This is a genomic window from Methanoculleus sp. 10, assembly GCF_913757945.1.
Classification (GTDB): domain Archaea; phylum Halobacteriota; class Methanomicrobia; order Methanomicrobiales; family Methanoculleaceae; genus Methanoculleus.
The window spans coordinates 1-114,608 of sequence record NZ_CAJYDP010000009.1; the positions used below are offsets into that span (position 1 = coordinate 1).

The 114,608-nt window shown below is 62.4% G+C and carries 103 protein-coding genes and 6 pseudogenes (1 of these 109 running past the window's edge); 52 read left to right on the top strand and 57 right to left on the bottom strand.

The annotated features are described in order from the left end of the window. Positions 1-332 precede the first annotated feature (332 nt). The 3 genes from QZ408_RS10990 to QZ408_RS11000 all read left to right on the top strand — a co-directional run bounded on the left by QZ408_RS10990 (position 333) and on the right by QZ408_RS11000 (position 3,402). Positions 333-2,513, top strand: coding sequence for a BMP family ABC transporter substrate-binding protein (locus QZ408_RS10990; RefSeq protein ID WP_292491558.1), 2,181 nt, complete (start codon positions 333-335; stop codon positions 2,511-2,513). Between the two features lie 142 nt (positions 2,514-2,655). Then, on the top strand, positions 2,656-3,078 hold the full coding sequence (locus QZ408_RS10995) for a hypothetical protein (protein ID WP_292491559.1): 423 nt from the start codon (positions 2,656-2,658) through the stop codon (positions 3,076-3,078). A gap of 24 nt (positions 3,079-3,102) precedes the next feature. Then, the gene (locus tag QZ408_RS11000; RefSeq protein ID WP_292491561.1) at positions 3,103-3,402 is read left to right on the top strand and encodes a hypothetical protein; all 300 of its coding nucleotides are present in this window, start codon (positions 3,103-3,105) and stop codon (positions 3,400-3,402) included. 198 nt (positions 3,403-3,600) lie between these two features. Here QZ408_RS11000 and QZ408_RS11005 read toward each other — a convergent pair whose 3' ends face one another. Next, the gene (locus QZ408_RS11005; protein WP_292491563.1) at positions 3,601-4,638 is read right to left on the bottom strand and encodes a hypothetical protein; all 1,038 of its coding nucleotides are present in this window, start codon (positions 4,636-4,638) and stop codon (positions 3,601-3,603) included. A gap of 18 nt (positions 4,639-4,656) precedes the next feature. Beyond that, a complete protein-coding gene (locus QZ408_RS11010) occupies positions 4,657-6,270 on the bottom strand; it encodes a PEGA domain-containing protein (RefSeq protein ID WP_292491564.1) in 1,614 nt (537 codons plus the stop codon). Between the two features lie 247 nt (positions 6,271-6,517). Between QZ408_RS11010 and QZ408_RS11015 the strand changes: the two genes are divergently transcribed. The 4 genes from QZ408_RS11015 to QZ408_RS11030 all read left to right on the top strand — a co-directional run bounded on the left by QZ408_RS11015 (position 6,518) and on the right by QZ408_RS11030 (position 11,431). Next, positions 6,518-7,720, top strand: a complete 1,203-nt coding sequence (locus QZ408_RS11015; RefSeq protein WP_292491566.1) for a hypothetical protein — start codon at positions 6,518-6,520, stop codon at positions 7,718-7,720. 349 nt (positions 7,721-8,069) lie between these two features. Beyond that, complete coding sequence (gene acs / locus QZ408_RS11020) at positions 8,070-9,968, top strand: acetate--CoA ligase (RefSeq protein ID WP_292491567.1); 1,899 nt, start codon at positions 8,070-8,072, stop codon at positions 9,966-9,968. Between the two features lie 41 nt (positions 9,969-10,009). Further along, the gene (locus tag QZ408_RS11025) at positions 10,010-10,573 is read left to right on the top strand and encodes a TATA-box-binding protein (protein WP_292491568.1); all 564 of its coding nucleotides are present in this window, start codon (positions 10,010-10,012) and stop codon (positions 10,571-10,573) included. 477 nt (positions 10,574-11,050) lie between these two features. After that, positions 11,051-11,431, top strand: a complete 381-nt coding sequence (locus tag QZ408_RS11030; protein WP_292491569.1) for an ArsR family transcriptional regulator — start codon at positions 11,051-11,053, stop codon at positions 11,429-11,431. Here QZ408_RS11030 and rpiA read toward each other — a convergent pair. Then, the gene (gene rpiA, locus QZ408_RS11035; protein WP_292491570.1) at positions 11,420-12,118 is read right to left on the bottom strand and encodes a ribose-5-phosphate isomerase RpiA; all 699 of its coding nucleotides are present in this window, start codon (positions 12,116-12,118) and stop codon (positions 11,420-11,422) included. The two genes, QZ408_RS11030 and rpiA, sit on opposite strands and share 12 nt — an antisense overlap. After that, on the bottom strand, positions 12,115-12,918 hold the full coding sequence (gene surE / locus QZ408_RS11040; protein ID WP_292491572.1) for a 5'/3'-nucleotidase SurE: 804 nt from the start codon (positions 12,916-12,918) through the stop codon (positions 12,115-12,117). Before surE ends, rpiA begins: the two co-directional genes overlap by 4 nt. An 82-nt stretch (positions 12,919-13,000) precedes the next feature. On the opposite strand from surE, the pseudogene QZ408_RS11045 reads away from it, so the two are divergent. Both QZ408_RS11045 and QZ408_RS11050 read left to right on the top strand, forming a co-directional pair. Beyond that, positions 13,001-13,887, top strand: a pseudogene (locus QZ408_RS11045) (ATP-grasp domain-containing protein). Continuing rightward, complete coding sequence (locus QZ408_RS11050; protein ID WP_292491573.1) at positions 13,884-14,810, top strand: hydantoinase/oxoprolinase family protein; 927 nt, start codon at positions 13,884-13,886, stop codon at positions 14,808-14,810. Before QZ408_RS11045 ends, QZ408_RS11050 begins: the two are co-directional and overlap by 4 nt. 77 nt (positions 14,811-14,887) lie before the next feature. Here QZ408_RS11050 and QZ408_RS11055 read toward each other — a convergent pair whose 3' ends face one another. Next, positions 14,888-15,508, bottom strand: a complete 621-nt coding sequence (locus QZ408_RS11055; RefSeq protein WP_292491575.1) for a hypothetical protein — start codon at positions 15,506-15,508, stop codon at positions 14,888-14,890. A 530-nt stretch (positions 15,509-16,038) separates the two neighbouring features. Between QZ408_RS11055 and fdhF (QZ408_RS11060) the strand changes: the two genes are divergently transcribed. From fdhF (QZ408_RS11060) to QZ408_RS11075, 4 genes and pseudogenes are all read left to right on the top strand, one after another. Further along, positions 16,039-18,105 (top strand): formate dehydrogenase subunit alpha, encoded by a 2,067-nt coding sequence (gene fdhF, locus QZ408_RS11060; RefSeq protein ID WP_292491576.1) that lies wholly within the window; start codon positions 16,039-16,041, stop codon positions 18,103-18,105. Positions 18,106-18,107: 2 nt separating this feature from the next. Continuing rightward, positions 18,108-19,259 carry a Coenzyme F420 hydrogenase/dehydrogenase, beta subunit C-terminal domain gene (locus QZ408_RS11065; protein ID WP_292491577.1) on the top strand — a complete coding sequence of 384 codons (1,152 nt, stop codon included), beginning with the start codon at positions 18,108-18,110 and terminating at the stop codon, positions 19,257-19,259. A 225-nt stretch (positions 19,260-19,484) separates the two neighbouring features. Next, the gene (gene fdhF, locus QZ408_RS11070) at positions 19,485-21,551 is read left to right on the top strand and encodes a formate dehydrogenase subunit alpha (protein ID WP_292491578.1); all 2,067 of its coding nucleotides are present in this window, start codon (positions 19,485-19,487) and stop codon (positions 21,549-21,551) included. Positions 21,552-21,553: 2 nt separating this feature from the next. Beyond that, positions 21,554-22,793 (top strand): annotated as a pseudogene (locus QZ408_RS11075) (Coenzyme F420 hydrogenase/dehydrogenase, beta subunit C-terminal domain). 314 nt (positions 22,794-23,107) lie between these two features. On the opposite strand, the gene QZ408_RS11080 reads toward QZ408_RS11075, so the two are convergent. Further along, a complete protein-coding gene (locus QZ408_RS11080) occupies positions 23,108-23,623 on the bottom strand; it encodes a hypothetical protein (RefSeq protein ID WP_292491580.1) in 516 nt (171 codons plus the stop codon). Between the two features lie 147 nt (positions 23,624-23,770). Continuing rightward, the gene (locus QZ408_RS11085; protein WP_292491581.1) at positions 23,771-24,478 is read right to left on the bottom strand and encodes a DUF1616 domain-containing protein; all 708 of its coding nucleotides are present in this window, start codon (positions 24,476-24,478) and stop codon (positions 23,771-23,773) included. A 332-nt stretch (positions 24,479-24,810) separates the two neighbouring features. On the opposite strand from QZ408_RS11085, the gene QZ408_RS11090 reads away from it, so the two are divergent. Next, a complete protein-coding gene (locus QZ408_RS11090; protein ID WP_292491583.1) occupies positions 24,811-25,059 on the top strand; it encodes an archaellin/type IV pilin N-terminal domain-containing protein in 249 nt (82 codons plus the stop codon). A 72-nt stretch (positions 25,060-25,131) separates the two neighbouring features. Here QZ408_RS11090 and QZ408_RS11095 read toward each other — a convergent pair whose 3' ends face one another. Continuing rightward, entirely contained in the window at positions 25,132-25,488 is a 357-nt protein-coding gene (locus QZ408_RS11095) for a hypothetical protein (protein ID WP_292491797.1), read from the bottom strand. On the opposite strand from QZ408_RS11095, the gene QZ408_RS11100 reads away from it, so the two are divergent. Together QZ408_RS11100 and QZ408_RS11105 are read left to right on the top strand one after the other, a co-directional pair. Further along, positions 25,400-25,765, top strand: coding sequence for a hypothetical protein (locus QZ408_RS11100; RefSeq protein WP_292491791.1), 366 nt, complete (start codon positions 25,400-25,402; stop codon positions 25,763-25,765). The genes QZ408_RS11095 and QZ408_RS11100 overlap by 89 nt on opposite strands. Next, positions 25,737-25,925: a hypothetical protein gene (locus tag QZ408_RS11105; RefSeq protein ID WP_292491584.1), complete on the top strand. Its 189-nt coding sequence runs from the start codon at positions 25,737-25,739 to the stop codon at positions 25,923-25,925. Before QZ408_RS11100 ends, QZ408_RS11105 begins: the two co-directional genes overlap by 29 nt. A 103-nt stretch (positions 25,926-26,028) precedes the next feature. Here QZ408_RS11105 and QZ408_RS11110 read toward each other — a convergent pair whose 3' ends face one another. Then, complete coding sequence (locus QZ408_RS11110) at positions 26,029-26,613, bottom strand: metal-dependent hydrolase (RefSeq protein WP_292491585.1); 585 nt, start codon at positions 26,611-26,613, stop codon at positions 26,029-26,031. 110 nt (positions 26,614-26,723) lie between these two features. On the opposite strand from QZ408_RS11110, the gene QZ408_RS11115 reads away from it, so the two are divergent. Further along, entirely contained in the window at positions 26,724-26,915 is a 192-nt protein-coding gene (locus QZ408_RS11115) for a hypothetical protein (protein ID WP_292491587.1), read from the top strand. Here QZ408_RS11115 and QZ408_RS11120 read toward each other — a convergent pair. The 5 genes and pseudogenes from QZ408_RS11120 to QZ408_RS11145 form a co-directional block, all read right to left on the bottom strand. Next, positions 26,900-27,243 (bottom strand): annotated as a pseudogene (locus QZ408_RS11120) (DUF5714 domain-containing protein). The gene QZ408_RS11115 and the pseudogene QZ408_RS11120 sit on opposite strands and share 16 nt — an antisense overlap. A 31-nt stretch (positions 27,244-27,274) precedes the next feature. Continuing rightward, positions 27,275-27,610 (bottom strand): annotated as a pseudogene (locus QZ408_RS11130) (DUF5714 domain-containing protein); the annotation flags it as partial. Further along, on the bottom strand, positions 27,600-28,166 hold the full coding sequence (locus QZ408_RS11135) for an ATP-binding cassette domain-containing protein (RefSeq protein WP_292491588.1): 567 nt from the start codon (positions 28,164-28,166) through the stop codon (positions 27,600-27,602). The pseudogene QZ408_RS11130 and the gene QZ408_RS11135, both read right to left, overlap by 11 nt. Continuing rightward, entirely contained in the window at positions 28,163-28,504 is a 342-nt protein-coding gene (locus QZ408_RS11140; RefSeq protein ID WP_292491590.1) for an ATP-binding cassette domain-containing protein, read from the bottom strand. Before QZ408_RS11140 ends, QZ408_RS11135 begins: the two co-directional genes overlap by 4 nt. Then, positions 28,501-29,475, bottom strand: coding sequence for an ABC transporter ATP-binding protein (locus QZ408_RS11145; RefSeq protein ID WP_292491591.1), 975 nt, complete (start codon positions 29,473-29,475; stop codon positions 28,501-28,503). Before QZ408_RS11145 ends, QZ408_RS11140 begins: the two co-directional genes overlap by 4 nt. Positions 29,476-29,681: 206 nt before the next feature. On the opposite strand from QZ408_RS11145, the gene QZ408_RS11150 reads away from it, so the two are divergent. From QZ408_RS11150 to QZ408_RS11160, 3 genes are all read left to right on the top strand, one after another. Next, positions 29,682-30,425: a hypothetical protein gene (locus QZ408_RS11150; protein WP_292491593.1), complete on the top strand. Its 744-nt coding sequence runs from the start codon at positions 29,682-29,684 to the stop codon at positions 30,423-30,425. A gap of 142 nt (positions 30,426-30,567) precedes the next feature. Continuing rightward, on the top strand, positions 30,568-31,113 hold the full coding sequence (locus tag QZ408_RS11155; protein ID WP_292491594.1) for a hypothetical protein: 546 nt from the start codon (positions 30,568-30,570) through the stop codon (positions 31,111-31,113). After that, positions 31,005-31,406: a DUF5518 domain-containing protein gene (locus tag QZ408_RS11160; RefSeq protein ID WP_292491595.1), complete on the top strand. Its 402-nt coding sequence runs from the start codon at positions 31,005-31,007 to the stop codon at positions 31,404-31,406. Before QZ408_RS11155 ends, QZ408_RS11160 begins: the two co-directional genes overlap by 109 nt. Here QZ408_RS11160 and QZ408_RS11170 read toward each other — a convergent pair. Both QZ408_RS11170 and QZ408_RS11175 read right to left on the bottom strand, forming a co-directional pair. Next, positions 31,351-32,384: pseudogene (locus QZ408_RS11170) on the bottom strand (ATP-dependent 6-phosphofructokinase). The gene QZ408_RS11160 and the pseudogene QZ408_RS11170 overlap by 56 nt on opposite strands. Next, the gene (locus QZ408_RS11175; RefSeq protein WP_292491598.1) at positions 32,381-33,301 is read right to left on the bottom strand and encodes an aldolase; all 921 of its coding nucleotides are present in this window, start codon (positions 33,299-33,301) and stop codon (positions 32,381-32,383) included. Before QZ408_RS11175 ends, QZ408_RS11170 begins: the two are co-directional and overlap by 4 nt. A gap of 233 nt (positions 33,302-33,534) precedes the next feature. Here QZ408_RS11175 and QZ408_RS11180 point away from each other — a divergent pair, with 233 nt between their 5' ends. The 4 genes from QZ408_RS11180 to QZ408_RS11195 all read left to right on the top strand — a co-directional run bounded on the left by QZ408_RS11180 (position 33,535) and on the right by QZ408_RS11195 (position 36,108). Continuing rightward, on the top strand, positions 33,535-33,840 hold the full coding sequence (locus tag QZ408_RS11180; protein WP_292491599.1) for an ABC transporter permease subunit: 306 nt from the start codon (positions 33,535-33,537) through the stop codon (positions 33,838-33,840). A gap of 235 nt (positions 33,841-34,075) precedes the next feature. Beyond that, a complete protein-coding gene (locus QZ408_RS11185; protein ID WP_292491601.1) occupies positions 34,076-34,330 on the top strand; it encodes a DUF2795 domain-containing protein in 255 nt (84 codons plus the stop codon). A 203-nt stretch (positions 34,331-34,533) separates the two neighbouring features. Beyond that, a complete protein-coding gene (locus QZ408_RS11190) occupies positions 34,534-34,647 on the top strand; it encodes a DUF2795 domain-containing protein (RefSeq protein WP_292491603.1) in 114 nt (37 codons plus the stop codon). 756 nt (positions 34,648-35,403) lie between these two features. After that, positions 35,404-36,108 (top strand): glycerophosphodiester phosphodiesterase family protein, encoded by a 705-nt coding sequence (locus QZ408_RS11195; protein ID WP_292491604.1) that lies wholly within the window; start codon positions 35,404-35,406, stop codon positions 36,106-36,108. Positions 36,109-36,169: 61 nt separating this feature from the next. On the opposite strand, the pseudogene QZ408_RS14930 reads toward QZ408_RS11195, so the two are convergent. From QZ408_RS14930 to QZ408_RS11205, 3 genes and pseudogenes are all read right to left on the bottom strand, one after another. Further along, positions 36,170-36,589: pseudogene (locus QZ408_RS14930) on the bottom strand (sensory rhodopsin transducer); the annotation flags it as partial. Continuing rightward, positions 36,493-37,689, bottom strand: coding sequence for a D-arabinono-1,4-lactone oxidase (locus QZ408_RS11200; protein WP_292491605.1), 1,197 nt, complete (start codon positions 37,687-37,689; stop codon positions 36,493-36,495). The pseudogene QZ408_RS14930 and the gene QZ408_RS11200, both read right to left, overlap by 97 nt. A gap of 27 nt (positions 37,690-37,716) precedes the next feature. Further along, on the bottom strand, positions 37,717-38,415 hold the full coding sequence (locus tag QZ408_RS11205) for an alpha/beta hydrolase (RefSeq protein ID WP_292491607.1): 699 nt from the start codon (positions 38,413-38,415) through the stop codon (positions 37,717-37,719). Positions 38,416-39,463: 1,048 nt separating this feature from the next. On the opposite strand from QZ408_RS11205, the gene QZ408_RS11210 reads away from it, so the two are divergent. After that, a complete protein-coding gene (locus tag QZ408_RS11210) occupies positions 39,464-40,519 on the top strand; it encodes a trypsin-like peptidase domain-containing protein (protein ID WP_292491609.1) in 1,056 nt (351 codons plus the stop codon). A gap of 2 nt (positions 40,520-40,521) precedes the next feature. On the opposite strand, the gene QZ408_RS11215 is transcribed toward QZ408_RS11210, so the two are convergent. Both QZ408_RS11215 and QZ408_RS11220 read right to left on the bottom strand, forming a co-directional pair. Next, complete coding sequence (locus QZ408_RS11215; protein WP_292491610.1) at positions 40,522-41,109, bottom strand: nitroreductase; 588 nt, start codon at positions 41,107-41,109, stop codon at positions 40,522-40,524. A 56-nt stretch (positions 41,110-41,165) separates the two neighbouring features. After that, the gene (locus QZ408_RS11220; RefSeq protein ID WP_292491611.1) at positions 41,166-41,441 is read right to left on the bottom strand and encodes an acylphosphatase; all 276 of its coding nucleotides are present in this window, start codon (positions 41,439-41,441) and stop codon (positions 41,166-41,168) included. Between the two features lie 211 nt (positions 41,442-41,652). Between QZ408_RS11220 and QZ408_RS11225 the strand changes: the two genes are divergently transcribed. Next, positions 41,653-43,374 (top strand): PAS domain S-box protein, encoded by a 1,722-nt coding sequence (locus QZ408_RS11225; protein ID WP_292491612.1) that lies wholly within the window; start codon positions 41,653-41,655, stop codon positions 43,372-43,374. Positions 43,375-43,378: 4 nt separating this feature from the next. Here the strand turns inward: QZ408_RS11225 and QZ408_RS11230 are convergent, their stop codons facing one another. The 4 genes from QZ408_RS11230 to QZ408_RS11245 all read right to left on the bottom strand — a co-directional run bounded on the left by QZ408_RS11230 (position 43,379) and on the right by QZ408_RS11245 (position 47,536). Beyond that, complete coding sequence (locus QZ408_RS11230; RefSeq protein ID WP_292491613.1) at positions 43,379-43,741, bottom strand: type II toxin-antitoxin system PemK/MazF family toxin; 363 nt, start codon at positions 43,739-43,741, stop codon at positions 43,379-43,381. Between the two features lie 121 nt (positions 43,742-43,862). Continuing rightward, positions 43,863-44,699 (bottom strand): hypothetical protein, encoded by an 837-nt coding sequence (locus tag QZ408_RS11235; RefSeq protein ID WP_292491614.1) that lies wholly within the window; start codon positions 44,697-44,699, stop codon positions 43,863-43,865. Positions 44,700-45,141: 442 nt separating this feature from the next. Then, positions 45,142-47,220 carry a copper-translocating P-type ATPase gene (locus QZ408_RS11240; protein WP_292491615.1) on the bottom strand — a complete coding sequence of 693 codons (2,079 nt, stop codon included), beginning with the start codon at positions 47,218-47,220 and terminating at the stop codon, positions 45,142-45,144. Beyond that, positions 47,171-47,536 carry an SHOCT domain-containing protein gene (locus QZ408_RS11245; protein ID WP_292491616.1) on the bottom strand — a complete coding sequence of 122 codons (366 nt, stop codon included), beginning with the start codon at positions 47,534-47,536 and terminating at the stop codon, positions 47,171-47,173. The genes QZ408_RS11240 and QZ408_RS11245 overlap by 50 nt, the downstream gene beginning before the upstream one ends. Positions 47,537-47,829: 293 nt before the next feature. On the opposite strand from QZ408_RS11245, the gene QZ408_RS11250 reads away from it, so the two are divergent. Beyond that, positions 47,830-50,220 carry a PAS domain S-box protein gene (locus QZ408_RS11250; RefSeq protein WP_292491617.1) on the top strand — a complete coding sequence of 797 codons (2,391 nt, stop codon included), beginning with the start codon at positions 47,830-47,832 and terminating at the stop codon, positions 50,218-50,220. A gap of 45 nt (positions 50,221-50,265) precedes the next feature. On the opposite strand, the gene QZ408_RS11255 is transcribed toward QZ408_RS11250, so the two are convergent. After that, positions 50,266-51,423, bottom strand: coding sequence for a TIGR04083 family peptide-modifying radical SAM enzyme (locus QZ408_RS11255; protein WP_292491618.1), 1,158 nt, complete (start codon positions 51,421-51,423; stop codon positions 50,266-50,268). Between the two features lie 109 nt (positions 51,424-51,532). Continuing rightward, positions 51,533-51,691, bottom strand: coding sequence for a hypothetical protein (locus tag QZ408_RS11260; RefSeq protein ID WP_292491620.1), 159 nt, complete (start codon positions 51,689-51,691; stop codon positions 51,533-51,535). A gap of 122 nt (positions 51,692-51,813) precedes the next feature. Here QZ408_RS11260 and QZ408_RS11265 point away from each other — a divergent pair, with 122 nt between their 5' ends. Beyond that, positions 51,814-52,242, top strand: coding sequence for a pyridoxamine 5'-phosphate oxidase family protein (locus QZ408_RS11265; RefSeq protein ID WP_292491621.1), 429 nt, complete (start codon positions 51,814-51,816; stop codon positions 52,240-52,242). Between the two features lie 15 nt (positions 52,243-52,257). On the opposite strand, the gene QZ408_RS11270 is transcribed toward QZ408_RS11265, so the two are convergent. From QZ408_RS11270 to QZ408_RS11295, 6 genes are all read right to left on the bottom strand, one after another. Next, entirely contained in the window at positions 52,258-52,971 is a 714-nt protein-coding gene (locus tag QZ408_RS11270; protein ID WP_292491622.1) for a DNA alkylation repair protein, read from the bottom strand. A 52-nt stretch (positions 52,972-53,023) separates the two neighbouring features. After that, the gene (locus tag QZ408_RS11275) at positions 53,024-53,902 is read right to left on the bottom strand and encodes a metallophosphoesterase (protein WP_292491623.1); all 879 of its coding nucleotides are present in this window, start codon (positions 53,900-53,902) and stop codon (positions 53,024-53,026) included. A gap of 201 nt (positions 53,903-54,103) precedes the next feature. Further along, positions 54,104-55,747: a PAS domain-containing sensor histidine kinase gene (locus tag QZ408_RS11280; RefSeq protein ID WP_292491625.1), complete on the bottom strand. Its 1,644-nt coding sequence runs from the start codon at positions 55,745-55,747 to the stop codon at positions 54,104-54,106. Continuing rightward, a complete protein-coding gene (locus QZ408_RS11285; RefSeq protein ID WP_292491626.1) occupies positions 55,744-56,883 on the bottom strand; it encodes an FIST N-terminal domain-containing protein in 1,140 nt (379 codons plus the stop codon). The genes QZ408_RS11280 and QZ408_RS11285 overlap by 4 nt, the downstream gene beginning before the upstream one ends. A 437-nt stretch (positions 56,884-57,320) precedes the next feature. After that, positions 57,321-57,617 carry a hypothetical protein gene (locus tag QZ408_RS11290; RefSeq protein ID WP_292491628.1) on the bottom strand — a complete coding sequence of 99 codons (297 nt, stop codon included), beginning with the start codon at positions 57,615-57,617 and terminating at the stop codon, positions 57,321-57,323. 324 nt (positions 57,618-57,941) lie between these two features. Further along, positions 57,942-59,234 (bottom strand): condensation protein, encoded by a 1,293-nt coding sequence (locus QZ408_RS11295; protein WP_292491630.1) that lies wholly within the window; start codon positions 59,232-59,234, stop codon positions 57,942-57,944. Positions 59,235-59,370: 136 nt separating this feature from the next. Here QZ408_RS11295 and QZ408_RS11300 point away from each other — a divergent pair, with 136 nt between their 5' ends. From QZ408_RS11300 to QZ408_RS11310, 3 genes are all read left to right on the top strand, one after another. After that, positions 59,371-60,255, top strand: a complete 885-nt coding sequence (locus QZ408_RS11300; RefSeq protein WP_292491631.1) for a 4Fe-4S binding protein — start codon at positions 59,371-59,373, stop codon at positions 60,253-60,255. Positions 60,256-60,668: 413 nt separating this feature from the next. Next, complete coding sequence (locus tag QZ408_RS11305; protein ID WP_292491794.1) at positions 60,669-60,962, top strand: nucleotidyltransferase family protein; 294 nt, start codon at positions 60,669-60,671, stop codon at positions 60,960-60,962. After that, a complete protein-coding gene (locus tag QZ408_RS11310) occupies positions 60,959-61,303 on the top strand; it encodes a DUF86 domain-containing protein (RefSeq protein ID WP_292491633.1) in 345 nt (114 codons plus the stop codon). Before QZ408_RS11305 ends, QZ408_RS11310 begins: the two co-directional genes overlap by 4 nt. A 95-nt stretch (positions 61,304-61,398) precedes the next feature. On the opposite strand, the gene QZ408_RS11315 is transcribed toward QZ408_RS11310, so the two are convergent. Together QZ408_RS11315 and QZ408_RS11320 are read right to left on the bottom strand one after the other, a co-directional pair. Then, positions 61,399-61,992, bottom strand: coding sequence for a DNA-3-methyladenine glycosylase (locus tag QZ408_RS11315; RefSeq protein WP_292491634.1), 594 nt, complete (start codon positions 61,990-61,992; stop codon positions 61,399-61,401). 231 nt (positions 61,993-62,223) lie between these two features. Continuing rightward, positions 62,224-62,439: a hypothetical protein gene (locus QZ408_RS11320; protein ID WP_292491635.1), complete on the bottom strand. Its 216-nt coding sequence runs from the start codon at positions 62,437-62,439 to the stop codon at positions 62,224-62,226. Between the two features lie 236 nt (positions 62,440-62,675). Here QZ408_RS11320 and QZ408_RS11325 point away from each other — a divergent pair, with 236 nt between their 5' ends. Together QZ408_RS11325 and QZ408_RS11330 are read left to right on the top strand one after the other, a co-directional pair. Further along, positions 62,676-63,275 (top strand): DUF2179 domain-containing protein, encoded by a 600-nt coding sequence (locus QZ408_RS11325; protein ID WP_292491636.1) that lies wholly within the window; start codon positions 62,676-62,678, stop codon positions 63,273-63,275. 426 nt (positions 63,276-63,701) lie between these two features. Beyond that, positions 63,702-64,994 (top strand): RNA-binding domain-containing protein, encoded by a 1,293-nt coding sequence (locus QZ408_RS11330; protein ID WP_292491637.1) that lies wholly within the window; start codon positions 63,702-63,704, stop codon positions 64,992-64,994. 113 nt (positions 64,995-65,107) lie between these two features. Here QZ408_RS11330 and QZ408_RS11335 read toward each other — a convergent pair whose 3' ends face one another. Continuing rightward, positions 65,108-65,824, bottom strand: a complete 717-nt coding sequence (locus QZ408_RS11335; RefSeq protein ID WP_292491638.1) for a metallophosphoesterase — start codon at positions 65,822-65,824, stop codon at positions 65,108-65,110. Further along, positions 65,821-68,436 carry an ATP-dependent helicase gene (locus QZ408_RS11340; RefSeq protein WP_292491639.1) on the bottom strand — a complete coding sequence of 872 codons (2,616 nt, stop codon included), beginning with the start codon at positions 68,434-68,436 and terminating at the stop codon, positions 65,821-65,823. Before QZ408_RS11340 ends, QZ408_RS11335 begins: the two co-directional genes overlap by 4 nt. Positions 68,437-68,950: 514 nt before the next feature. Between QZ408_RS11340 and hxlB the strand changes: the two genes are divergently transcribed. The 3 genes from hxlB to QZ408_RS11355 are packed head-to-tail and all read left to right on the top strand — an operon-like array spanning position 68,951 to position 71,710. Further along, positions 68,951-69,550, top strand: a complete 600-nt coding sequence (gene hxlB / locus QZ408_RS11345) for a 6-phospho-3-hexuloisomerase (protein WP_292491640.1) — start codon at positions 68,951-68,953, stop codon at positions 69,548-69,550. An 8-nt stretch (positions 69,551-69,558) separates the two neighbouring features. Next, complete coding sequence (locus QZ408_RS11350; protein ID WP_292491641.1) at positions 69,559-70,665, top strand: pyridoxal phosphate-dependent aminotransferase; 1,107 nt, start codon at positions 69,559-69,561, stop codon at positions 70,663-70,665. A gap of 7 nt (positions 70,666-70,672) precedes the next feature. After that, positions 70,673-71,710, top strand: coding sequence for a M42 family metallopeptidase (locus tag QZ408_RS11355; protein ID WP_292491642.1), 1,038 nt, complete (start codon positions 70,673-70,675; stop codon positions 71,708-71,710). A 364-nt stretch (positions 71,711-72,074) separates the two neighbouring features. Here the strand turns inward: QZ408_RS11355 and QZ408_RS11360 are convergent, their stop codons facing one another. Further along, positions 72,075-72,302: a ferredoxin gene (locus tag QZ408_RS11360; RefSeq protein WP_292491643.1), complete on the bottom strand. Its 228-nt coding sequence runs from the start codon at positions 72,300-72,302 to the stop codon at positions 72,075-72,077. 129 nt (positions 72,303-72,431) lie between these two features. Here QZ408_RS11360 and sugE point away from each other — a divergent pair, with 129 nt between their 5' ends. Beyond that, positions 72,432-72,761, top strand: a complete 330-nt coding sequence (sugE, locus tag QZ408_RS11365) for a quaternary ammonium compound efflux SMR transporter SugE (RefSeq protein ID WP_292491645.1) — start codon at positions 72,432-72,434, stop codon at positions 72,759-72,761. 296 nt (positions 72,762-73,057) lie between these two features. Further along, positions 73,058-74,392, top strand: coding sequence for an APC family permease (locus QZ408_RS11370; RefSeq protein WP_292491646.1), 1,335 nt, complete (start codon positions 73,058-73,060; stop codon positions 74,390-74,392). A gap of 122 nt (positions 74,393-74,514) precedes the next feature. Here the strand turns inward: QZ408_RS11370 and QZ408_RS11375 are convergent, their stop codons facing one another. The 3 genes from QZ408_RS11375 to QZ408_RS11385 form a co-directional block, all read right to left on the bottom strand. Further along, positions 74,515-75,099 carry an HD domain-containing protein gene (locus QZ408_RS11375; protein ID WP_292491647.1) on the bottom strand — a complete coding sequence of 195 codons (585 nt, stop codon included), beginning with the start codon at positions 75,097-75,099 and terminating at the stop codon, positions 74,515-74,517. 169 nt (positions 75,100-75,268) lie between these two features. Continuing rightward, positions 75,269-75,403 carry a hypothetical protein gene (locus QZ408_RS11380; RefSeq protein ID WP_292491648.1) on the bottom strand — a complete coding sequence of 45 codons (135 nt, stop codon included), beginning with the start codon at positions 75,401-75,403 and terminating at the stop codon, positions 75,269-75,271. Between the two features lie 265 nt (positions 75,404-75,668). Beyond that, entirely contained in the window at positions 75,669-75,818 is a 150-nt protein-coding gene (locus QZ408_RS11385) for a hypothetical protein (RefSeq protein WP_292491649.1), read from the bottom strand. Positions 75,819-76,167: 349 nt separating this feature from the next. Here QZ408_RS11385 and QZ408_RS11390 point away from each other — a divergent pair, with 349 nt between their 5' ends. From QZ408_RS11390 to QZ408_RS11420, 7 genes are all read left to right on the top strand, one after another. Next, positions 76,168-76,998 carry a hypothetical protein gene (locus tag QZ408_RS11390; protein ID WP_292491650.1) on the top strand — a complete coding sequence of 277 codons (831 nt, stop codon included), beginning with the start codon at positions 76,168-76,170 and terminating at the stop codon, positions 76,996-76,998. A 770-nt stretch (positions 76,999-77,768) separates the two neighbouring features. Beyond that, positions 77,769-80,822, top strand: a complete 3,054-nt coding sequence (locus QZ408_RS11395) for a PD-(D/E)XK nuclease family protein (protein ID WP_292491651.1) — start codon at positions 77,769-77,771, stop codon at positions 80,820-80,822. Then, entirely contained in the window at positions 80,809-84,069 is a 3,261-nt protein-coding gene (locus QZ408_RS11400; protein ID WP_292491652.1) for a UvrD-helicase domain-containing protein, read from the top strand. Before QZ408_RS11395 ends, QZ408_RS11400 begins: the two co-directional genes overlap by 14 nt. A 286-nt stretch (positions 84,070-84,355) precedes the next feature. Next, the gene (locus QZ408_RS11405) at positions 84,356-84,643 is read left to right on the top strand and encodes a hypothetical protein (protein ID WP_292491653.1); all 288 of its coding nucleotides are present in this window, start codon (positions 84,356-84,358) and stop codon (positions 84,641-84,643) included. A gap of 138 nt (positions 84,644-84,781) precedes the next feature. Then, positions 84,782-85,306 carry an ArsR family transcriptional regulator gene (locus tag QZ408_RS11410; RefSeq protein WP_292491654.1) on the top strand — a complete coding sequence of 175 codons (525 nt, stop codon included), beginning with the start codon at positions 84,782-84,784 and terminating at the stop codon, positions 85,304-85,306. Positions 85,307-85,314: 8 nt separating this feature from the next. Next, positions 85,315-85,731 carry a hypothetical protein gene (locus tag QZ408_RS11415; RefSeq protein ID WP_292491656.1) on the top strand — a complete coding sequence of 139 codons (417 nt, stop codon included), beginning with the start codon at positions 85,315-85,317 and terminating at the stop codon, positions 85,729-85,731. 150 nt (positions 85,732-85,881) lie between these two features. Further along, entirely contained in the window at positions 85,882-86,361 is a 480-nt protein-coding gene (locus QZ408_RS11420; protein ID WP_292491657.1) for a peroxiredoxin, read from the top strand. Here QZ408_RS11420 and QZ408_RS11425 read toward each other — a convergent pair. Then, positions 86,345-87,028, bottom strand: a complete 684-nt coding sequence (locus QZ408_RS11425) for a hypothetical protein (protein WP_292491658.1) — start codon at positions 87,026-87,028, stop codon at positions 86,345-86,347. The genes QZ408_RS11420 and QZ408_RS11425 overlap by 17 nt on opposite strands. Before the next feature lie 267 nt (positions 87,029-87,295). Here QZ408_RS11425 and QZ408_RS11430 point away from each other — a divergent pair, with 267 nt between their 5' ends. Continuing rightward, positions 87,296-87,958: an ATP-binding protein gene (locus QZ408_RS11430; protein ID WP_292491659.1), complete on the top strand. Its 663-nt coding sequence runs from the start codon at positions 87,296-87,298 to the stop codon at positions 87,956-87,958. Positions 87,959-88,400: 442 nt separating this feature from the next. Here QZ408_RS11430 and QZ408_RS11435 read toward each other — a convergent pair whose 3' ends face one another. From QZ408_RS11435 to QZ408_RS11450, 4 genes are all read right to left on the bottom strand, one after another. Beyond that, on the bottom strand, positions 88,401-88,778 hold the full coding sequence (locus tag QZ408_RS11435; protein WP_292491660.1) for an HIT family protein: 378 nt from the start codon (positions 88,776-88,778) through the stop codon (positions 88,401-88,403). Continuing rightward, positions 88,766-89,914, bottom strand: a complete 1,149-nt coding sequence (locus QZ408_RS11440; RefSeq protein ID WP_292491661.1) for an HNH endonuclease domain-containing protein — start codon at positions 89,912-89,914, stop codon at positions 88,766-88,768. Before QZ408_RS11440 ends, QZ408_RS11435 begins: the two co-directional genes overlap by 13 nt. 105 nt (positions 89,915-90,019) lie before the next feature. After that, positions 90,020-90,514 (bottom strand): hypothetical protein, encoded by a 495-nt coding sequence (locus QZ408_RS11445; RefSeq protein ID WP_292491662.1) that lies wholly within the window; start codon positions 90,512-90,514, stop codon positions 90,020-90,022. Positions 90,515-90,520: 6 nt separating this feature from the next. Further along, positions 90,521-91,291: a phospholipase D family protein gene (locus tag QZ408_RS11450; protein ID WP_292491664.1), complete on the bottom strand. Its 771-nt coding sequence runs from the start codon at positions 91,289-91,291 to the stop codon at positions 90,521-90,523. Between the two features lie 237 nt (positions 91,292-91,528). Between QZ408_RS11450 and QZ408_RS11455 the strand changes: the two genes are divergently transcribed. Next, positions 91,529-92,524 (top strand): nuclease-related domain-containing protein, encoded by a 996-nt coding sequence (locus tag QZ408_RS11455; RefSeq protein WP_292491666.1) that lies wholly within the window; start codon positions 91,529-91,531, stop codon positions 92,522-92,524. A 91-nt stretch (positions 92,525-92,615) separates the two neighbouring features. Here QZ408_RS11455 and brxL read toward each other — a convergent pair whose 3' ends face one another. The 8 genes from brxL to QZ408_RS11495 form a co-directional block, all read right to left on the bottom strand. Beyond that, the gene (brxL, locus tag QZ408_RS11460; RefSeq protein ID WP_292491668.1) at positions 92,616-94,652 is read right to left on the bottom strand and encodes a protease Lon-related BREX system protein BrxL; all 2,037 of its coding nucleotides are present in this window, start codon (positions 94,650-94,652) and stop codon (positions 92,616-92,618) included. Positions 94,653-94,661: 9 nt separating this feature from the next. Next, on the bottom strand, positions 94,662-97,241 hold the full coding sequence (locus QZ408_RS11465; protein ID WP_292491670.1) for a PglZ domain-containing protein: 2,580 nt from the start codon (positions 97,239-97,241) through the stop codon (positions 94,662-94,664). A 12-nt stretch (positions 97,242-97,253) separates the two neighbouring features. Next, positions 97,254-98,300, bottom strand: coding sequence for a hypothetical protein (locus QZ408_RS11470; RefSeq protein ID WP_292491672.1), 1,047 nt, complete (start codon positions 98,298-98,300; stop codon positions 97,254-97,256). A 905-nt stretch (positions 98,301-99,205) separates the two neighbouring features. Further along, positions 99,206-100,141 carry a hypothetical protein gene (locus tag QZ408_RS11475; protein ID WP_292491674.1) on the bottom strand — a complete coding sequence of 312 codons (936 nt, stop codon included), beginning with the start codon at positions 100,139-100,141 and terminating at the stop codon, positions 99,206-99,208. Positions 100,142-101,184: 1,043 nt separating this feature from the next. Beyond that, positions 101,185-103,503, bottom strand: coding sequence for a DNA methyltransferase (locus QZ408_RS11480; RefSeq protein WP_292491676.1), 2,319 nt, complete (start codon positions 103,501-103,503; stop codon positions 101,185-101,187). 6 nt (positions 103,504-103,509) lie between these two features. Continuing rightward, complete coding sequence (gene brxC, locus QZ408_RS11485; RefSeq protein WP_292491677.1) at positions 103,510-107,133, bottom strand: BREX system P-loop protein BrxC; 3,624 nt, start codon at positions 107,131-107,133, stop codon at positions 103,510-103,512. 20 nt (positions 107,134-107,153) lie between these two features. Next, positions 107,154-107,750: a BREX protein BrxB domain-containing protein gene (locus QZ408_RS11490; RefSeq protein ID WP_292491678.1), complete on the bottom strand. Its 597-nt coding sequence runs from the start codon at positions 107,748-107,750 to the stop codon at positions 107,154-107,156. Next, positions 107,731-108,540, bottom strand: coding sequence for a BrxA family protein (locus tag QZ408_RS11495; RefSeq protein ID WP_292491679.1), 810 nt, complete (start codon positions 108,538-108,540; stop codon positions 107,731-107,733). The genes QZ408_RS11490 and QZ408_RS11495 overlap by 20 nt, the downstream gene beginning before the upstream one ends. A 357-nt stretch (positions 108,541-108,897) precedes the next feature. Between QZ408_RS11495 and QZ408_RS11500 the strand changes: the two genes are divergently transcribed. Next, positions 108,898-109,437 (top strand): hypothetical protein, encoded by a 540-nt coding sequence (locus QZ408_RS11500; protein WP_292491680.1) that lies wholly within the window; start codon positions 108,898-108,900, stop codon positions 109,435-109,437. A gap of 206 nt (positions 109,438-109,643) precedes the next feature. Here the strand turns inward: QZ408_RS11500 and QZ408_RS11505 are convergent, their stop codons facing one another. The 3 genes from QZ408_RS11505 to QZ408_RS11515 all read right to left on the bottom strand — a co-directional run bounded on the left by QZ408_RS11505 (position 109,644) and on the right by QZ408_RS11515 (position 111,810). Beyond that, positions 109,644-110,429, bottom strand: coding sequence for a DUF1828 domain-containing protein (locus QZ408_RS11505; RefSeq protein WP_214166626.1), 786 nt, complete (start codon positions 110,427-110,429; stop codon positions 109,644-109,646). A gap of 3 nt (positions 110,430-110,432) precedes the next feature. After that, on the bottom strand, positions 110,433-110,912 hold the full coding sequence (locus tag QZ408_RS11510; RefSeq protein ID WP_292491681.1) for a hypothetical protein: 480 nt from the start codon (positions 110,910-110,912) through the stop codon (positions 110,433-110,435). A 652-nt stretch (positions 110,913-111,564) separates the two neighbouring features. Further along, complete coding sequence (locus tag QZ408_RS11515) at positions 111,565-111,810, bottom strand: hypothetical protein (RefSeq protein WP_292491683.1); 246 nt, start codon at positions 111,808-111,810, stop codon at positions 111,565-111,567. A gap of 180 nt (positions 111,811-111,990) precedes the next feature. Between QZ408_RS11515 and QZ408_RS11520 the strand changes: the two genes are divergently transcribed. The 4 genes from QZ408_RS11520 to QZ408_RS11535 all read left to right on the top strand — a co-directional run. Continuing rightward, complete coding sequence (locus tag QZ408_RS11520; protein ID WP_292491684.1) at positions 111,991-112,500, top strand: hypothetical protein; 510 nt, start codon at positions 111,991-111,993, stop codon at positions 112,498-112,500. A 77-nt stretch (positions 112,501-112,577) separates the two neighbouring features. Further along, positions 112,578-112,862, top strand: coding sequence for a hypothetical protein (locus QZ408_RS11525; RefSeq protein WP_292491686.1), 285 nt, complete (start codon positions 112,578-112,580; stop codon positions 112,860-112,862). Between the two features lie 525 nt (positions 112,863-113,387). Then, positions 113,388-113,720: a hypothetical protein gene (locus QZ408_RS11530; RefSeq protein ID WP_292491687.1), complete on the top strand. Its 333-nt coding sequence runs from the start codon at positions 113,388-113,390 to the stop codon at positions 113,718-113,720. After that, positions 113,717-114,608, top strand: the beginning of a protein-coding gene (locus QZ408_RS11535) for a hypothetical protein (RefSeq protein ID WP_292491688.1). It continues 1,913 nt past the right edge of the window; only the first 892 of its 2,805 coding nucleotides appear in the window; its start codon is at positions 113,717-113,719; its stop codon lies off the right edge, out of view. The genes QZ408_RS11530 and QZ408_RS11535 overlap by 4 nt, the downstream gene beginning before the upstream one ends.

The following is a 114,608-nucleotide window of genomic DNA, read 5'->3' on the forward strand; positions in this document are numbered from 1 at the left end:
CGGGGAAAAGCCGTCTCCCGGGATGCAACCCCCCGGATAGTGTGAAAAAAGATCGATACTCCCCTCCGTTGGGAGTGCCGGTAATTGAGAATCGTTGCACTACACGATCTCCGGGTATGCCCTCAAGGGACTCCCGTGACGCCGTCGGCGGGGTGGCGGGCGTCGATATGGGGAGGATGTACCGGTCGACTGCAGGCGTTCTTCGTTAAGAAACCGCGGCGGGCTCTTCCTCTCCCGCCGCCCTGTTTCTCGGTAACCGTCTGATAAAAAGGCATATTTGAGCCGCCGACGTACAACGATCAACTGCCGATCAACGGCCTTTGGACATTGCCATGACCCCCCGATCACCGCTCTTATGGACCGGCCTGTTCCCGGCTCTCACGCTCTTCTGTATCGTCACGCTGGCGATCTCTTCTGCAGGATGCACCGCCGCGACCGATCCTGATCCTGTCCGTATCGGCGTCCTGCTGCCTGCAAGCGGGCCCGTTGCCATGCATTCGCCAGAAGGACTCGCCTGGGCGGCGGATGCGATGAACCGGCAGGGCGGCCACACGATCGAACTCGCCTACCGGGACACGAGCACCGGCAACATCTCCGCATACGCAGAAGAACTGGCCGGGCGCGACGACATCGATATCATCATCGGCCCCGCGACGAGCGCGGAACTGGTGCAGGTTGCTCCCATCGTCACGGGGCGGGGCAAACTCCTCATCTCCCCGAGCGTCACGACGGGGCTTGTCACGGGAGAGTTCAACGATAGCGGCCTCTTCTGGAGGACCTGCCCCGCAGACGGCCGGCAGGCGGAGGCGATCTTTGGGCTCCTCCGGAAGGACGGCGTCGAAGACGTCTCGCTTGTCACGGGAGATACGCCCTACGGGGAGACGTTTGCACGGCTTGCCCCGGCAGCGGCCGCGATGAACGGCATCCGGATCACCGGGGCGGTATCGCTCAATACGTCAGACGATCTTCTGGAGATCGCCGCACGGATCGTGGAAGAAGAACCCGATATCGTCGTCGCCGCCGTGTACCCGGAAGAGGCGGCAGGGCTATCGGATGCGCTCTCCGCGGCGGGCTCGCCCGCCGGCCTCTTCCTGACCGATGCCGGCCGCTCGCCGTATCTGCTCGCGAGCCTCGGGCAGCGGGCGGAGGGCATCCGGGGCACGTCGCTTGCCCCCGACCCCTCGACCGGGTACGCGATCGCCTACGAGGAGACCTTCGGCGAGGCGCCGCCGGCCTTTGCCGCACAGACCTACGACGCCCTCCTCCTCGCCGTCTACACTGCGGCACGGCAGGAGGCGGCCCGGGCCGAACCGCTCGCCGCCTCCCTGCGATGGGTTGTCTCCGGCGACGGCACCGTCAAGGGCTGGGACCCCCAGGAGGCGAGCGAGGCCGCGGCGATGATCCGTGCGGGTGCTCACCCCGCCGTCACCGGCGCCTCGGGGCCGCTCCGGTTCTCCGCGGAGTCCTCCGCCGGCCCGCTCGCCGGGTACTACACCTGCTGGGCCGTCGAGGGCGGAACGTTCTGCGAGAGCACCCCCGTCCCCTCAGCGGGCGTAACCCCGACCCTTCCCGGCCTCTCCTACGGCCCGGCCGCCGGTGAGGGCGACCTCCCGGTGGTCTGGATGGTCTACCCGCTGGTGAAGGGCGACCGGTCGTTTGCGGACTCGGCATACCGGGGCCTCTTCCGGGCGCAGGAGTCGTTTTCGTTCACGAAAAGAGAGTGTTCCCACGATGACCTCAGCCTCCTTGACGGCGTATTCTCAGCCCGGAACTTCACCGAGAAACCCGACCTCGTGATCACCGAGGGGTTCGAGTTCACCGAAGCCTCGGGGGCGTGGGCCGCGGCGAACCCCGATATCCGGTTCTTCACCCTCGAACAGGCGGACTATGGCCTTCCAAACGCATGCGACGTCGTGATGGTCCCCTACGGGGCGTCCTACCTCGCGGGCGTGCTGGCGGCAAACATCACAAAGACGGGCAAGATCGGTGCGGTCGCCGGGGCGCCGGTCGCCGTCATCGACCCGTTCGTCGAGGGGTTCACCGCAGGAGCGGGGGCGTACGACCCCTCCGTGAACGTCACAGTCCTCTACGTCGGCGAGGGTTTCGAGGGGTTCAACATGCCGGAGCGTGCAGGTGTTCTCGCCCGGGACCTCCGTGCCGGGGGCGCCGACGTCATCCTGATGATTGCCGGCGCCTCGAACGCCGGGATCGTGGATGCCGCCCGGGAGACCGGGGACGTCTACCTCATCGGCGAGGACGCCGATCAGTCCTACCTCGCCCCGAGCCTTGTTGTCGCGTCGGTGGTAAAGGAGATCGACACGATCGTCTACCACGCGGTGGCAAACGAGATCATGGGCCGGTTCACGCCGGGACAGGAGGTCTGGACGCTTGATAACGGCGGCACCGGGCTCTTCGTCTCGCCGCGGTTCGAGGAGCACGCGCGGGTCGTCGCCGGGTGGCGGGAACGGGCAGTCGCCGCGGAGAAGGATTACCTGCAGGTGGCGGTGCCGTGAATCCCGGTCTCCGGCACTCCGCTCATTTTTGCAGTTGACGTTCCGGTTCGATCGGACCCGGCAGGCAGGAGTCCAGCCCGGATATGCTGATCTGATATGCCCGCACGCCGATACCTGTAGGCAGCACCGCGTGTGCACGGACGTGATCGAAACGACCTGGCAGGACCTGACCATAACCGGGATTACGATACTCTTTGCGGTCATGCTCCTGCCACAGCTCCGCGACGTGGTCTCGCGCGGTGCCGTGCTGAACTGCTTCTCGGCCTTCTTCACGAGCATGCTCGGCTATATCATGGCGCTGGTCTTCGCCACCCTCGGGCTCTGGATATCGATGGCCGGCCAGGCGCTCGTCGCGTCCGTATGGCTGCTGCTCGCGTATTTCTCGCTTTCCAACGTGCGGACCCACATGTACCCGGATGAGACGCTTGCATCCGTCGCCCTGGACTATTTTGCGGTATGGATACGGGGAGTGGCTTTCATCGTCTCGGGGAGCGTGACGGGGGTCATCTCACGGCTCCGCCGGCGATCCTCGGAGCGCTCACCCAATCGTTTGCGGAAAGGATAACCCTCCCTGCGGCGAGAAGATAGTATGGAACATACCGCTTCCGGGGCGGACCGGGGTCCCGCTGCCGCGAGAAGGGGCCAGATAGACCTCATCGCGGAGATCGCCGCGTTCGCCGATGAATATGAGGGCATCCTTGCCCGGTATCACAGGTACACGATGGACGACCTCGGCCGCATCGAAGAGGAGTGTCGCCGGTTGCAGGATGAGGCCCGCCGTAGGGACGCCTGGGGAACCGCCGACGAACTCGCGAGGCTCGAGTATCTCATCGATCGGGCGAAGGCGATGAAAGCAAAGAGGATGGTGGCGGAGAGTTCCCGGGGGTGACCCGGGTGGCGCACCCGCCTTTCCGGAGGATACCAGTTGCGGCGCCGGGACGGTAGTCCGGTGGTTCACGGTCCGCTCCCACCCGGATCACCGTATCAGCTTGTTCGGGAAAACCTCCCCGTCACGGTTTCGCGGCAAGTAACTCGGGCAGCAGCTGCGACAGCTGGAACGCTATCGTGACAAGCGGCGGGATATACGCTACAAAGATCTGGAGCGCCGTCCCGGTATTGAATCCGCTGCAATCCGAATGCCACTGCAGCAGTCGTTCCCGTTCGTTGCTGAAGACTTCGACGACCTGTTTGAGGTTGTTAACCTCGTTTCCCGGGTCTCCAGCCCGTCGGGCGAGAGGGAGAAGAGCTTCTCCTGGAAGATGCGGTACCTCTCGTTTATGCCGTTAACCCGGTCTTCAATCTTCTTTAAGCAGATGGAGGAGAGCCGGTTCAGCCCGATGACGGTTAGAGCAACCCCTGAAAACGAGAGGAGCGAGAGTATGGAGAACTCTGCGATAACACTGAAGAAAAAATGGAACAATCCCTGACCCTGGCTGAAGTTGAGAAAACTGCCCAGTAAATTGATGTACCCCATCACCAGCAGGGCGATGCTTATCAGGAAGACGTAGAGGGTGCCCATTAAGTGTTTCCTGACCGGAGAAAGGCCCCCGATCCTGTCCGGGCAGTAGATCTCGACAACATCGTATACCCGCATCCGGCGCGCTTCATCTCGTTCGTTGCAATCACAACGCCAAAGGACCCATGCGATCGTCCCGAGTAACCAGTAGTTGGCATACGCCACCCCGTAGTTGAACACGTCGAAGAGAAGACCTGAGAGCGACCCGCTCGCAAGAGAGAGGAGATAGTAGCGTGCGCTGCCTGACTGGAGATTGACGAACGTGATGACGATGAACGGCGAGAGGAAAGCGGCAATGAACGTGATGTAATACGCCTTGTTGCAGAGTATCCGCTTCACCGCCGTATACGGGCAATCATCGCCCAAAGACCCGGGAGCTGCCGGAAACCCATCCTTAAACGTCCTCTCCAGCCGGGCGATGAGGTACCAGACGCCGGCGAGCTGGAACCCGATCGCCCCGCTCACCGAAGCGATTGCGACGACATCGGACGCATCTTCCAGGGGGAGATACACAGGAAACAGTATGCTGAACCCGCAATTGACCAGGAAAACGAGGATGGCGAGGGTGATTGCAATGAATATCTGCTTTTTAGAGAGGTAAGAGAGCATCAGGTCTCTCCCACCACATCAGACGTATCTCCCCATCAGCAGAGGCCGGTCGCCATCCGTCTCGTTCGTCTCGGGGATCAGGGTGATGTTGATCGGCTCCGACGAGTTCACGGTCGTGCGGTTGGACTGATAGCCCTCAAGGGTCAACTCGACCTCGTGGTCCCCGGAGGGCAGTCTGTCCATCTTGAAGAGCGTGGTCCCGTGAACCGCCCCATCCACCGAGACATTTGCGCCCCGCGGGACTGAGTCTACGGTTATGCTCATCAGTATCGGGCGAGGTCCGCTTATCGTGCCGGGCCCCTCCCGTTCGAGGTTCACCACAAACGTCATCGATGCGGATATGTCAAGCGTCGTCGTATAGGGCCTGAAACCATTCTTCTCCAGCTTGATGGGGCAGATCCCTGCCCGATCGAAGGAGAGCGTCGCTGGCGTACGGCCCCGCGACTCGTTGTTTACAGAGATGTCGGCCCCCCGGGGGACGGAGTTGAGCCGAACGGTATACAGTTGAGGCGCAGTGTCTGATCGATTCCCAAGCGAGCATAAGTAGACGTCGTAATTGCCGGTCCGGTTGTCGGACCAGACGATGTTGTTGCCGTCGACATCCGGCCAGACCGGGCCGGCAAGATCGGCGAGGATCCGCGTTTCGGTCGCTGTCGAGAGGTCGTACGCGGAGACTCCGTAGCCGTCGCGCCCTCTCGACCAGACGATTACGTTGCCGGAGATCCTCGGCCAGAGTTGATGTGCAGGCTCTTCGGTGATCCAGGTCGTGTTGCCCGACGAGATGTTGTAGCAGCAGATGTCGTAATCCCCCTCCCTCCACTCCGACCAGACGACATAGTCTCCCGAGATCACCTGGTTCCTTCGCATGGCGGGGAGATCAGTGATCTGTTTTCGCTCGCGTGACGTCAGGTTGTAGAGGTGGATGGTATAGCCCTTCATCCCGTGCTGCTCCGCCCAGATGACCCGATCGCCCGATATCGACGGACAGGTTTCGTCTTTTCGTGAGTCGGCTACCACATCCCAGTCACCCGAAGAGAGGTTACCGTAGTAGATATCCATATTTCCGTCCCTTTTGTCGTGCCAGACGATCCCGTCGCCCGATATGGCCAGGGTCGACTCCCGCTCCCATGTTATATCCTGTGACTCGCTCGTCTGGTACGGCATGGCGGGGTACTGCGTGATCTGGGCGGTTGTGCCGCTCTGGATGTCGTACACGCGGATGCACGGAAAGAACTGGCCGGAGGAATCGCTCAGGTCTTCAACCCACCCGATCCAGTTGCCGGAGATCTCCGGGTGTGTCAGGGGCGAGAAACGTTCGATGATCCTCTCCGCGGACCGGTTTGCAATGTCGTAGAGATACAGGCTCACGGTGCCGCCGCGCTCAACCTCCATCCATAGTATCCTGTTGCCTGATATGCGCGGCAGGATCTGGTCCTTCGTGCTGTTCGTTATCTGCACAACCTGGAAGTTGTCTGCACCTTCCCCTGCCCCCAGAGCCGCCCGTGGTGCAGGGTCTGAGCTGTCGACCAAAACCGCATCGCCGGGCTGCATGCCCAGGGCGGTCGCAGAGATCATGACTACGAGGAGGAAAAATCCGACAATACGGCAGATTCGGGTCATGCCGATCTTCACCGGCGCACAATATGTATCTCATAATATAATACTATCCATATAGATATGGGATGATGCCCCGGTGCTGCCGGACCCGGTTGGCGGACGCCCCTGCGGGCGGCAACGCTCCCGGTAGGAAACGCCGAACGGGCAGGTGACTGGCCTGGCCGGGAGCGTTGCCGCCCGGGAAGATGCATGCGGCCGGCCGGGATCCTGAGGCAAGGTATTTAACTGCCGTCGTATCGACACTGCGGCCGGAGGCGATTGTATGACCCTCGTACCAACCCTTCTCCGCCGCATCGTGATGTGCTGGCTGGTGATATTGCTCTCGCTGGCATCCTGCTCTCTCCCCGTTCTGGGAACCGATGGTTCCGGGGATCTGCCGCCGGGGCACCCGGGCTCCCCTCTCCTGACCTCCGTGGAACATAGGACCGATTATCCTTTAGCCTGGCATAACCTGAGGCCTACATGGTTCCTGAACGTATCGGACGTCCAGTACACCGTGCGGAACCCGACGGCAACACCTGTCTGGGTCCGGCTCACATCGGAGTACCCGGGCTACAGCACCCCGACCGTCAGCGTATCGGAGGTCGGTGCCGGGAGCACGGCCACGTTCGACCACTTCGTCGTCCTGGATCGCGAGGAGATTCAGGAGATCAGGGCGCCGGCCAGGGCAGCCATTCACTACAGGATCGAGTACTGGGATGGCGGCAACTGGACCGTTCATGACGAGCAGACGGACCTGGTCACGTTCTACCCGATGGACCAGATGGTATGGGCCACGGAGGATCCGGGCGGGGAGATCACGATCTATCACGGGCTCATCGCCATATTCGTGACCCCGCAGTCCAGGGGGGTGGCGGAGCTGGTGGCGAAGGCAAAAGAGCGGGCGACGCGGGAGTTTGACCAGAGGTATGCAGACTACGGGATGGAGCGGACGTTGCCGGGCTATGTCCTTCCCGACTGCAGGACAACCTACGGCGATACAAAGAACCGTACGGCGCTGCAGGTCAAAGCCATTTATAACGCGTTGAAATACGACTATAATCTGAGTTACGTCGATGCGCCGGTAGCGTTCGGCATGGGCGACTCGCAGCGCGTCAGCACCCCGGACGAGTCGCTCGCAAGCGGGAGCGCAAACTGTATCGACGGTGCCGTCCTCTTCGCCTCCGCGATAGAGCGGCTCGGCATGCAGCCGTACATCGTCATCACCCCGAAACACGCCTACGTCGCATGGAAGACCGATAAAGCCGGAACGGAGGTTGATGCTCTCGAAACGACATTGGTAGGCTCTAGTGAGTTTGAGGAGGCGTATGCCAAGGGAGCAGGGATGTGGGAGGACGACTTCGGAAGGATGGAGTTGTACCAGTCGTTGTTCGACCAGGATTTGTCGCGCGAGGAGTACGATTCGCTCTGCGTTCTTGTGGAGATCCGGTGGCTGCGGTCTCAGGGCATCTTACCGATGAAGTGAGGTCTCTGCCCCCTGCACCGGGGTTCCCGGGACCGGCCGGAGGGAGAGGGGCGCAGCGCCGCCGGCGTCTCCGGAGCCTCCCGGGCCGGCGAACGGTGATCAACCATAGCCCCGGGGGGAGGGTGCGGGTTCGTCGAAAGGGCAGGCCCATTCCCCTCCGTGCGACCCCGCCCCGGGGCCCGATCGCTCTTATCCCGGCACCGCCCACCTTCCCCTCAGAGTCCCCCCGGACGATCCCGCTCCGGCGTAACCGCCACCCGTGCCGGCGCATCCTCACCGGATCCACCCCCTCGACCAGAATGTTGATATAGAATATACATTATTAATAATGTATAATTGGGGTAATAGGATGGCTGAAAATTTTAGTGTCAGGCTCAATGAGGCGAAGTACTATACTCCCGAAGCCAGCTGCAGGGAGCACTCCTGGATAGGCGACTACAACCGTGCCTACCAGGCATTCCTTGCGAACCCCGAAGGGTTCTGGGATGACGTCGCCAGAGAACTTGAATGGTTCCAGCCCTGGGACCGGGTGAAGGAATGGGAATATCCGCACGCCAGGTGGTTCGTGAACGGGAAACTGAACATCACCCACAACTGCCTGGACCGCCACGCCCACAGCCAGCGGCGAAACAAGGTCGCCCTCATGTGGCGGGGAGAGACCGAGGATGAGGAGCGGATCCTCACCTATCGCCAGCTCCTGCAGGAGGTCTGCCGGTTCGCAAACGGCCTCTCGCGTCTCGGCGTCAGGAAGGGCGACCGGGTCTGCATCTACATGCCGGTGGTGCCCGAGCAGATCGTCGCGATGCTTGCCTGCGCCCGCATCGGGGCCATCCACTCGGTCGTCTTCGGCGGGTTCGGCGTCAGCGCGCTCAACCAGCGGATCCGGGGCACCGCAGCGAAGGTGGTCGTCACCGCCGACTTCAGCTACCGGCGCGGCAAGGCAATCCCGCTCAAAAACATCGTGGAGGAGGCGGTCGTCAACGCCCCGAGCGTCGAGCGGATCGTCATCCTCCGGCGCGACGCCGACAAACCCGTCGAACTCCACCCCGAGATGGAGGTGGACTACCACGACCTGATGAACGGCGTGGAGCGGGAATGTCCGCCTGAGGCGATGGACGCCGAGGACCCGCTCTTCATCCTCTACACGAGCGGCACCACCGGATCCCCGAAGGGTATCGTGCATGCCTGCGGCGGCTATACGGTCGGCACCTACTACACGACGAAGCACGTCTTCGACATAAAAGACAGCGACATCTACTGGTGCACCGCCGACCCCGGCTGGATCACCGGCCACAGCTACGGCGTCTACGGCCCGCTCCTGAACGGCGCCACCTGCCTCATCACGGAGGCGACCCCCGACTACCCGACCCCGGGCACCTACTGGGACCTCATCGAGGAGTACGGCGTCACGATCTTCTACACCGCTCCGACCGCCATACGGATGTTCATGCGGGTGGGAGAAGAGTGGCCGAACCGCTACAACCTCTCGTCGCTCCGCATCCTCGGGTCGGTCGGCGAACCGCTCAACCCCGAGGCGTTCGAGTGGTTCTACCGCACCATCGGGAAAGACCGGTGCCCGATCGTGGACACCTGGTGGCAGACCGAGACCGGGATGCACATGCTGACCACGACGATCGGCGAACCGATGCGCCCGGGATTCGTCGGAAGGCCGTTACCGGGTGTCGTCGCAGATGTCGTCGACAAAGCGGGGAACCCGGTCCCGCCGGGCACGGGCGGCCTCCTGGTCATGAGGGAGCCCTGGCCGTCGATGATGCGGACGATCTGGAACGACGACGAGCGGTACTGCAAGTACTGGGATACCATCCCGGGCTGCTACACGGCCGCCGACCTCGCGGTGAAGGACGAGGACGGCTACATCATGGTCATCGGGCGGTCCGACGACCTGATCGTCGTCGCCGGACACAACATCGGCACCGCAGAGGTCGAGAGTGCGCTCGTCTCCCACGAAGCAGTGGCGGAGGCGGCCGTCATCGGGAAACCCGACGCCCTGAAGGGGAACACCATCAAGGCCTTCGTCATCCTCAGGAACGGCCGCCAGCCCGGCGATAAGCTGAAGAACGACCTCACCTACCACGTCCGGATGACGCTCGGCCCCATCGCCATACCGTCCGAGATCGATTTCGTCCAGTCGCTCCCCAAAACCCGGAGCGGCAAGATCATGAGGCGGGTCTTAAAAGCACAGGAACTGGGTATGGACCCCGGAGACGTCTCGACCCTTGAGGAATAGGCAACCAACCCTTTATATACTCTTTTAAATATGTTATAAATATGAATGAGCATAAGCCAGAGGAGTCCCTCAAGATAGAAAACATCGTTGCTTCAGCGAAAGTGACTGATTCTCTTGATCTCCCCTCCCTTGCCTCCCAACTGAAGGACGCGGAATACAATAAAAAACGGTTCCCCGGCGTCGTTCTCCGTATGCAGGACCCGAAGATCGCCGCGCTCGTCTTCGGTTCCGGCAAGGTCGTCCTGACGGGAGCAAAGAGCATCGACAACCTCTCGCGGGGGCTGGAGATCCTCGCCGACCAGCTACGGGCGCTCGGCATCGATATCCCCGAGGGCCTGACTTACAAGATCCAGAACATCGTCACGTCCGCGGACCTCGGGACGCCGATCAACCTAAACAAGATCGCCGTGGGTTTCAACCTGGACAAGATCGAGTACGAGCCCGAGCAGTTCCCCGGGCTCGTCTACCGGCTCGACGACCCGAAGGTGGTCGTCCTCCTCTTCGGGTCCGGCAAACTGATCATCACGGGCGGCAAGGTGCCCGAAGATGCGAGGCGTGCGGTGCAGCGGATCCTCTCCGAACTCTCCAGTCTCGGGCTCATCTGAACTCCGGTGAATATTCTGCCTCTTTTTGGGACCCCCGGGATGCTCCGCGGGCTTTGGCCCGGCAACCCCCTTTTCGCGCAACGCCGCGTCACCGCAAAACCCGGTGGCTTCGCATGCTCGCCCCGGCCGGCACACCCGTTGTGCCGCAGATGTCGCCGGGGGGCCTGTCGCTTCCACCCGAGAGCCGCCGGTCCCGCCGCGTAGAGGGAACGGGCACCGGGGCGGGTGCGAGGGCGCCGTATACCGGAGCCGGGGTCGCCGACCGGGTTTTTCTGGCTGATCCGCACCCTGCCCCTCTCTCCCGGGGGTCACCCTCACCGCCCCGGGAAGCGCGATTCGGCGAAGAAAAGAGAGATCGCATCGACGCAATGCCCTATTGATTCTCTTAAAACCATCATAATCGCCAGATCTCCCATTGAAATAATAATATTTTTATAGTCAGATTTAAAACAATAGATACTATCTGATGGTGAACGGATGAGGTCAGACAAGGTACGATACTTTACGCCACGCGACGAAGAACTCGCCGAGCTCCTCATGGGCATCGGCATCAAGAGAAACGTCTCCAAAGTGCTCGTATATCTTGCAAACACAGACGAAGCGACGTCCCGCGATATCGAGCGGGGCACCGATCTCCGCCAGCCCGAAGTCAGCATCGCCATGCGCTACCTCAAGGAATGCGACTGGATCGACACCCGCGAGAGCAAGTCGGAGAGCAAGGGGCGGCCGGTGAAGATCTACATGCTCTCCCGTCCGATAACCGAGATCATGGATACAATCGAGAGAGAAAAGAAGAAAGAAGCCCGGCACCAGTTAGACCTTATCCAGAAGATGCGGGAATGTATATCAATGCAGTGAGACGACGCGGCACCCGGTCTCCTCGCCGACGATAACCGTTATCTTTTCTTTATAGGCTGTAAAAAGACCGCACTCCAGCGCACCGGGGATGGCGGCGATCGCTGCTTCCAGGTCCCGGGGCTCTCCTATCGCCCCAAAGCCGCAGTCGAGGATGAAGTTGCCGTTGTCGGTGACGACCGGGCCGTCTTTCTTCACCCCTTCCCGGAGGACCGGAGCGGCCCCGAGCAGAGAGAGGCGCCGGGAGACACCCGCGACGCCGAACGGGAGCACCTCGACGGGGACGGGCGCGTTCAGGGTATCGACCATCTTCGTCGGGTCGACGACGATGAGCACCTCCCGGGCCGCGTCGCAGACGCACTTCTCCCGGAGGAGCGCCGCTCCGCGCCCTTTGATCAGGTTCAGGCCCGGGTCGACCTGATCGGCCCCGTCGATGGCGATATCGAGTTCAGGGTGCTCGTCAAGGCTGGAGAGCGGGATACCATACCGGCGTGCGCGGATGGCCGCCTGGTAGGACGTCGGGACGCCGGTGATGCGGAGGCCTTCCCGGGCGATCCGCTCGCCCAGTCGCTCCATCGCAAAGAAGACCGTCGACCCGGTCCCGAGGCCGACGGCCATTCCGTCTTCGACCATCGCGGCCGCCCGGTACCCTGCGTTCCGCTTCGACTCTACCTGTCCTGCTGCAGTCATGCCTTACTCTCCGTTCCTATGCCGTCGAATATGCCCTGAAGCTCATCCGTCGCCCCGAACGCCGTGCAGTCGAGCGTGATGGGCGTGATGGAGACGTTGCCCTTCTGCACCGCGTGAACGTCGGTCCCCTCCTCCGCATCCTCGTGCAACGGCCCGTCGATCCAGTAATACGGGCGCCCGCGGGGGTCGAAGCGCTCCTCCACGCCGGTGTAGAAGAGTTTCTCGGCAAGACGGGTGATCTCGTAGCCGCCGCGCACCGGTGTGGGGATGTTCACGTTGATGACGTGAGCGTTCCCGGGGAACCCGTTTGCAAGGATCCGCTCGCAGACCTCGCGGACCACCCGCTTCGCGTCGCTGAACCGGTCCGTGGCCCGTGACGGGTCGTCGAACTTGTCGCCCTGGTCCTCCACCTGGAGCGAGAAGGCAAGGGACGGCACCCCCTGGTTGGACGCTTCGAGAGCGGCGCCGACGGTCCCCGACGTCATGATGGACTCATACGAGAGGTTCTCACCGATGTTGATGCCGCTGACCACGAGGTCCGGGTTCAGGCGGAGTGCAAACAGCCCGATGATCACGGCGTCGGTCGGTTTCCCGCCGACCGAGTAGGCCGGCACGCCGTTCATCGTCACCTTCGTCGCCCGGATCGGCTCAAAGATCGAGATCGATCGCCCCACGGCGCTCTGCTGGGTGGCAGGCGCGACGACCGTGACGTCGGCGATCGGCGCGAGCGCCTCATAGGCTGCCCAGAGACCCGCGGACGTGATCCCATCGTCGTTGGTGAGCATAATCTTTGGTTTCATCCTTGTTTATAGGGTTGTTCCCGCGCATCAAATACTTGCCCGATCGTCAGGGTCAAGTGCCTGGCAGCCAACCTTTACTGCGATGAAGGTTTTTCTCGCCGAATACTCCGTGTGCAACGACCCCGGACTCGCGCCCGAAGGTGCCGCCATGCTCGCCGCGATAAGCGGGAGTTTTGACCGGTGCGGCTACGACGTGGTGACGCCGGAGGGGCCCGACCTCGAGGATGGGATCCGGAGGCTCGCGCCGGGGTGCGATGCAGGGCTGGTCATCGCGCCGGACCACCTCCTCTTCCGGTACACGCACCTCCTCGAACAGGTCACCCACAACATCGGGTGCGGGAGCATGAATGCGGCTGTCTGTGCCAACAAACAGCGGACGGCGGCGATCCTCGCCCGGCACGGCATAGCGGTCCCGCCCGGGGCCGGCAAGGGGCGACGGGTCGTCAAACCGGTGATGGGCTGCGGGGCCCTGGGGGTCAGGCTGACGGACGAAGAGCCGGGCGCCGGGGAGTTTGCCCAGGCTTACATCGAGGGGGAGGCGTTGAGCGTGAGCCTTGTAGGGAGCCGGGTGACCGGCAACGTCTGCGAGTATTACTCGGGCAACCCGCCGCTCCTGCTCAGCGTCAACCGGCAGGAGATCGCCGTCGCGGACGACGGGAGTTTCCAGTACCTCGGGGGCGAGACGCCCGTCCACCCCGACAGGGAGGAGGAGATCGTCGATGTCGCCGTCCGGGCGATGAACGTCCTCGGGTGCCAGGGGTATGCCGGGATCGACGTCATCGCCGGAGACCGCATCTACGTGGTCGACGTCAACCCCGGCCCACGACCAGCCTGGTCGGTATCGTGGCGGTCATGGAGGAGGAGATCGCCGATATCCTCATCAAAGCGTCGCACGGCGAGGCGCCGGCGGAGGTGCACCTCTCCGGGAGGGTGAGGTTCGATAAGGACGGGAGGATCACCCGGGCATGATCGGCATCGACATCGGCGGTGCGAACCTCAAGGTCGTCGACGACGCCGGCATGCATATCCATTACTGCCCGCTCTGGCAGGGTGCGCCGCTCGCCGATCTCCTCGAACCCTACGCCGGATCCGCTGCCGTGGTGATGAGCGGGGAGCTCGCGGACTGTTTTGCAAGCAAGATTGAGGGCATCCGGTGGATCGTCGGGACCGTCCAGGGGGTCATCCCCGACGCCGCCTTCTACGGCACCGATGCGGCGTTCCATACCCGGCCGGTCCCGGACCTTGCCGCCGCGAACTGGCTGGCGTCGGCCGATTACCTGCGGGAGGAGTATGCCGATGCGGTCCTCCTCGACGTGGGGAGCACCACCGCCGACGTCATCCCCTTAAACTGCTTCGAGAGCCTCAAAGGGCTGACCGACACCCGGCGGTTGCAGAAGCAGTACCTCGTCTACACCGGGATGCTCAGGACGAACGTCGCGACGCTTCTGTCGTCGGTCACGCTGGACGGGACGGTGACCCCGGTGAGCACCGAGTACTTCGCGGCCAGCGCCGATGCGCATCTCGTGCTCGGTCACATCGCTCCCGCGGACTACACCTGCCCGGCACCGGACAACGGCGAGAAGACCGTTGACGCTGCGCTCCGGAGGCTTGCCCGGGTTGTCTGCGCCGATATCGATGAGATCGGGAAGTCCGGGGCCCTCCAGGTTGCCCGGCAGTTCTGGGAGGTCCAGCGGAGGGTGATCGTCCGCGCGGTGGGGCGTGCACTCTTCCAGAGCGATGCCGGGCGGGTGATCACGGCCGGCATCGGGGCGGACCTCTTTGCCCGGGAACTGGGCGGGGTTACGCTGGCGCAGGAACTCGGGGAAGTCTCGGATGCGCTGCCGGCGTACGCGGTCAGGGAGGTGGCGCTACGGCGGGCCGCCTGCGACTGACCCTCATCCTGCTTGCGGTATCCATCGCCATCACGGCGGTCGCGCTCGCCCTTGGGTTCCCGTTCTTCTTCCTCTTCCTAGTTATACCGCTGATCCCGCTCTTCGGGAAACCCCCTGCCGCGAGGCGCTGCCCGGTCTGCGGGTGGGAGACCACAGGCGGCGAGCGCTTCTGTCCCTATGATGGGACACCCCTCACGCCCGAGGGTGGAGATGGCGAGGTTTAAGAGCGAGAGCGGTAGAGGGAGGCCGAAGAGTTCGGTCGCCGGGATCGTGCCGAAGTCCCGGGAGGCGTAGTTCCGGACGGTGCCCCTGTCCACGACGATCCCCAGCGCGCGGAGGTGTTCGGCAACCCGGTTGAAGGGCATCCGCTGCGACAGGAGGAGGCAGAGGTCGACGACGGGCGACGCGAGGCGGGTGTCGGGGTAGAAGGGCGCGTCCGCGTAGCAGAGTGAACCGCACTGCCGGCAGTAGAACCGCTTCACGAAGACCCTGATCGTTCGCTCTTTCCCGTTTTCAAGTATGACGGCAAACCGTTTCGGCCGCAGGTCGTGTCCGGTCACCTGGCCGCCGCACGACGGGCAGGCGTCGAGACTGGTGAACTTCACGCCATCCATCGCCGTCAGGGCGTTTCCCACGAGATCGACGAGCATCGGCGGAACCAGCAGTGTTTTCTTCGCGATGGTAATTCTCTCCTGCAACTGTATGAGAGGTGTAGGCGCCCACCGATAATAACAGCTCCCCCGGGCGGTGAGGGCGGAATGGCGAGATGTCCTCTACCGTCTACGACGTCTGTACATCCTGTCCTGCTCCTTTGCGGCAACGCGTTCTCCCGCGCGAGGCTCTATCATAATGGAGGCCGGGATCGGGTCGTGCGCGGAAGTTAGCGGGGCGCTGACGGTCTGCCTCACGCGCCCCGGAACAGGGTTTTCCGGTCCGGGAGGGCCGTCTCAGTCCGCGGAAGGGCCCGCTTCGGCCCGGAGCGTCATCCGGCCCCGCAGGGTCCCCTCCTCAGACCGCCCGGGCGACGGTTTAGCAGATCTGCCTGGCAGTCATATGGAGGCAAACCCGGGTTCCCCGGGCAGTCATCCGATCAAGAACTCAACGCGGCAATATGGTCCATCTTTAACCGGGCGGCCCACGCCGGGGAGGGCGGGGTGGATCAGGTTAACTACTATAATTTAAGTAGCTTAACATCAGATACTCGGTCGCCAGAGAGGCGATAAGATACATGACGTTACAGTATGTTGCCACAACATGCCCCTACTGCGGTACGGGATGCAGTTTCAACCTCGTCGTCCAGGACGGCAAGGTGGTTGGAACGGCACCGTACCGCCGCTCACCCGTGAACGAGGGAAAGGTCTGCCCGAAGGGCACCTACGCCCACGAATTCGTGAACAGCCCGGACCGTCTCACAAAGCCGCTCATCAAGAAGGACGGCAAGTTTGTCGAGGCGACCTGGGATGAGGCCTACAGCCTGATTGCAAAGAAGTTCAAGTCCTACAAGCCCGACGAGTTCGCAGCGCTCGCATCGGCCCGGGTCTCCAACGAAGAGAACTACCTGCTGATGAAGTTTGCCCGTGGCGTCATGAAGTCCCGGCACATCGACCACTGCGCCCGGCTCTGCCACGCGTCCACTGTCGCCGGGCTTGCCGGCGCCTTCGGCTCCGGTGCGATGACAAACTCCATCCTCGACATCGCCGAGTCCAAGTGCGTCTTCGTCCTCGGGTCCAACACCTTCGAGCAGCACCCCCTGATCGGCCGCAAGATCGTCCAGGCGAAGATGAACGGCGCGAAGGTCATCTACGCCGACCCGCGTTACACCGCAACCGCCCGGCAGGCGGACCTCTACATGCCGTTTGTCTCCGGCAGCGACGTCGCCATCTTAAACGGCCTGATGCAGGAGATCATCAAGAACGGCTGGGAGGACAAAGAGTTCATCGAGAAGCGGACGAAGGACTACGAGAAACTCAAGGAAGTCGTCATGAAAGACGCCTACAGCCTTGAGAACGTCTCGAAGATCTCAGGTATCCCGGTCGAGAGCCTCAAGACCGCCGCCGAGTGGCTCGGCACCACGAAGCCCGGCGCGATCCTCTACTCGATGGGCATCACCCAGCACACCGTCGGCGTCGACAACGTCAAGTCGGTCGCAAACATCCAGATGCTGCTCGGGAACCTCGGGAAACCCGGTAGCGGCGTGAACGCTCTCCGCGGCCAGAACAACGTCCAGGGCGCCTGCGACATGGGCGCGCTCCCGGTCGTCTTCACCGCCTACCAGAAGGTCACCGACGCGGCCGTCCACAAGAAGTTCGCCGACGCCTGGGGCTTCCCCGACGGCATCTGCGAGCCGAAGAACGGCTACGAGGTCACCGTCATGATGGATGTCCTGACCGACAACCCCGGCGAACTCAAGTGCATGTACATCATGGGCGAGAACCCGATGCTCTCCGACCCGGACCTCAACCACGTCCGGCATGCCCTCGAGAGCCTGGAGTTCCTGGTCGTCCAGGACATCTTCCTGACCGAGACCGCCGAGATGGCCGACGTCGTCCTGCCCGCCGCCTGCTACGCGGAACGGAACGGCACCCAGACCAGCACCGAGCGGCGCGTCCAGATGTGGCGCAAGGCCCAGGACCCGCCGGGCGAGGCAAAGGAAGACTGGCAGATCATCAGCGAGCTCGCGGCAAAGATGGGCTACGCAAAACAGTTCCCCTACCAGAGCGCCGAGGAGATCTTCACCGAAGTCGCCGCCGTCACCCCGTCCTACCATGGTATGACCTACGAGCGGTTGAGCAAGCCCGAAGCGCTCCACTGGCCCTGCCCGACCCTGGAGCACCCGGGAACGCCGATCCTCCACAAGGAGAAGTTCTCCCACCCCGATGGTCTCGGTATCTTCACCCCGATCGAGTGGAAACCCCCGGCGGAGGTCCCCGACGCGGAGTACCCGTTCGTGCTCACGACCGGGCGGGTCCTCTGGCACTGGCATACCGGCAGCATGACCCGCCGGTCCGCGACGCTCGACGCCGAGGTCCCCACCGGCTGGATCGAGATCAACCCCGAGGATGCAAAGGCGCTCGGCATCAAGAACAAAGAGAAGGTCCGTGCCGTCACCCGCCGCGGATCCGTCGAAGTCCCCGCGAAGGTGACGAAAGACATCATGAAGGGCATCATGTTCATGCCGTTCCACTTCGCCGAGTGCGCGGCAAACATCCTGACGAACAACGCTCTCGACCCGATCGCAAAGATCCCGGAGTTCAAGGCCTGTGCTGTGAAGGTTGAGAAGATTACGGAGGCCTGAAGATGGCAGCAATTGGCGATATGTTCTACACATGGGCGGCAGACGCCGATGTGCTCAAGAAGGGCGAGTGCGGAGGCGCGATCACCGCCCTGCAGCAGTACGCCCTCTCGTCCGGCATGGTGGACGCGGTCCTTGCCGTCAGGAAGGGTGCGGATATCTACGATGCGGTCCCGACATTCATCACCGACCCCGCCGAGGTCGCAGAGACGGCGGGCTCGCTCCACTGCGGGACGCTCCTGCTCTCGAAACTGGTGAAAGACTACCTGGACAACAATAAGACCGCGCGGCTCGGTGTCACCGTCAAGGGCTGCGACACGATGGGTCTCATCGAGCTTGCAAAGCGGGATGCGGTCGACCTGGATCGCCTCCTCCTGCTCGGCGTCAACTGCGGCGGTTCGGTGAGCCCGGTCCTGGCCCGGAAGATGATCCGCGAGAAGTTCGAGGTCGACCCCGATCTGGTCCATAAAGAGGAGATCGACAAGGGCCAGTTCATCATCGAGTACGAAGGCGGCCACAAAGGAATCAAGATCGACGACCTCGAGGACGAGGGCTACGGCCGCCGCTCGAACTGCCGCCGGTGCCTCTACAAGGTCCCGCGCCAGGCCGATCTTGCCTGCGGGAACTGGGGCGTCATCGGTGATAAGGCCGGCAACGCCACGTTCGTTGAGGTCTGTTCCGAGAAGGGCGCAAACCTCCTCGATGCGGCTGTGAAGGCCGGTGCTGTCAGGACCGGGCCCGCGATCCCGAAGGGGATAGAGATCCGCGGCAAGGTCGAGGGCGCCATGCTCAATCTCGGCAACAAGTGGCGGAAGAAGAACTTTGAAGCGCTCGCATCCGACCTCTGGGGCACCATCGGCCGCGAGACGGGCCGGTGCATCAAGTGCTACTCCTGCATCGAGAACTGCCCGGTCTGCTTCCCGGCTGCAGAGGACCTCAAAGGAAAATCCAGGATGGTCATATCCGGAGAGGTTCCGCCGAACCCGATGTTCCACCTCCGGCGGTTTGCGCACATATCCGACTCCTGCATCAACTGCGGCCAGTGCGAAGAACTCTGCCCGATGGATATCCCGCTTGCGCTCTTCTCCCACGCCATCAGGACCGAGGGCGACAGCGCATTCGAGCCCAAGCTCGGGAAGGCGCCCTACGCCAACTAATTTTTTTTCAGCCTGCAACCTTGCCCCCCGCTGTATGGGCAGCGCATCCCCATTCAGGATGACGTTACGCGCCTATACCCGGATCCGGGCGATTATTTCCGGTATCGCAGGATCTTTTCCAAAGATCCGGGTGGCGTAGCCCACACTTATTCATCAAAAATGCCGATGTTAATCACTACAATTAAATATACCTAACTTCGACTTTTATATATCCGAGGTTTTACCATGGAACTCAAGTATGTACAGACCACATGCCCGTACTGCGGTACGGGATGCAGCTTCAACCTCGTCGTGAAGGACGGGAAGGTTGTCGGCACACAACCATACACCCGTTCGCCCGTCAACGAGGGAAAGGTATGCCCGAAGGGCACCTACGCTCACGAGTTCGTGAACAGCCCGGACCGTCTCACAAAGCCGCTCATCAAGAAGGACGGCAAGTTTGTCGAGGCGACCTGGGATGAGGCCTACGACCTGATCGCATCAAAGTTCAAGTCCTACAAGCCCGACGAGTTCGCGGCGCTCGCATCGGCCCGGGTCTCGAACGAAGAGAACTACCTGCTGATGAAGTTTGCCCGCGGCGTCATGAAGTCGCGGCATATCGACCACTGCGCCCGGCTCTGCCACGCGTCCACTGTTGCGGGGCTTGCCGCATCGTTCGGCTCCGGCGCGATGACGAACTCCATCCTCGACATCGCCGAATCGAAGTGCGTCTTCGTTATCGGGTCCAACACCTTCGAGCAGCACCCCCTGATCGGCCGCAAGGTCATGCAGGCAAAGCTGAACGGCGGAAAACTCATCGTCTTTGACCCGCGTCTCACGCCGACCGCAAAGCAGGCGGATCTCTATGCATCCTTCTACTCCGGCACCGACGTGGCCATCCTCAACTGCCTGATGGGAGAGATCATCAGGAACGGATGGGAGGACAAGGAATGGGTTTCGACCCGTGCAAAGGGATACGAGGAACTCAAGAAGGTGGTGCTCAGCGACACGTATCTCCCCGAGAACGTCGAGAAGATCTCCGGGATTGCCGCTGCCGACCTCAAGACCGCAGCCGAATGGATCGGCACCTCCGAATCCTCCGCACTCCTCTACTCGATGGGCATCACCCAGCACACCGTCGGTGTCGACAACGTCAAGTCGACCGCAAACCTTCAGATGCTCACCGGAAACATCGGCAAGCGCGGTGGCGGCGTGAACGCTCTCCGCGGGCAGAACAACGTGCAGGGTGCCTGCGACATGGGGGCGCTCCCGGTCGTCTTCACCGGCTACCAGAAGGTCACCGACGCGGCCGCCCACAAGAAGTTTGCCGACGCCTGGGGCTTCCCTGACGGCATCTGCGAGCCGAAGAACGGCTACGAGGTCACCGTCATGATGGATGTCCTGACCGACAACCCCGGCGAACTCAAGTGCATGTACATCATGGGCGAGAACCCGATGCTCTCCGACCCGGACCTCAACCACGTCAAGCACGCCCTCGAGAGCCTGGAGTTCCTGGTCGTCCAGGACATCTTCCTGACCGAGACCGCCGAGATGGCCGACGTCGTCCTCCCGGCCGCCTGCTACGCGGAGCGGGACGGCACCCAGACCAGCACCGAGCGGCGCGTCCAGATGTGGCGCAAGGCCCAGAACCCGCCCGGCGAAGCAAAGGAAGACTGGCAGATCATCAGCGAACTCGCGGCAAAGATGGGCTACGCGAAGCAGTTCCCCTACCAGAATATCGAGGAGATCTTCACCGAGGTCGCCGCAGTCACCCCGTCCTACCACGGCATGACCTACGAGCGGCTCAACAGGCCCGAAGCGCTCCACTGGCCCTGCCCCACCACAGAGCACCCGGGAACGCCGATCCTCCACATCGGCAGGTGCTCACACCCCGACGGAATGGGCGTGATGCACGCCATCGAATGGAAACCGCCTGCAGAGGTGCCCGACGATGAGTACCCCTATCTCTTCACCACCGGACGTTGCATCTGGCACTGGCACACCGGGTCCATGACCCGCCGGTCTGCAACCCTCGACGCCGAGGTCCCCACCGGCTGGATCGAGATCAACCCCGAGGACGCAAAGGCGCTCGGCATCCAGAACAAGGAGATGGTCCGTGTGACCTCCCGCCGCGGGACCATTGACGTCGCCACGAAGGTGACCCCCGACATCAAGAAGGGTGTCATGTTCATGCCGTTCCACTTCGCCGAGTGCGCGGCAAACATCCTGACCCACAACGCCCTCGACCCAATCGCGAAGATCCCGGAGTTCAAGGCCTGTGCTGTGAAGGTTGAGAAGATTACGGAGGCCTGAAGATGGTAGCAAAAGGAGATACATTCTACGCATGGGCAGCCGACGCCGCCTGCCAGGAGAGGGGCGAGTGCGGTGGAGCGGTCACCGCTCTGCTGACGCACGCTCTCTCGACCGGCATGGTGGACGCCGTCCTTGCAGTCAAGAAGGGACAGGACATCTACGATGCGGTCCCGATCCTCATCACCGACCCCGCCGAGATCGCGCAGACATCCGGGTCGCTCCACTGCGGGACGCTCCTGCTCTCGAAGCTCGTCAAGGAGTTCCTGGACGGCGCGAAAGATATGCGGATCGCCATCCCGGTGAAGGGCTGCGACGCGATGGGGCTCTACGAGCTTGCAAAGCGCAACCAGGTCAACCTGGACAACATCCTGATGATCGGCCTCAACTGCGGCGGTTCGGTCAGCCCGGTCCTGGCCCGGAAGATGATCCGCGAGAAGTTCGGGGTCGACCCCGACGATGTGGTCAAGGAAGAGATCGACAAGGGCCAGTTCATCATCGTCACGAAGGACGGCCAGCACAAGGGCATCTCGATGGACGAACTCGAAGAAGAAGGGGTTCGGCCGCCGGGCGAACTGCCGCCGGTGTAAGATGAAGGTCCCGCGCCAGGCCGACCTCGCCTGCGGGAACTGGGGTGTCATCGGTGATAAGGCCGGGAAGGCCACGTTCGTCGAGGTCTGCTCCGAGAAGGGCGCAAACCTCCTCGATGCGGCGGTGAAGGCCGGCGCCGTCAAGACCGACGCCGCGAACCGGAAGGGCATCGAGATCCGCGGCAAGGTCGAGAACGCGATGCTGAAACTCGGCGACAAGTGGCGGAAGAGATACTTCGAGGGCCTCGGCGAAGGGAAGGACCGCTTAAAGAAGATCATGAACGACACCTCCCGGTGCATCAAGTGCTACGCCTGCATCGAGAACTGCCCGATCTGCTACTGCGTCGAGTGCAGCACGAAGAAGTCCTACCTGGTCGAGCCCGGTCAGGTCCCGCCGCCGTTCATGTTCCACCTGATCCGCTACGCCCACATCTCCGACTCGTGCATCAACTGCGGCCAGTGCGAAGAGCACTGTGCGATGGAGATCCCGAACTCGCTCTTCATGCACGCCCTGCAGGTCGACCTCCAGGAGATGTTCGGCCACACCCCGGGTGTGGACATGGAGCTCCCGGTGCTCGCGCTCGTCGAGGAGAAGACGGAGAGGAAGCGCCTCGCCGACACCGGCAGCGACCAGATCTTCAACATCTTCGAGTAAGGGGAAGATCCCCTCTATTTTTGGGCAGGCTGCACCCGGCAGCCGCGGCTCTCCGGCCCCGTGCGGCGGGCCGTGGTGGATGGCGCCCCGTCGAGGGGTATAGCAGCTCCCCTTCGCAAGCGTTTCCGGTGGCACTTCCGGGCACGGCTCATCCCCGGGTATCGCCATGGCTGCCCCCCGTGGGGGCGGGGTGGGGGGTTCAGGGAAGATCCGGCTCCAGCACCCTGGACCGCGAAACCGGGTCCTATAATGCGGAATCCAGGTAACTGTCCTGCAGTAAGGTAATGAAAAAAGGAGAGAAGATAAGGGCCGGCTCAGGGAACCATGTGAGAGAGGGCCGGGATTGCGCTCTGGTCCGCGAAGGTCTCCTCGTGGCCGTCCGGGAACCGGACCACCGTCAGGTCCGGGGAGAAATCGGCCTCGACCAGCGGCGCAAACCAGTAACGGTCGAGCATCTTCTGCGCCCCGGTGAAATCAAGTCCCGGCGTTGAGTAGACGTTGCCGGCATCGGTACTCCTGACCTTGGCGAAACCCTGGATCGAGAACGTGGCGGAGTCGCTCCTGGCCGAGGTCACCGTTACCGGAGCCCCGGTTGCCATCTCGAGCGCGGATCTCAGTTCCTGCTCGGGTTCGGCGATCCGGAAGAAGACGGCGATCCTCTCGATCCACGAGAGTGTGTAGTTGAAGGTGACCTCTGCGCTCCCGTCCGTCTCCACGGTTATCCGGAGATTGTCTGCGCTGAATGCCCCGGCCGGGGCTGCCATAAGCGACAGGATCAGGAGGGAGGCGACCAGCATTCCGCGTTTCATCCTTGTACCTCGAAGAACCATACGCCGTCCTGGAGTATAAACATTTGGTGGGTCGCCGAAGCCTGCAGTGGCCCGAGATGATTGATCTTCCCGCCCCGTTCACGGACAGGGGAGGATCCGCAAACGGCCGGCAGGAGCACATCCGCCCGGGCAACTCCCCGCCCTTCGTCAATGCACCCGCAGCCAGAGGTGCAGGTTGCGGTAACCCGCCCCGATGAGACTGCCCGCCGGTATCTCTTCAGGCGGCGCCTCCGCAAAGAGGAGGAACTCAAGCCGGTTCACGTCCGGATCCATGATCCGGAAGGTGTAGGGCTGCTCTACGGTCCGGTTGTCCGGCACCGTGACGGAGAACCGGTCGAGGAGCGTCGCCGAGACCACTGTCGATCTGTTCGTCGCGTCATCAAACCTGCTCTCCACGGCAAAGGTCTCCACCGTGTAGGTGATATCCCGGGACTCGTGGTTCCCGATCCCGATGATGACCGTCTGCGGCGTCCTGGACATGAACTCGGTCGGGTAGTCGGCTGCCTTCCCCGTCGGCCCGAGGATGTAGAACTCGGTGAACTTCTCCCCCTCTCCCGGGGCGACGATGATGAAGACCGTTGCCCCGAGAGCCACGAGGACGGCGGCGATGAGGACGAGGCTCAGGGTCCGCTCGATCCGGGGGGCGGAACCGCCGGAGAGGTCTTTTGGGGCTGCCGCCGTGCGGCGGCTCCCCCAGCCGGGCGCCGCCTGAGCGATCGCGACCGATGGCGCCGGCGGCAAAGAGGATGCGACCAGGGCGGGGCGATCCGGGGCGAGAGGCCGCGCAGCCCGGGCGGGACGATTGCGGGAGCGCAGGGGACCGGAGGGAAGACCTGCGGAGGCTTCAGGGGGCATTCTGTTACCCCATGATAAGCCAACTATAAATAGGTTCCCGGTGGAGACCCCCTGCCTCGCATATCGATTCTCGATACCCGGTAACCCTCAGGGGCAGTAGATTACCGACCGGATTTCGCGCTCTTTGGAAGGTCGGGATGGTGCAGTGCCCGGGCAACGCCACGGGGGAATATCCGGGCCCGGCACCGGCGATTGCCAGGCAGAATCCGATCATCCGGAATCGGTGCACTTGTTCCCGGTGCGGCGCCGCACCGGGAGCGGAACCCTGCGGCCCTGCCGCCGCGGGCGATATCAGCACCTTTTAATCGAGGCGCGACCAACCCCCGATCATCATGCCCCGGGAAGAGAGGGATGAGCAGGCTTTCACGGGCCTTGAGGCGGCCATCATCTTCATCGCCTTCGTCGTCGTTGCATCGGTCTTCGCCTACGTCGTTCTCGGGGCGGGCATGGCGACGTCGCAGAAGAACCAGGAGGTGCTGCACGCCGCCCTCGACGAGGCCGGGTCCGCCCTCCGCCCGGGAAATGCGGTGATTACGAAACTGGACGGAGGCCTTCTCCGGTTCATCGAGTTCGATCCTTGAGACCGCGGCCGGGCCGACCACCATCGATATGGAGGAGCATGACCTGCACCATCGCCACGACGGAGGCGCTCTTCACGTTTCCCCGGTGATACTGCTGTAAATCTCACCTGGCGGTATCGCAGGGACACCGACGATATGCTGGAAGCAGGGGAGGTCGTCACGGTGAGGCTGACCATGGATAGCACGGGCATCGGGCGCGGGGACACGTTCACCATCGGAGTGACCGCCGCGGGAGGAGAGACCGCTTCGCTGACGAGAACGATTCCTGCCGGTGCCGGGGAGAATGTCTATATCGAGCTCTTCTGATGCCGGGTTCACCGGGCTTGAGGCGGCGGTCGTCCTGCTCGCGTTCGTCGTCGTTGCCGCCGTCTTCGGGTTCGTCGTCCTGCAGGCAGGTTTCTCCTCTGCACAGCGGGGCCAGTCGGTCATTCACGACGGTATCGGGCAGGCGGGGTCGAGCTGCATGGTGGCCGGTATCGTCTACGGCATCAGCGCCGCACCCGGGTTCGTGGAATCGATCGTTGTCCCGGATCGGCCTGACGGCCGGCAGCGAGCCGATCGATATCGCCACGGTCTCCGTCCGGTTCGTCGGCCAAAAACACAGCGGGATCGTCTCCCCGAACGTTCCCCTGGTTGGCGTCTTCCCGGAACCCGGGTTCTGGAGCGTCCAGGAGCGGGTGAACAGCGACGCCGATCTCCTCCTTGAGCCAGGAGAACGGTTCGTTCTGAACATCTCGCCGGAATCCCTGGTAGACTGCAGACCCTACGGGTCGTTTGCCATCGAGATCAAACCGGCCGGGAGGGCGGCGCTCCGGGTCGAGAGGACGGTTCCCGGCAGCATCGAGCGGGTGAACCGGCTGGACTGACGGATCACTCCACAGAGAAAGTCCCGGTACCGGACCATCCCCGCGATCCCGGCGGCTCCCACCGCCGCAAGCAGCAGGTAATCCTCCGGTCCGCCCCCGGCCATCAGGATGCTCTCCGGGATACCGGCCGCCCAGGCGTAGAGGGAGGCGACGGCAAGGAGGAGAAGGAGGGGACTGCCACGCGGGCGAGCGTTCGGGCGACCGGGAGAAGGTCCGGCCGGTCGCCCCGGCAGGCGGCGAGGGCGATCGCGGCCGACGCGATGAGGAAGATCCACTCCGAGAGCGACGAGACCTCTGCGAGTATGGCGTTGCCGAAGTAGTCAGTGAACTCGTAGGGCTGGTACGGGCCGAGGAGCGGGAAGTACCAGGTGACGGGGATCGCCCACATCGCATCGATGACCTGGTGGGAGAGTACACCGGCCGCGACGGCAAGGATGGCGAACGATCCCCGCCGCCGTTCGAGAACGATGCCTGCCACAAGGAGGAGCGCAAGGAAGAGCAGCCCGTGCGCGAATATCCGGCCGGAGTTGAGCGACTCCGCGAGCAGGATGTGGCCCACCGGTTTGTCGATCAGGTCGGGAAGGACGGCCCCGAGGGCGGAGAAACCGATGAACCGCCGGTCGCCTGGGCGCCTCGCGACCGCAAGGCCGAGGACGAGACCGAGCAGGAGGTGGCAGGCGATGAACATCCCTCATGACGTCGGTGCCGGCCGGCATATAACCCTGCGGTCCGGGCGTATCCACAAACCCTATGCCCGGGGAAGACCGACATTTCCCCATCGCCGGACAGGAGAACAATATGGCAACGCCTGACAGACTTGATATCCTCATCCTCTTCGCTTCGTTTCTCATCGGCAGCGCGGCGGGCTGGTGGAGCCGCATGCACTGGGGAAACAGCCTCGTTGCCGTTGCAGCGACCCTCGCCGGGACCGTGGCCGGCTACTGCATCATCGTCGCCGCCCTCCGGGCCGCGGGTCACCCGGTCGGGTAGCCGGCGTGGAAGGGGCACGCCTCCCGCAGGCACTCGCGGTTGATATCGCCAAACTCGCACCGCACGGTATCCAGCACGGGGAGGGTTACGCCGAACCGCTCCGAAAGGAAGGTGACCGCCGTCCGGATCGCAAGCCACGAGTCGCGTTTGCAGCACCGGGGACCCCGTGGCGGGCGATCGTCATCAGGCTGCGTGCGGTCATCTGGTTTGCAAGCGACCACTCCTGCTTCTTTAAGGGCGTCGACCCGGTGATCAGGCTCACGAAGATGCCCGTCCCGATCGCCGCGCCGCAGGTGCCGTGGCTGCCGCAGAACCCTCCCGGGACCATGCCGGCCCTCGCGCGCGCCTGCCGGAGCAGCGGCCCTTTCCTTCCAGGCTCCCCGGTGGTTGCAGTACGCGGCGATGAGCGCGGCGGGCACAAGGAAGTGGTGCTCCGGCCCGTGCATCCTGACCGCCGGGCAACGCATCAGGATACAGGCGACGGCAAGCGGGTCCTCGAGTTCCGTCGCGATGCAGAACTGTTCGATGAGGTCGAGCGCCTCAAGGCTGTGGCACCGGTCGCAGACAAAGTGCCCGGCTTCGCAGGCCGCCGTGGTGCTCCGGACCTCCCCGCAGACGGCGCAGGCAAGGTCGCGGGGCTCCTCGCTGTACAGGAGATCCCGGCCGCAGATGAGGCATCCTGCCCTATGCTCCATGCCGAAGGGGTGCGTCACCGCACCCCATAAAGAGATCCGGGGAAGGCGGGCAGCCCGGGGGAAGGCAAGACGCGGCCCCGGACCCCCGGCACTCCCGCACCTGCCCGTCTTCGATCGCGAGGACCCGGTCGGCGAGCTCCAGGAGCGAGGGGCGGTGGGAGATCAGGATGGTCGTCCGGTCCCGGACCAGGACCCGGAGCGTCTGCCCGATCAGGTCCTCGGTCTGCAGGTCGAGAGCAGACGTGGGTTCGTCGAGGATGAGGATGGGCGCATCCTTCAAAAACGCCCGGGCGATGGCGATCCGCTGCCGCTGGCCGACGGAGAGCCGGGTCCCGCGCTCGCCGACGACCGTCCGGTAACCGTCCGGGAGCCGGAGGATATCGTCATGGATCTGCGCTTTCTGCGCGGCTTTGACAACCTCCTCGATGGTGGCGTCTGGCCTGCTGTAGCGGATGTTCTCCTCGATGGTGGTGTGGAAGAGGAAGAGGTCCTGAGACGATCGATATCTGCCGCCGCAGCCACCGGGGGTCAAGCGTTGAGAGGTCGCGCCAATCAAGCGTGATCGTGCCTCCGGGGAGCGAACGCCCGGAGGATCAGGTTGATGAGCGTCGTCTTCCCGGCACCGGTCCGACCGACGACGGCGACCGCCTCGCCGGGCCGGACGACGAACCGCGCATCCCGGAGAACCGGGGCATCCTCCGAGTAGCCGAACCAGACGCCGGAGAACTCGATGCGGCCCTGCACGGCATCGGGGACGAACCCGCCGGCGTCGGGGAGGGCGCCCGGCTCGCCCTGCATCGCAAAGAGTTCGCGCAGGCGGGCGGCGGACGTGAGCGCGGGCTGCATCACCACCGGGAAGGCGAAGAAGGTGTTGACGGTGGGCGCAAACGTCATGATGTAGACCGCGAACGCGACGAAGTCCCCACGGTCATGGCACCGGCAAGCACCTCGTTCCCGCCGAACCAGATGACGGCGATCAGCATCAGCGACATCGTGCCGATCCTGAAGTACTCCGAGAACGCGGAGAGCATGGTGTTCCTGATCCGGGCGTCAACCATGTTCCGGAGCGTCCCGGAGACCCGGTGCACCTCGCGGTCCTCCGCGGCGTGCGATTTGACGGTGTCGATCCCGGATATCACCTCCTGGAGGTCCCGCGAGACGTAGGCCTGCCGCTCGCGCTCCCGGTGGGTGGCGGCGCGGATCCTCCGGACGAAGACGGCGTTGACCAGCAGGTAGAGAGGGATGAAGGCGAGGACGACGAGGGTCAGCCTGAGGTTTAAGGCGCCGAGGATGACGAGGGTGAAGGCGACGTAGAGGGCGTTTGCGATGATCTGGGGGAGGTACTGGGAGACGGTGTACTGCAGGATCTGGACGTCGTCGGAGAGGCGGGACATGATGTAGCCGGTCTGCTGCGATTTGAAGTAGGAGAGCGGGAAACCGAGGACGTGTTCAAAGAGGGCGGTCTGGAGGTTGAAGGCGTAGCCTTCCCGGAACCGGGCGGTCCAGTAGTTCCGGATGAGGTCCGTCGCGCCGGTGAGGAGGCCGAGCACCAGGAGGGCGACCACGAGGGTGTTGAGCGACGAAAGAACCCCGCCGGCCCCGGCAAGAAGGGCGCCGGGCGCCGGGGTCCCCCCGAGCAGGATGTTGTCGACGAAGACCTTGAGGCTGAGCGGGAGGACGGTCTTCTCAGCGGAGACGAGAACCGTCGCCACGAGTGCGAGAACGCCCGCTCTCCGGATCGGCCGGGCGAACCGGAGGAAGAAGGCGAGGTCGGCGAACCGGAGGTCCCCGCCGGCCTTCGCCGGCTGGCGCAGGATATCCCGCGTGAAGGCGACGGAGCGCCGGCAGTAGTCTGTGATGCTCATTGTATGCAGGTCCGGTTGAGGAGCGGTAAGCCTGGGGCCGGACCCGGGGATCCGGCCGCGTCTCCGCTGCAGTTCCATGCCTTCCTGCCGTATAATACCTGCGGCTCCGGCATACCCGGGGCAAACCAAAACAGATAACGTATGAGGGGATGAGATTTCCTGTATGGTATCGCGTGCCGCCGTCCGATCGGTGGAAGGGGGCGGCTGTGGGTGCGCTGGCGATCGGTGCGGTCTTCCTTCTCGGCCGGTTCGGTATCCTCCCGGGCCCGGTGATGACGGTGGCGCTCCTCTCTGGCGGGGGCCTCGCCGCCGGCCTCTTCACCCGGGGGACGGTCCGGGACGGCGCCGTCACCGGCGCCGTATGCGGGGTGCTCGTGGCCCTGTTCGTGGCCTCCGTGACGACCTCAATAAGCCTGGTAGAGAGCAGGCCGCAGTATCCTCCGTTCTGGATGACCTTTGGTTTCTACACCCTGGTCCTCACGGCGCTCCTCCTCCCCTACAACGCCGTCGGCGGGGCAGCCGGGACGGCGGTGCGAAACGGTATCCGGAGACGCGGCCCCGCCGGGGTTGGCGAGCGGGGGAAGTGGTTCGGCATCGGTATCGGCACGGCCGTCATCGCCGCATCGGTCCTCCTCCTTGCCTTCCTCGGCCCGCTCGTCGTGGCTGCTCCACTCGTCGGCGGGTTCATCGCGGGGTTTTTTCCGGGAACAAACCGGGGGACGGCTTTGAGGCAGGGCTTGTCGCGGCGCTCTTCGGGACCGGCCTCTTCTCGCTCCTGCTCCTCTGGACGGCATCCCACGGCACGGGGTTCGCCGCCGGGCTTGCAGGAATTGCAGCGGTCGCCCTGGGGTATACCTTCATACCCCTCGGGACCGCTGCCGGGGTTGCCGGAGCAGTTATCCGGACGGGGTTTGGGAAAGAGCGAGGAGCAGGAACTTGAGAGGGCCTGAGGATTGAGGGGAGGCTCCTTTCACCCCCCGTATATAGAATCCATTCCACCGTCTTGAGGTTTGCCACTGCACCACCCCCATAAGCCTACGCCCGCCGGGGACGAATCGGAAAGGCTATCGTGCGGTGCGGTGAGAGTCTTCCATGGTTTCATTCGCCGCTGGCCGCTTTTCCGGGGTGATTGCCGGAGCGCTGGCAGGCGGCGGTGTCTTTCTTCTCGGCCGGTCGGATCTCCTCCCGGACCCGGTGATGACGGTGGCGCTCCTCTTTTGCGGGGGTTTCATCGCCGGTCTCTTCACCCGGGGAAGGGCCAGGGACGGGGCCGTTGCCGGTGCCGTCTGCGGGGTGCTCGTGGCGCTGATCGCGGCGACTTTCACGAGCCTGGCGGCGAGAGACCCTTCGTTCCTGTCAACCTTTGCGTTCTACGCCCTGATCTTCACGGGGCTCCTCCTCCCCTACAACGCCATCGGCGGGGCAGCGGGAAGAGCGATGCGTAGCGCTCCCCGAGAGACGATGCCGCCGGGGCGGGCGAGCGGGACGGGTGGCACGGGATCGCCGTCGGCACGGTCGTCATCGTCGGTTTGGCCCTCGTATCCGGTCTCCTCGGTCTGTTGTCGGTCGTGGCCGCTCCGCTTGCCGGCGGATTCATCGCGGGGTATGCCTCCGGGGGCAGGCCAAAAGATGGTCTAAAAGCCGGTTTTGTCGCGGCACTCTTCGGGGCCGGCCCCCTCTTCTTCATCCCGCTGCTCTGGACCGCGTTGCACGATTTCGGGTTCGCCGACACGTTCGAGGGGATGGTCGCGATCGCCCTGGTATACTTCTTCACCCTCTTTGGGACCGCCGCCGGGGTTGCCGGGGCGGTTGTGCGGCAGAGTTTTGGGGTGGAGGAGGCTGATGATGTGGGCGGGGTTCTAACGAGAGGCCCCATCACCCCCCGTAGAATATGCTTGCGATGTTGTAGAGGTCCATATCCACGGTCTTGAGGTTTGCCACTGCCTCCTCGAGCGGGACCGCGACGATATCGTTGCCCCGGAGCGCGACCATCTTCCCGAAGTCCTTCTCCCTGATAAGATCCGCCGCCGCCACCCCGAACCTGGTCGCGAGCACCCGGTCGTGCGCCGTCGGCGACCCTCCCCGCTGGACGTGGCCGAGCACCGTCACCCGCGCCTCCATGCCGAGCCGGTTCTCAAGTTCGTCGCGCAGGAACGTCCCGATGCCGCCGAGCGTCACGTGGCCGAACTCATCCATCCGGGCCGACTGCGTGATCGCTTCTTCCCGTTCCTTCGGCTGGGCTCCTTCAGCGACCACGACGATGCTGAACTTCTTCCCCGCTCGTAGCGCGCCAGGAGGTGCCCGGCGACCTCGTCAAGGTCGAACGGGACCTCCGGGATGAGGATCTGGTCGGCCCCGCCCGCGATCCCGGCCACGGTCGCGATCCACCCGGCATGCCGGCCCATCACCTCCACCACCATGACCCGGTGGTGCGACTCCGCCGTCGTGTGGAGGCGATCGATCGCCTCGGTGACGATCGAGACGGCGGTATCGAACCCGAAGGTGTAATCGGTCGCGGCGACGTCGTTGTCGATGGTCTTTGGGACCCCCACCACCGGGATGCCCATCTTCGAGAGCCTGTTTGCGACGCCGAGGGTATCCTCGCCGCCGATTGCAACCAGCGCATCGATCCCGAACCTCCTGATGTTGTCCCGCAGCCGTTGCACGTCGGCCTCGTTCTTGAAGGGGTTCGTCCGCGACGTCCCGAGGATCGTCCCCCCCTTCGGGAGGATCCCCGTCACCGAGTAGTCGGTGAGCGGCTCGACGTTTCCGGCGACCAGCCCGAGCCATCCGTCCCGGATCCCGATCGTGTCGAACCCGTGCTTAGCCCCCGTCCGCACGACCGCCCGGATCACCGCGTTCAGGCCCGGGCAATCTCCTCCGCCCGTCAGTACACCGACCGTCGTCATGTTCCTCCTCCGTAGATCCTCATCGCCTCGTCCACACCCGCATCGTCGAGGGTGATCGCCGATATGGCGTTGCAGAACCGGACCGCCTCGTCGAGCGACCGCTGGTGGATGTTCCTCCCGGTCGCGTTCCCGACCGTGCCGCCGATGTGGATCTGGTCGTGGAGCTGCTGCAGGAACTCCGGCACGCTGGCCTGCGACCCGCCTGCACAGACGACGCCCGTCCTGCCGGCCGCCGCCACCGCCTCCCGGAGGAGCGCGGCGTCGGGCGGCCCGCCAACTTTCGGTGGGTTCACCTTCGCGAAATCGCTCCCGAGAGCCGCTGCAACCCCCGCCGCCCCCGCGACCAGGTGCGGGTCGCGCTCGTCCTTGACTGCTTTCCCGCGGGGGTACATCCAGAACACGGTGACAAGCCCGTTTGCGTGCGCGTGGTTGACGATCTGGGCAGCCTGGTAGAGCATCATCGGCTCATACTCGCTCCCGAGGTAGACCGTGTAACCGACGCCGAGGATTGAAAGCCCTGTCCGGTCCCGGAGGTCGACGGCCTGCCGGACGTGGTGGAGCTCCGAGCTCAGCGGGTCCCGCTGGGAGGTCCCGACCAGGTTGGTCTTCGAGTTGAGTTTGACGAGGTAGGGCACGTCCCGGTAATCCCCGCCATATCGCGCGATCAACCCGAGTTGCGTCGCAAAGACCCCGATCCTCGCCCGGCTCGCGATCCGGAAGAGATGTTCGGGGTCGGCGTCCTCGGGATGGATGCCGGCCCCGAAGAAGTCGTCGTTGAGGTGCTCGATCTTCTGGTCCCCGGCAAAGAGCATCAGCCTCCCGGTGCCGTGCGTGATCGTTTGGTAGTTCTCCCGGTACCTCTCCTGCTCCCCGGGAGGCACATCGAGAGGAACCCTGATATCGCGTGCAGGTGGCATACCCCTTCCTCCCAGTCCCCACATACTTAAACGTTGCTTCGGTCACGGGGTGGGACGGGCCGGATCTCCGGGGCACCGGGGCGTCCGGGCGAGGTGAGCCGCTTCCCGGGGAGGCGGATCCTCCCCCGGGAAGCGTACCGTCGCCATCGGACGCCTTCTACGGTTGAGTGGCAATTCCCGGCGCTGTCTTTCCGGCTGAACGCAGCGCCGCATAGCGACTCAGGGATAGCCAAATGGATGTTCTGCCAATCTTCATCGACTGGTTCCCGTATCTTCTCTCCGGCGTTGCCGTTACCCTCGGCCTCGGATTCCTCCTCGGGCTGCCCATGGCGATCGGCCAGGTCTACGGTTCCCGCCCGGTGCGGTCTCTCGTCGGGGTCTACGTCTGGTTCTTCCGGGGTCTCCCCATCCTCGTCCTCCTCTTCCTCTTCTGGTTCGGCATATTCCCCGGGCTCGGGCTCGGCGATCTTTCGGCGTCCGTCGTCGGAGCGGTCGTGCTGGGCCTCCGGGGGGCGGCATACCAGTTTACCCTGTTTTAAAGCCGTGCCGTCCCTGGTGCACAATCTTTTGGCGTATCTCCCGGGCAGGCGATCACCCCCGGGAGGCTCGGGCCGGCCGCGAGCCTCCCGGATCACTTCCAGCTGCCGCTGATCGGGCTGTATCCGGTTGATATAGGGTAATCCTCCCGTCACCGTACGGGCGATAGGTATTTATTGCATCTTACCCATCGTGGGTCGCCTCCCGGAAGGGGGCGCAGACACGATGGTGAGAGAGATGAAAGGTATGAAGGAATCCGCCACGGGCGGGATGTCAGGCGTTGCCGGGACCATACAGGAACTCGACCCGCAGATCATCGAGGTGAGCACCTCGGGAATGAATTTCCCCGCATCGAAGAACGACCTGATCACCCGGGCAAAGGAGAGCGAGGCCCCCCAGATCGTCCTCGACGCGATAAACCAGTTCGAAGACAGGCAGTACAAAGACCCGGAAGATGTGAAGTCCGAGTTTAAGAAGATCGTGCAGAAGTAAGCTTTTCTGTCCGCAGGTGCCGTCTTCCGGTACCTGTCGGTCCTCACTTCCGGCCGACCGAAGCCATTCAGCCGGGCGGTACTCCTGCAGGGGCATGCACCCGGTATATGGGTGCATGACACAGAGGTGATCGTTGATGCCGGACGGCGTTCCACGCCGAGGGTCAACCGGGCGTCGGTGCGCCCCGGGAGCACCTCGGGGGCATGGATTACCCTGCCGGAGTGCAGGACCTGATCGATCGCGCCTGCAAGAACCGTGCACCGGATTCCGTGTTCGAGGCGCCCGGCAAGTTCGACAGCACTTCGCTAACGTTCTGAGAAAGCCCTCCGCCGGAAGTCAAACTGCTGACTCTCCCTTCGCGGCAACGCGGCTCAACGCGAGAGGCTCTCTCTCGCTATCCCCATCCACCAGTGCAACGATTCTCAGTTACCAGCAATCTCAACGGAGGGAGAGTTATCGATCTTTCTCTCAAACCATCCGGGGGTTTGCATCCCGGGATATGGCTTGTCCCGGGTATCCCCACGTACTGCTCCCTCTGGGGACTTTGAGGAGGAACGCATGACGGTCCCGCTTGCGGGAGGAGAGACCCCTCCCGGTCCCCACCCCCGTGGCGATAGCCACCACGGTCCACTTCATGGAGAGATCCTGGAGGAGAACCGGGTCCGGGCTCGCACTCATCTCCCCCGGGAAACCAGCGCGAAGACCGCTCCCCGGGCACGGCTTTTCCCCGGATATCGCCATGACTGCCCTCGCCCCCGGGCGCGGGCGGGGATAGGACGAAGGCCAGATATGGTCTGTTCGTTTGGAATCGATGCACCAGTTCATGCGTTGCCGCGGAAGTTCGCGAAGCCCGGTGCCCGGGTGCTGCCAACTTCGTGGTAAGGCGTCGCGCGGGACCGCATCGTTGCCGGGGTGCCAAACGAGCGAAGTTACTGTTCGGGGAGGAGTCGTACCGGCTGGCCGCAGACGTGAGCCAGGAGTTTGGGAGGACCAGGTGACCGCGAGAGCCCGGGGGATCAGCCCGGACACCTGCCTCCGCCACCTATATCTGGTCACCGGGTAGATGGCGCGGCATGCTCATCATCGGACACCGCGGCGCCCGGGCTCTCGCACCGGAGAACACCCTCCTTGCCCTGCGGAGAGGTATGGCGTGCGCTGATCTCGTCGAGATCGACGTCCGCCTCACGAAAGACGGGATCCCCGTCGCAATACACGACGCAACCGTCGACCGGACGACGGACGGGACCGGGCCGGTCAAAGGCTACACCATCGAGGACCTGGCGAGGCTGGACGCGGGCGAGGGTGAGACGATCCCGACGCTCCGCGAGGTCCTCGACCTTGTCCACGGGCGGGCGGGGCTTGTCGTGGAGATCAAGGAGCCCGGGACCGAGGCGATCGTCGTCTCGGCGCTCATAGACCGGATGCCGCAACGGCTCATTCTGGTCTCATTCAACCCGGAGAGTGTCGCGATGGCAAAACGGCTCCTCCCCGGCATGCAGGCGGGCCTCATCTCCTCGGCGGAGATCGGCGACCCCGCCGAATTTGCCCGCCCGGCGCAGGCCGACCTCATCCTCCCGCGACGGGACCGCCTCTCGCGTGAGATGGTGGAGCAGGCGCACGACGCCGGGCTGCTCGTCGTTCCCTGGACGCTGAATACAGAGGACGATCTTGAAGAAGCAGTCCGGCTCGGCGTCGACGGCTTCGCGACCGACGATCCCTGCGCCGCACGGAGGTACCTGGAGAGCAGGGGTGTCGAGCGCCCGGCTCCGGCGAGGTGATCTTCCGGTTTGGGTCAGTCGCCCGGGAACGCGAGCGTGGTTGCGATCGCATTTCGGCCCGGCTGGTGTCCTTCCTCGCAAAGAGCACGACGATCGGGACATCCGAGATGATGACGCCGGCAAAATCGGTATCCAGCGGGAGGGGCTCCGGGTCGATCAGGTCGTTGAAGCGGATCTGCCGGGTCCGTCGGGCCGGCACCGCGAGGCGGTAAGGGCCGACGGGCTCCCGGTCTTCGTAGTAGACCGTGATCTCGACCTTTGCGTCCCGGTCCCCGGCGTTGAGCAGGCAGACCGTGTCGCTGCTGGTCTCTTCCGGTTCCGGGCCGGTCGTCCGGAGGGGGATGTGCCCGCCGGGGATCGCCCAGACCGTCCTGCCTACCGGCCTCACGCCCCCTCCTCCCCGAGCAGCCTTTGCAGGTAGGGGTTGAGGAAGAGGCCGTCCGGGTCCATCCGGCGGCGGACGGCGAGGAACCGGTCCCACCGGGGATAGAGCGGCTCAAGGTCGTCGGCCGTCATCGTGTGTTTCTTCGCCCAGTGCGGCCGCCCCCCGTACTCCTGGAATATCGGCTCGATATCGTGGAAGAAACCCCAGAAAGGCAGTGTCGCGTTCTGGTGGAGCGAGATCGTGACGGTCGCGCGGCCGTGTGCGGTGCTCAGGTAAGCGTCGTCCGGCGCGACGGTTCGGTAGAGGACCCTCCAGGCCACGTGTTTCCGGTGGCGCTCCCTGATGCGCCGGCGGATCGCTTCGAAGCATTCAGGCCCCGCCTCCGCCGGGACGGCATACTCCATCTCGTCGAACCGGAGCGTGCGAACTTTCGCGATGACCTCGCTGCTCCACCCGGTCCTCTCCTCGACGAGGCGGGCACACGGTATGCTCTCCGGCGCACCCCCGGGAGGATCCATCGTCCTGAGTTTCACCCGGTCGCTCCGGGGATACCAGTAAAAATCGAAGTTCCGGTGCCTCTCGACGAGGTCGTCGAGGTGGGCGAGGCAGCGGTCGGCGGTGGTGCACCACTCCCGGCGGTGGAGCCGGTATGCCGGGAGCAGGCGGAGCGTCAGGGCCGTGCAGATGCCGAGCGCCCCGAGCGAGACCTGTGCCGCCCGGGTGAGGTCCGGGTCCTCCTCAAGAGAGAACTCCGTTATCTCGCCGGATGCCGTGACCATCCGCCCGCCGGCGATCATGGCGGAGAGGACCGGCAGGCGCTTTCCGTTGCCGTGCGTGCCCGTCGCCAGGGCGCCTGCGACGCTCTGGACGTCGACGTCACCGAGGTTCGGCATGGCGAGCCCGAGACCGAGGAGGAGATCCCCGGCCTCTCCGAGCGTCGTGCCGGCCCGGATGGTCGCTTCACGCTTTGCAGGGTTGTACGACTCGATGCCCCGGAAGGCGTCAAGCGAGACGAGCGTATCGCGGGTCGCGACGAGGGGCGACGACGAGTGGCCGGTCCCGGCGGGGCGGATCGTCCTCTTTCCTTCCGCCGCCCGGCGTACGAGAGCGCGGAGCGCGTCCTCATTCTCCGGCCGTTCTATCCGCTCCGGCGAAAAGCGCAGGCTCCCCGACCAGTTCTCCCACGTATCACCCATGAACGCCGTCTCCGGGCCCCGGGCGGGTCAGACGAGCGTCCCGGGCAGGTGCTTGAGGAGCCACGCCTTCACCTCGACAGCGAGGCTCTCCGCCGCCTCATCGAGGGTGTGGCCCGCCCCCTCGTAGATGACCAGCCGTTTGGGCTCACGGGCGCGCCGGTAGACCTCCTCTGAAGACCGGGGAGAGATGACCGTGTCGGCATCCCCGTGGATCAGGAGGACCGCCGCACGTCCCGCGAGGCGGGCGACCGGTTCGGTCCCGGCCGCACGGGTCGAGAGCGCGACGACGACCCGGACCAGGGGATCGCCTGCCGCCGCCTGGATCACCACCGCTCCCCCGAGGGAGTGCCCGACGAGCCCGATGGCCGGGACGCCCCGGCTCTCCAGGTAGCGCATACCAAGGACCGTGTCGACGACCGACTCCACGAGGTCGGCCGGGTGCCGGTACCGCACCCGGAGTGCGCTGATCCTGTGGTTCGGGAGGTCCTCTGCCAGGCGCGGATAGAGCCCCCGTGCCGGGGTGTCAAACCCGCCGCCGGTACCCCCCACCATGACGACACCGGCACGTGCCCCCTCCGCCTCGTAGTAGCGGCAGGTGGTCGTTCCCCGGTCGGTCTCGATCTCCACAAGATCGTAGGCCTCGCCGGCCTGCGGGACCCTTCTCACGTTCGCGGGGCGTACCTCAACCCGCGCAGCCTCCACCTCAATTGCAGCCGTCCCAAGCATGAGGAGAGTGGATATGGTGCTATTTGTCCTTTGCGGCTACTGCCCCATGTGGTCTAATCTCTGCAGATCCCGTGCCGCGTCTTCGCATCTTTGCATGCGGGAACCCGGGCGGGCAGGGTGGGGATGCCGGAGCCGAGTATCTTGTGCGGAGGGAGATCCCGGGAAGGACCGACTCGGGCTATCCCCCAGGTCCCCCCGAAAACCGGCGCCAACGCCGCGCCCGGATACGGCTTCCCACCGGACATCGCAAGCACTGTCCCCGCCCCCCCAGGAAGGGGAGGAGGCCGAAGGCAGGGCGGGGTGGGGAGTGCCGGAGAGGAACGTATGAGTTCCCACCGGCGGGGAGGGGGTATTCCCCATATGCGCTAACTTTAGCCATAAGGATTCGAGAGTATAATGCCTTATTCCGTAAAATGGAGTCTATTTGGGGGGATATTGGCCATACGACTCCGGTGGTGTGCGGCAATGATCTTCCTACCCTGAAAACGCTATCGATAACGGGAATCTCATTGGAAAAGGACTGCCTTAGAGCATAGATGAGAACCAGCCGATTGCCTGGTACTTGACGGTAGCAACGAGAATTTATTACACTCAGCGGGTAAGTTAACGCCTATGGGGGTCTTCCCTCCCCCGGTCCCTCCCCGTGGCGATATCCCCACGGTCCACTTTCCGGGAGATCCCGGGAAGAACCGGGCACGGCTGCCCACTGGATATCACCACTGCCCCGCCCCGGGAGGGGCGGGGAGGAGGCCGAAGGCCGGGTGGGTGGGGAGTGCCGGAGAAGAACGTATGAGTAACTTGCCTGTAGAAGTTGCCGGAGAAGAACGTATGAGTAACTTGCCTGTAGAGGTTGCCGGAGAAGAACGTATGAGTAACTTGCCTGTAGAAGTTGCCGGAGAAGAACGTATGGGTATCCTCCTGCGAAGAGCGGGCAGAGCGAAGGTTCTCGCGCGCCGGAGAAAGGGACGGTGCCGCACGCCGCGTGTAGAGATACCTCAAATCCCGGTGCAGAAAGTACATTACTATTGGTTACAAATTATAATCTGTAATGGATAAAATAGAGTACAAACTCTTCCAGCCGGTTGGCGGATCATCTCCGGCACCCGTTACGATCGGACCCGCTGCATCCCCCGATACCGGGGAGTCCGACGCCGACCTCCTTGACGCTTATTCCCGGGCCGTCATCCGGGTCGTTGAGTCCGTGGGGCCCGCAGTCGTGAGCGTGGTCGTGGGGAAGAACTTCCAGGGCCGGAGGGGCGAGCAGATCGGAGCAGGCTCCGGCGTGATCGTGGCACCGGACGGCTACATCGTGACCAACAACCACGTGGTGCAGGGGGCGGGCAGGATCGAGGTCCGTATGGCGGACGGGACCGCTCTTTCCGCACGCCTGGCCGGGGCTGACCCGGCGACCGACCTCGCCGTCCTCCGTGCCGATGCCGGGGGTCTTCCCTGTGCGCCGTTCGGCGACTCCGGGGCGCTCTCGGTCGGCCAGCTCGCGATAGCCATCGGCAACCCGCTCGGATTCGACTCGACCGTCTCGACGGGGGTCCTGAGCGCTCTTGGGCGGGCGCTCCGGAGCCGGGACGGCCGCCTGATCGAGAACGTCATCCAGCACACCGCGCCCCTGAACCCCGGCAACTCCGGCGGCCCGCTGGTGGACTCGCGCGGCCGGGTCATCGGGATCAACACTGCCATCATCCCCATGGCCCAGAGCATCTGTTTCTCGATCCCCTCAAACACCGCCGCCTGGGTCCTCCCGCAGCTCGTCGCCGACGGCAGGGTGCGACGCGGCTACCTCGGGATTGCCGGCCAGTCGCGGCCGCTGGAACGATCGCTCGTCCTCGCGCTCGGGCTTACCGGGAGCCAGGCGGTCGAGGTCGTCTCGGTCTCGCGGACAAGCCCCGCCGGCAGGGCCGGGCTCCGGTCGGGCGACCTGATCATAGCGATCAACGAGACCACCGTGGGGTGCGTGGATGACCTGCACCGGTTCCTCGCCACCTGGCCCATCGCGGAACCGGCAACCCTGACGCTCATCCGGGGACGGCAGCGGATCAGGCTCCCGATCATCCCGGTCGAGGCCGTCGCGTGCCCCGTCACCGGGTGAGGTTACGGGACCCACGTGATCCGGGGCTCGCGCCGCCCCGGTTTCGGCGGCAGGGGAGCGGGGTAGCCGAAGATCAGGGGCGCCACGATCTGGTGGTCGTCCGGGACCTTCAGCGCCGCGAGAAGATCGGGGTTCTGCTGGACGAGGGCCGCGGAACCGACCCAGCAACTGCCGATACCGAGCGCCCAGGCGGCAAGCATCATGTTCTCCGCGCAGAGCGTGCAGTCGAGGACGCTCGATACGACCTCCCGGGCGCCGAGGACCAGGACCAGGACCGGGGCGTTGTAGAAGATGCTGTATCCGGGGTCCCTGAGCGCCGCGAGGAACCCTTCCATCCCGGGCCGGGACTCCTCCCCGATCTTCTCGACAAGGATCGGTTTGCAGTAGTCGGACGCCCGCCGCATCAGGCCCCTGTCCTTCACGACCACAAACCGCCAGGGCTGAAGCCCGAGAGCGTTCGGGGCCTGGACGCCCGCGGCGATGATCGCCCGGAGGGCCCCATCCGGGACCTCCCGGCCGGTGTAGTTCCTGACGCTCCGGCGTTCCCGGATCACGGAGAAGATCCCGGTTGCTTCTGTATCCGTCACCATACACCTCTCTTCGGCTCGCCGATCGTATATATGCCTTGAGGGCCCGCACGCCCCTCTCAGGAGAGGATGAAGAAACCGTCGAACTTCCCGGTGGACTCCTCCTTCATGATCTCCACGTCGTCGACCCGGGCCGCGGCCGGACCCCGGCGGCAGAACCCAACCATCCGCCGCACGGACTCCTCCTCGCCCTCAAAGATCGCCTCCAGGCGGCCGTCGGGGAGGTTCCTGACCCACCCGGTGACGCCCGCATCCTGGGCCTCATCCTCCACAGCCCACCGGAACCCGACACCCTGTACCCGCCCGGTGACCAGTACGCGCGTCCGTACTCTCATGTACCAGGGTTCGGCGGCGGGAAGACTTATCCCTGCCGGGCCCGCCGGGGATGTCCCGGGGCCCCTGTCCCCCCGGGACGGCAGAAACGGTCGCGAAACTCGCCCCGAAGCCGGGCATACGGGTGGTACCGTCCGAAAATCAGATCGTAATCCTTTTTACCCCTCCGCGACTCAAACCCCTACAGCAGTTATACTCCAGCGCCGGAGGTGAATGACGGATTCATACCAGGACCGGGCATCCTGCAGCCTGCCGGTGCCCGGCGCTCTCGAAGACGGTCTTCTCATGGTAAACGGCGACCGGAGGGTCCTCTGGTGCAATCCGGCTCTCGCGCGGATTCTTGCTCTCCGACCGGAAGAGATCCCCGGGATGGACGTGCTCTCTCTCCTTGACGGGCATCTTCTGCCGGCTATCGAGGATACGGCCTCTGCACGGCTGATCCGGCAGGCGCTCGAAGACGGCGCGGATCTGCCCGAGCTCCGCTGCCGCATCCGGTCGCCAGACGGCACCCGGCGCTGGTTCTCGGTCTCGGGCGCACCGGTCCTTGCCGGGCAGCGGCTCATCAGGGTCCGGGATGCCACCGGAGACCTGGACGCGCACCACTTCAGGGCCGCCCTCGGCCAGTCGCCGGTGGTCGTCTTTGCGCAGGATGCGGATCTCCGCTACACCTGGTCCTATAACCAGCAGCTCGGGTCCACGGACGAGTCCATCATCGGGATGCGGGACGAGGAGGCCTTTCCTGCAAACGGGGCGCATCTTACCGCGCACAAACGCCGGACCCTCGAGATGGGAGAGACGGTGCGGGCGGCGGTGACGCTCAACATCGGCGGCGACCTGCGTGTCCGGGACCTGACGCTCAAACCCCTCCGGGATGCGGAGGGCAGGATCACCGGGGTCACCGGGACGGCCTTTGACGTGACCGAGAGGGACCGGGCGGAGACGGCGCTCCGGGAACGGATGAACGAGCTCCGGTGCCTGTATACCATCACGCGCCTCGTCGAGGTGCCGGGGATAACGCTTGACGGGCTCCTGCAGGCGGTTGCCGATACCCTCCCCTCCGGCTGGCAGTACCCGGACGACGCCGCGGTGCGGATCCGGGTCGACGACCGGGAGTACCGCCGGGGCGGGCCGGGAGAGACACCCTGGAGACAGGAGAGCCCGATCGTCGTCTGCGGCGCGAGGCTCGGCGAGGTCGAGGTCCGGTACCTCAGCAAGAAACCGGAGGCGGCTGAGGGGCCGTTCCTCTCGGAGGAGCGGATGCTGCTTGACGCCGTCGCGGAGCGGCTCGGCCGGATCATCGAACGGTTCCAGGCAGAAGCGGCGCTCCGGGAGAGCGAAGCAAAGTTCCGGGGGATCGCCCAGCGGAGCTTCGACCTCATCGCCACGTCCTACCTGGACGGGGGACTGAACTACATCTCGCCGGCGATGGAGCGTATACTCGGGTACCCGCCCGAGATGATGAAAGGGACCGACTGGGAGGACTACATCCTCCCGGTAAGCCTCCCGGTATGGGAGGAGGGGCGCCGGCGGGTGCTCCAGGGTAGATCGGTCGAGGGCCTCCAGATCGAGGTCAGGCGGAAGAACGGGGAGACCGCCGTGCTGGAGGTGAATGGGTCGCCGATCATCGAGAAAGGGGTGACCGTGGGGTTCCAGGCCGTAGGGCGGGATATATCCGAGCGGGTCCTCTACGAGCGGCTCCGGGAGCAGGCCCTCGACCTGAACGCGCGAAACATAGCGCAGTTCGCCGTCCTTGCCGACCACGTCCGCCACCCGCTCCAGGTGATCATGGGGGTCGCGGACCTGCTCGATGATGCGGAGACCGCAGAGATACTCAGTGAGCAGGTCAAAAGGATCAACACGCGGATCAGCGAGCTCGACCGCGAGTGGGTGGAGTCGCGGAAGATCCGGGAGTTCCTGAAGCGCTACGAACTCTGAAGCCTCATCCCCGCCGCCGCTTCTCGTCGCGGGGGTGGCGCACCGCCGGTATGGCCCCCCGGATTGCGGCGAGCGCCTCCGGCAGGAGCGTGCCTTTCTTCCCGACGACGTCGGCCGCCCGGATGGCGGACGGGTGTGCGGCAAGAACGTAGCTCTCGGCGAAGAGGTCGAGCCCGCCCCGGGCGAAGTCGTTGAGCGAGAGCGGGACCGAAGGTCCGTCGGAGGACGGGCTGCTCGAAACCGGGCAGACGATCAGGCCCCCATCCTCTCCTGCCGCGATGACCACCACCGGCCGAACCTTCTCTTCGCCCAGGCCCCCGATACGCACGGGGGCCAGGAGAACGTCTCCGCCGACGTACCGCCCCATGGGCATAGAGGTTGGCTCCCAGAACCGATAAGAGAATTGATCCGTGCCGGCGGCCCGGTACGGAAACCGCCGGGAGGACGCTTCAAAACAGCGGAGGAGTCTCCCGCTCCCCCGGTGTGTCTTACGGCGCCGGGCCTTTCACTTTCCCGGCCTGCTGCTTCTCACGGTCATTCTTCCGGTCATTCTTCCGGTCTTTCTCCTTCACCTTCGCGGCATCGGCAGACCCGTCGCCGTTCCCGTTCTTCTTCCCGTTGCCCGGGTTGATCACGGATACGGCACTGCTGCCGGCAACCGAGACGTTACCGTTCTCCGTCGCGACGCTCCCGGCCACGGTCAGGTTGCCGTCGCCCGCGGCAAGGTCGAGGTCCGCCCGCCGGTACTTCAGGATGAGCGTGCCGCCGTCCTTTGCGCAGACGTTGACCTTCTCCGGCATCGCGTCTCCGATCGTAAACTCCGTGAGATCCGCTGCAGCCACGTCCCTGCGGTCGGCATCACCGAACCCGAGCCAGCCCGCAAGGCTGACGAAGATGGTCATGATACCGTTGCTCTTCTGGTTCAGGGTCTTTGGGGCGGCCTTCACCTCCACCGGCTGCGGGGTTGCGGTCACGTTCAGGGTGTCGCACGCGAGGGTGCCCGTGGCGTTGTTCATGACCTGTACCGTGACGGCGTAGGTGCCGGCGGCAGGGTAGGCGCAGGTGCCCCGGACCGTACCGTTGTGGTCGTCGTCGCGGACGACCTCCGCCTCCGTCGTCGCCGTGCTCCAGTCGATGGAGGCTGAGATGTTCAGCGCCCCGGCGGGATCGGTGTCGTTGTAGGTTGCAAGGATGGTCACCGGCTCACCGGCGAGCACTGTGCGGTCGCCCCCCGCATCGACGACAAGGGCGGCCTGCACGGCAGGAACCGCCACGGCGATGACGAGGAGGAGCGAGAAGATCCGGATTGTTGTATCGCGTCTCATGGGAACTCGTCTCCGGTAACTACTGGATAGGGCTCCCTATTTGATTGCATTGAGCTTCCCGGTTCAACCGATCGCCCCGTGAGTGCAGAGCCGCTCCCGCATCCCCGTCCCTGTAGAAGAATCCCCGGACGGCTCTTCGGTCCCCACCCCCGCCCGGCCTCCGGCCTCCTCCCCCGCCCCCGCGGGGCGGGGGCAGTGCTCGCGATAGCCGGTAGAAAGCCGTGCCCCGGGATACACCGGTCATGCACCGGTCCAGGCCGGACGGCAGACCGGATCCGTTGTCTCCGGGCCTGTCTCCTCCCCGCCCGGCGCCGGGCGTGTATCCGTCGTATGAAACCCGATCGGCGCTACCGGGTCCTGAGCATCGCTGCCATAGTGATGAACGGGGGCACGATAACGATGATCGGCACCTTCATACCTCTCATCGCTACGGGAACGCCGCCTATACCCGGAGCATTCGAGCGTTCACCGCGACGATCACGGTGCTTGCGCTCATCAGCACCGCCCCGGCCGCCGGGGTGAGAAGGATGCCGGCACCGAAGAGCACGCCGGCGGCGAGCGGGATGGCGACGGCGTTGTAGCCGGTCGCCCAGAGGAGGTTCTCGAACATCTTCCGATAAGTCTTCTTCGAGAGGTCGATGACCGCCGTCGCATCCCGGGGGTCGTTTCGGACGAGGACGATATCGGCGCTCTCCACGGCCACATCGGTCCCCGCCCCGATGGCGACCCCGACGTCCGCCTGCACGAGCGCCGGGGCGTCGTTGATCCCGTCGCCCACCATCGCCACCCGGTAGCGGCGCTGCACCTCCCGAACTTTCGCGGCCTTCTCGTGGGGCAGGACCCCGGCGAAGAACTCATCGAGATCGAGTTCCCCCGCCACCCACGCGGCGACGTCATGGCTGTCGCCGGTGAGCATCATGCACCGGATGCCCATCTCCTTGAGCCGCCGGACAGCCTCCCCGGACTCCGGCCGGATGATATCCGCAAGCGCGAGCCCTCCCGTAAGCCGACCGTCTTCGAGGAGGAAGACGACGGTCTTGCCCTGCCGCTGGAGCGGTTCGACCCGCCCGTCCCCGGTCGTCATCCCCCGCTCCGCGAGGTAGCCGGGGCCGACCACCCCGACCGGCCGGCCGGCGATCTCCCCTTCCACACCCTTCCCCGGTATCGCCCGGAAGGTGTCGAGCGGGAGGAGGGAGAGACCCCGTTCCTCCGCGCTCCGGACGACGGCGCGGGCGATCGGGTGTTCGGAGTGCGCCTCCACCGACGCCGCCGCCCTGACGACGTCGTCTTCCGTGGCGCCGCCGAAGGTGAGGATATCCGTGACCCCGAACCTCCCCGTCGTGAGGGTTCCGGTCTTGTCGAAGACGACCGCCTGGAGGTCTTTCGCCCGCTCGAATGCGCTCCGGTCACGGATGAGGAGCCCTGAATGGGCGGCAAGGGCCGTCGAGACCGCGACCACGAGCGGGACGGCGAGGCCGAGTGCGTGGGGGCAGGCGATGACCATCACGGTCGCGGCCCGCTCCACCGCAAACCCGGCGCCCGCCCCGAGGGCGAACCACGCCGCAAACGTCACCGCGCCGACCGAGAGGGCGATCACCACCAGGAGGAGCGCCGCCCGGTCGGCGAGATCCTGGGTCCGCGTCCGGCTCTCCTGTGCCTTCCGGACGAGGTCGATCACCTGGGCGAGGTAGGTCTCCGCGCCCGTCTTTTTGACCTCGACGACGATCGAGCCCTCACCGTTGATCGCCCCGCCGATGACCGCATCCCCGGATCGCTTCTCGACCGGCCTCGACTCCCCGGTGAGCATCGCCTCGTTGACGCTCGTCGCTCCTTCGATGACCACGCCGTCTACCGGCACCTTCTCCCCCGGGCGGACGAGGACCCGGTCACCCGGGGTGAGCCGGTCCACGGGCACGTCGTCCGTCCCTCCGTCCCGGACCAGGTGCGCCTCCGACGGCATGACCCTGACAAGCTCCTCAAGCGCCCTCGACGCCCCGAGGACCGAGCGCATCTCCACCCAGTGCCCGAGGAGCATGATGTCGATCAGGGTGGCAAGCTCCCAGAAGAACCCCTCCCCGCCGACGACACCGAGGACGACCGCCGAACTGTAGGCGTAGGCGACGGTGATCGCGACGGCGATGAGCGTCATCATCCCGGGCATCCGCGCCCGGAGTTCGCGCACGATCCCGGCGAGGAACGGCCAGCCGCCGTAGAGGTAGACGGCGGTCGCGAAAGCGAGCAGAAGGTAGTCCGAGTCCGGGAAGGTGACGGGGATCCCGGGGATTGTGCGGATCGGCACCGAGAGGAGGAGGATCGGGACCGTCAGGATGACCGATACGACGAACCGCAGCCGGAAGTCCTCGAGGGCATGGCGGTGCTCCGCACCGTGCCGGTGGGTCTCCGGCGGTTGCTCCTTGCCCGCCTCCGCAGGGTGCGTCTCGTGGTGCCCCCCGGGCGCCCTGTGGTTCGTATCAGTCCCCCCGCTCCAGTTCTTCCTTGCGCTTCCGGAACTCCTCGTCATCGATCTCGCCGCGCGCGTAGCGTTGCCGGAGAAGATCCATCGCCGTATCGCCGGCCCCGACCGGCTGCACGCCCCCGGGCTCCCGGATAATCAGATAGAGGATGAGGAAGGCGAGCCCAACCATGGGGAGGATGACGAGTACGAACCAGAGCAGGCCGTTCATTCCCCGGCGGTTTGCATCCCGGTAGACCAGGATGCCGGCGACGAGGAAGACAAGCAGCCAGAGGAGCATCATGCCCCAACCGAAGAACGGGAACACGGGCCATCCTTCAAAAATGTGGTGACCGTCCCGGTAGGGGTGCATGAATCCATCCATGGGGTGGAGTGCTCTCCCGGGAACGTAAATATACCGGCCGTCCCGGGTGCGGGGGACCTCCCTCACCATACCCTGCCCGGGGCATCCGGGCGCGCGTACCCCCGTTGGATCGTGGGCGCCCGCCGGATGAAATAAATAGGTTTATAAGCACGGGAGCAGTAGCATACTTCTCGTAGTCGGACAAATCCGCCCACAGGAGTTTCAGAACATATCAAATTCCCCTGAATCAGGCTCAAATCTGTTTGAATCGCGCGGGAATGTTTTATCTGTACTGGAGATAAAAATAACCTGAAGTGAAAAGAAGATGGTCCCGGCCAATGCACGAACCTACGCCTCTCTACGGTAGCATCAGCGCGCTCTCCGCCATCCTGGATGAACTCGATGAGGGGCTGCTCGTCGTCGGTCCCGACAACCGGGTAGCCTGCGTCAACAGACACCTCCGGCACGTCCTTGGTATCGACCGGGATGCGTCCGGCGGGGTCGATGCGGACCAGTTCGTCCGCCGGACCCTGGCGCCGCGGATCGCCGAAGAGTCGTGCAGGGCGAAGCTCCTTGAGTTCTTCTCCGGCCGTCCGCGGCCTCTCGATGCCCTGTGCACGGTCTCGACGTCCGGCGGCGAGGACGACCGGGTCTGCTGCTCGTGCAGGGCCGTCGAGAGCGGGCCGTTCCGGGGTATGCGGGTTGTCCGCCTCTCACCCGGCCCGCCCGGTCTCCGGGGGAATTCTGTCTCCGGCACCGCCGGGCGGAAGTGGATTGGCGAGATCCTGCGGCAGAACGATGACTGGTACCGGTTCCTTGTCGAGAACCTGAACGAGGGGATCGCGCTGGTCGACAGGGAGGGCGTCGTGGTCTTCGCCAACAGGAGACTGGCCGAGATCCTCGGCTGCCCGGCCGCCGAGGCCACCGGGGCGCCGGGCTCGCTCTTCCTCGACGAGGAAGATGCCGGGTACATGCGGGACTACCTGCAGAACCCGGACAGGTCCTCGCACGAGGTCTTTGAGATCGACCTGGTCCGCAAAGACGGTGCCCGCATCCGTGCGCTGGTGGCGACCACCCCGGTCATCGATGCCTCTGGCGCCTGCCGCGGGTTCCTTGCCGGGGTCCTGAACATCACCCAACGGAAGCAGATGGAGCTGCAGTTTGAGGAGAGCGAGGAGAAATACCGATCGCTCGTCGAGCTCTCGGCCGAGACGACCCTGATCCACCGGGACGGTATCATCACCTACATCAACCCCGCCGGCGTGAGGCTTCTTGGCGCGTCAAGCCCCGGGGAGGTCGTCGGGAAGACTGTCTTTGATTTCATCCACCCCGAATCCCGGGATCTCATCAGGTCCTTTACCGCCCGGGACCTGCAGGGGGAAGAGACGCCGCTCATCGAACTGCCGGTCGTCAGGCTTGACGGGACGACGGTCCTCGTCGAGGGGCGGGGCACCCGGGCGCTCTTTGCGGGGAGACCCGCCGTCCAGGTCGTCATGCGGGACATCACCCACCGGAAGCAGGCGGAGGAGCGGCTGCAGGCAAGCAACCGGCACCTCCTGCTGCTCAACAGGATCATCGGCACATCCGCCCTGGCTAAAACCCCCGACGAACTCCTGGAGACGGTGCTCAACCAGGCGCTCGACCTCCTCGGCTACGACGGCGGCGGCGTCTACCTCGCCGAACCCGGGCGGGGCGGGATCGCGCTCCGCTACGAGCGGGAGATGCCGGGGGGGTGCCTGGAACGGGCCGGGGGTTTCCTCAAGGCGCCATGCGCCAAGGCCCTTGCCGCCGGGGTTCCCCATTACCTCGAACGGGGCAGTGACCCGGACAGCCCCGCATCCCGTCTCCTCCGCGACATCGGGTTTGCCGCACTTGCCTGCATCCCGGTCATCGTCGAATCCGACGTCGCCGGGGTGCTCCTCATCGGGAGCAGGGACCGGCAGTCCTTTCCTCCCGGAGAGCGCGCACTCCTCGAGGCGATCGGCCGGGAGATCGGGGCGGGCATCCTGCGGGGGATGCTCCACCAGAGGCTTGAGGCGGCGAACCGGGAGGCGAACCTCTACCTGGATATCCTCACCCACGATATCCGGAACGCCGACAACGTCGCGAACATCTACGCCGATCTCCTCATCGACGAACTCGACGGGGAGGCGGCCAAGCATGCCAGGAAACTGAAGGACGGGATCCGGAAGAGCATCGAGATCACGGCAAACGTCGCCACCATCAGAAAGATCCACGAGAGCCGGGCCGGCCTTGCGCCCGTCGACCTTGATGCCGTCATCAGAAACGAGATCGAGCACTTCCCCGACCTCTGCGTCCGCTACGACGGGTTGCCCGTGGAGGTCTTCGCCGACGACCTTCTCCCCCAGATCTTCACGAACCTCATCGGCAACACCGCAAAGCACGGCGGGCCGGGGGTCAGGGTCGCCGTGGCGGTCGAGAGCCTGGATGAGGGGACCGTCGTCGTCACCGTCGCCGACACCGGCCCCGGTATCCCGGACGAGATGAAGGGGGCGATCTTATACCGGTTCGAGCGGGAGAACGGTAGAAGGGGGAGCCAGGGCCTCGGCCTCTCGATCTGCCGGATGCTCGCCGCCCGTTACGGTGGCAGGATCTGGATCGAGGACCGGGTGGCGGGACACCCGGAGGAGGGTGCCGCGTTCCGGTTCACCCTCCGGAAGGCCGGCGGGGGCAGGGGGGCGTGAGGCCCCGGGGAGCCTTTCCCCGAGGATCTCCCCGGGTCCGGGCGTTTATCTCTCCGCCATCGCCTGCAGGATCGACATAATCCCGGGTTTTGCCTTTCTCCGTGTCCTTGAGCAGAAGTCGTCCATCTCGATATCGGTGGGGTCGTACAACTCTTTATTCATCCGGTCGGTGATCTCGTCGAATATTCGCCGGTAAGCGACACAGTGAGGATCGACACCGCGGATCTCGCCGCCTGTCGGCGCTATCGCGTTGTAGGGGCACCCACCCCGGCAGTACCTGATATGGGGGCATCCTCCGCATTCGCGGTCGACGTACTCCTTGAACTCCTGCATGAGCCTCCCGGCGTCCGACCGGGCGAGGTCTTCGGGTGTGGGGCGGTCGTAGACGTTACCCATCACGTACCCCGGCATCCCGACAAAGCGGTAGCACGGGTATATGCTCCCGTCCGGCCCGACGGCCAGGGTGGTTCCCATGCAGTCAACGAACGTGCAGACGGTGCCGTGCCGGGTAAATACGCACCTGCAGAGGTCGTTGATGTTCATAACCTCGATCCTGTTCAGGTTCTCCAGGTACTTATCGAGGAGATACACCAGCAGTTCCCCGTATGCTTCGGGTTCGAGCGCCCACTCTTTCGGGTTCTCGTTCCGGAGAGACGGCAACGCCGGGTGCAGTTTGAGGGGGAACCTGTTCTGCAGGAAGAAGTTGAAGATCTCTTCTTTATGCTCGACCGACCGGGAGGTGAACGTGCAGATGAACCTGACCTCAAGCCCGTTTGCCCGTGCAATCTCGTAGCCCCGCATGGTCTTTTTAAAGTAGCCCTCTCCCCTCTGCAGGTCGTTGATTGCCTCGGGGCCGTCGATGCTGGAACCGACGGGGATATCATATTGGGCAAGTATCTGAGCCAGCTCCGGGGTGAGCCTCCAGAGGTTGCTCTGCAGGGCGAACGTCGGTGCGAGACTGGCGAGGCCCTCGGAGAGGATGGGGAGGGCCTGCCGGTAAAAGTCCGCGCCGGCAAGGAGCGGTTCTCCCCCGTGGAAGGTGATGGTGACCTGGTCGGACCGGTAGTCTTTGAGCCATTCCGCTATCTCCCGGACCGTCTCTATACTCATCCTCGGGGAGTCTTCGTCCGAGCTCCAGCAGTAACGGCATCTCGAGGGACAACCGAGCGTGGGTATGATCATGACGTGAAAAGGGCTCTTCATTACACCGAGGTTCTCTTCGATGAGTTTAAAACGTGTTGATATACCTTTCGATATCCGCGACCCGGGCAGGTGTAGCCGTCCGGATAAATGAGGTCCTGCTGCAGAGGTATCAGGCCGGTCTGCCCTGCATGCACGATCCAATCACCCATGAACCGATCGCGCTGCCGGAGGCGCCCGGGACGACGCGGCGGGCCGGGGGCGCGACGAGCGGGAGGGGCCGGGGGAGCGGCGGCCTCTCCTGCACCTGCGGGTTCGATCGTCGCCGCACCCGGGATGCGCCACCCTCATGGTCCGCTGCAGGGGAAGAACCCGGGGAGGAACCGGATGCTGCCCGGTATCTCCCGGAACCATTTTCGCCTCGTCCTCCGTATGCATGGATGAGGAAGAAGAATGGACTTTTCCGAGTGCGTGAAGTTTGCAAACGAAAACCCGGTGACCTACATTGCGACCACCGACGGCGACCAGCCCCGGGTCCGGGCGTTTGCCATGTGGTTTGCCGATGCGACCGGGTTCTATTACCATACCGGGACCCCGAAGGCCGTCTGGCGGCAGCTCAAGAAGAACCCGAAGGTCGAGCTCTGCTTCTACTCGCCCGCGGGTACGGGGACGATGATGCGGGTCGCAGGAGAGGTCGAGTTCCTCGATGACGCTTCCCTGAAGAACCGGCTTGTTGGGGAGCGCCCGTGGCTCCTCCAGATCGGGGTCTCCGGCCCGAGCGACCCGAAACTCGCCGTATTCCGCGTGGCCCACGGCGAGGCGTACTTCTGGACGATGGAGCAGAACATGCGGGAGAGTGAGGCGCCCCGGGTCCGGTTCTGAAAAATCTCAGGACTCTTACCGGTCCTTTTTCATCGCCTCCGCCTTCAGGTCTTTGGGCATCAGCTCGACGGCGTACCGGAGCGCCGTCCGGGGCATGGCCTTCTTGTTTGCCATGATGTAGGAGAAGACCTCGTCCGTGTGCTTCCTGCTCGCCTCCTTGAGGAGCCACCCGTAGCCTTTTCGCACCATGTCGTCCTTATCGGTGAGGAGGAGATCGGCGATCGCGAGAGCGTCGGCGAGGAAGATCCCGCGCTTTGCGGGCACGACCAGCGAGACCGCCGCCGCCCGCCGCAGCCAGCGGTTCTCCGACTGCGTCCAGCGTTTCAGTTCCTCGATCTCGCCGGGGTATCGCACGATGAGATCGCCGACGGCATGGTTGCAGAGGCTGTCGCAGGCGGCCCAGTTGGTGATGTAGGTATCGATCCAGTGCCGGAAGACGGCAATATCGTCGGGCTCGTAGCGGTCCGCGAGCAGCGGAGCCCACGCGGATACCACGAACGCCTCCTCCATCATCCCCGATCCATAGAGGTCCTCGCAGAGGGCGAAGATATCCTTTTTCTCGCGGGGTTTGACCTCCTTCCAGTACTTCTTTGCGATTGCTGTTGCGGTCGCGGTCTTCATCCCGTAGCACCGGACCTCCTCCTTGAAGAACCGTTGCGCGTTCTCGCGGATTGCGGGGTCCGCGTGCGCCGTGAACTCCTGCCGGATCGTTTCGATGACCGGGTCCATATGCAGGTGTACGGAGGGCCGGGAGATAAACGATCCGGCAGGCGGGGCTCCGCTACCGTCTTTGGCGGTCCGATGACCGCTCTCTCCCGAGGTACCGCTCGATATGCGTCTTCCTGATCCCCGCATCAAGCAGGCACCGGAAGACCTCTTCCCGCCCGGCAGTCGCGATCTCGCGCTTCGCCCTCCGTAGCGCCTCGATCTCGGCCCGGTACGGGAGTTCCCTCGGCCCATCCGTCAGGCGCCGGAGTTCCGCTGCACCGCACCCGGTCGCGGCGACCCCCTCCTCCGGGCACATGACAATCCGGCACGCTCCGGCAACATACGCGATCCGCCGCCACCCCTCTTCCCAGTCGATCACCGCGTAGGATGCCGGGGAGCAGTCGAGGGAGACGTAGGCCTTCCCGGCGACTACATCCGCCATCATGCCGTAGTGACCGGTGACGATGCACGCCGCCGGGAGGTCAAAGAGCCAGACCCGGTTGGCGAGAGGTGCGTGGGCCACCACGACATCGACCGGGCCCACGGGCGATCCGGCCATCCTCCTCTCCTTCCCGGTGGGGACGCCGAAGCATATGCCGCAGACGTCCCGCACCTTCCCCGATATTTCGTGGAGGAAGGGGTTCGCTTCCGCCGCCTCCCGGACGCGGCCGTAGGTGCCCATCGCATTGTCGTTGTTCCCCTCGACGACGACGCAGTGTCTCCCCGCCGCTGCAATATCTCCAAGGAGGCCGAGGAAGAGCTCCGTCTCATCGAGCCTTGAGCGCGCGCACCGGTCGTAGGCGGCATCCCCGGCGAAGACGACGATATCCGGGTCCGTCTCCTCGACCAGGCGGAGGAACGAGTCGGGGTTGACCCGTCCGCCGCCGGGCGAGCCCCGATCCCTCGTCCCCCACGAAAGATCGCTGAATGCGAGTATCCTCGTCGGAGGCATGGGCCCGGGGTTGGGCTCCGGGGGTGGTAGGTCTCGCGGTCGTGGTCGGACGGTGTCTTTTGCCGACCCGGAACGGTTCTTGAGAGGAAGGGATTCCGCCCCGGTAGACGTTCTCACAAATTGCGCCGCTCACACGCCCTCGGCGCCTTCTCCTGCCGGTTGCCCGTCGTGCGATCCGGTATTGCTCCGGGTACTGCACGATCAGGTTCCCGACGGCGTGCGGTCGGTCCCTGTCGGCACTGCGAACGCGCTACGGTTCCCCCTGCCGCCGGGCCGGTACAGGCCTTTCGGCACCAGGAGCTCGAATCGGGCGCCTTCTCCCGGCACTCCGGTCTCCCTGATGGAGAGACCGGTGATGGCGAGGATCTCACGGGCGAGGAACAGTCCAAAGCCGGTGTTTTTGTAGTACCTCCGCTCGAAGATGCTCTCCTTCTCGGTCCCGGGAACACCCTCCCCGTCGTCTTTGCAGACGATCAGCAGGCAATCATCCTCCTGGAGCGTAGAAAATCCAATTCTCGTGAGGTTCCCCCCGTGCCGGAGCGCGTTCTCCACGAGGTTGTAAAAGACCCTCTCAAGGAGCGGATCGGCAAAAATCTCGATCTCGCCAATATCCACCGAGAGGTGTACCGGTTCCGGGGCAAGGGGTCCCGTCGCCCGCAGGATCGTCGTCTCGACGTCCTGCCACCGGGGCAGATGGACGCCGATCTCCTGGTACTCCCTGGTGAAGGTGATCTGGTGGCGTGCCATCTCCCCTGCCGCCTCCATCTTTCCGAGGTAATCGAGGAGGAGCCGGTCGGACGTCGATTCTCTGGCAAGCTGGATGTAACCGAGGACCACGGTGAGCTGGTTGAGGACGTCGTGCCGGGTGATGCTCGATAAAAGATTCAGCTTTTTGTTTGCCAGCCTGACTGCTTCCTCTGCTTTCTTGCGATGCGTGATGTCGCGAGCTACGCCCACCGTTCCGATGACCGTTCCCGAATCGTCCAGGATGGGCGACCGTACCGTCTCAAGGATAAACCGATTGTCTCTCACGTCAACGAAGTTCTCTTCGACGATCACCTGCGCCCTGCCTGCCATCACCTTCCGGTCGCCCTCTTTGAACGCCTTTGCCGCCTCTGCGCTGACTACGGTACCGATGGGATTACTCGTCAGGCACTCCGGTTCCACTCCCAGTGCATCAGCGAACGCCTTGTTTACTGCAATATACCGGGAGTCAGCATCTGTCAGCCAGGCCATGTCCGGGATATTGTTGATGAAGGACCTGAGTTCGGTGTTCTTCTTCCGCAACGACTCCTCCATCCGCTTACGTTCGGTGATATCCATGATTGAGGCAATACTCTGTCTCGTTCCCGGGGAGACCACGATGCTGACGATGACATCAAGCACGTTCCCGTCCCTGGTGACGACCTTTGCTTCGTACTCGTGGGGTACGGTCGAGTCGTTCCGGCCTCCCTCCTGGTGATGCGCAGGCAGCATCTCCCGGTAGTTCTCCTGGACGAGATCGACAAATTTCATCCTGTTCTCGATCTCTTCGCGTGCGTACCCGGAAATTTTCTCAAAGAACGAGTTGACAAGGGATATCGTACCGTCATCCTCGATGACGGCCATGGCGGTGCCCGTGTACTCAAAGAGCGTCTGGTACCTCTGGATGAGGTCCTCCGAGGTCTTTTTGAGGAGCGCGTGGACGGCGGCACGGTCCCGTATCGCAAGGTCGTAATTTGCCGCGAGGCGGGCCATGCGGCTCTCGGCCCTGTTGAGCGCCGTGATGACGCTCTTGCGCTCTTCCGGAGAAAGTCCGTCGAGGAGAGGCTGGAGCGCCTCCTGAAGAAATTTCAGGTGGTTCATGTCAGGTCGTCATTGAAGTCGATCAGGGCAATACAGAGGGTCTCGTTGTAGAAATCGCATTCACCCATCCTGTTGTTCCCGATCTCACCATAGGTGAAAAGGCCAATCACCGGGACGTTCCAGAGGGCGGATGCTGCCTGTGTCTCATCTGCCAGCATTGATCCTGCGGCGATGCGCCTTGCATAGCAGGAAAAGAGCAGGACAAGGTCGGCCCGCGGATGCTCCGCGTGAAAGTCCTCCATCTCCCGGATCGATTTCTCGATGATCTCGTACCCAAAGGAGCTCGAGAACCGCACTTTCGCCCCCTGCGGGAGGGAGCCTGCAAAGGTGAGCGACCCCCTGCCGGTATCGACCGAGAGGAACGTGCGGATCACTTCGGTACCGTCGGGTCTTCTGGCGAGGAGAGGGAACGTCACCCCGAGTTTCTGAAGCGCCTCGCCGTTCAGGTTGAGGTAATCCTTGTAGATATCGGTGGCGGGGCGATCGTTGATGGTGTAGACGACGTTCCCCTCAGACGAGGTGACCACCATATCCATGCCTACGCCGACCCATCCGCTGCATGTCGTACCGTCGACCCGCACCTTTGAACGGTCGAATACGACGGCGACAGCCCCGTCCGTGGAGTAACCCCGGTCGGAGAAGACGTAGGTCTCCGTAAAATTGCCGTCGTCACCAGCGAGACCGCCAACGATCGGGGTATTCTTCGGGCAGATCGCCTTGATACCCCTGACAACCGTCTCCGCGTCGTTCTTCAGGCCAGATATCCCAACGATGAACGCGGGATCTTTGAAGGTGTTCATGCCCCAGGACCCTATCCGGTTCCCGAGTTCGAGAGCTGAGTCCCCGTTCCTCTCAAAAAGTGCAACGGCAGACTGCGAGGGGTCGAGGTCCGCGAACCAGCAGGCGGCCGACTGTTCGAGGTCCGAGGACTCATCCGGGGTCATGAGGATCTCACCTGCGGTCGAACAGCCAACGATCGGGATATCCAGCGGCGAGACGGCGGCGACGATCTCGGGGATGCCGAGTGCTACCGAAGAGAAGATGATCCCGATCGTCGGATGAAACTCGCTGCTACCGTTGACTCGTTCCACGATCTCCTCGGGAGAGTACGCCGCAAAACAGATCGATTGGGGCATGTGGTTCAGCTATGTGGTACCTGCGTCTTCAAAGACCTTCTGATATCCGATTGCACCGTCCATGCACCTGGAAGAGTCCCTCGATATCGAGGTAAGTCCCCTCTTCGCCGCGGTACCTGTGACGGTTCACCTCGACGGCCGCCTTCAGGCAGAGGGGCAGGTGTCGGTCATAGATCAGTCCCCGGGGTAAATATGAAGACGCCTTTGTTGTAGTGCTTCTACCCGTTACCCAGTAAGGAAAATAGGGTGTCCCAGGGTATTTCCTGCAGATCCACCCCGTTTTCTTCCCGGTTCACTGCTGTTCACTCCCCCGGCTTTTGAATCTCTGGAAAGGGAAATGCGATGATGAGGACAACAGTATCCATTGCTCTCTGCATTTTCCATCATCGCCGCAGGATGCACGGGATCGGTACCGACGACTCAGCCGCTGGTGAATATCACCGGCTCCCCGGTCCAGACGGTGCACGTCGGGGAACGACACCGGCCGGAAGGCGGTATGCGCCCGGTCGCTCATCAGAGGTGAACTCCGCCGCCCGGTCGAACCCCGTGTTCTCCTCATACCACTGCGGCCGGCGGGAGGACCATGCCGGCACCCTCACCTCGCAGATCCGCTCGGTTGACGGGAAGTAGGGCTTGATGTCGAGCACCGGCGTGCTGTCGTCGGCATCGATATACGCGACCCCGACGATGCCCGCGGCGGTATCGACGCCGAGCACCGGGAGCGCCGGGAGCACCGGGAGCGCGACCGGGTGGCAAAGATCCCGATCGTCTCCGGGCCTTTTGTATAGGGTTTCGTGCAGGTGGTCTCACTCCGGCGCCCCTTCGTATCGACCCGGTCGCACCACCAGAGGATGAGTTTATGGCTGAAGCCCAGAAGTCCCCAGGAGAGCGGGTCGGAACGGTTCGGCGATCTCGATTGGAAACGATCCTTTGTCGGCATGCACGGTGCCGACAGGTGTTGCACTGAATGTGCGTGCGTCCATCGAAGCTCCCTTCCTGATGACTCAATGGTGAGCGCAACAGGGGAAAAAGGGTGTGACTCTTCCCCGGGGGAGGGGTCACGGGAGATACCCATCCACGCACTCGAGGAACCGCTCCACGGTCGCCGTCGAGTAGGGGCCTTCCTCGTAAGCCGTCGCGATCGTCAGGCTGCCGCGGAAGGTCGAGGCCGTCATCAGGAACCCGTAGGGCCAGCAGACGCAGGGGAGGTATTGGAGATCGAGAAGGTCGAGCATCGTCCCGTCATTCCCGGGAACGGGGAGGTAGTCGCCGGGGTCGAAGATGCCGAGGTTCGAGAAGACCGGGTTCTTCAGGCCGGACGAGAGGTACCGCTCGTTCATCTCCTCAAAGAACGCCCGCACCGCCGGCATCCCGCCCGCCATGATCCCTCCGTAGAAGAGGATGGCCGATAGACCGGGGGTCCCCGCCTTGCGGCGGGCGGTTACCTCCGTCACCTGGCCGATGATCTCCTCCAGTCCCGCTCCCTCGTCCACGGAGAGGGTGGCCTCGTAGGCGACGGAGAGGTTCACGGGCAGCCCCTCCCCGTGGCACCCGGGGTATCTCCTCCGGAGATCGGCCGAGGTCAGGATCGACCGGGGCGCACCCCTATCGGAAGGATCGTCCCTGACCCTCAGCAGGGCGAGGAAGAAGGCAGCGATGAGGACGTCGTTCACCGTGGCGCCGTGCTCCCCGCCGAAGGCCTTTATGCGCCCGAGCCGTTCGGGGGCGAGCGTCCGTGAGGCGATCCGGGGCGTCCCCCTCCCGGTCCGCTCGGCGGGGAAGCGCCACCGGTCGACGAAGGGTTCCTCCTCGGCAAGCGCCCGCTTCTGCTCCTCTTCAGAGTAGAGCGCAAGGATCTGGTCCGTGCCCCGGTCGTGGGGCTCGCGGGGGAAAGGCCGGTAGTCCGGGTCCGCCATCACCCCCCGGTAGGCGGCAAAGACCTCGCGGGCGAGGAGCATGGCGCCGGCAGCGTCGCAGAAACCGTGGTGGCAGGTGACGGCGACGATATCGCCCTCCGCCCTCCGGTAGAGGCCGACCCGCACCTGCGGCCCGGCGCGGACGTCGAGCGGCGGCGGAGGCAGGTTCTCCCCGGCCGGGACGAGGACGAACGCCCCCTCCCACTGCTCCTCCGGGATCTCCTCCCAGAAAGGCTGGCCGTCAACCTCTGCAAACCTGGACCGGATGTAGGGGTTGGATGCGATCAGCCTCTTCGCCGCCTCCCTCATGATATCGCCGTCGATCTCGCCGTTGAATGCGAAGAGGACGTGCATCGTGGGATCGTATATGCGCTCGAAATAGACGTTAAAGACGTCAAAGGCGGGTGCGGGATGGCGGGCCGGCGAGGGAGACATGCTCTTAAGAATCTCTTTGTTCCGGGATAACTGCTTTCGTCTCGGGCACCCACCGGGTTTGCAAATGTTTTTGGGCAGGAACCGGTTAGAAGATACTACCGCGTGCCGGGCGGAACCGGATGCGAGGAGACCTGCGATGAAGAGAAAGATCATCGATATCGACGAGGAGAAGTGCACCGGGTGCGGGCTCTGCATACCCGACTGCCCGGAAGGAGCGCTCCAGGTCATCGACGGGAAGGCACGGCTCGTGAGCGACCTCTTCTGTGACGGGCTCGGCGCCTGTATCGGGACATGCCCGGAGGGGGCGATCCGCGTCATCGAGCGAGAGGCCGTACCATACGACGAGAAGGCCGTGATGGCAACGATCGTGCCCCAGGGGGAAGCGGTCATCCGGGCACACCTTGAGCACCTCCTCGGCCACGGGGAGGAGGGGCTGTACCGGCAGGCGGTCGAGTACCTGACCGCGAACGGTATCCCGGTTCCCCCGCACGACACCGCGGGCGGCGGCCGTGCGGGTCCCGCTCCCGCCGCCCCGATGGCATGCCCGGGGTCCACGGCACGGAGCCTCCCCGAAGGAGAGGCCGGGGAGGCGGGGCGTGCCGGACGGGCGGAGCCGGCACTGCGGCAGTGGCCGGTCCAGTTGACGCTCGCGAATCCCGGGGCCGCTTACTTCGACGACGCGGATCTCCTCATATCCGGGGACTGCGTCCCCTTCGCCTACCCGGAGTTCCACCGCGACTTCCTGCAGGGGAGGGTCCTGCTCATCTTCTGCCCGAAACTGGACACGGACGTTGCCGGTTACGTCACCAAACTCGCCGAGATATTCTCGCGGCACACGATCCGGTCGATCACGGTTCTGCATATGGAAGTGCCCTGCTGCAGCGGGGTGCGGTACGTCGTGGACCGGGCCCTGGAGCGCTCGGGAAAGACGATACCGGTGAACGAGCAGACGATACTGATAACCGGGCGGGTCGCAGAGGAGGGAGAGAGGACGATCCGGCGCCGGCCGGGCCGGGGATGAGACCGATCATCCCCTCGTAGCGTCGGCAGTCTCCTCCGCAGATGACCGGCCCAGAGGAGCAGGTTCACTCAATCCGCCGGAGGCGCTGCCCCGTTCCTCGCGGGAGCGGAGTTTGAGCGCCGGACAGAGTCCGATCACCCGGAACCGCTGCACTCTTCGATCCGTTTCTCCTTGTTAGACCCGGCCTGCCGGGTTGCAGGGTGCCGATACCGGCGATGATCTCTATCTGGTCTCTGATTCTTATGGAACTACAGGGATATCTCTGGAATATGGGGGCATTGAGATCGGGGGCGATGTATCGATACGCCTGAATGTCGCGGGAGGTTGGGTTGTCTCTGCGCTCTGGGGAAGAAGACCGAGCGGCACTTTAAAGCAATCTGGTGGAAGAGAGATAGAGCAGGAGTGTGAGTGTGATGAAAACCCGCGCCGAAGTCCTCGACACCCTTCGGTCTCTGAAAGGCGAGTTGAAGGACCAGTACCATGTCCTGAGTATCGGCATCTTCGGATCGTATGCTCGCGAAGAACAAGGGGAGAGCAGTGACATCGACGTACTCGTTGAGTTCGGCCCCGAAGCGGACCTCTTTGATTATGTCGGGCTTTCACAGTATCTTGAAGAGAAACTCGGCTTGAACGTGGATGTCGTGCCGAAGGCGGCGCTGCGCCCGGAGCTCCGCACCCGGGTTACGCGGGACCTCCTCTCCGCATGAGAGCATACACTATCTACCTCGCGGATATTGCCGATGCCCTGGAGAAGATACAGGAGTTCACCGCGGGCATGACGTATGACGAATTTCTCCATGACGATAAGACCCAGAGCGCCGTCATCAGGAAGTTCGAGATCCTCGGCGAAGCGGCAAAACAGATCCCGGTGCCCGTCCAGGAGAAGTATCCTGCCGTCCCCTGGCGCGAGATGGCAGGGATGCGGGACAGGCTGATCCATGCGTATTTCGGTGTCGATACGATGCTTGTCTGGCGGACGGTCATCAACCGCGTCCCAGAACTCCGGCAAGGCATTCTCCGGATCCTCGAGCTGGAACACGGGAAGTGATCTGTTTCCGGCAACCGGCCCTTATGTCCCGCTGTTTTGAGTACGGCGCACGAGGCCGGGCAGGCTCGGGAGACCGGTCCGGCGCCGGACCCCTGTCACCGCCGCGAGACGTAGCGGTTCCCGTTCAGGTAGAACCGGAGGGGGAGGTCCGCCGCCTTCGTGATCCCAACCCGGGTCGTCCGGACGATCTCCCCCGGCGAGCCCTCCGGCCGCCTGCCGGGCAGGCTCTCGGGCGACCAGACCTGGAGAGGGCCGTCGAGAAGGGAGGTCCCGTCCAGGTCCATGGTGATCCCGAGCGCCTGCGTCAGTTTTCCCGGGCCGCTCGCGAGCGCGAGCGGGTCGTCCGTCCCCCGCCGCTCCCGCATACGATCGATCCCGGCAACCGGCTCGAGCGCCCGGATGAGGACCGCCTCGCCTGCGCCCTCCGGCCCGGTCACGACGTTGACGCAGGTGTGCAGCCCGTAGATCCGGTAGACGTAGGCGCGGCCCGCCGGCCCGAACATGGTCCGGTTCCTTGCCGTCTCCCCCCGGAACGAGTGGGCCGCCTGGTCGTCCCGGAGGTAGGCCTCGTCCTCGACTATCCACCCTATCGTTGTTCCCGCCCCGTCCCGGTGTACAAGCAGGCATCCCAGCAGATCCTTTGCGACGGTTATGGTATCCCGTTCGTAGAATGCGGGTGAAAGGATCATCGCATGCTCCCCTGCAAGGTCTCTTTCCTCCCCCCATCAAGGTTCCGGATGGGAGAAAGAAAAAGGGTGGAGCGTCAGCGCCGCCGGAGCAGCAGGAATCCTGCCGCGACGACCACGACGATACCGGCGGCTGCCGAAGAGCCCTCCGTGGCCTCTGCCGCCCCCGTTGCTCCCGGCGCTCCGGTCATGGCCGGTCGAGAATCTCCATCCGCACCGGAGGTCGACGGGGCTCTATCCGCCTCCTCCTCCGGCGTCCACCGCCCGCCTGTCGGTGACGATGCCGGCGCCAAAGCCGAAGAGACCGGAGGTCGAGAATTGGTCGATCTCGCCCCAGGCGGCGTCCGCGTCGGTGTAGTGGAGCGTCTCGCCCTCGAAGTCTCCCTTCGTCGTCAGGACGACCGAGTTGATATATTTTTGGTTCGTATGAAAATGCCCCCCCTTTTTCATCCGGTATGCCTGTGGCCCCGCGGGCATCATGTGGTTCGTATGAAAATGCCCCCCTTTCGTATGAAAATGGCCCACGATCTTTTCATCCGGTATGCCTGTGGCCCCAGGGGCATCATGTAGTTTTTCCCGAGTGTTCTTTCGCAGTATCCTGTAAGGCTGATTTTCACAAATTTTTCGTGCCCGGCATCTATTTACATATGGATAAAATTATATTTCCCGCTCATCAACAATGATCCATGCTCGGCATCGTCCCGGATATCGCCCCGGAGGTCTTCTCCCTGGTCGTCGTCCCGGCGTTTATCTTCTTTGCGCGGATCTGCGATGTCACCATCGGAACGATGCGGATCATCTTTGTATCCCGGGGAATGAAGATGGTCGCCCCGGCCCTCGGGTTCGTCGAGGTCTTCATCTGGATCATCGCCGTCGGGCAGATATTCCAGAACCTCACGAACCCGCTCAATTACTTCGCCTATGCGGCCGGGTTTGCGACCGGAAACTACGTCGGGATGCTTTTAGAGGAGCGGCTCGCGATGGGGCTCGCCCTCATCCGGGTCATCACCCAGCGGGACGCAACGAACCTCATCGAGTACCTCCGCGGTGCCGGCTACGGGGTGACGGTCCTCGATGCCCAGGGAAAACAGGGGCCGGGCAAGGTCATCTTCTCGGTGATCAAGAGGAAGAACATCAAGGATGTGGAGAAGGCCATCCACGAGTTCAATCCCAAGGCGTTCTACTCGATCGAGGACGTCCGGCACGCGGCCGAAGGGACGTTCCCCATCGCCGTGCCGGGCCCGATCCCGCTCCACCGCCACAGGATTACCCGGAAGGGGAAGTAACGGGAGACGACGTCGCCCTCCTCACCGCCGGAACCGCTCCCCGGTATTCATGGAGACGACGCCCGAAACAACGATCACCGTGAAGGCGAGCCACGGCGCGCCGGCCACAATACCCCGGATGCCTGTAGCAGCCCGTCGGCCGCTATTTTCCTTAAAAGACCGGCTCGATCGCGGGGTTCATCGAGTCACCGTCACCTGGACCCTATCCGGGCGGCGGGGTTCGTGACGGCAGGATGAGACGGTGGTGGTTTACCGTCTCGCCGGGTACCCCCGGACGGGTGACAACTCGGCCTGGAGACGGCTCCGCCTGAATATTGGTCCACGATACGGGGATGATCTTTACTGTATCATACCGAATCACTGTAAAGTGATACAGTAAACCATCTACCGTAACGTTCTTCACCGTTACGGCAGTTAACAGTAATCATGGATCTCGATCGCCTCCTCACCCTTATCCGGGACGGTGAATCAGAGCGGGTTGAATTCAAGAGGGCGCCCTCAAGGACCATCCATCGCGAGATCGCGGCGCTGACGAACGCGGAAGGGGGTCATATCATCATCGGGGTCGACGATAGCAGCAACATCGTCGGGACCGACGTGAAAGCGGCACTTGAGATGGTTACGAGCGCTCTTTCATCGATCGTTCCGCCGCCGCAGATCACCACCCGTAAACTTTCCGTGAATGATAGGGATCTCCTCATCATCGAGGTGCAGAAGGGCACATCGCTCTGCTCCGTCGGTGGCGTCGTCTATATCAGGGTGGGCACCAGTATCCGCCCTCTTTCTATCCAGGAGATACTTATGCTCTCATCAGAGCTCGGGATCATCGCCTGGGATGGCGCGCCGGCCACCGATCTTGCGGATGCCGACCCCCACTGCATCGATTGGTTCTTTGAAGCCATCACACGATCCCGTGGAAAGGTTATCGCCGACGAGGATCGCAACCGCTACCTCCGTAGCGCCGGCGCCGTGAGAGACGGGATGCTCACCAACGCAGGCATCCTCTTCTTCACCGACGCCGGCATGCAGATCCCCCATGCTAAAATCCGCATGATCCGAATGGCGAACGATGAACCGGTGTGGAGCCGGGAGTTTGAGGGGCCGGTCGCGCGGGTGATCGAGGCGGTGTACTCGGCCCTCCTTGCCGAGATACAGAAGGTTGAGGTGGTCGTGGGAGCACGGCGGGTCAGGGTTGAGGAGTACCCGCCGAGGGCGATCAGGGAAGCGATCATCAATGCCGTTGCCCACCGAAACTACACCGTGAGCGCTGATATCAGGGTTTTTCTCCATCCAGACAGGATCGAGATCCGCAACCCCGGCGGTCTGATGCCGGGCGTTGATATAGAGGACCCGGAGCATGTTCCCCGGAATCCGGCTCTCTCAAACCTTCTCTACGACGCCGGGTTCATAGAGCGCTACGGCTACGGTATCCGCCTGATCCGGCGTGAGGTGGAAGAACATCCCTTCTGTTCGGTTGCCTTCTCGACGGGACCGAACCGGTTCGGTGTCACCTTCAGGAAGATGGTGGGATCTCTCGTGGATGAGGTGGACCGGAGGATCCTGGATGCGGTCCGCGAGCCCAGGAGGAGCGGCGAGATCGCTCTGGTGGTCGGGCTCTCCCGGCCGACGGTTCTACGGCGGCTCAAAACACTTGAGGGGCTCGGGCTGATCCGGAAGGAGGGGGCGGGGGCCCATGTCCGCTATGCGGCGATCCGGTGATATATGCGTCTGGTAGAGGACGAACGCCTTCTTCCCGGCAGATGAGGGGCGGACCCGCCATCCTCCCCGCTATACCCTTCCGGTATGCCCCGGGGTCGCCGGCACCCGACATCTCACGCAAACCGCCGGATGCCCGCGAGCGGCGGGAGGACCACCACCTCGCCGTCGACCTCAACCACCGGCTGCAGGCGGCCAGTATCCACGCGGCGAAGGATGGGCGAGAGGAAGTCCCGGCCCTTCGCGTGGTTGACCGTGACACCGGGGGAGAGCGGGTTTGCGGCCGGCATCACGACGAGGTCCTTCCCGCCCACAACGCCCTCGCCGTAGAGGAAACAGGGGAACCGGGCCATATCGATCTCGATCGCCGGGTGGTCGTGGCCGATGACGAGCGTCCCGTGGTCCCCGACCGGCCGGTCGCCGTGGACCACCGTGTAGCCGCCGCGGTCGTAGCGCTCGACCGTCCCCCCCGCGACCGCGGGGAGCATCGTATCGTGCGATCCCCGGACGAGGACGACCTCGCACTCCGCCCGGAGGGTCGCAAGGACCGCCGCAAACGTCTCGCGTGCGGCCCGGCTCACCCGGTCGAAGGCGTGGAAGATGTCCCCGTCGAGGACGAAGACCGCCGGGTTGAACCGGTCGAGGACCGCCCCGAACCGCTCAAGCAGCGTCTCCTCTTCATGGAGGGGGAAGTGGAGCCCCTGCTGGTAGAGCGTCTCCGCAAGCCCGATATGGACGTCGGAGACGACACAGAGGTTGATCTCCCGGACGTAGAGAGCGCTCTTATAGAACCCGAACCGGCGGAGGAGGTCGGCCTCGGCAACCGCGCTCATGCCGCCGCCCCGCTCTCGATGCTGCTCAGCACCCGCCGCTGGAACTCGCGGAGCATCGAGAGCCGGTCCTCCGCGTAGACCGCGTCGGAGACGCCGAGCGTCGCGATCCCGAACGCCAGCGGGCTCGGGGACGCGGTCCGGGTCAGGACGACCGCGATCTCCCCGGCGCCGATCCCCCTGACGATCCGCCGGATGTTCTCAACCTCGAACCGGTCCTCGATCACCTCGCGGTAGGTCTCCCGCATCACGGCAAACCCCGGGAGGCGCTTTGCAAACGCAATCAGCATATCGGCGCTCACCTGCTGGCGGCGGGCGCTCCTCTTTTTACCCATGTAGTTTTTCAGGATCATGAACGACCGGGCGGCGTTGATCCGGAAGACCCGTTTTTCGAGCTGGGTCCCCCCGACGGCCTCCTGTAAGACCTCCCGGCACTCGTCCGCCCGGATGGACCGGAGCAGGCGCACGGGGTCGGCCTTCTTCTCGAGCGGTATCGAGACCAGGAAACCGGTATCGCTGATCCCGACCGAGACGTTCGTCGTCACGTCCCGCGCGATCATGAAGGCGACGATCCGGGAGAACCCGTCGTTGAACCGCAGCCCGTAGTTGGTCATGAAGAAGTAGAGGCGGCGGCGGTTCTCGCGGTCGACCTGCTCCTCGACGACGATCCGGCCCGGCGTGGGGACGGCCCGCTCGCCCAGATAGCGGACCTGCTGCTCGAAGATCGCGCAGATGCTCCGGGCGCTGTTCTCGTCGATCGGGTAGTCGGCAAGGAGCGCGTCGACGAGGTCTTCTGTCCCCATCGTCTGCATCGCGCGAAGCATCTCCTCCTTGAACCGGAGGGTGTGGAGCCCGAGATCGAACGAGAGCGGGAGCTTCTCCGAGAACCAGCTCGGTATCGTCGGGCGGTCGTCGGTCGGGTCGACGTAGAGTTTCCCGCCCCGGCGGTAGGCGAACCGGTAGCGCCGCCCCCCAAGGACGAAGACGTCGCCCTTGTTCATCCGCTCCAGGTATTTCTCGTCCAGATTGCCGGCAAACGCCCCGTCCCGGGTGAGGACGTCGCAGGAGAACTCGTCCGGGATGGTCCCGGAGTTCAAGAAGTAGATCATCCGGGCGTTCCTCCCCCGCTTCCCTATCATCCCGGTCTTTGCGTCATGCCAGATCTTCGCGTAGATATGCCGCTCCTCAAGCCCCGCGTACTCTCCCGCGAGGTACTGGACGGCGCTCATGAGGTCGTCCTCCCCGAGGTTTCGGTAGCAGTAGGACCGGCGGAAGACCGCAAGCATCTCTCCGACCTGCCGCCTCCCCTCGAGCGCCATCCCGAAGACGTGTTGCGTAAGGACGTCGAGGCAGTTCTCCGGTATGTGGATCCGGTCCACAAACCCCCTCTGCCCCTCGCGGAGCATCACCGCGCACTCAACGAGCTCGTCGTGGTCGAGGACGACAATCCGCCCTTTCACCACCTCGCCGAGGCGGTGCCCGGCACGCCCGATCCGCTGGAGGAGCGCCGCCACGGACTTTGGGGACCCGACCTGGAGGACGAGGTCGACGTGGGGCATATCGACCCCGAGTTCGAGCGACGTCGATGTCGTCACCACCTTCACCTGCCCGGTCTTGAGTTTCTCCTCGACGGCGAGCCTCCCCTCCGTCCCCATCGAGCCGTGATGGCACCCTGTGTTCTCCTCGGTGTAGTCCCCGGGGTAGCGGACCCGGAGGTTGTGGAGGATCCGCTCGGCGCCGTTTCGGGTGTTCGTGAAGATGAGCGTGTTGTCGTGTCCGGCGACGAGGCGGTGGATCGTCGCATAGAGATGCCGCGAGAGGTCTTCGGGGGTGGTGTCGGCGAGATCGGGGACGGGGCAGATGAGGGAGAGGTCAAACTCCCGGGCGAACCGGGTATCGACGATCGAGACCTCGCGCCCGGCGCCGGCGAGGAACCGGCCGACCTCATCGAGGGGCTCGATCGTCGCCGAGCACCCGATCCGCGCAAACCCGCCGCCGGCCTCCTTCACCAGGTCTTCGAGGCGTTCGAGGCTCACCGAGAGGTGGACGCCGCGTTTCGAACCCGCGAGGGAGTGAATCTCGTCGACGACGACCCACCGGACCGTCCGGAGGCTCTCGCGGAACTTCGGGGAGTTTAAGAGGATCCCGAGGGTTTCGGGGGTGATGTTGAGGATATGTGGCGGTCGTCTCGCCATCTTCGCCTTCTCTGCCCGTGGCGTGTCCCCGTGGCGGACGGCATGCCGGATCGGGGTGTGCCGGACCCCCCGCTCCCGGGCGATCTCCTCGATACCATCGAGCGGCAGGCTGAGGTTTTTGTGGATGTCGTTTGCAAGCGACCTGAGCGGCGATATGTAGAGGCAGTAGACACTGTCTTCAAGCCCCCCGTTCCGTGCGCGGACCACGAGGTCGTCGATGATCGCGAGGAACGCCGCGAGGGTCTTCCCCGACCCGGTCGGGGAGCAGATGAGGACGTTCTTCCCCTCGTGGATGAGCGGGACCGCCATCCTCTGCGGCGGCGTGAACCGCCCCTCCAGTTGTCGTCTGCACCACTCCCGCACGTTCTCGTCGAGGAGACCGGCGATCTCCGCGTCAGGACGCCCTTCCTGCCCTGCCATCTTCCGTCACCCGCTGTTATCCTCCGGGCCCCGCCGTGCGCCCTCCCGCACGGCGATGCGGGGGGCGGCAGGCCCGCGCTATCCCTGATCCGCTCCGGATGGAGGGGTATTTATCGACATCGGCGATCCGGAGGGGCGTAACTGAGAGATAATGCCCAGAAAGAGAGTTCGGGCAGTATTTCCGCTCTCGTTACGATCGGAACGCCATGCTGGATTTGGTATGTTTTGCGATCATCTGTGATAGTCTTTTCTCCGGGCGATGTGACTGTGGGAGACGGACCAGGTGATAGCTACGGGTTTTCCACCGGCATTCTGGTCATCGGGGCAAGGTGGCTGCGATCTTTGGCCACGGCAGCCGCCCGTTCCGGGCAGCGGGGAAGATCCTATCGGGTATGACTTTCCATCAATGCCCCACCCTCCCCTCGGACCCCGGCGGCCCCCGGAATCGCCCACATACCGGCGCCTTTGGGATATTCTAATGTATGATCTCGTGAAACCTATCAGAGGAACTACGATGACAGATCACCCGGTTAAGAACATGATGCGGCTGATGGCGACCAAGATCAGGACCATCGCGGACGTGATGTCCGATGACCAGATCGATGCGCTCCTCGACGAGATCCTGAACGCAAACCGCATCTACACCATGGGCGCCGGGCGCTCCGGCCTGGTTGCAAAATCGTTTGCCATGCGCCTGATGCATCTCGGGCTCTCGGCGTTCGTCGTCGGGGAGACCGTGACCCCGGCCATGAAACCGGGAGACGCCATTATCGTCTTCTCCGGGTCCGGCGCGACCAAGACGGTTGCAGATATCTCCGAGACCGCAAAGGAGATCGGCGGGCGGGTCTGCCTCATCACCTCGAAGAAAGACTCCCGCATCGGGCGTATCGCCGACTGCGTCGTCATCATCGAGAGCCAGCGGGACAAGGTGGCCGACGAGTCGGCGGAGTTCGAGATCCGGCAGATGATGGGCGAACACAAATCGTTTGCCCCGCTCGGCACCATCTTCGAGACGACCGCCATGGTCTTTGCGGATGCAATCATATCCCGGCTCATGGAGATCACCCAGTGCCGGCCCGAGGACCTCCAGTGCCGGCACGCGAACATCGAGTGAGGAATGGTATGAGCAAGCACAGGTATGCCGGCCGGGTCCGGTCGGTGGAGATGTCGGGGATCCGGAAACTCTTCGACGCCGGGGGGCCGGATGCGATCAACCTCGGCATCGGGCAGCCGGACTTCGATACGCCCGACCACATCAAAGAGGCGGCGATTGCCGCCATCAGGGCGGGAAAGACGGGGTATACCCCGAACGCCGGGATCCCTGAACTCCGGGAGGCGATCTGCGACAAGTTCGCCCGGGAGAACGGCCTTTCGTACCGGCCGGAGCAGATCCTCGTCACGGCGGGGGGGAGCGAGGCGCTCCACCTCGTCATGGAGGCGCTCGTGGACCCGGGCGACCGCGTCCTCTTCACGGACCCGGGGTTCGTCTCCTACGCCGCCCTTGCAACGTTCGCCGGCGGGCGGCCTGAGGGTGTCTCGCTTGACGCGACCCTGCACATCGACGTCGAGCGGGCGAAGGAGCAGCTGGACGGGGCGCGGGTCTTTGTCCTGAACACCCCGGGAAACCCGACGGGCGCCGTCGAGAGCGAGGAGTCGGTCCGCGCTCTTGTTGAGTATGCAAACGACCGGGGTGTCACCGTCGTCGCCGACGAGGTCTACGAGCACTTCGTCTACGAGAAAAAACACGTCAGCGCGGCCCGGTTCGGCGAGGACGTCATCACCGTCAACGCCGCGAGCAAGACCTACGCTATGACCGGCTGGCGGGTCGGCTACCTTGCGGCGCCGGAGGACTACATCCCCGAGTGCCTCAAGGTGCACCAGTACGCCCAGGCGTGCGCGACCTCGGTATCGCAGTATGCCGCGCTCGCCGCGTACACCGGCGACCAGAGCGCGGTTCCGGCGATGCGGGAGGAGTACCGCGCACGGCGGGACCTCCTGTATGCGGGGCTCACGGGCCTCGGCTTTGATTTCCCCCGGCCGGAAGGCGCGTTCTATATGTTTGTCCCGATGGGCCGAACCCTTATCCGGCGGGCCATCGAATCTGGTGTCATCATCGTGCCCGGCGAGGCGTTCGGCACGCGGGCACCCGACTACGCACGCTTCAGCTACGCGACCGCCCGGGAGAACCTCTCGCGGGCGGTCGGGAGGATTGGGGCGCTGATGGAGTGAGTTGAGCATGGTCAAAGAGTTACTCAGGAAGTTATCGGACGCCCACGGCGTCACGAGCAGGGAAGGGAGCATCCGGGATATCGTCAGGGCGGAACTCGCCGGGGTGGTCGACGAGATCCGCGAGGACACGATGGGGAACCTGATCGCCACGAAGCGCGGCGACGACTTCTCCATCATGCTCGCCGCCCACATGGACGAGATCGGCCTGATGGTCCAGTACATCGACGAGAAGGGGTTCATCCGGGTCGTCCCTCTCGGCGGATGGTTCGGGCCGGTGCTCTACTGCCAGCGGGTGGTCCTGCACGGGACGAAGGGGCCGGTGATGGGTGTCATCGGCGCGAAACCCCCGCACGTGATGAAGGAAGAGGAGCGCAAGAAGGAGATCAAGATCGAGGATATGTTCATCGACGTGGGCGCGGTCTCCGGGGAGGAGGTGGCGAACCTCGGCATCGAGATCGGGACCCCGATCACCATCGACCGCGAGTACACGGAGCTTGCGGGCAACCGCGTCACCGGAAAGGCGCTCGACAACCGGGTCGGCGTCGCGATGCTCATCCGGGCGCTGCAGCAGGTGAAGTCGCCGCACACGATCTACGCCGTCTTCACGGTCCAGGAGGAGCTGGGGCTGAAAGGGGCGAAGGTGAGCGCCTACTCCTTGAACCCCGACTGCGCGATCGCGACCGACGTCACCATCCCCGGCGACCACCCGGGGATCGAGAGGAAGGACGCGAGCGTCGAGATGGGCAAGGGCCCGGTCCTCGTCCTCGTCAGCGCGAGCGGGCGCGGGCTGATGGCCGATCCGAGGATGACCGCGTGGCTCAGGGAGACCGCGGAGAAGAACAACATCCCCTGCCAGCTCGAGGTCGGGACCGGCGGCAACACCGACGCGACGATCATCCACCTCGAGCGGGGCGGCATCCCGAGCATCCCGTTCTCGATCGCGACCCGCTACATCCACTCGCCGGTCGAGGTGGTCGATATTGCCGACCTCGAGGCGGGCGTCCGGCTCCTTGTCGAGGCGCTGAAGGGTAAGCCCGCGCTCTGATGGGGCGGGAGAGACCCTCATTTTTAACCGGGACGCCGGTAGCGCCCCCGTGCTGCCTGTGCCGGCGCGGGAGAGACGGCGTGTGCTCCCGGGACAGACTGCAGAAGAATAGGAGTGCCCGAGAGAACGATCCTGATCCCGGGTGCATTCCGGTCGGTGGTGCAGTGTTTTCCTTGTTTACGGACCTTTGACCGTTCTGGCCCGCAAACCCGCTGCACCATGGTGATGTGCCTCCAGGTTGACCCCCCTCTCAGGCAAAACACCCCATAGCTCTGAAAGGATATAGTTTTTGTTTTACCATTACCATGACCATTACTCCGGGCCCATCTTCCCGTGCGGCGCATCGTGGCCGCCCGGATTCGCCTCACTCCTCGACGACGATGACCGTTACCGGGCACGCGTCGGCGGCCTCGACCGCGCAGTCGGCAAGGTCGTCGGGCACCTCGCCCTCTGCGGGGTTGTCGTTGACCCGGTACTGTTCCGTGACCGAGCTCAGGTCGTCGGCGGGGTCCTGTTCGAAGATGTCCGGGCAGAGCGTCCAGCAAGACTCGCAGCTGATGCATCCCGGCCTGTCGATGGTAACCTTCACCACTCTCGATACCTCCGTCTCTCTTCCGGGAAGGGGTTCCCATGCCTTAAACGTGACGGCCCGGCGGCCCTCGCGGGGAGGAGGGCGGGCAAGGTATATCGCCCGCCCGGCCAAACAAGAGAGGATCTGTCTATGCGGGAGATTGCCTGGATAACCCTCATCTTCGCCGGGCTCCTCGAGACCGGCTGGGCGCTCGGCCTGCGGTATACCGAAGGGTTCACGAGGGTGGGGCCGTCGGTCGTGACCCTTGCCGTGATGGCCGGGAGCGTCTACCTCCTCTCGCGGTCGCTCGCGAGCCTCCCGCTCGGGACGGCGTATGCCGTCTGGACGGGTATCGGGGCGGTCGGGACGGTCATCGCCGGGATCGTCCTCTTCGGCGAGTCACGGAGCGTCGTCCGCCTCCTCTGCATCCTCCTGATCGTCTCGGGGATCGTGGGGCTGAAACTCTGCCCGGATGCGTGAGGCGAAGGGCTCGTGCCGAAGAGGACGCTGTTTCGCGGTGCTTGAACTCCGCTCATCGCACCGAAACGGTGCGCTTGCTTTGCTCGCCCTTCGGGATGCCCGGGGAGCGCCGTGCTGTATCCAGCCGGCCCGGCACCGAAGCGCTGGGCGGGCGGCGCCCGGGAACGGCCCGGAGGACCTCGTTTGAGGTGCGGCAGTCCGCTCCGGCAAGGGGGCGCGGGCGGCGCCTCTCGATCAGGCGCGGCGTGAATCCCCTGCCGGCAGCCTTATCTACAGCCCGCCGGACATAGACCGCGATGCCGGGCGGAACAAAGCGGGCGGAAGGGTTGAGCCTCTCTGCCGCGATAGCGTTTGCGGTGGGGAACATGATCGGGGCCGGGGTCTTTGTCCTGAGCGGCCTCATCATCGCCATCGCCGGCCCCTCGGCGGTGATCTCCTACCTTCTCTGCGGTCTCGTCGTCGCCTTTTCGGGTCTATCCTATGCGGCGCTCGCGAGCATCTACCCCGAGGACGGGGGCGGGTACCTCTACGCGCGGCGCATCCTCGGCTCGTACCCCGGGTTTCTCGCGGGCTTTGCGATGTACGTCAGCATCACGATCGCCACAGCCTTTGTCCTCCTGGGGTTCGGGATCTATGCAAACCTGCTGGCGGGAACGGATCTTGACCCGCGTTACGCCGCCCTTGCCGCCCTCGCGCTGCTTGCGGCGCTCAACCTCAGGGGGGCCGCGGAGGCGGGACGGCTTGAGATCGGTCTCGTCGCCGCGAAGGTGGCGATCCTCGCCGGCCTGATCCTGGTCGGGCTCGCCCACGTTCAGGCCTCCGATTTCTCGCCGTTCCTCCCCGGCGGCGTGGGCGGCATGCTCCGGGGGGTGACGATGATCTTTTTTGCCTACATCGGGTTTCAGGTTGTGGCTATGATGGGCGGCGAGGTGAAGAGTTCTGCAAGGAGCGTACCGCTCGCCACCCTTGCGTCCATCGGTATCGTGGCGCTGATATACACGGGGGTTATCGTTGCACTGCTCGCGGCGCGGCTCCCCTCGTATGGGGGCGAGAGCGTCTTTGACGCATCGGTCGTCTACCTCGGACCCGCCGGCGGGGTTGTCGTCGCTCTCGCGGCGCTCTTCTCGACGCTCTCGGCCGCGAACGCAAACATCCTCGGCGCCTCGCGGATCATCCTGGAGATGGCAAGCGAAGAGCAGATCCCCGGAAGGTTTGCCCGGATCCGGAACGGTCAGCCGGCGAGCTCCATCCTGCTCGGCGCCGGCCTTACAGCCCTCCTCATCCTCGCCGGGAACCTCTCGTTCATCGTGGAGCTGACCAACGTCACGATCCTTATAGCGATGATGCTCGTGAACGTCAGTGCGTTCATCCTGGCAAGGCGCAGGACGCTGGTCTCACCGGGGAAGAGTCTCTTTGCTATCCCGTTCGGGCCCCTCTTTCCGCTGCTGGGCGCCGCATCCTGCGCGGCGATTCTTGTCACCCTCGCACCGCCGGTCCTCGGGCTCGGCATCGCCATCCTGCTGGCAGGCTCAATCTTCCTCCTCATCGAGGACGTCCCGGAAAGGGAGCTGATCGTCCGGGAGATACGCCTCCTGCTCCGCCGGCCTGTGGAGCGGGATGGCGAGGGCTGAAACCAGATGCGTTGCCCGTCGGGGGTGGCCTTCCGGGACGGGCCAGACCTCGCTCTCCTGGGGTGAAGTCTCGCTCGCCACCTCGTTGAGCGACCGGGTATGCACCTGAAGCCGGACAGCGGTTAAGATCCGGGGCACACCTCGTCGTCCAGGGCTCGAAGGAACGCGACGAGGAACGCGTGCCTCCCTTCGGCGATGCCCCGGGCGGTCTCGGTATACATCCGGCCCCTGAGGTTGAGGAGTTTTGCCCGGATATGGCCGGCCGCGTCCGGGATACCGCCGCCTCGTTCCCCGGCCTGCAGAAATGTCCTCGCGATCCCGACCGCGCCCATCGCGTCCAGGTTGTCCGCGTCCGAGAGCACCCGGGCCTCCAGGGTCTCGGGGGCTATCCCCGAACTGTACCGGTGCGCCCTGACGGCGTGGACGACGCCCGCGATGCAGTCCGCCGGGTAGTGGATGGACCGGAGGAAGGCCTCCGCCATCCGTGCTCCCGCTTCTTCGTGGGGGACGCCCGTCTCCTCCTCGAGGGGCCGGGCGATGTCGTGGAAGAGGGCTGCCGGGATGAGGACCGCCATCTCCGCACCTTCGCGGGCGCCGATCTCTTCGCAGAGGCGCACGACCCGCGCCGTATGGTCAAATCCGTGAGCCCCTGATTCATGGAGCGCTGCTCTCACGTGCTCAAGCATCAGGGCCGTCTCTTCATCCATGCGGGATAGCTCTCGCCCGGTCGGGGGAAAACGGTTCTGTTTCTGAACGCCCGGTCTCCCGGTGCCCGGGGAGAGGAAACGCACGCTACGTCCCGGCGATCCCGTTCCGGTTCGCGGGCGGCATGAACGGGGTCCGCTCCCGGGCAGGCCTCCGGGCCGGACGACGACACTATCCCCGCGGCCGAAACGTCCGGGACGGGCACCGCCCGGCATCCCGGTCGGCGGGAACGGGGCCGTTGATGCTGCATTCCCCGTCGGCCGCGGTCTTCTTCGTGTAGAGGGTGCAGTCGCTGCAGGTCGGCATACCGGCCTCTTTCCCGCCCGGGAGGATATAGGTTTTCTATCGCCTGCACGTACGGCTCCTGCCGGGTGCGGCCCGGCGATGTCCGGGGGTCGTCCCGCCCCCCCCTTCGCGTGGCCGGTGGCGATGCGGTGCAGGAGGGGCTCCTTCGGGAGGTCCACCGGCAGCTGACCTGCAGCCGGCCGGCGGGGTCGAGGACCCGCCGACGTCGCCGGTGTGGCGGCCGCAGAAGGTCGGATCCAGGGGGTATGAAGGTTCCCGGGCACCGTTACCGATAGATCTTGCTCCGGTGCCCGGCCTCCAGCACGAGGATCAGGAGGCGGGCGATGACGTCGTTGTAGGACTCTTTTGGGTGCCGTTTCAGGGCTGCGAGGCGGCTTTTGTTCTCGGGGGTGATCCAGGCTGTGGTGGAGGACATGTTAATCCCTATAGGTTGTTGTAGGGCCTGATACCACTGATCAGGCGGTCCCGCCCACCACTCCGGCGCACGCCGTCCTGCATCCTGGGACCAGGGGCGTGCATGGATACCGGTCTTGCCGGATCTTATCCTGCTCCCGGCACGACCTGTGCATACGAGGAGACGAACGGGTCTGATAGTTACATGGCGAATATCACTGCGTGAAGGCTGACGGCGCCCTCTTCCCGGATATGGGCCCGCAACGTGCCGTTGCATCCCGTATCCTTTTCCCGGCACGGGATTCCGTGCATGGCAGTAAAGGCTAAATGTTCCGGAACCCAGGGGCAACCTGTCGAGGGACGTGGAGGATATGCGAAGAATTGGAGTCTGCGGCGCTGCCATGTATGCCGTCGGAATGCTTCTCGTTGCAGTGGCGTGTGCAGGTGGGTATCCGGGCATTGCCGATGCACGGGATACAGGCATGGTTGAGACTCAGGCAGAGCAGTCGGCCGCCGGGTCAGGCACCGTTACGCTTCCGGATGCCGGTCCCACGGCGAACTCCTCTAGCAACGGCACTACGGTCGTGTATTTCCCTGCAGGCTGGATCAGTGACCTTCGAAATGCGACACAAAATGCAGACGTCGGGTTTGACTCAGACTACGGTGGGAGTAGCAGCGATATAAAGTATCTAAATAATCTCACTGCCGCTCTTGATCCCTATGAACATATCAGACTGCGAGAAGGATACAAGATCGAAGGATACTGGGTATCTAGCTATTTACAGGCGTCTATCACCCCGTTTGTCGTAGAAGAAAACGTAACCGCTCTGCCAATGGCAAACCGGACCCAGCTCCTGCCGGAGGGAGCAGATGAGAATATCTCGCGGTATCTCGAGGGGGATGACTCGCCCGAGTCGTACCTCGAAGCATCAGTGTTTCTCAGGGAACTGTATGCGATCGGTGCGTGGTGGCATGCAAAGATCGGATGGCCTCAGCAGACCGTTCTCGAATCCCCGGAGATGCCGAGTGTAGCCATAAACTCGACGCATGCGACGGTGACGATATACACAGAAGAGCTCTACTGCGGCTACCGGACGGTGGCCCGGTATACCGATACGTACTCGAGGATGAATTACGAAGTCTCAACAACAGAATGGACGACGATATCGCAGGAAGCGGACCAAAGGTGGCCTTGCTATTGAGTATGCTGGACCGGGGCCCGCACTTTGTCTCCCCATCGAAGGCCCCAGGATACCTGATGAGGAATGCACGCCGGGCCGCCTTATCTCTGCGGGGCCCGCGGTCTGCGGCGCAGGGGGTCTTCCCGCGCCGCCCCGAGGGCCCGGCGGTCAGTCGGGTCCGGTCGTTGCCCGTCGCCGGTGTCGTACAAGATAGTTTGTGCGACATGAAACCCCACTTCGTGTCGCACAAAAGTTGTTGTGGGTCATAGGTGTCGCACAACCGCTCTCCAGGATATAACTGTGTATACCGGATCGGGGTTTTGATATACGCAAACCGGTTTGTGGATACCAGAATACTCACAAACGGCCTCCCTCGGTGATGGCAGGCAGGCGCGGGAGGCATACACGCTCGCTCTTCGTCCCGGCCCTCTCTGCAATACCTGGATGACGTCGTTCTCCTCCAGGCCCTTGAGAATCTTCGCCCCGCTTACCTTCGGGATTGCCGAGCGCTCGTAAAACTCAGCTGAACTGAAGATCGGCGCCCCGAAGAGCGCATCAAGCACGGCGATCGCATGCTGCGACCGGGTCACCTCCGGCACTGCCTGCTGCGAGGCCGGGCAGGCAGCCGCGGTAGAGGCCGATCCTGTCCATGACAATCCCCTGGCCGTCTTTCCGAAAGGCGGTTCCGGTCCGTGCCTGACGGCGGCGGGAACCTGCCGGCTCCTCCCCGGCCCAAATAACAACCCTCATCCCTCCTCCGCCCCTAATCTCTCACCAGGAGAGATTACCGGATGTCCCCCGCCGTCCTGTACCGCCGGTTGCCCGGAGAGGGCCTCCCCCGGTTCATTGCCGAATTCCGGAAAGCCGCCGCCCGCGACCCGTTCGGCACCGTCTTCGTCGTCCCGACGTCCCACCTTGCCCGGGAAATCGTCCGCCGCCTCGGAAAGGAGGGTTCCCCGCTCATCGCCGACGCGGTCACCACCCTCCCCGGCCTCGCCCGGAAGGTCTTTCTCGACCACACAGCGGCGGAGACGCTGATCCCAAAGATCGGGTCCCGGCTCATCATCGACCGGCTGCTCGCCGCGGGCGATTACCCGCTCATCGCCCGGGCCGGGGCCGTCGACGAACTCGCGACCCTCTTTGCCGTCCTCATCACGCGGAAGGTCGACTACCCGGCCGCCCTCGGCGACCTTGCGAGCGCGAAAAGCGCCGAGATCGGCCGCCTCTTTGCCGCCTACCTCCGGTTCCTCGACGAGCACCGCCTCGTCGACGAGAGCACCCTCCTCGCCCGGGCAACCCGGCTGCTCACCGGCTCGGATGAGTTCCGGACGGTCTACGTCTACGGGCTCTTTGAGCCGGTGCCGCTCGAACGCGACCTCCTCCTCGCCCTCCGCGAGTCCGCAGAGGAGTTCCACTACGCGATACCTTACGCGGCAAACCCGGCGGTCTTTGCGGACGAGGGCCTGTGGCTCCACCCGGACGCGGTCGTTGAGGACGAACGCACCTCAGCGGTCGCCGGCCTCTTCTCCCGCCGGGAGATGGGGGGCGGAGGGGAGGGGATCCGGCTCGCCGAACGGCGGGACCGGCTCGACGAGGTCCGGGCGATCGCGCAGGAGATCCGGGACCTCGCCGCCGCCGGGGTCCGGCCGGGGGAGATCGTCGTCGCGTTCCCCGACCTCGCGTCGGCGGTGCCGTACGTCGAAGAGGTCTTCCCCGACTTCGCTGTCCCCTACGCCGCGTCTGGCGGCCGGCCGCTGGCCGCATCGCCCCTCGTCCAGGCGCTTCTTTTGGTCCTCGCCGTCCCGGCCTGCGGCTACCGGCGATCCGACGTCGTCGCCCTCGCGACCTCCCCCTACCTGCCGTTTACCCGGGGATCCGAACTTGACTTCCTCTCCCGGGAGGCCCGGATCACCGCCGGCGCGGACGCCTGGGACGAGCGGCTCGCGGCGCTCGCCCGCGCCCTCGAGGACGAGCTGGCAGGACCGGATCCCGCGAAAGACCGGCTCACCGCAGAGATCGCATCCGTCATGGCGGCCCGGGAACAGATCCGCCGGCTCTTCGCCGACCTTGCAACCCTCGAAGGGACGAAGACAATCCAGGAACACCTCGCCGCATACCGCTCACTCCTCGATACGTGGCGGGCCCCGGCGATGCCCGCGGAGGGCGACCCCCGGGTGCTGGAGGAGGAGGCACGGGACCTTGCCGGGTTCATGAGAGCCCTCGCAATGCTTGAGGAACTCGCCCAGTTCTTCCCCAACGAGGAGGTGGCGCTCCCGGAGTTCTTCTCCCTCCTTTCCGCCCACGTCGCCGGGGCCCGGACCGGCCGGAGACGGAACGCAGACGCCGTCCAGGTGATCGGCGTCCGGGAGGCCGCCCACCTCGCCGTCCCGTACCTCTTCATCGGCGACCTCGTCGAGGGCACGATGCCGCGGCTGACCACCCGGCTCCCGTTCGCCACCGACCTCGAGACCCGGCGCCTTCAGACGCGCTCAAAGAGCGACATCCTCCGGGAGGAGCGCTACCACTTCATCGCGGCGCTCCTTGCCGCCCGCTCCCGGGTCTACCTCAGCTACCCCGCGGCTGACGGAGGAACACCGCTCGTCCGTTCGGGGTTCGTGGACGCCGTCCGGGAGGCCTTCTCCCCGGAGACGTGGGGGGGCGACGGTTTTCCGGCATCCCGGCTCTCGGCGGCGCGGCGGGCCGGCGCCCTCCTCGCCCGGGGGGAGGCTGCGAGCCCGCCCGTTCTCACGGCAGCCGAAGCCGTCCGCCGTCTCAATATTGAGAACTACCACCGGAAGGGCGGCTACGACTCGCCTTACGACGGCCTGATCGGGAGCGACCCGGCCCTCGCCGAACGGTTCGGCGAAGAGGCCGTCTTCTCGGTGACGGCGCTCGAGACCTACGCGGACTGCCCGTTCCGGTTCTACCTGGAGCGGGTCCTCGGACTTGCGCCGCTCCCCCCGGCCGACCCCGGCCTGACGGGCGAGGAGCGGGGGAGTCTCGTCCACCGGATCGCCTGCCGGTTCTACGCCGGGTGGAGACGGGACGGCAACGGGGCGGTCACCGAAGCGTCGTACCCGGACGCCCTCCGGCGGATCCTCACAACCGGTCGGGAAGAGGCGGACCGGTTCACCTTCACAAGCCCGTCCTGGGTTGCCGGGAAGGAGCACCTCCTCGGATCACCCGCGGCCGGCCCGGGGCTGCTTGAGCGGTTCCTCCGGCACGAGGCGGCGGTCGTGGGCTCCGGCCTCATCCCGCAGGCCTTCGAGGTCTCGTTCGGCCTCCCGGTGACGGCGGGGGAGGCCGACCCCGCGTCGGTGCCCGACGCGGTCGCGATAGCGCTCGGCTGCGGGACCCTCCGCCTGCGGGGCAGGATCGACCGGATCGACCTCCTGCCCGGCGGGCGGTTCGTGGTCACCGATTACAAGACCGGGAGCCAGCGCCCCACGCTCGGGGAGGTCGTCGCGGGGAGAGCGCTCCAGCTGCCCCTCTACATCCGGGCGGTCGAGACCCTGACCGGGATGCAGGGGATCGCCGGCACCTGCTACACCCTCCGGCGCGGGAAGGTCCAGAACCGGCCGGTCTTCTGGGACGCGGGCCTGCAGGACTGTTTCACCTGCTTCCCGGGCTCGCGGCAGAGCGGCGTCGGGGACGTCCGGGAACTCGTCGAGGCCTCGCTCGCCCGGGTGAAGGAGCACCTCGCCGGGATACGCGGCGGGCGCTTCCCGCCCCGGTCGGACGCCGGCCCCTGCCCGGGGTACTGTGGGTTTAAGACGGTCTGCCGGTTCGACAGTCTAAGGCTGCTTGCCGCGGGCGGGGAGGTGAACGCCGATGGGACTGACTGAACGCCAGGCGCGGGCCGCCCTCGACCACACGAAGAGCAAATGCGTCACCGCCGGGGCCGGGACGGGAAAGACGCACGTCCTGGTCCAGAAGTACATCAGCCTCCTTGAGGGCGGCGTCAGTGTCGGGAGCATCCTCGCCCTGACCTTCACCGAGAAGGCGGCCGGCGAGATGAAGGTCCGGGTCCGCCGGGCCCTCGCGGAGAAGGAGGGCGAGCGGTGGGACGCGATCCGCGACGAGTTTCTCTGGGCGAAGGTCTCGACCTTCCATGCCTTCTGCGCCTCCGTCCTCCGCGAGTTCCCCGTCGAGGCCGATGTCGGGCCCGGTTTTGCCGTCCTCAACGAGCGGGAGGCCGCCCGGCTCCGGGAGGAGGCGGCCGAAGGCCTTATCCACGGCGAGCCGCCGGAGGAGGACCGGGCGGCGGTGATCGGCGCCCTCCGGGCGGTCGGGGCCTACGAGTTGAAGAACTACCTCGAACGGCTGTATGCCCGGCGCGATGTTGCGGAGCCCTTCTTTGCCGCGCTCGCGAACGACGAGGAGGCGTTGATCGGCGCCTGGCAGGCGGCCGTAGAGCAGCGGAAGGAGGCGGCGGCCGCTGCTATCCTTGCCCGTGCCGGCCCCTCCATCGAGACGCTCCGGGACCTTGCCGCCCGCTACCCCGGCAACCGGGACCCGGGCGAGGAGTATCTCCGGGCCGTCGAGTCCTGCCTCACCGGTGAGAACGTGGTCGCGGCACTCGCCGGAGTTCACAAAGGCGGGGGGTTCCGGGCGAACATGGGGCAAAAGAAGAACTGGGCGGGAAACGACCTCGAGCGCCTCCGGGCGGCCTACCGGGTCCTCGACGGGTGCTTCAAAGAGCAGGCCTGGGCGCTCTCGCCTGCCGTCGACCCGGACGACCCCTTCACCCGGGCGACGCTTGCGTTCCTCCGCGACCTCGGTGCGGTCTACCGCGCCTTCATCCGGGCGGTGGAGGCGCAGAAGCGGCGGCAGAACGCGCTTGACTTCGACGACCTGGTCAACCGGACCCGCCGGCTCTTCTGCGACCACGAGGAGGTCGCGGCCCACTTCCGCGACCGGTTCCGGTTCGTCCTGGTCGACGAGTTCCAGGACACCGATCCCGTCCAGATCGCCGTCATCCACGCGATCCTCGGCCGGGAGCCGGGGAACCTCTTCATCGTCGGCGACCCGAAACAGTCCATCTACCTCTTCCGGGAGGCCGACGTGACGCAGTTTTCGCACGCCCGCGACCTGATCGAGCAGGACCTCGGCGGCGAGGCGGTCCCGCTCGACGTCAACTTCCGGAGCACGCCCGAGATCGTCGAGTTCACGAACGCCGTCTTCGGCGCCCTGATGGTGGAGTGCAGCGAGCCCTGGGAGTTCCCGTACGAACCGCTGCGGGCGAACCGGAGCGAAGATACAGGCTCGGTCGAGGTCCTCCTCTCCCCGAAGGTCAAGGACCGGCAGGCCGGCCGCCGAGCCGAAGCGGACCTGGTCGCCAGAAAGATCCGGGCCCTCGTCGAGGGAGGAGAGAAACCCGTCCGCCGGGACGGGGAGGTCCGGCCGGCGGGTTACGGCGACGTTGCCGTCCTCCTCGAGCGGCGGACGAACCTTGCCTACTACGAGTGGGCGCTCGAGCGCTACGGCGTCCCCTACCGCGTCCACGCGGGCCTCGGGTTCTACGGACGCCAGGAGGTCTACGACCTCTACAACATCCTCCGGTTCCTCGTAAACGACCATGACGACGTGGCGCTCTACGGGGTGCTGCGGTCGCCCTACTTCGGGTTCTCCGACGCCCGGCTCTTCGCCATCGCCCGGGCGGGGGCCACCCTCTTCGACCGCCTGCGGGCGGACGGGGGGCCGGACGCCGCGGCGGCAGTGCGGCTCCTCTCCTCCTGGCTCTCCTACGCCCGGAGGCTCCCCCCCGCCCGCCTCATCCGCCGGATCGTCGACGAGTCGGGCATCTTCGTCGTCTTCGGCGGGATGACCGGGGGCGAGCAGGCGGCCGCGAACGTCGAGAAGGTCATCGCCGTCGCGCGGGATGCCGCCTTTCCCACGCTCGCCGGGTTCGTTGAGGAGCTCGGGCGCTGCATCGACGACGGAGAGCGGGAGGGCGACGCTCACCTCGATATCGAGAACGCAGACGCGGTCGCGATCATGACGATCCACGCCGCAAAGGGGCTCGAGTTCCCCGTCGTCGTCGTCCCCGACCTCGCCGAGACGCCGCGGGCCGGCGGGGCGACCATCATGGTCGGGGACGGGCTGCTCCTCGGAGTTAAGATACCGAACCCGGCAGGCGATTACGAGCGCGAGGAGACGCCCGTCCTCCAGGTTCTCAAGGCAGAATATCGGCAGAAAGAGGAGGCGGAGCAGAAACGGCTCTTCTACGTCGCGGTGACCCGGGCGCGGGACCACCTGGTCCTCTGCGGGGTGAGACCGGATGAGGTCCCGGAGGCCCTTCGCGCCGCAAAGACCCGGATGGACTGGCTTGCGCACTGCCTCGGGCTCTCCGAAGAGGCCTGTGCCCGGGGGGAAACCGTCCTTGGGGCGCTCCGGATCCCGCTCACCCTCGACCCGGCAGCGATCCCGGTCGATGTGGAGGAAGCCGCCCCGGTCTGCATCCCGCCGCCGGATGATGATGCAGTGGCAGAAATGTCGGCGCCCCCTCTCCCGGCAGGTGAGGAGGAGCACGTCTACTCGGCGAGCGAACTCGAGGAGTACCTCCGCTGTCCGGCGGAGTATGGGCGCCGCTCCCGGCTGCCGCGGATCGCCGCCGGCGGAGACCCGGCGACCCGGGGCCTCGTCGTCCACGAGGTCTTCCGCGGCCGGGATCCCACGGCGGTGCTGCGGCGGTACGGTATGGACGCGGGCCGGGCGGCGGAGTACCGGGGACTCTACGAGCGGTTCCGTGCGTCGCCCCTGATGCAGGGGATCACCCGCGACCATTGCGAGGTGCCGTTCCTTGCGCGGGTACACGGCGTTCCGTTCAAGGGGGTCATCGACCGGCTGGTGCAGCGACCGGACGGGGCCTGGATCCTGGTCGACTACAAGACCGGGACACCGGGGGGTGTCGAGGACTACGCGCTCCAGATGACGGTCTACCACCACGCCGCCGCCCGGATACTCGGCCGGCCGGTGACGCCGTACCTCTACTTCGTCGACGCCGACCGCTGGGTGGAGGCCGCAATCGACGAGGAGCAGGTCTTTGCTACGATCGAGCAGGCGGTTCGGGGGATCGAGGAGGGGGGTTGACGGCGGGAGTGCCGGGAACGAGCCGGATCGCAGGCACGGCGGCACCCCTGCGTACGACCTCCGATTCTTCCACCAAGGGAGGCGCAGGGGGGAGGAGGGAACTCCGTGTGGGGGTGAACGGTCCCGTTCAGGACCGGCAGTTCGTGTGACCCGTCCCCTCACTGGACGCAATATCGGCATGTACCCGTTTGGTTGGAATCCGACGCCGGCAGGGCCACACTCCCGGAACACGGATCGGTGCCACGTATACTATATAATATGAGAATCCAAACGTTCATAGGCCCCTATGTCGTGCGAGCTCACCGAAGAAACTCTCTTTATTCTCAATCTGCTCTACAAAAGGAGATGTGTAAACATAGATAAAGGATATCATTCGGAACTGTTGTGCAAATTATACGGCAATAAATTTTCCGCCAGGGAATATCTCTCGTGCAAAGAAGCAATAAAAATACTGCTCAACGAAGGATACATTACAAAAATCAGGAAAAAGAAAGACAAATACTATCTTTCGGACATGAATAAAGCGATCCAGACACTGGTATGCCACGGATACATTACCCTTGACGGCCTGTAGCGCCTGGCCACAGGGCCAATACAAAATATTTTTATCACAGGCGATAACAAAAGTTATCACCATACAATACGTATGCATTGTCGCCGCGGTAGAGCGACTCCATGAAATGATTGATTAAAATCTAAAGATGTGAAAGGTATGACTCGTCCCTTTGAAGGAGTGTTTGGGAACACCTGTGAATTACGACTTCTTGAATTCCTGTTGCCACTCTATGACATAAAGTTCAACGTCACCGAACTCTCGGAAGAAGCAGGCGTAAGCCGGGTCACGGCCGGGAGGGTGGTTAAGAAGTTTGTCGAATGGGGGATCCTCATCGCCACCAATGACCGGATCCCCAAATACTCTATTAATCCGGCGTCTCCGATCGTCCGGTCACTTGAGATCATGAACAATGCGTTGATCGGTCGGATGCTGGGTGACGAAAAGGTCCAGGAAATCCGGGACTATCTCCGGGAGCATGCGCCTGCAGCCGATCCCCGGGATAGGGAAACATCAACCGAAGAGGAATGGAAGACCTTCCCGGTGGAACCGATGGTGTCGGGGGGTCACGGCTGGGGTGCCGGTGACGGGTGTTGCGCTGGCGAACCCGGTCTGGCATACCCCGTTTCTCCGTATGCAACGGCGGATCAATATGAGAAGGGATTTCCCGGATATATCCAGTAGGAGATAACATGTCGCAGGATGACTTCTTCAGAAAAGAGCTGGTCGCAGAATTGCGGCGTGTCGAACTGATGATGAGAAAGGAGGAGAAGGTAGAGAAGAAGATCTACTACTTCTCCGCAGCGTATGGGATCACCAGCCGGACGCTCAGATATTCGTTCACCGAAGACTATCTTCTGGCCGACTTTGTTCTGAACACCAGTTATAACGGGCTGATGGAACGGTTCAAACGCATTCGCTCGGGAGACTCAACGGTAGAACTTGAACCCGTTCATTTTGACCGCATCCAGAGCGGGCTGAAGGCGCTTGCAGATGCATTTGAATCGAAGACTTCGATTCTCGTTCCCCTTGAAGAGATCCTGACAGCGATGTATGCGACGACGGGTCCGGGTAATTATCTGCGCGAAAAAGGACTTTTGAGACTGTAATCCCATTTTTGTCCCGGGTTGTCCAGGCCGGTTCGCCCCCCGGGCACCGGCTTTCTGCCGCCGCCCCCGAAACCTCCCCGGTAACTGCCGAAAGGGAGAGAAGAGGCCGTTTCGGCATTCTTTTTTCCTCCGGGGTGAGATTCACGGGTTATGAGTGAACTCACGGCGGGCATGCCGGCGCCGGACTTCTGCCTCCCGGACGCGGACGAAGAGATGGTCTGCCTCGCTGACCTGCGGGGCGCCTACGCGGTCGTCTACTTCTACCCGAAGGACAACACGTCGGGGTGCACCCTCGAGGCCCGGTCCTTCTCCGACGCGACGGATGCGTTTGCCCGGGAGGGGGCGGCGGTCTTCAGCATCAGCCCGGATTCGACCCGGAGCCACAAGCGATTCGCCGAGAAGCATAACCTCTCCGTCCGCCTCCTCTCGGACCCCGATCGCCGGGCGATCGAGGCCTACGGCGCCTGGGTCCCGAAGAAGCTCTACGGGAGAGAGTATATGGGTGTCGAGCGGAGCACCTTCATCATCGATCCGGAGGGGAAGGTCGCCGCCATCTGGCGGAAGGTGAAGGTGAAGGGGCACATGGCCGCGGTGCTCGCGAAGTTCGAGAGTCTCACCGCAGGGGCCTGACGGGTCTTATTCCCCGTTCGGGGCAGGCGAGTTCGCAGGCGCGGCAGTGGTCGATCCGGCCTCTCCCCGCGGTCTTGTCGGCGTCCATCCGCGCCATGCACCGGTCCCGGCTATACCTGCCGGTGGAGAAGGCGTCCATCGGGCAGGCACGGGTGCAGGAGCCCTCGCACCCGGCGCAGGGGAGGTCGCCCTCCGGCAGGTCCCGGCCGGGAGCCTCCAGGTCCGCCCAGACCGCCCGGAACCGGACCCTCGGCCCGTAGCCGGGGACGAGGACCAGGTTGTTCCTCCCCATCCTCCCGATCTCCGCCATGCACGCCGCGTCCTTCAGGTAGATCCCGCCGTCCTGGAGCCGGTAGGGGATGACCCGGGCCCGGACCCCGTAGGTCTCCTCCAGCCAGCGGGCGAGGTCTCTCCCGATCCTCGCGAGGAGCCGGTCGCCGGGTGTCCCCCGGCCCTCCTCCCAGAGGTCGAGTTCGGGGTCTTTGGGGTCGTGGTAGAGGCCGAGGATGAGGTAGGTCCCCCGGTCGGTCTGCGAGCCACGCGCTCCGTCCGCGACCGCCGAGGGGCAGTCGATGAGCCTCGCTGCCGGGACGGCGCCCGCCACGTCCGTCCCGAGTGTGAGTGCTCGCCTGAGGGCGGTCTTGATCATCTCCCGGTCGTCGGGCATGGCTGAGAGTCTGGAAGCGGGAGGTGAAGAAGGAAGCGGTTGTTGAGTGTTCCGGAAAAATTATCGGGGCAGCCGGGCAGCCTGTTTGACCTCGTCAAACGTATTGTTCTCCGGTCACTCCAGGTACGGGACGATCGACTCCAGATCCCGGTACCCGACCAACTGCCCTGCTGCCCGGCGCTGGGACCGGTCGCCCCCGGAGACCACGAACGACCGGTCCGGGGTATTGCCGGAGAGACTGTTCCGGTAGGTAAGTTCTTTAAGAGTGTGATCGAGCGCGATACACCTCCGGATCGGTATCGAAATCCCTTCCTTGCCAATGCGATGGTGGAGTTAAACATGATCGACACCATCGGCAGCGGGATCAAGCGGATGTTTAGAATACAGCGGGACCGCAACTTCCCGATGCCGGACTATGATCTCGACGAAGAAGGTGTGGTGCGGGTCACGATTCCCGGCCGGCTGATCGACGAGCGGTATACCCGGATGCTGATCGAGCGGAAGGATCTTACATTGATGGATGTAATCGCTCTCGATAAGGTACAGAAGGGCCGGCCAGTAACGAGGGAGGAGCGAGACGTTCTGCGCGAGAAGAAACTCATCGAGGGGCGATCTCCGAATCTGTATGTGTCGGCGAGTGTCGCCGCCGAGACGGATATGCGGGCAGACTATATCCGGAAGCGGTCGTTTGACAAGGCGTACTTCAAGGATATGGTAGTGGCGTACCTGCAAACGTATCATGAGGCAAGGTGGCCAGAGATCGAAGGCCTGTTGCTGGACAAAGTTTCCGACGCTCTGAATGAGGATCAAAGACGTCATTTCATCAAGGATCTGCTCCAGGAGATGCGGATAGAGGGAACTATCACGACTGTCGGGAGGACAAGGGGTGCGAAGTGGGTACTGGCCTCTCGCACCTCGAATGATGCCTGATTGATGGAAGTATTAGCGGAGATTGGCGGAATGATCTCAAATGCTGTACGTTGAATCGAAAAATAGGCCTTAATCCATTGAGATTGTCAAACCTGGATTGGGGAAAGATTGGCGAAGATTGGGGAATGGTTGGAGATAGGGATGCCATGATACCAGAGGGCCGGACCACCCTCGACGACTGAGGCGCTTCTCCTCGACCATTCTACCGTCTTTGCCCCGGTACCGGGTAGCATGCAGAGACTGCGGAGATGAACCTGCAACTTGCGATGTCACGGCGGTTTGTGCTGCGAAGCCTGGTGGATGCCGCTGCCCCTGGTTCCCGCCCGAACGGAGCGGAGCAGTCTGTCCTCGCCTGAATCAAAGTAGTGCGGCCTCCCGCCCGCTGAATCCTCTCTGCCTTTTTGATGCGTTGCGTTCTCCCCTGGCATCCCGTTCAGCCCTCTCAGTACACCCTCTTCTCCGGGACCGCCCCCCGCACCCCGCCCCGGGGGTCTGCCACGTCGCCGGCATACCGGGGGATGACATGGACGTGGAGGTGCATCACCGTCTGGCCGGCGGCGGTGCCGACGTTGACGCCGATGTTGTAGCCGTCGGGATGAAATTGTTCGTCGAGGAGGGTTTTTGCCTCCCGGACGAGGGCGAGGAGGGCGGCGTGTTCGCCGTCCGTCGCGTCGAAGAGGGTGGGGATGTGGCGGAAGGGGATGAGGAGGAGGTGGCCGGGGCTCACTGGATATCTATCATAGCGGGCGTAGCAGAGGTCGTTTGCGAGGACTATGTCTTCGGGAGACGGGTTGCAGAACGGGCAGCCTATATCACCCATGCTTCGTACCCCCGGACGTGGATGAGGTAGGCGCACTTCTCGGCGAGGTGGTCGAAGGCCTGGTCCTGCCAGTCGCTCCCCGGTGTTTCGAGGCCGAGGAGCGAGACCGCGATCTCCCGCTCGAACGGGCGGGGGGCGTGGTCGTGGAGGAGGTTCCAGTAGCCGATGATGCAGTCCCGGCGGTCTTCGAGGAGCGCGGGGTCGGGGATGCGGTCGCGTTTTCTGGCGTTGATGAAGTCAAGAGCGGGGAGGAGGTTCCAGAGGTCGTTGTTCTTCCAGACCGCGAACGGGAGGACGTGGTCGATGTGCATCGCTTCCGGCGAGGAGATGGCCTTCCCCGACCAGACGCAGGTGAGCGTCCCCTCCTCCGCAAAGACTGAGCGATAGATGGTCCTTGCATCCGCGATCGCCCGCTCGGTCGTCGGGGTCTTCGTGAGCAGCGAGAGCATGCTCTCCTCGGTGACGGTCCCGGTCTTGTCCGCGGCCGCGGTGAACTCGGCCCACTTCTTTAAGAGGCACTCCTCCCCGGAGATGAACCCCCCGAAGTGCTCAAAGACCGTGCAGAGGTCGCGGGAGAGGGAGAACCGGCCGGAGTGCTCGATCAGGCAGGTCCGGTCGACCGGGCTCTCCCGGGAGACGCGGTACTGCCGGTCGTAGTCGAAGACGGAGTAGTGCTCCTTTGACTGCGAGTACCCGAGGTGCTTCATCGGCATCTCCGTGATGGTCTTCCGGATCGCTTTCACGAGCGTCTGGAACGCGGGCCGGATCTCGACCGGCATGGTGCCGCGGGCATAGTCGTTGTAGAAGACCGAGATCCCGCCCCGGTCCTGGTAGTAGTCGATGACCGGCATGAAGTGCTTGCGGAACGAGACGGCCTTGCCGGTCTCCTGGTCGGGGGTCTCCCCGTTCTTCTGCGGGATGAACGCCGGGGCTGCAAAGATGGGATAGTAGTAGAGCAGCCACTTCTCGACGAGCAGGCCGAGGGGGAACGAGACCGCATCACCGTCGTCCTCCCGCAGGTGCGAGGACTGCTGGCAGATCTCGATGACGCCCCGGAGGAGGGCATACTTGTAGGTCGCGTCGGCGCTGTCACGTTCGATGATGGTGTTGATCCGGCGGTACTGGGCGAGATCCATTGTTGTTGCAGGAGAGATCGGGGGGTGGGGAGATATGGGTGTTGGTTTTGGTTGGAGGACGTTCTGCTGGCGGTGTCGCGTTGTCCTGAATGAGACGAGCCCCGCTCACCGATTCACCAGTGCAGGCAGCCTACCGCCGTGCGCCATTCGGTACTGCCCTTTCAAAGCCTCCTCGGCAGATCCAGGGTGCTCGTCGACGACCATCCACCCGTACTGCAGTTCCCACCCGGAGGAGAGGAGCGCCCATACAGGATATTTGGCGGTATGACGGGTCGCAAGTTCCAAGTATCGGCCGTGGAGGGTGTTCTTGCTCCCGGCGTACGTCCCTGCCGACCCGATGTAGATCGTCGGGCAGTCGCCGATCTTTGAGAGCCGGTTTAGCCGGCTGCGAAGAAACCGGCCTGCCACATCCCAGCCGATTGACTCGGCAAGACCGACAGCCTTCTCGCGGACCTCTTCTGCCGGAGTTCCGCGTTGGTGAATTCGAATGACGTAGACCCCTTTGCGCTTCGGTGGTTCTGCATCTTGAAACCGCGTGAACTCAAACGCATCGAAGAGGTCGTTGCAGCAGTCGCCTGCCGGTGGAGATCCTTTCCCCATAGACCGTCACCGGTAGTAGGTCTTATAGCAGTCATTGCAGACTGGCCGGGTCTTTGTCGTCGTATGCTTGTTCCCGCACTTGTGGCATACCTTCTCCTTGTAGTCCGGGTTGTTGAAGCGGGCCCAGGAAGCGAAGCATTTCGGGCAGTACGGCTTCTCCGGGTTGTAATCGATCGTCTCTCCGCACCGGATGCAGTGTGCTTCCTCGCCCAGCACTGAATCCAGCGCCTTCTCAAGGAATCCTTTCTTCGGAGGGGCTCTCAGTTTCGGCGATATGGTTCTGGTGGTTTTTCTCGGCTCATAGGTCCGCTGACTTGCGGTGGCCGTTGCAGCCGTCCGGCCACTGTTCTCCGGGCTGCTTGCCTGCAGAATCCTTTCAACCTCTTTGAAGGTCTGAGCGTAGAGGTCGGGATCGGTCTCCCGGGAGAACCGGATGCCCATCTCCCAGTTGTTGCTTTGTGAATGTTTGTAGAGGTTCATCGAGGTGATGATGCCGAACTGTTCGTTGATGTAACATTTGGCGTGAAGGTCGTCGCACTTGTAGATTCGGGCACTCTGCAACTGTTTGAGAAACGCCAGATCCTCCGGGTTCGGGGTTGTATCGCTCCGGTAGACAATGTCGATTGGGACCTTTTTGCTGTCAATGCTCTGAAGATACTTCAGGTTGTGCGGGGTCAGGCTGATGTAGGGAGTGATGATCGAGATCTGCTCCTCAGCGCTCTTGATGAGCTCGATGAATGTTGCACTTACCCCGGATGCGTCCAGAAAATCTGCCATTATATTGCTCCTAATAGAATACTATTCGGTGGCGAGGCGAAAAATATTCTTATACGCCTCCGTTGGTCTGGATCACCGGTATGGAGCCGTTCTGATCGAAACCTGACTTAACGGGGGGTTTTGCGCCGGCAGAAAGTATTTGGCGATCGAGAAGAAATTTTCAATCTGGAAGAGAGGAGCACAGCGGGGCTATACTGAGAGTTGAGCAATGCCCGCGAGGGTCCAGCTGGGGAGATCATGGTCATAATACACGGGATATCTGGAAGTACGCAGTACCTCCTGAATGGGCTGAAACCCGTTGATGGAAGAAGTCTGGGGACTTTTGGAGATATTCATCACTTTTACAACAACTATACCGAAATCCTGGATAAGACCCAAACTGCGGTGAATAACCGACTCGATGAGAGGATAGCCGGCCTGAACGACACTGAGGTCCAGCTCGATACCCGGATTCGAGAGGGCATCGCCCGGCGTACGGCAGAGGTTGATGGGCAGATCGCTGAAGTCAGGGCCAAGATCGACAATGCAACAAATATCGTGACGCGATGTGCCTATAAGGTCAAATGCTGGATCGCGGTCTCTCTACGGTCCAGGAGCATATCGCGTCCCTTCAGCCGCCAGAATGTGGAACTACGCCGGGTTCAAACCGAGAAAGCGATGCTCATCCGGAACAGGACGGAGTTTGTCAAAAAGGGGTGCAGTAATGTCCTTGATAATCATACATTTATAACCGACAATATGTCGTTTTATATCGGTGCTATCGGGGAGGAAACGGTCATCAACGCCCTCTCACGGCTCCCCGATGAGTATCATCTCTTCAATGACGTGAACCTGCGGTTTCATCCTCCCATCCACTGGAAGGAGAAGAATGATTACATTAAGTCGAGCCAGATCGATCACATCGTCGTAGGCCCGACAGGGCTCTTTCTTGTGGAGACGAAGAACTGGAAACTCTCGGATATTGAGACGAGATCTGATAAACTGGTCTACCAGGTGAGGCGATCAAGTCTGGCGCTCTGGTACTACCTGCGGAAGCACTATGCACGAAACAACGTGCCGAAGACCCGCAACGTCATCATCTCGGTGCAGGGCTGCCGTCCCGGCCAGAGATTGGGGCCCCACATCGATATCACCACCCCCAACAGGCTCTGCGAATACATTACGAGGAGGGCGAGCGCCCTGCCGACAGCTGCGGTCGAGAGGTTGGTCACCGTGATCGGCCGGACGGTTTGAGGCCTCCTGGGAGGACTTTGGGGTCATGATGCTCCAGAGGGTGACGCCGGGGAGTCTCGATCTGAACAGAGCATCATTGATTCCAATGAAATTATGTCAAACCCAATCCTTTCATAGCAGCGGTCATCGGATCGCCGTAAAATACTGGATCTACGCGTTCCATAATATCTGCCGAAACGTCGAGGAAGTTCCGCTTATTCTCGATCGGGATGAGCGCCTTTCGGGCTCCGTTGTCCATGGCCAATTGTAATGCTTCTGAAAGGCTTGGAAGAGGCTTTATATTTCCCTGAATACTCAAATCGCCAAGGATGAGTAATCCGGGCAGTGCTTGATGCTTCTTGATGGCGGAATAAACCGCAATAACGAAAGCAATCCCTACATCGGCGGGGATACGGTTGGAGAGCAGATCGATGGCTTCAACGTGAATATCAGAGGTATCAAAAATACTGGCGATACCCATCTCCACCTTATGGCTTTGGAGGTACGAAAAAGCCCGGTGGATGGATTCCTTCATGCTCCCCTGTACCCCCCCTGCCATTTTGAGCTTCCCGGTGCCTGCGGAAAGGCCCACCTCAAGACGGTAGAGACCGACCCGACCCCCCTCGCCTACGGATGCTGTATAAACCGATCCAGGGGCCAGCGGGTCGGTGGATATCAGGTTTCTTCCGCCTTCTTCAGGCACTCCAACGTAAAATTCTTCACGTGTGTCGTTGTCGATGTAGGAGAAAGAGGTCTGGTAGTATTCGAAGGAACCCATCTTCTTCAACTGTTCTTTGACCCTTCTACGACCTTCCATGGCAATATCGAGTAACTCCGCCAGTTCTTCCTTGGAGAACTCTCCGTGGGGATAGATGAGTTTGATGAGGCCGGATACTGTCTTGCGGACCGCCTTCACATCACGGGCGTTGAGGTGCGATCCCATTGAGAAGTATTTATCGACTGTATCTGTGTAGTTATGTTTTCTAAGATCCCGCAGGGCTTCTGCAAGGTAGTCGACCACGAATCCGTAGTGATCGGTAAAGAAGTCCATCCTCATTTTGGGGACTTCCCAGCCCGGCAGATAGTAGTGCAGTCGATCGATGAAGGCCATATCTTCGCGAATGATATCGGGCATCGGAGCGAATAGGTGAGAAGACCGAACCATGACCTCAACTGGCTGGTTTGTGTTCCCGAAGAGTGCAATGGATGCATAGGCCGAAAGCGCTTCTTTGCCCCGGGCAAAGGTGCCGGATTCGGCGTAGGTCTTGAGCATAGTGATGATCTCCTTGCGCATCTTCTGGAGATCGGCCACCTCGTCAAACGCAACGACGTCCCAGAGCCCGACCAGCCCCATCTTTCCTGTACTCATGTTGTAGAAGAGGTTGGCAACGGTGGTCGGTCCGGTCAGCAGGATGCCGTAGGGGGAAATTTCCTGGTAGGCATACGATTTCCCTGTTCCCCGTGGACCCAGTTCCACCATGTTGTAGTTATGTTCGCAGAAGGGGATGAGGCGGACAAGGAGGAGCATTTTAAGGCGGCGGTCGAAGAACGAGGGCTCCAGCCCCAGACCCCGGATGAGGAAATCGATCCACTCGTCGGTGCTAAACATCCTGCGTCCTTCGCAGTACTGCTCTAGGTCGAAAGTGGCGAGCTGGATCGGTTCGAGGTCTTCTATCCAGAAGGGGCTCTTCTTGCCCCGGGCCTCCTCGTCGTACATGTGGTTGAGGTGAACCTCGGCCCAGATCCCGCCCATAAGGAGACGATCATATTTCTGGATGTAACGTTCGGGGATATGCACGTAATTGTGACCGAAGTTGACCAGTTCAGCCCAGTATTTGTCCTGATCGGAGACATATTTGACTTTAACCTTGTCGATGATCATGTGCCGGCCGCGCTCGCGGACATACGACTGCGCTTTCGTGGATTCATCCGGTCGCACGAAGTTGTTTGCGAGAGTTGTATTGACGATGTTCAACCCGGCTTCAATCGCCGCCGGATTATCGGTCGCACAGTATGTCCCGAGGAGAAATTCTAGCACGAACACCGGTACGTTCGCCCCGACCTTCACTTTGCGGACCAGGTCTTTGCGCACCACTCTTCCCGGGAATGCGATCATTGCTTTGTGATCCAGATCTTCCTGTTCTTCCATGCGTTTCACCTAGAACGTGATGTGTATGGGGATGTTCTCCAGTTTCTTCAGCAGAACTCCGGTCGTTGCATCGAGGAGATGGATGGAGGCGGATTTACCCGGCCGTATTTCCGGAGGAATGAGAAGCGTTACTGTGTTCGGGTCGATACTCTGCGGATCTTTCTGACTCATTCTCAACTGAACATCTCCCGTTGCCTGTTCGTGCCCGTAGAGCGCCCCAAACGGCTGGGAGATCAGATTGCCCTCGCTCCAGATTTCGACGCGAATTTTTGGTGGTTGCAGATCAACGAGTTTTGTGGCCTTTCCTTCTATTTTCACCATGCATACACGTGTGGTGATACTGTCGCCTCCCAGTTCGATGGTCAACTGGATGCCGGTGGAAAGTTGCTGTTCCTGCGGCGACGACTGAATGGTGAGCACGGGTATGATATACTCCTGCGGCGAGAGGCCGCCGTGGAAATAGGCGAGCCCGCCTCCTGCGACCTTGAAGACACCAAGTCCATACGGGGTGGCGATTTCCAGGTTGCCACCAAGCCCCAGGTCTGATGCTTTGAAATAACAATATGCTTCATTGGCCGCGCCCCCTCTCCCCACCCACACTCTGCGGTGCAGGTCGGCAGTCTCGCCGCCGGGAGAGGGGATCTTCATTGGGTCATCGATCTCTTCCCCGAACAGATACCCGTGATCTGCAGTGACGATGATCGTGGATACACCGTATTCAGTAAGGACCCGGAATGCTCTTTGCAGGGTGTGGAAGATATCGTCCATGTATCTCCGGGCCTGATATGGTTCGGCTTTTTCTGCGAATTCGTCGATCTCCTGGGAGGTCACGAGGATAAGGTCGGCGTTGCGGATATCATCCGTAACCGACTTTGAGAGGTGCAAGAGATCGCTGAGTTTGAGGGAGAGCACTTCGCTGTCTATATGCTCTTTGAGATAGTCCAGCCTCGAGGAGCGATCCTTCAATACTTTTCCTCCAACTTCGATGGCAAGTTTACCGCCTCCGATCGAGATCAGTGCAGGCTGTACGTCGGTTTTTACCATGAGAGCTGCCATCCCTACTTCAGTGATGGTAGGAACCGTGGCGCGTGCCGCATCAAGCGTTGCCACGCTATTCTCCGGGAGCACCTGCAGCAATTCCTGTGCCATTTCATAGCGGAAGGCATCCACGAGGATGTATGCGACCTTGCCCTGTTCCATGGCAGGTGCTACGTACCCGGAGATAATTTCTGTCTGGCGGGGGTAGTCCGGGAGGTCGAACCGTGATTGGGCGAGTTGCTGGACGAATCTGGAGGCGATTTCTCCTCCAAGTTCCATATAGCGTTGCCGGACCTTTGTATAAAGATTTTTTACTGTTTTTGGCGGTGATGCCGATTCGTACTCGGTGGTTGCGTAGTACTTTTCCACGTAACGATAGAGTGTATCCAGCTGGCACCAGGGCTGATCCTTGTCCGTATAATGCGCCGCAATCTCTCCGGCAGTGAAGTTTCGCCCTTTCATCGTGGTCTCGATTGCCTGGCCGAGGTTGAGGAACGCTGCAATGGTTGCAACGAGACGCCAGCGTGCTTTTGTGGTCGGCACCATTTCGGCCCAGAACCCCTGTTCCCGTTTCCGGGCGATCTCCTCGAGATCGTCTGTCGATTGGGTCAGAAGTGCCTGCTCAACCAGGCTCAAAACTGCCTGATCGATGCCCTGGAATGTGTGGATGTCCTCGATCTGGGAGAGTTCCAGACGATATTCTCCTATACCGAGCGCCTGCTCGATCTTCCGGGCCCAGGTGGCATAACTCTTCTGTAGGTCGCGGCGCATCTGCCATTCGTATACGAGCTGTGCGCAGGCCTGCTGATCCTTCGTGCTCCGTGCATGGGGAACCCGGGAAAGCATCTCGGGAACGTAGTTATCCAGGTTCGCCAGCAGTGCGCTCATGAGCACGTAGCGTGCGAGTTCTCCCCGGCAGGTTTCCGGAGTGTCCTCGCGAATCTCGGCACCGTATTCGGTATGGAGAAATGTTTTCAGGTCGTCCAGAGCGTTTTTCCTGGTGAGCTCTTCATCCGTTTCGGGGCGGTTCAGGAAGGAGAGGGTGATGTCCTGCGGGGTCTCAACGCGATAGATGAGGGCGAGGATCTTCTGGTAGCTTGATTTCCGGGCCCGTTCGGCAAGGGCATCGAGGTCGGAGAGTGTGAGTTCGTTCCGGTCAACCTTCTTCGCGATCTCTTCGAGTTCTGCGGCATCGTCGACGAGGTCTTTGAGCGCCTGGTTGGCGATGACCGCGAGACGGGTGTTGCGCTGCCAGGGTGTCTGGAGCGGTTTGAGCACGATGCCTGCCGAGATGTAGGCGACGAGAGCGTTTTCGGTTTCTTCCTCGGAGAGCGGGACGTAGATGAGGAGATCCGGTGGTTCCTCTCGGGTCATGAGCGGCGCGATATCGTGACGCAGTTCAAAGAACGAATCCCGGTATCTCGCCACCGTGCCTCCGGGGATCTGAAGATCCGCTGAAATGTCACCGTAAATTCTCTTCGGGTCAAACCAGACCACGAGATGATTGTCCTTCACCTGTTTTACAACCATCTCCCTGATGTACTCACTCACGTGCCCCATTGTCTAACTCCTCTTTATCAGTCCTTTCTCGGCGAGTTGCTTCCCGATCGACGACCACTCATACTTTCCTTCTATCAGTTCGTCCCAGTAGTTCTTCGGCTCGTTCCAGGGCACCAGTTCCCGGAGCGGTGCGATGGTGAGCACCACGCCGTCGTCGTGCTCCGGGATGAGGTTGAGGTTCGCCGCCCGCTCCAGTTTCTCGACGAAATCATGGAGTTCGCTGATGAACGCCTCCTGGCCGTCGATCTCCTTCTCCAGCTTCTTGACCGCGGCTCCGCCGGTGCCGGACTGCTCCCGCTCCTTTCGGAGGTCCTCCAGCCGTCGCTCCTCCATGGCGAGTTTATCCTTTGCATACCGGAGCGCCTTGTAAAGGGTGTCGCCATCCATCCGCGGATAGTAGATCCAGATGCCGTAGTTCTTCTTCGCCGACTGGAGCAGCCAGTAAATCGGCGCCTTCCGCCGGCTCTTCGAGTAGCGCTTCACGTGGTCGTCCCAGAACCCGCCTGCACTGGGTTTGCGGAAGTAGTCCCGCAAGGATTTGACGCCGAGGATCTCACAGGCCTCCTTCTCGATGGCATCGGCCCGGTCGCCCCAGATGAGGGCGAGGACATCCCGGATGCGGGCGATGATGTCGTCAGGATGTCCTTCGTCATCGACGAGGATCCCGTCGGGATCGACCGCGAGGGGATAGTCGGGCGGGATCTCGTGCGGGTCGAGCGGCAGGCCGTCCTCGCCCTGTAGCATCCCTGGCGAGCAGGCGGGAAGGGGGGCGAAGGGATCGGGGAGTTCGGGCGGTTCCCGTTCGCCGGTGGCGTAGCGGACGTCCCAGCGGCCGAAGATGGTGCCGAGAGTGTAGGAGAGGAGGTCGGCGGTGAGGGAGAGTGGAGCGGTGGGCGGGGCGTTGATCGGTGCGGGGCGATCACAGAACGCTTCTTCGATTGCTTTTCTGTCCTTGTCGTTGATGCCGTAGAGATTGAAAGCAATAGTGTCAATCTGGTGCTGTATTTCTCCTGCACCAACAGATACTTTCGATATTCCAGTGTTGAACAATAATGCACACTCTGATAATGATCTGTTCTTGTTAGGGGTCGTCAGTGATGGTAGGACGAATGGGCGAGTTGTTTCATCATTCCTGTCAATATGTCGTTTCAAATCGACAATCTGGAGTGTAAGACTTTCCAGTTCTCTATAAGCAGGTTGGGATATGGGGGGAAGGGGAGTTCGCTGAATAACCCCTACTTCATAAGATCCAAAGGCCATCTGAAGAGAGAGGAGCGATGAAAAAACAATTGAATTCGATATGCTGAGATAAACTGCCAAATTATCTCCATTTCCCGATGCGACTGGACCTTTATGACCGAAGATTGCACCTGCGGGGAACTGTCTCATATTGAAACCGAGTTGGGTCCTCAGTGACCATGTCAGCCCCGGCCGGAAATAATAATCGGTATTTTGCGGGCGTGAGTACTGTTTCCCTGTCTCCGGATTTATGTAGCTTTTAATTTCTTCCCCGTCATTTCCCCAATTCACCACGAGGTGTATGTCTGCATAGTATGGTGAGTATTCTCCACCCTTTGCAAACGGCACCCACTTCTTCCCGGCAAAGGTTTGCGCCCTGAATTCATCTGGTGTCGTCTCCGATGTCCCGCTGACGGTGCGGGTAGGGTCCACCTCCCACCATGCCCGGACAAAGCGAAAATCGTCGGCGGTGGCAAGACCCTGTTTGATCGTCCTCCCATTACCCTCGAAGGGGGGCAGATCCGCGAAGAGCTGCCGAATACGGTCAGAGACCCAGTAGGCGAACGGTGATCCCGGAACCATGGAGAACTTTTCTGGAGCGACAGGGAAGACTCCAGAGGATTCCTCTCCACTCCTCAAAGCACTGACTGAGTTCGCAAGCGCTGCTCCCTTATCCTTGTCGGCGAGCAACCGGATGAAGGTGCAATTTGACGTTGTCATCTCTTAACCAGTCCCTTCTCCGCGAGCTGCTTCCCGATCGAGGACCACTCGTACTTCCCCTCGATCAACTCATCCCAGTAGTTCTTCGGCTCGTTCCAGGGCACCAGTTCCCGGAGCGGTGCGATGGTGAGCACCACGCCGTCGTCGTGCTCGGGGATGAGGTTGAGACTTGCGGCCCGCTCCAGCTTCTCGACGAAATCATGGAGTTCGCTGATGAATGCCTCCTGGCCGTCGATCTCCTTCTCCATCTTCTTGACCACGGCTCCGCCGGTGCCGGACTGCTCCCGCTCCTTTCGAAGATCCTCCAGCCGCCGCGCCTCCATAGCAAGTTTGTCCTTTGCATACCGGAGCGCCTTGTAAAGGGTGTCCCCGTCCATTCTGGGATAGTAGATCCAGATGGCGTAGTTCTTCCTCGTCGACTGGAGCAGCCAGTAGATGGGGGCTTTCCGCCGGCTCTTCGAGTAGCGCTTCACGTGGTCGTCCCAGAACCCGCCTGCACTGGGTTTGCGGAAGTAGTCCCGCAAGGATTTGACGCCGAGGATCTCACAGGCCTCCTTCTCGATGGCATCGGCCCGGTCGCCCCAGATGAGGGCGAGGACATCCCGGATGCGGGCGATGATGTCGTCAGGATGTCCTTCGTCATCGACGAGGATCCCGTCGGGATCGACCGCGAGGGGATAGTCGGGCGGGATCTCGTGCGGCTCGAGCGGCAGGCCGTCGTCACCCTGTAGCATCCCGGGAGAGCAGGCGGGAAGGGGGGCGAAAGGATCGGGGAGTTCGGGCGGTTTTCGCTCGCCGGTGGCGTAGCGGACGTCCCAGCGGCCGAAGATGGCGCCGAGAGTGTAGGAGAGGAGGTCGGCAACAACACTTGATGGATCTGTGGGTGGCTTGTTTATTGGAGAGGGACGATCAGAAAACGTCTGTTTTATCAAGTCCTTATCTGAATCGCAGACGTCATAAATTGTATATGCGAGTTCATCAATCTGGTTTTGGATGCGATTTCCCTCTGTGGTTGAACTTTCAATAGTCAAGGTCCATTGATCAGCCATTGTTGCAATATTTTGATTCCTATATCGTATAATTGAGGGATAGTTGAATAGATGGCCCAATTCATTTATCTGTTCAATATCTCTTTTAATTTCGAGGATGTGAGTGACCAAACCGCTCAGAAGTAATTTTTGATCTATGCCGATTCCGGGCATTGGTGTTTTTTGTATGACACCTACTTCATAAGATCTGGCAGCAGCATCTGCGGCTGCAATCTGAATACTCACCAAATAAAAAAACGTGGATGATTGTACAACCGTCAGCAATGAAAGTAATTGTTTATCATCTTCAGTAAAACAGGATGGACCTTTGTGCCCGAATACTGCTCCTCTATTGAGTATTCTAAAACTAATACCACTGGTAGTTCTCAATGGCCATGTCAGCGCAGGCCGGAAAAACAAATTTTCTTCTGTATCTCTTAGCATCCAGACGTTTGAGTATGGACGACCTGAATCTGGGTTTATTCGATTTTTAATCTCTTGGCCAGCATTGCTCCAATTCACCACGAGGTGCACATCTGCATAATATGGTGAATACTCTCCTCCCTTTGCAAACGGCACCCACTTCTTCCCGGAAAAGGTCTGCACCCTGAACTCTTCGGGTGATGTTTCCGGTGTCCCGCTGACGATCCGGGTGGGAGCCACCTCCCACCATGCCCGGACAAAGCGAAAATCGTCGGCGGTGGCAAGACCCTGTTTGATCGTCCTCCCCTCCCCCCCGAACGGCGGCAATTCTCTAAACAGCCGCCTGATCCGGTCGGAGACCCAATACGCAAACGGCGACCCTGGTACCATGGAGAATGTCTCTGGAGCGATGGAGAAGACAGCAGAGGACCCTTCTCCGTTTTGCAGCGCATCGATCGCATCCGTAAGCGCCACTCCTTTATCCTCTTCGGCAAGCAGCCGGATGAAGGTACAACCCCCACCCATCACAGCGCCTCCAGGCAATACGCCGCCGTCTCCACCATCGCAGTATCCAGCACCCCGTAGCCGAGGTCGGCGACCACGACCGGCCGGCACTCCTTCAGCAGAACTTCTTCCCGCCACTTCTGGAACGACGAGAGGAAGAACCCGGTGCGGGACGTGATGGCGCCGAGCCTGCCGCGCGGGATGAGTTTACCAACCCAGCGTTCCACGAACGCAGCGTAGACGTCGTTCTTCGTCCGCGGGTAGGTGCTGTCGATGTACTTCTTCGAGGGCGTGCTCGCCGCCCCGAACGGCGGATTCATCAGGACGACGTCGTACTGCTTCTGGCAGAGCTCGATGAACGCAAAGCCCCGCTCCGCATCCTCGGCGAAGAGCTTGCGCCGGTAGCCTGCACCGTTGAAGGCCTGCTTTGCATAGGCACGGAGGGCTTCAAGAACCTTCTGCTCCGCCATGTCCCAGAACGAGGCATCGGTGATGCCCTTGAACGAGTAGAGCCCCGTCTGCCACTCCTGTTTCTTCTCGGCCGGGAAGAGAGTGGTCTGCTCGTCTTTTGGTCGGATGAGCCACTGCTGTTTTGCCTTTGTGACAGTGTCCTGGATCTCGGCTTCGATCTTGAGAAGCGATCCTGCCTCACCGGCAAGCTTCATCCTCTCGAAGATCTCCCGGACGAGCGCACCGAGGAGCGGGGGATTAAGGCCCTGCATGAAATCGTTGAGCATATCCTCCTCCCCGGGCATCGGTTCGGCACAGACGATGTTGGCCTTCGTGATCCGGGGGTTTTGCTCATGATCGAGCCCGATATCCTGGAACGAGCGCTGGGCCCGGAGCCAGAGGGCCAGGGAGGCGATCTGGGTAGCCCGGAGATCGATATCGATCCCGTGCAGGTTGTGGCGCAGGATCAGGCCCGGGACCTCTGCAAGGAAGGCATCGCGGTCGGGGTAGTCCTCCCGGAGTGTTTTCCCCGAGACGGGCCATACCGGCGCCTGTTCATCCTCCCACGCCTCCCGGTAGATTGTCTCCAGCAGATCATAGCAGTAGAGCAGGAAGTGGCCGGACCCGCAGGCAGGATCCAGCACACGGATCTCCCGCGGATCCTTCTTCGCACGGAAGGAAACCAGTTGTGGCAATCTGAGCAGGGTCTCCTGCGACGCATCGGGGTCCATGCCCGCCCGGATGCGGTGTTCGACCTCCGCAGCAAGGGCCGTGGTTGCCCGACCGTGCTCGTCCCAGGAATCACTGAAGCGATTGGCATTCGCCATCGCATACAGGCAATCGAGGATATCCTGAGTCTTCCAGGACGCAAGATCGACCTCACCGCCTGCATCAAGAGCAGTCACCGCATCCTCCCACATCCCGAGCCGGGGATCGTGCGACCAGTCAAACCTGCGGCCGGACCAGGCAAGATCCCACGCCGAGGGAAACACTGTTCTTTCGCCGTTCGAAAATCCCTGCAGCATCTCCGCCCCTTTCCCATCCTCCGTATCACCCAGGAAGACCTCATCTGGGTAGCGGACGAGAAACTCGCACCTCTCGGCGAGAGCTGTTTTGCCCTGGCACATCTCGTACCAGGTCCGGCCGAGGGTGTTGTCGGTCAGGAACTGCACCACGTAACGCGGAGTGAAGAACTGGTTGCGAAAGGCGAGTTCGTAAGAATTTCTCGGTGCCTGGCTCTCCTTGCGAGCCTTGTCACGGAGCTCTTTTGGTGTAAAATACTGGTAGATCCATCCTACGGTCTCGTCACTCTCCCAGATCTCAGCGAGCGATTCGGCATTCAACTCCTCCATCACCGCATCGATAGTCCGTTGCGGCGGAAAGAGACGGTTTGCCGGATCGGTGGGGGAGAAGAGGACGCCAATCTCTTCGTTCAGGCTTGCCCCAAGCCACCCGAGATAGTGGCGGTAGGCCGCATCCTGTTTACCCGAGGAGTATAACTGCTCGTCCTCCGGATGTTCCGCACAGTAGCGAAGGAACCCGTTCGACCGGATCCCCCTGCTCACCGACTCCCGGATATGCCCGCGTGTTTCGAGGATCTTGTAGGCACACAATCGGTTGAGGTGGGTGAAGGCCACCTCCCGGACAAGCTGCCCGGCGGCTTCCTTCTTTGAGTAACCGCTCGCCTGAATGTGCTCCAGGTGGGCGATGAGATCGTTGCGGAAGCGTTTATCCTCGGCTGAGAGATGCTCCATCCGTTCATTGGGGGTAATCGTTCCTTTCTTGTCGATCCCATATCTCCCCTCCAGGAGTTCGGATATGGCCGTCTCCAGGATCTTTCGGCAGCCGGTCACTGCATTCCTGAGTGTATTTCTTGTAGATGCATCCATTGAATCTCACTCCGGTATAATGACGATCCCCTCATCGATCAGCTTGAGCAGTTCCTCTTTCAGTGCTCCGACGGCGAGTTCAACCGACTCCTTGCTGTCAAGCCGGGAGGGGAATGATGCCGAAAGCCGCAAACGCTGGGTCTTTATCTCAGGATCTTTTACGAGGAGTTCCTGCACCTTGGCGAGCGCCTCCTGCGTTCTCCCCGCGACTGCAGCGATATCGGAGTGCATCTGGCCCAGGCTGGCACGGCAGGTGGCGCACCTCCACACCTCTTCACTGAACCGTAAGTCCGTACAGCCCACGCTTTTAAGTTGAGAAAGCACGATTTTCTGGTCTCCCTCTCCTATTCCGGCAAAATCGGGATCTCCCGTCACTTCCTCAATCGCCTGCAGGTAGAGATTCCTGCGCTCCTGGTGGGCAGCCTCATACTCTTCCTGGAAGGTTGCAACGAGCTGATCAGAGAGAGCGACAATTTCGTCCACCTGTTCATAAAATGTAGGCGAGGAGAGAGTCGCAGCAAGTGCTTCGCTCGCCTCGGGAACATCGATCTGAGGGGCCACCTCGTGAAGGATTTTACGTGCCCGTGACACCGCCTCAAGGCATGCTGGTGTAAAGTTTCGCTTGAGCGCAAGATATGCCCGGTGCGCTGCGAGCAGATCGGCTCCATAACTGTCAATGAGCGTGAATGTATCGTTGGGATCGGAGGACTTGATGGACGAGAGTTGATCGAAGTAGTCGTCGACGACATCACCGGCGGGAAGATTGTACGAGTGAATGCGTGTTTTCAACTCAAGGACATCATCGTGGTATTTTGCTGCAAGGGCTTTGAATGCAGAGACGATCCTGGCCTCTTCGATGTCAATCTCCACCCCTTCGATATCCCTGTGCAAATCGGAAGCTCTTACGAGAGCAGCGAGAGGCGGTTTGCCGACACGCTCAATAAACCCAGCATTCCTGAATTTGATATTGCTGGTAAAGGGCACCCAGGCCTGGGGATCGGCATAATTCCGGTACACTTTACCCTCGTGAAGAACTTCGATCTCCCCTGCGCGGAACAGAGCGGCAAGCACGACCTTCAGCACGTCAGTATCCCAGCCGTAGCCGAACCCGGAAAAATGTTGTTCCAGTTTCTTTCCTGTTTCACGCTCTCCACCGTATTCCTTTGCGTGGTGAATCTGCCCGAAAATTTCCAGGGCTATAGGTGCATTGGGGTTGAGAACGTAGTTCTGCCCATCTCGAATGACCAGCGCGAGCGAATCGTCCCCCTCATAGAATACAGTTGGCAGTCCATTGAGATTCTCTGCTTTGAGGAGTTTTGCGGCCTCATCCCCTTTGAGTTTTACCGCACCCATCTCGAATTTCGGGAAGAGCTCCGGCACGGCGTACTCAAAGAATCCCCTGAATACAGCGCTCAATGAGTTCCCAAACGAAGAGCTGTCCTTTTTCCTTCCATCGAATATGCCGGTACCCTGAACCAATGCTTCAGAAATCTTATCACTGATACGGGATCTGATGCGGCTTCTCTCCTGTTTTTCGCTCTCAAGACTGTCCCGCTCGACATTACTGATCTTGTTCTGTGCTGCCAACCGCGCAAACTCTTCAACCATCCAATGGGATGCATGATACTGCGCTACGAGGTCATCAATCTCCGGAGTGAGCGCCATTACCCAGAATAGTGTTTTATTCTGGAGTCTGCTCTCATCTTCAACAGCCTCAATCTTCCTGGCAATGTCTAAGGGTGAATCAGCCATCACAATAGAAACAGGAATTATCCCCGGATCGCCGATTCTCACGCCATCCACAGAATACTCAACCTTAAAATTCTTCTTTTTTAATTGGTAGTTCTTCAGTTTGGTATCGGCGACGATATCTCCGATAACATCATGGAGGATAGTAATCCTATCGGCAGGCTTCGGGTTGAGGTGGCGACGCCGTTCCACTCCCCAGTTCTTCTCCTCAGCGGACTGGAGTTTCCACCCCTCCTCAGTACTTTTAATGAAATCGGCATCGCTCAGTCGCTTAAGTGCTTCCTCCACTTTGTGAGTGGGCACGGATTCATCAACCGACTTCAGCATCACCGCAGCAATGTTCCGGGTCGTTCTTGGGACTTCACGCACGAACTCGAGGAGACTGATCGTCTTTGCCACCCGAAGTGCCCAACCGCCGTCATCAGGGAATGTCTCGGCAATTTGAGCGATATCGGATCGACGCTCCTGGAGACTCCCTTCGACAAGTTCGTAGATGTCGTCCAGGGCGACGAGCGTCCCAACCGGTTTGGCAGCGAGGTTTGTTCGTTCTGAGACGAGCATCTCATATGCCTGCTTGATGATCGTCCGGTTGCTCCCGCCGATATGGCGTGTCGCTCCTGGCTGGCGGCGGATGCCGTCCATGATCTTGATGGAGAGATTGATGAAATGCGGGAGATAGGGGTAAAATTGCACGAAGTCCTCTTCGGTGATATCGCTGCGGATTGGAGTGCGCTCAAGACGGCATTGTTCAAGCAACTTCCCATGGCTGTCACGATAGATCTTTTCGAGAACTGGTTTCGCTTCTTCTTTCTTGGAGAGAACGCGCCGGGTTGCAACCTCTCGAATATCCTCCGGGGAGAGATCCACCGTAAAAAAACGATCGAGAAGGCGTGGAAACTTGACGTTCTTCTCGTCAATCGTGTTAATGACATCCTGCAATCGTTCTTGAGAGGTCACTATCACCCACACGGGTGCAACGATCTCTCCCCTTTTAAGCCGGTTCTTGCTCTCCTTCCCGAGCCCTTCGATGACAACTCGAAGATCCTCCAGTTTGGCATCACTTCTTCCCACATACTGGCCGACTTCGTCGATAATGAAGACGAGAGATTTCCCTTTCAGACGCCGTCCGCTCAGTTCAAAAACCCGTGCTACAAAATCTTCCACCGAAAAATCGACGGATTTCCCACGCACTGTATTTCGCCATACCAGTACATCGGGATAGGTAGCAGGATCAAGCCGGTGCATCGCCGCACTCGCCCGCCCCATCTTCTCCGCACCGTTTCGCGCTTCTTCCCAGGGCACATCTTGGTAGAGCTCATTATATGCAACAAGGAAGTCGTCGTATCTGCCCGATTTTTCAAGCCAGATCTCCAGTTCTGCTATATCAAAGTCCTTTGAGTATCCCAGATTTTCGAGTAGAGAACGATACATCACCTCGGAAATCAGTTCTTTGCCGCCTTTCCTGACATAACTCGTGTTCGCGATATCGAACATGATGACTTTCGCTGGAATTCGGGCGTTGATATTGTCGATGTAACTGCTAATTCTCTGGTCGTCGAATTTTTTCTTGAATAATTCCGAGGCGTTTGAACCGCAAATTTGGGGGTTGGAGAGTATCAGTCCGAGATTTTTAGCAAACGATGACTTTCCGGAGCCAAAGAAGCCAGAGATCCATAGACCCATCTTCTCGATCTTCTGGTGGGTCTGTGGACTTTTTGCTATGGCCCCAAGCGTATCCGCAAGATGGTCTTTGATGTTATCGGTCGGGACGTATTCTGCTATTTCTTCATAGATCGTCTGTTCATCGTCCTGGTAGACCTTGATGATCTCCTCAATCTGACGCGACAGATCTCGTTCAATTAAATCTTGAATTCGTTCCATGCTCTCCTCCTATATGGTCATCACAAGATTTCAACACGGTAATTGCCCATGGGTTCTCTATCCCGCATATCCATGAAGCGGAGCCCTGTTATCCCATCCAGCGATCCAGGATAGAACAGAATCGTCGGTACCATTGTTTTGCCTTCCAGCTTATCCAGCAGCACGTGCATCTGGTAGAGATCCGGTGCCATTGCTGCGACATGGATAAGAAAAACGACATGTGTCTCAGAATCGAGGCTTTCGAGGCGCTTTGCAATCTTCTCGACGAGTGGACAGCGATCATTGTCGGAAAAATACGTGATTACCTGATCCTGTGCCTCCAGGAAGCCGGAATCCTTCTCAAGTTCTACAACTGCGCTATATCCTTCGATCGGGTTCTGCTGTTCGATCGCCGTCAGTGATTCCCACAGGAGCTCTTCCATTGAAAGACAGACAATGTGTTTTCCTTCGTTTTCCAGTTGAATCCCGATGTTTGTTATCAATCGTCGCAGTTTCCACTCCTCGCTTGGAGCGTAGTGAAAAATCAGGAACGGCAACGTCTTGATAGGATTCAATTTCAGAGGTCGCTTTTTCAATTTCCGCTCAAGATCCGCGAATCTACTTTCGAGTGAGGACATCTGCATACTCCCTGAGTGATTGGGTGGGAAAATCGATTCGGATGACCGATCCCGCTCCGTGATAGTTCAACAACCCTTCCTGATGGCATTCGAGGAAAAATCGCTCTACTGACCGGGGGTTCAAGAAAAATAGACTCCAGTCCGGGTGATTTACCAATTTTTCCCCTGGATTGCCTTCATTGTACAGGTATAGAGCAATAAACGCAAACGCTTGATTTGGGAGATAAAACGGGGCGATCTTTTTATTTACCCCGCCTTCCAGAATGCCAAAATCGCGCAGTGTGGCCATGAGGTGGCGTGTTACTTCGATTATGGTGTTTTCTGACCACCGCGTTGTCGTTTTCCCTTCATTGACAAACTTATAGATCTCTTGTTTCATTTCATCGACGGTGATACTCTTCTGACCTCGCATCGCATAAGTCTCCAGGATCCTGGTTGTATCGTAGAGCAATTTGTCTGCTTTTGCCGAAAAGTAAAATAAAATCGGATGCAGCACCTCATTTGCGACGTTACTCTTTACAAGACATGCCAGTGCGGATGCCACATCAGGGTCAAAGAAATAGCGTTGATGGAATATTTTGAGTTCATCTTCGATCCGTGATCGTGATGATTTGCCGAATATGTTCTGTTCCCGAATGCGTGAAAAGTTCTCTCCTATCGACGCACCCTCATCCCAAAAATCAAGAAGCGTCTTTGTGTCGTCCAATTGGGCTGTTGCCTTGATAATTTTCGAGGTATATCGTGAGTGCCCAATTGAAGATGTATACTTTGTTCTCTTCGCAGTGCTCATCAGGAGGAGACTTCACAATTAAAACAGATAATTGTAACGATTTAGAGTCTCTAGATGATGTTAATCAGTCTGTTTTCTGAGTTCGCTCAGTGTAGCATGCGTATGTCATCTCTAATATCCCAGTTCCTAGATCGAATCTGCATGGCTTTATCCACTAAAGGTTCTTCATACTTTTCTGCCAAGCACGTTTGCGTATCTTACGTTTTAGGATGACTTCAGTGTCTGAGTATGCTTCCCCGACAAGGAGTCTGGCAAAAAGACCGGAAACAAGGCTTAGATGATCTATTCGATGATTTTGGGCATGTGTATATTAGAAAATTCAAAAAACCTAAATTAGTTTGCATCAAACTCCTCTCTATGGGCTTTCTCGATAAACTAGCAAAGACGCTCGACCTCTGGTTGGCGGATGAAGAAGCGGAAGACGTCAACTACCAAAAAGGAACGGACTTCGAGGCACACGTCGCAGGCCTTTTCACCCGGAGGTCAGACTACTTCGCCATCAGTGACTGGACGCGGGACAACCACGACAAGAGTAAGGGCATCTACGTGGAATCCAACACCAACCCCGATCTCGTTATCCGCTACAAGCCGACGAACGAGAAATTTGCCGTCGAATGCAAATATCGCTCCGGATTTTACAGGAGCCAGAAGATCAATGGGCCCGTTGTCAAATGGGCGGCCCCCGACCAGATCAAGAGATACAACGCCTACTCCCGGTCAAACCGTATCCCTGTATTCGTGGTGGTCGGTGTCGGAGGCAGTCCGAAAAAGCCGGCAACGATGTTCTGTATTCCCCTCAACGATGCAAAATATCCGGAGATCTTCCCGAGCGTCTTTGAAAAATACGAGCGCGATCCCGGCAAGACCTTCTTCTGGCGGGACGGGATGCTGAAGTAACCCCCCGCCGAGCACCCGCACAATCACCGCCACCACCCCGCCGCTCACGACCGACTGGCGTACCCACTCTACGGGCTCACAGAGAAGGAGATCGCAATCGTGGAGGGAGCGGCCTGACGTTCCGGGTCGGTTGAATCCGCCAGGGGTTTTTATCACGTGATGAAAGGGGATTCCTCCCCCGGGCAGAGCGGGACGCCGCTGCAACCTCAGCCGGAAGCCGTCCCGGCCATATCCCGGAGGTGCTGCATAATCCGGTCTTTGTTCCCCGGCAGATTTGAGAACTGCTTATCGCAGACATCGCTGAACTTCGCGAGGGCCTTGCGGTTGACCTCCTCCTGATCCTCGAATATGCCGACCGAGACGAAGGGCCGCCCCCACTTCTCGAACTGCAGAATGTTTATCGTCGCGTCACGAACCCGGTCGTCGTTCGCGAGCGCAAAGATGTAGATCGGCCTCTGCATGCCGTTGATCCTGCAGTCAACGGTGTATTTCCCTTCCGGATCATGCTCGGGATCGTGCCAGTCAAACTCCCTGCGCCCCTCAGGGACAGCCTCCTCGATGAGCGCACGGAGATCCTCCAGGAACGTGGAGTAAACGCGCGATCTCGACAGATACGTAAGATCCGATATCCGGATCAGCGCCTGGATGAAACTCCAGAGGGCATCCCCAAACCGGTCGCCCGTGATGCGAATAGCGAGCTCGCCCCGGTTGTTCTCCAGCCCGAACCGGGACAGCACACTCGCGATCACCTTCTGGCGGGTTCCCCGCTCTAACTCCCTTGCGTCGATCGAGTAGGTCAGGTGCATGAGGGTATGCCCCTCATCCGTCAGCGTCCAGGCGCCGTCCTCATCCTTCAGGACGATCGCGAGGTTATCCCCATCGTCAAAGACAAACGGTGTGAAGACCCGATACCGGTTGATACCCTCCGGGCGGAGATGGATCTGGCTGCAGACCTTCCTCCGAAACTCCTCTTCGATCGCCTCGATTGCCATTGGTTATATCCCCCAGTCGGTAAGATCCTTCGTGGTTACCGCTGAACCCTCAAACCCGCAGTCGTTGAACATGCTCTTCAGCGCGCCGTGGTGATCCGGGTACCGGTCTGTCGGAACCGCATACCCATCCTCGTTCCAGCCCGCGGTCTGGTAGCGCTCTGTTGCAGTATGGATGTGGAAATCATAAAACTTCTCCTGCTCAAGCCTGTTCGTGTGTTCGTGACTTTTCCCGTTATATCGGCGTAGCCGGAACACCTGGTTTGTGTTTGGAATGATATAGCCGAGGATCACGGAGAAGTCCAGCGAGTTGAATAGACTTTGCCGAAATATTAACCTGAACCGGGATTGATTCGCACCCTCTATACCGATCTCGTACTCCTTATGGCCGCCCTTCTCTTTAGGGCGAAATCTCCTGGAGAAATCTCCCGGCAGCGGCTTGGCCTCTCTGAGTAACGCATCGATCTCATCATCAGTGAGCCGCAAATTCATTCAGGTAGCCTCCACCTGAGTACTATTTCATTTCAATGATTCTACGGTCGCCGGGGAGAAAGATAACTATTTCCATAACCACGGGTGTGAGAACTGTCCTCCGCATATGGAGAGCAGCTCGTCTCCCTCGAGCTGAATGAACGGCAGATCGCTTCCCTACACCACCTGAAGAGCGGGGGTTCCATCTCAAACCCGGAGTGTCAGCGCCTCTACAATGGTAAGAAGTCGCCTGCAACGCGGGATCTTACCGCCATGGTTCAACGAGGCATTCTCCGTAAAGAGGGAACGGCAGGAGCGGGCGTGCGCTACTCGTTGAGGTATGCAACGGAAGAGGGATCGTAGAGGATCAACGTAGGTCAAAAGGGATCATCAATTGGCCCATAATGGGCTCATCCATGGGTGCAGTTGAATCCTCGAAACCAGAGCAGGTGCATCCAATCCCCTGAAACTACTACTATGGCCGTTTTGTAATTGGCTCACGTCTCCCGCCGATTGCAGCCGGCATGCCCCCAACTGTACCCAGGCAGACCGGGACCGAACGGCAGGGCGAAGACGCCATGTCCTTCTACCACGTATTCCTCCGGCGGGGTGTAACAATGCACAGGAAACATCGTATGAAACAGTGCCTCATCCAGTTTCTCTGGCCTCACCCCCCGCCGAGCACCCTCACAATCACCGCCACCACCCCGCCCACGACCCCGCCGGCCCCGGCGCTGATCGTCGAAACCCTCCGCTCCTCGCCGGCTTTCTCCGCTCGCCAGCCCTCCAGCGCCCGGATCCGGCTCTCAAAATCCTCATCGCATCGTTCCATTTTCTGCAGCATTTTACAGATCCACTTTACGTCCCGGTTCGTCTCGTAGACGAGCTCCCGCGTGGTCTTCTCATTGGTCATCCAGGTAACCCTCCTGGGTGACAGTAGGACGCCGAAGACAAAATGCCTGACCGTAAGGATTATATTGGCGAATCAGAGCCCAATATGGGCTCCCCGATAAAGTCAGACTGATATCCCCCCGCGCCAACCTTATGATCGTCTGTCATATTCCCGGGAGCATACAGACATGGAGCAAAACCCATGGCAGACTTCGTGCAGAAGACCGTGAACAAGACGGCGGTCCGGGATCTCACCGTCCCGATCGCCAGCGTAACGTCGTTTAACGCCCTCGTCCAGGCCGTCATCGACGACAACCCCTTCGGGTGCGTCGGGTATACGACCAAAGCCGGCGAGACCATCGCGGCGGTCGTCCGGAACCGCGAGCACTACACCGCGAAGGTGAATTTCGTCGACGAGACGACCGGCAAGCGGGTCGGGACCGTCTCCCTGCAGTCCCCCTCGATCGCCGCGTTCAATGCGAACATCGCGGAGGTCCTCGCGAACACCGCCCTCGCGACCGCGATGGGCGGCGTGGCCGAGCGGAACCCCGCTGGCGAGAGTTACTACTGCCAGCTCAGGTGCCACGACCCCTCCGGCGACGACTACTACGTCACCTTCACCCGAAAGACCGTCCGGATCTCGTCCTACCAGGACGACGCCATCCGCGCCGCGGTCGAGGACTGGGCCGACGCGGTGCCCGCGCTCCGGTGAGAGGGGATAACCCCCACTTTCACTTTCACCCCGCACACGGCTCCCCGTTAATAACTACCTCATCTCCAGACTGAGGTATGACACATTCATCCCTTCTCCGCCACGATCAGACCCTCTTCCGCGACCCCGAGGCCTTTGAGCCCACGTTCGTCCCCGACCACCTCCACCACCGCGACGCCCAGGTCCGGGAACTCGCCTTCCTCATCCCCTCCGCTACGCTCCCGACGAGGTCTTTGCGGCGTGTGCCCGGGGCGGGACTCCGTCCCCGGGATGATCCGGCGAAAAGGCTGAACAGGTCGGCACTCCCAATCCTGCCGGCAATTCACGATCCCGGCCTGCTCCTTCCAAATTTTCTTTTTTGATAAAGAAACGTTTATATGGGGTCCGATGCCCAATTCAGGGCCTGTGGATCATCCTTTTAACCGGGGGAGCCTGAGAATGATGTATGCGCCGGGCATCTTCCCGGTGCGAGGTAACGACCATGCAACACGACAGAAGAACCCCCGATGGGGGAGGACCCGGGGGCGGCGGCCGCAGCCCGGATCCGACGGCAGAGCCTCTCCGGGAGAACCGGGCCGCCGGCGGTAAAGTCAGACTGATAACGTTCCAGGGCGAGGAAACAGAATGCAGCACAGAGACAGGATAGACGGCAGCCCACGGGATGAAACGTACGCCAATATCGATTCACACGGGACTGCCGATAACACTTCTCCGCCCAGAGTGATAAGACCATCTCCTGAGGAAGAACGCGCCGGCACTGTCCCGCTCTTCCTCATCCCGCGGGCGGTGGCGGATGTAATCCGGCGGTATGGACGGGCTGTGCGGGAGATCCATGTACGGAGGACCCGGAACCACCACTACACGGTCAGCGTCGAGCGGGGGCGCCCATGATGCCTGAGCCGGGCACCCTTGCCGGCACATCGGCCGGCGGGCTCATCGTCCATGTCGAGGGGGAACGCTGCCGGATAGCGCCCGCTGATGTCCGGGCGCTCATCTTCTTTGGCCGGCCGGCCCCGGTCGTCCGGGAGCGGGTGCGGCGGGCAAGCGGCACCATCACGGGGGAAGTGACGATCGAGGGGTACGCGGCGCTGAATGCCGCGGGGAAAGTGGTGGTGATCCGGACCCGGGAGGGTGCCTGGACCGTCCCGCTCGCCTCCCTCCGGCGGGTCGCCTGCGGAGAGGCGGCAAGCGCCCCCCTCTTTTCGGAGGTGGAGGTATGAACGAGATCCTCCAGACAGCAGCGATCCTCGCCCCCAGCAGCGTGATCGAGGTCCGGGCGCTCGCCGACGGCGTGACGCACTCCGGCTACTTCGACGATTACGAACGCCTCGCCCGGGCCGTCGAGGCCCTCGACGCCGATCCCGCGGTCGCCGGGATCTACGTCACCTTAAACACCCCAAACCCCGCCCTCCTTGCCCGGCGGGCGAACCGGATCAAGATGCGTCTCTCGCGCAAAGATGCGACGACCGCTGATGCCGACATTGTCCGCCGGCGCTGGTTCCCGATCGACATCGACCCGGTGCGGCCGAGCGGGGTCTCGTCGACGGATGAAGAGCACGATGCGGCGCTCAACGCAGCGGATCGGATTGCCGGCTACCTCGCGGAGCAGGGGTTCCCTTCGCCCATCAAAGCCGACTCCGGGAACGGGGCACATCTCCTCTACCGGATCGACCTCGAAAACGACGAAACGGCCACTGCACTCGTGAAGGGGGCACTCACCACCCTCGACGCCCTCTTCTCGAACGAGACGATCACCGTCGACACCGCGAACTATAACGCCGCCCGGATCTGGAAGCTCTACGGGACGCTCTCAAGAAAGGGCGACTCAACAGAGGAGCGCCCCCACCGGCGGGCGAAGATCCTCGCGGCTCCAGAAGAGATGGTGATTGTTCCCGTGGAGCGGCTGCAGCACCTCGCCGGACTCCTCCCCCGGGACGAACCTCCCCGATCGAAGAATACCGCCGGCATCGACCTCGCCGCCTGGCTCGCGGAGCACGGCATCGCCGTCCGGAGCACAAGGCCTTGGCAGGGCGGCACCCTCTACGTCCTCGCCGAATGCCCGTTCTCGTCGGCCCACCGGGACGGCGCGTTTGCCATCCAGTTCGCAA

Coding starts and splice junctions, on each gene's coding strand:
- QZ408_RS11525 (WP_292491686.1), top strand. CDS start 112,578: ATGACACATTCATCCCTTCTCCGCCACGATCAGACCCTCTTCCGCGAC.
- hxlB (WP_292491640.1), top strand. CDS start 68,951: ATGACAGATCACCCGGTTAAGAACATGATGCGGCTGATGGCGACCAAG.
- QZ408_RS11145 (WP_292491591.1), bottom strand. CDS start 29,475: ATGAGCATCACAGACTACTGCCGGCGCTCCGTCGCCTTCACGCGGGAT.
- fdhF (WP_292491576.1), top strand. CDS start 16,039: ATGACGTTACAGTATGTTGCCACAACATGCCCCTACTGCGGTACGGGA.
- QZ408_RS11480 (WP_292491676.1), bottom strand. CDS start 103,503: ATGGATGCATCTACAAGAAATACACTCAGGAATGCAGTGACCGGCTGC.
- QZ408_RS11410 (WP_292491654.1), top strand. CDS start 84,782: ATGACTCGTCCCTTTGAAGGAGTGTTTGGGAACACCTGTGAATTACGA.
- QZ408_RS11405 (WP_292491653.1), top strand. CDS start 84,356: ATGTCGTGCGAGCTCACCGAAGAAACTCTCTTTATTCTCAATCTGCTC.
- QZ408_RS11380 (WP_292491648.1), bottom strand. CDS start 75,403: ATGCCGACCTGCAGCGACTGCACCCTCTACACGAAGAAGACCGCGGCC.
- QZ408_RS11335 (WP_292491638.1), bottom strand. CDS start 65,824: ATGAGCGCGGTTGCCGAGGCCGACCTCCTCCGCCGGTTCGGGTTCTAT.
- QZ408_RS11500 (WP_292491680.1), top strand. CDS start 108,898: ATGGGCTTTCTCGATAAACTAGCAAAGACGCTCGACCTCTGGTTGGCG.
- QZ408_RS11400 (WP_292491652.1), top strand. CDS start 80,809: ATGGGACTGACTGAACGCCAGGCGCGGGCCGCCCTCGACCACACGAAG.
- QZ408_RS11140 (WP_292491590.1), bottom strand. CDS start 28,504: ATGACGTTTGCGCCCACCGTCAACACCTTCTTCGCCTTCCCGGTGGTG.
- QZ408_RS11425 (WP_292491658.1), bottom strand. CDS start 87,028: ATGCCCGACGACCGGGAGATGATCAAGACCGCCCTCAGGCGAGCACTC.
- QZ408_RS11320 (WP_292491635.1), bottom strand. CDS start 62,439: ATGAAAAAGGGGGGGCATTTTCATACGAACCAAAAATATATCAACTCG.
- QZ408_RS11110 (WP_292491585.1), bottom strand. CDS start 26,613: ATGTTCATCGCCTGCCACCTCCTGCTCGGTCTCGTCCTCGGCCTTGCG.
- QZ408_RS11285 (WP_292491626.1), bottom strand. CDS start 56,883: ATGCCCCAATCGATCTGTTTTGCGGCGTACTCTCCCGAGGAGATCGTG.
- QZ408_RS11350 (WP_292491641.1), top strand. CDS start 69,559: ATGAGCAAGCACAGGTATGCCGGCCGGGTCCGGTCGGTGGAGATGTCG.
- QZ408_RS11495 (WP_292491679.1), bottom strand. CDS start 108,540: ATGAGCACTGCGAAGAGAACAAAGTATACATCTTCAATTGGGCACTCA.
- QZ408_RS11215 (WP_292491610.1), bottom strand. CDS start 41,109: ATGGTGACGGATACAGAAGCAACCGGGATCTTCTCCGTGATCCGGGAA.
- QZ408_RS11280 (WP_292491625.1), bottom strand. CDS start 55,747: ATGAACCACCTGAAATTTCTTCAGGAGGCGCTCCAGCCTCTCCTCGAC.
- QZ408_RS11445 (WP_292491662.1), bottom strand. CDS start 90,514: ATGGGGAAAGGATCTCCACCGGCAGGCGACTGCTGCAACGACCTCTTC.
- QZ408_RS11315 (WP_292491634.1), bottom strand. CDS start 61,992: ATGATCCTTTCACCCGCATTCTACGAACGGGATACCATAACCGTCGCA.
- QZ408_RS11530 (WP_292491687.1), top strand. CDS start 113,388: ATGATGCCTGAGCCGGGCACCCTTGCCGGCACATCGGCCGGCGGGCTC.
- QZ408_RS11065 (WP_292491577.1), top strand. CDS start 18,108: ATGGCAGCAATTGGCGATATGTTCTACACATGGGCGGCAGACGCCGAT.
- QZ408_RS11225 (WP_292491612.1), top strand. CDS start 41,653: ATGACGGATTCATACCAGGACCGGGCATCCTGCAGCCTGCCGGTGCCC.
- QZ408_RS11220 (WP_292491611.1), bottom strand. CDS start 41,441: ATGAGAGTACGGACGCGCGTACTGGTCACCGGGCGGGTACAGGGTGTC.
- QZ408_RS11080 (WP_292491580.1), bottom strand. CDS start 23,623: ATGGTTCTTCGAGGTACAAGGATGAAACGCGGAATGCTGGTCGCCTCC.
- QZ408_RS11115 (WP_292491587.1), top strand. CDS start 26,724: ATGGCAACGCCTGACAGACTTGATATCCTCATCCTCTTCGCTTCGTTT.
- QZ408_RS11450 (WP_292491664.1), bottom strand. CDS start 91,291: ATGGCAGATTTTCTGGACGCATCCGGGGTAAGTGCAACATTCATCGAG.
- QZ408_RS11185 (WP_292491601.1), top strand. CDS start 34,076: ATGAAAGGTATGAAGGAATCCGCCACGGGCGGGATGTCAGGCGTTGCC.
- QZ408_RS11050 (WP_292491573.1), top strand. CDS start 13,884: ATGATCGGCATCGACATCGGCGGTGCGAACCTCAAGGTCGTCGACGAC.
- acs (WP_292491567.1), top strand. CDS start 8,070: ATGGCTGAAAATTTTAGTGTCAGGCTCAATGAGGCGAAGTACTATACT.
- QZ408_RS11305 (WP_292491794.1), top strand. CDS start 60,669: ATGAAAACCCGCGCCGAAGTCCTCGACACCCTTCGGTCTCTGAAAGGC.
- QZ408_RS11025 (WP_292491568.1), top strand. CDS start 10,010: ATGAATGAGCATAAGCCAGAGGAGTCCCTCAAGATAGAAAACATCGTT.
- QZ408_RS11015 (WP_292491566.1), top strand. CDS start 6,518: ATGACCCTCGTACCAACCCTTCTCCGCCGCATCGTGATGTGCTGGCTG.
- QZ408_RS11515 (WP_292491683.1), bottom strand. CDS start 111,810: ATGACCAATGAGAAGACCACGCGGGAGCTCGTCTACGAGACGAACCGG.
- QZ408_RS11370 (WP_292491646.1), top strand. CDS start 73,058: ATGCCGGGCGGAACAAAGCGGGCGGAAGGGTTGAGCCTCTCTGCCGCG.
- QZ408_RS11000 (WP_292491561.1), top strand. CDS start 3,103: ATGGAACATACCGCTTCCGGGGCGGACCGGGGTCCCGCTGCCGCGAGA.
- QZ408_RS11340 (WP_292491639.1), bottom strand. CDS start 68,436: ATGGCAGGGCAGGAAGGGCGTCCTGACGCGGAGATCGCCGGTCTCCTC.
- QZ408_RS11440 (WP_292491661.1), bottom strand. CDS start 89,914: ATGGATCTCGCCCAGTACCGCCGGATCAACACCATCATCGAACGTGAC.
- brxC (WP_292491677.1), bottom strand. CDS start 107,133: ATGGAACGAATTCAAGATTTAATTGAACGAGATCTGTCGCGTCAGATT.
- QZ408_RS11490 (WP_292491678.1), bottom strand. CDS start 107,750: ATGTCCTCACTCGAAAGTAGATTCGCGGATCTTGAGCGGAAATTGAAA.
- fdhF (WP_292491578.1), top strand. CDS start 19,485: ATGGAACTCAAGTATGTACAGACCACATGCCCGTACTGCGGTACGGGA.
- QZ408_RS11245 (WP_292491616.1), bottom strand. CDS start 47,536: ATGGATGGATTCATGCACCCCTACCGGGACGGTCACCACATTTTTGAA.
- QZ408_RS11330 (WP_292491637.1), top strand. CDS start 63,702: ATGGATCTCGATCGCCTCCTCACCCTTATCCGGGACGGTGAATCAGAG.
- rpiA (WP_292491570.1), bottom strand. CDS start 12,118: ATGACTGCAGCAGGACAGGTAGAGTCGAAGCGGAACGCAGGGTACCGG.
- QZ408_RS11005 (WP_292491563.1), bottom strand. CDS start 4,638: ATGCTCTCTTACCTCTCTAAAAAGCAGATATTCATTGCAATCACCCTC.
- sugE (WP_292491645.1), top strand. CDS start 72,432: ATGCGGGAGATTGCCTGGATAACCCTCATCTTCGCCGGGCTCCTCGAG.
- QZ408_RS11210 (WP_292491609.1), top strand. CDS start 39,464: ATGGATAAAATAGAGTACAAACTCTTCCAGCCGGTTGGCGGATCATCT.
- QZ408_RS11435 (WP_292491660.1), bottom strand. CDS start 88,778: ATGGGTGATATAGGCTGCCCGTTCTGCAACCCGTCTCCCGAAGACATA.
- QZ408_RS11265 (WP_292491621.1), top strand. CDS start 51,814: ATGGACTTTTCCGAGTGCGTGAAGTTTGCAAACGAAAACCCGGTGACC.
- QZ408_RS11195 (WP_292491604.1), top strand. CDS start 35,404: ATGCTCATCATCGGACACCGCGGCGCCCGGGCTCTCGCACCGGAGAAC.
- QZ408_RS11275 (WP_292491623.1), bottom strand. CDS start 53,902: ATGCCTCCGACGAGGATACTCGCATTCAGCGATCTTTCGTGGGGGACG.
- QZ408_RS11255 (WP_292491618.1), bottom strand. CDS start 51,423: ATGAAGAGCCCTTTTCACGTCATGATCATACCCACGCTCGGTTGTCCC.
- QZ408_RS11295 (WP_292491630.1), bottom strand. CDS start 59,234: ATGTCTCCCTCGCCGGCCCGCCATCCCGCACCCGCCTTTGACGTCTTT.
- surE (WP_292491572.1), bottom strand. CDS start 12,918: ATGAAACCAAAGATTATGCTCACCAACGACGATGGGATCACGTCCGCG.
- QZ408_RS11230 (WP_292491613.1), bottom strand. CDS start 43,741: ATGGGGCGGTACGTCGGCGGAGACGTTCTCCTGGCCCCCGTGCGTATC.
- QZ408_RS11415 (WP_292491656.1), top strand. CDS start 85,315: ATGTCGCAGGATGACTTCTTCAGAAAAGAGCTGGTCGCAGAATTGCGG.
- QZ408_RS11240 (WP_292491615.1), bottom strand. CDS start 47,220: ATGACGAGGAGTTCCGGAAGCGCAAGGAAGAACTGGAGCGGGGGGACT.
- QZ408_RS11455 (WP_292491666.1), top strand. CDS start 91,529: ATGGTCATAATACACGGGATATCTGGAAGTACGCAGTACCTCCTGAAT.
- QZ408_RS11375 (WP_292491647.1), bottom strand. CDS start 75,099: ATGGATGAAGAGACGGCCCTGATGCTTGAGCACGTGAGAGCAGCGCTC.
- QZ408_RS11310 (WP_292491633.1), top strand. CDS start 60,959: ATGAGAGCATACACTATCTACCTCGCGGATATTGCCGATGCCCTGGAG.
- QZ408_RS11520 (WP_292491684.1), top strand. CDS start 111,991: ATGGCAGACTTCGTGCAGAAGACCGTGAACAAGACGGCGGTCCGGGAT.
- QZ408_RS11030 (WP_292491569.1), top strand. CDS start 11,051: ATGAGGTCAGACAAGGTACGATACTTTACGCCACGCGACGAAGAACTC.
- QZ408_RS10990 (WP_292491558.1), top strand. CDS start 333: ATGACCCCCCGATCACCGCTCTTATGGACCGGCCTGTTCCCGGCTCTC.
- QZ408_RS11085 (WP_292491581.1), bottom strand. CDS start 24,478: ATGCCCCCTGAAGCCTCCGCAGGTCTTCCCTCCGGTCCCCTGCGCTCC.
- QZ408_RS11200 (WP_292491605.1), bottom strand. CDS start 37,689: ATGGGTGATACGTGGGAGAACTGGTCGGGGAGCCTGCGCTTTTCGCCG.
- QZ408_RS11205 (WP_292491607.1), bottom strand. CDS start 38,415: ATGCTTGGGACGGCTGCAATTGAGGTGGAGGCTGCGCGGGTTGAGGTA.
- QZ408_RS11190 (WP_292491603.1), top strand. CDS start 34,534: ATGGATTACCCTGCCGGAGTGCAGGACCTGATCGATCGCGCCTGCAAG.
- QZ408_RS11355 (WP_292491642.1), top strand. CDS start 70,673: ATGGTCAAAGAGTTACTCAGGAAGTTATCGGACGCCCACGGCGTCACG.
- QZ408_RS11235 (WP_292491614.1), bottom strand. CDS start 44,699: ATGAGACGCGATACAACAATCCGGATCTTCTCGCTCCTCCTCGTCATC.
- QZ408_RS11175 (WP_292491598.1), bottom strand. CDS start 33,301: ATGCCACCTGCACGCGATATCAGGGTTCCTCTCGATGTGCCTCCCGGG.
- brxL (WP_292491668.1), bottom strand. CDS start 94,652: ATGGAAGAACAGGAAGATCTGGATCACAAAGCAATGATCGCATTCCCG.
- QZ408_RS11180 (WP_292491599.1), top strand. CDS start 33,535: ATGGATGTTCTGCCAATCTTCATCGACTGGTTCCCGTATCTTCTCTCC.
- QZ408_RS11155 (WP_292491594.1), top strand. CDS start 30,568: ATGGTTTCATTCGCCGCTGGCCGCTTTTCCGGGGTGATTGCCGGAGCG.
- QZ408_RS11270 (WP_292491622.1), bottom strand. CDS start 52,971: ATGGACCCGGTCATCGAAACGATCCGGCAGGAGTTCACGGCGCACGCG.
- QZ408_RS11420 (WP_292491657.1), top strand. CDS start 85,882: ATGAGTGAACTCACGGCGGGCATGCCGGCGCCGGACTTCTGCCTCCCG.
- QZ408_RS11390 (WP_292491650.1), top strand. CDS start 76,168: ATGCGAAGAATTGGAGTCTGCGGCGCTGCCATGTATGCCGTCGGAATG.
- QZ408_RS11395 (WP_292491651.1), top strand. CDS start 77,769: ATGTCCCCCGCCGTCCTGTACCGCCGGTTGCCCGGAGAGGGCCTCCCC.
- QZ408_RS11385 (WP_292491649.1), bottom strand. CDS start 75,818: ATGTCCTCCACCACAGCCTGGATCACCCCCGAGAACAAAAGCCGCCTC.
- QZ408_RS11090 (WP_292491583.1), top strand. CDS start 24,811: ATGCCCCGGGAAGAGAGGGATGAGCAGGCTTTCACGGGCCTTGAGGCG.
- QZ408_RS11325 (WP_292491636.1), top strand. CDS start 62,676: ATGCTCGGCATCGTCCCGGATATCGCCCCGGAGGTCTTCTCCCTGGTC.
- QZ408_RS11300 (WP_292491631.1), top strand. CDS start 59,371: ATGAAGAGAAAGATCATCGATATCGACGAGGAGAAGTGCACCGGGTGC.
- QZ408_RS11505 (WP_214166626.1), bottom strand. CDS start 110,429: ATGGCAATCGAGGCGATCGAAGAGGAGTTTCGGAGGAAGGTCTGCAGC.
- QZ408_RS11095 (WP_292491797.1), bottom strand. CDS start 25,488: ATGACCGACTGGCCCCGCTGTGCAGAGGAGAAACCTGCCTGCAGGACG.